This window comes from Flavobacterium koreense, from assembly GCF_054776075.1.
Genome location: NZ_BAAHCF010000011.1, coordinates 1 through 94,195, shown reverse-complemented (window position 1 = coordinate 94,195; position 94,195 = coordinate 1). Strand labels below are relative to the sequence as shown.

Here is a 94,195-nt window from a genome sequence, read left to right as displayed (position 1 = left end):
TTGCTGTCGCAAAACTTGGTGTCGCTGGACAAGAAATTGTACTTGGCGCTGGTAATGCTGCAATAACTGGAGCTGTTGTATCCGTTACATTGATAGTTTGTGATGCTGTTGATGCATTTCCACAAGCATCTGTTGCTGTCCAAGTTCTAGTTACTGAGTAACTTCCTGAACATTGTCCGTTTGTAGTAACATCATTGAATGTTAATGTGAATGTACTTCCACAAGCATCTGTAGCTGTTGCTGTCGCAAAACTTGGTGTCGCTGGACAAGAAATTGTACTTGGCGCTGGTAATGCTGCAATAACTGGAGCTGTTGTATCCGTTACATTGATAGTTTGTGATGCTGTTGATGTATTTCCACTTGTATCAGTAGCTGTCCATGTTCTAGTTACTGAATAACTTCCTGAACATGTTCCATTTGTAACAACATCAACAAAACTTAAAGTAGCAGAACCACAAGTGTCAGTTGCTGTTGCTGTTGCAAAACTTGGAGTTGCTGGACAAGAAATTGTACTTGGCGCTGGTAATGTTGCAATAACTGGTGCAGTTGTATCTGTTACATTAATTGTGATTGTCGCTGTATCACAATTAGACGCATTGGCATTTTCACAAATTCTATAAGTAAAAGTATAAGTACCTGCAGCAATACCGCTAGTAACTGTAACATTTCCTGAACTATCAAAAGATATATTAGGATTACTTCCTGTCAACAAAGTAAAAGTCACTAAGTTTAAAGGAACTGGAACATTATTTAATAAATCATTAGAAATTACATTTCCAATCAATCCAGTTGTTGTACAATTTATATTAGAATAATTATCATTTATTGCGTTAATAACTCCACATTTACTAATTGTAAATGGAAAGAAACAACCAGAGGTATTAGGTGGAACTGCATAATACGTAACAGTTGATCCAGATACTAATGGAAATGGATTACTTGCTGTATATTGAATTGCAGATTGCGTAACAGGATATTGATTATAAAATAATGATCCTATTGGAAAATTCGGTGCTATTTGAGAAACTGCAACTGTTGTACTTGAATTACAGAAATTGAAATTTCTAACTATTGGCGTATTCTGGCAGTTAGTATTTACGTAATTGGTAGCATTAATATCAACATTTAAAGGTTGACTTACTGGTTCGCCTAGACAACTTCCATTCTGAGAATAACCTTTAATAAATTGTTTATCGTTAAAACTAACACCTGTTATTCCACCTACACCTGAAGATGATCCGTTAACAGAAATTGGCGCTAAACAATTTGGATTACTTAAGATTGAACAATCAGTGGTTGCTCTTAATTTAAAAGATAAAGCTCCTAACAATGTATTTGGATCTGCAGGTAAAGGTAATGTACCGAAATCCCAAACAATAGAACCAGTAGCTCCTAAACTTGGATTAAATGTAATTGTGTTAGGAGTAGGTAATGGTGTAAAGAAAACACTTCCAACAGCACTTCCTGCAACATAACTTGCATTGAATGGTATTGGTATTACTAACTTATAATTATTGATTGGCTCTGTACCTAAATTTTTTATAGTTACATTAAAAGTCATCTCTTGTCCTGGCAAAACAGTGTATGGAGGTGATGTAACCGGAACATTGTTTATTGCGGTTGGAGATAAAATATTTTCAACATCAGGTATATAGGCATCTACCGACATTACAGCAGCAAAAATCACATAAGTATCTTGTGTTGTTCCATATCTAAATCTTGTGCTTGTTTGATTGTTAGTCATAACAGCATTACCAGCATTAGGAATATTAAAAACGCTAATATCTAATCCAGTATTATTTAGCAAATTTGGATTTCTTGTATTTCCACCAGTAGCAATTGACGAATTAAAAAAGTTATTTGTAGCATTTCCTGAGTGATTTAATGTAACCCAGTTAGTGTTTGTATGATTTCTTATTTGAAAATAATCTCCAGAAATACCTCTATCACCTTCACCAGCCATTAAACCTAATTTCATATTAACTGGTCCAGATTGAACTGTATTAAATCCTGAAACTGGAATTTCAAAATCAGCAGTAACACTTCCGGCAACATAGGCATGTCCATCAAAAATAGTAACGTCTCTATATTTCATTTTAGAGTTTTCATAAACTACTACCAAACTCCAACCTCCGTAAAAACCAGTTCCACCACCATTACCCTCAACTAAAGCGATATCGGCAGCAAAATAGTTTCCTAATCCATTATTTCTAACATAATCTGTTACCTCAGCATAAGCAGAATACATGTATCCATCAGATGTTGTTGGATAATAAATATCTGAAGCAGCTGCAGTAAACTGAGTATAAGTTGATGACTGAGGTCCTTTTAAGGAAATCACTCTTTTATTAAATGTTTTGGTAACATTATTTTTAGTAACCGTAAAAATATCATTACTAGGATTACTATTAGAAGATCTACCTGTCCAATATAATCCAGCATAAATAATTCTCGAACATGAAGGCAATGCTCCATTTTCAGTTGATAATGTTAAATTTGCTGAAGATGAATTGAATGTATTTGAATCTCCATCGACATCAACATAAACCATAGGATTATCATTGGTGCCATCATTACTATAACTTTGAAGCGTCAAGTTGGTATTTCCAACCATTGCAAAATCTCCTTTAATATTATAAACACTTCTTGAAGGAGAATACTGTGATGTTCTCTGTGTAAATGGCACTCTTAACTGTGCATTTGCTGAAAACACAACTCCAAATAAAAGTACTATTTGAAGAAAGTAAAAATAAATTTGCTTTTTTGTATTTTGGGTTGAGTATAAATTTTTCATAATAAGATATTTATTTTTTTTCAAAAAGTAACTTTAAGATATTTTTTCAACGCTGAAGAAAACAACGCATTTAGGATTACAATTCTTAATCAATCTTGTCAACTGAGAAGCCTCCATATCAAAATTTAATTTAATATGTATGTACTTTACATTTTTATAATTACAGATAGTTGTAAGATCAATTGGACCAGTAATTTCAGAAGCTCTTCCTATTTTAATAGTCACTAATTGAATATCGTTTGTTGGTAGATCAGGTCTATCGGCAATACTTAGCGATGTAAGATCTGTATACATACATACAGGTATTTGACCATAAGTTCTTACTTGGCCATTACTTAGATATAATGAAGAATTTGAATTATTCAATAAACCAAGTACATTGTTATACTCAGTTGAAGAGTATCTTGTACTTGAGTTTGACAAAGAATTCAAAAAAGCATCCTTAGTAATAATTTGAGCTCTTTGATTTGATGCTTGAGAAAATCCATTTGATAATGAAAACATCATCAAGATTAGTGCAAAAGCAATTTTGGTATTTCTCACAATACTTATTGATTGCAAAAAAGATGTTTCTGTTGGCTGAATTAAATCTTTGTTTCTCATAATATTATATTTTAAATATTTGTAATTAAAATATAGCATTACATAAATTCAAAACTTAATTTGAATACTTATGAGGTTAAGTTTATTTAATCTTAATTTTCGGGGCAAAAAAACCAAGATCTACTTATGTTATATTTTAAAAATTTTGTTTTTACTTTGTTATAAAATTAAATAAACATTATTAAAGAGTTCACTTTATTTAAGTCAAATTAATTCTACAACAAACTTAAATTATAACTTTTCAACAAAAAATTAAAAACGTTGAAAAGTGTTTAAAAATCGTTGTTTAGCATAAAACGCTTAACATTCGTTAATTTTTTCTTTAAAATATAACTCAATCAAAAACAACAAATCAGCAACTGATTGAAAAACACTAACTTATATTTAATCACTAAAAATCAACTTACAAAATTAGATTTAAGAATAAACAAATTCACATCGTTTAACGAAAACCTATTTTGAGTTTACAAACTTAGCTTCTAAGCATTTAAAATTTATACGTAGAAATACGTGTTTTTCGTTTTTAACATAAAGTGTAGCTCTACATTCTACAATTTCAAAAGTCAAATACTCTTTAACTTTGTATCTTTGCAAATAATTTTTATAAAATGAGAATAGATATTATCACTTTATTACCTGAATTACTTAGAAGTCCATTTGAAGCATCTATAATGAAGCGTGCTATTGATAAAGGATTAGTAGAAGTACATTTTCATAATTTGAGAGACTACACTACTAATAAACAGAAATCGGTTGATGATTATCCTTTTGGTGGTGGCGCAGGAATGGTGATGATGATTCAACCTATTGATGCTTGTATAACCCATTTGAAAAGTGAAAGGACTTATGATGAAATCATATATATGTCTCCTGATGGAGAGACTTTAAATCAAAAGTTGGCAAATACCGCATCGATGTATGAAAATATTATAATCTTATGTGGACATTACAAAGGAGTCGACCAACGAGTAAGAGACCATTTTATTACTAAAGAAATTTCTATTGGTGATTATGTATTAAGTGGTGGTGAGATTGGTGCAATAGTATTCTGTGATGCAATAATTCGTTTAATACCGGGAGTATTATCTGATGAAACTTCGGCACTGACAGATAGTTTTCAAGACGGACTTCTATCTGGACCTATATATACTAGACCTGCAGACTACAAAGGATGGAAAGTTCCTGAAGTTTTAACTAGTGGCCACTTCGCCAAAATTGACAAATGGAGAGAAGATATGGCATTTGAACATACTAAAAATAGACGACCAGATCTTTTAGAGGATTAATAATCATTTTCTATCTTAAAAATAATTCCGAAATTTTAATTCAAAATTCAAATTATTTATTACTTTTGCACCCACATTTGACCAACCTCTGGCGAAAACCGTGAATGTTGCTCAGATTTTAAACCATAATTAGCATTAAAAATGGCAAATTTAGTAGATTTCGTTAATAACGAATTATCAACAAAAAAAGATTTCCCTGCGTTTGGAGCTGGTGATACTATCACAGTTTACTACGAAATTAAAGAGGGTGAAAAAACAAGAACTCAGTTTTTTAAAGGAGTTGTTATTCAAAGAAAAGGAGCTGGTATCACTGAAACTTTTACAATCCGTAAAATGTCAGGTGCAGTTGGTGTAGAGCGTATCTTCCCAGTTAACATGCCTGCTTTGCAAAAAATTGAATTGAACCAAAGAGGTAAAGTTAGAAGAGCTCGTATCTACTACTTTAGAGAACTTACTGGTAAAAAAGCAAAAATCAAAGAAAGAAGAAGATAATTCTAAACTTTCAATCAATAAAAAAAGCTTCGATGATATCGAGGCTTTTTTTATGCAAAAAAAATAACTCTAAATTATCAAATTCATAATTTAAGTTCGTTAAAATATCAAATTCATAAATCAATCGATTTCGTAGCTCAACTATAATAAAATTAACTACTTATTCTTATATTTGTTACCGCGAATTTTTATAAAAACAAACAACAAAACATTATACATTATGGCAAAAATTAAAGTAGCCAATCCAGTAGTTGAATTGGATGGCGATGAAATGACACGAATTATTTGGAGTTTCATTAAAGAACAACTAATCCTTCCTTATCTTGATTTAGATATCAAATACTACGATTTAGGAATTGAAAGCAGAGAAGCAACGAAAGACCAAATCACAATTGACTCTGCAGAAGCAATTAAAAAATACAATGTTGGTATTAAATGTGCTACTATTACTCCAGATGAAGAGCGCGTAAAAGAATTCAACCTTTCTGAAATGTGGAAATCTCCAAACGGAACTATTAGAAATATCGTTGGTGGAACTGTTTTCCGTGAACCAATTATTATGAGTAATGTACCTAGATACGTTCAAGGTTGGACTAAACCAATTGTTATTGGTCGTCACGCTTTTGGAGATCAATACAAAGCAACTGATAAAGTTATTAAAGGAAAAGGAACTTTAACCATGTCTTTTACAAATGAAGCTGGTGAAACTACTGAGTGGAAAGTTTATGACTTTAAAGGTGATGGTGTAGCAATGTCTATGTATAATACTGATGAAAGTATTTACGGATTTGCACATTCATCTTTTCAAATGGCTTTGACTAAAAAATGGCCTTTATATCTTTCTACAAAAAATACAATTTTGAAAGCTTACGATGGAAGATTCAAAGATATTTTTGAAGAAGTGTATCAACAACATTACAAAGCTGATTTTGAAGCTAACGGAATGACCTACGAACACAGACTTATCGATGACATGGTTGCATCTGCAATGAAATGGAATGGTGGATTTGTTTGGGCTTGTAAAAACTATGACGGAGACGTTCAATCGGATACAGTTGCGCAAGGATTTGGTTCATTAGGATTAATGACTTCTGTATTAGTAACTCCAGATGGAAAAACAGTTGAAGCAGAAGCAGCACACGGAACAGTAACTCGTCACTATAGAGAGCATCAAAAAGGAAAAGCTACTTCAACAAACCCAATTGCATCTATCTTTGCTTGGACAAGAGGTTTAGAACACAGAGGTAAATTAGATCAAAATCAAGAATTAATAGATTTTTGCAACAAGCTTGAAGAAGTTTGTGTAGAAACTGTTGAAAGTGGTAAAATGACAAAAGATTTAGCAATGTTAGTAAAACCAGAGGGATTAACTTCAGCAGATTACTTAACTACAGAAAATTTCTTAGCAGCTATCAAAGAAAATTTAGATAAAAAATTAGCATAATTTTCTAAATTAGAAATAAAAAAGACGACCAATAGGTCGTCTTTTTTATTTATTCTCTTTCTCTTCTTCTAAACCTTTTTTCTTATATACTTTTATGGTTGCGCGATAACCTTCATTCAATCCCCAAAACTGTTCTGTTATCATTTTACCATTTCCATCAACAAATGAAAACTGTCCTGTATTTGGAAATGACAAACCTATATTGAGTGCTTCAATTTGAATTACATTTAAACCCTCTTTCAAAACATAATCATATCGTTGGTAACCAGAATCTAAGTCAACTACTTTAGTTACTATTTCACCATTTAACCAAATTCTAACTAAATCACCATCAATAGCACTATAATCTCTTGCAGATATCTTAATTTCGCTTGTATAAACTGTATATTCTCCCAAAAAAATATCGCTATTTAAAATTTCTCTTGAAATTCCTTCTTGAGCCATTTTAGCTTGTACTTTTTCAGTGTAAATTTCAGAAACACTTCTTACTTCATAGGTTTTTGGAGTTTCTACCTCACCTACTTTAGGTAATTTAGGTAAACTTCTCAATAATATGTCATCCTCCTTTTTAAAATATTGACTTTCAAATTTTATTTCTGGTGTAACTGTAGTTGGAGGAGTTTCTGGTAAAATAGCTTTCTTCTTTTTAGCTTTGTCTGGCATCGCACTAATATTTACCTTTCTTTTAGTTTGCTCAAATTGTGCATGAGAACTAAAAGAAAAACAAATTAAAAATAATACAAAAAAAACAATCCTTACCATATCTAATTAAAGTGTAAATATATTCAAAAAAGAAATACCCTTTTTTAATTATTAACCATACATTAACATTCGTTACGCAACAACAAGCCTAATAAATTATCAAATTTGCAAAACTAAATCAAAGACTATGCCTTTCAATAGATTATTGACAATATTTCTGTTTATTCTTACCTCAATGTCAAGTTTTTCGCAAGAAAAGTTTACCATCAGTGGTACCATTTCAGATAAAAAAAATAATGAAACTTTAATAGGTGTAAACGTTATTGTAAAAGGAACCAAATCATCTGCAATTACAAATGAATATGGCTTTTACTCACTTACACTTCCCAAAGGCGACTATGAAATAAGTATTAGTTATATCAGCTATGAAACTATCGACGAAAAAATTTCATTAAATCAAAACATCAAAAAAAATTACAGTTTAATTGAAAGTGGCGAATTGTTGCAAGAAGTTATTATTAAAGAAAAAGTTGGCACAAATACCAGAAAACCTGAAATGAGTGTCAATAAAATGTCTATTGCTACAATAAAACAGATGCCAGTTGTATTGGGAGAAGTTGATATTATTAAATCCATTTTATTTCTTCCAGGTGTAACAAATGCAGGAGAAGGACAATCGGGTTTCAATGTTAGAGGTGGCGGAGCTGACCAAAACTTAGTGCTTTTAGATGAAGCAACTATCTACAATTCTTCACACCTATTTGGTTTTTTCTCTGTTTTTAATCCAGATGCAATTAAAGATTTGAAATTATATAAAGGTGGAGTTCCTTCAAGATTTGGTGGAAGAGCATCCTCAGTATTAGATATTTATCAAAAAGACGGAAATAGTACTGGTTTTCATATGAATGGCGGTATTGGTTTAATATCGAGCAGATTACTAGCAGAAGGTCCAATTGTGAAAAATAAAGGTTCCTTTATTGTAGCAGGTCGTGGCTCTTATGCTCACTTATTTCTGAAACTATCTAACAATGAAAATTCAGCTTACTTTTATGATTTAAACACCAAATTGAATTATAAACTAAACAAAAACAACAACTTATACCTTTCTGGATATTTTGGTAGAGATGTTTTCTCATTAAATCAAAGCTTTACAAATACCTATGGTAATTCAACATTAAATCTACGTTGGAACCATTTATTTTCAGACCAATTATTTTCTAATTTGTCTTTGATTTATAGCGATTACTATTATGGACTTAACTTAGATTTTGTTGGTTTCAACTGGGATTCTGGTATAAAGAATTATAACATTAAATATGATTTTAAATATTATTTATCTGATAAAATTAAACTGAATTTTGGTGCCAATGGTATTTATTATGATTTCAACCCAGGAACCATTGAACCCTCTAGAAGTGATTCAGGAATTAACTTCCGCCAATTGGAAAAGAAATATGCTTTCGAACCAGCTTTTTATGCTGGAGCCGAGCAAAAACTAACAGACAATATCAATATTGAATACGGTTTAAGGTACAGTTTATTCTATCGTTTAGGAAATTCTACTCAGAATGTTTATGCCAATAACCAAGCAGTAACTTTTGATAATGATTTGAAAATCTATGAAAAAGCAACTCCAATTGGAACAGAATTTTATGGCAAAAACAAAGTTATTGCTGATTTCAATAATTTAGAACCTCGTTTTTCTGTTGCTTACGAGTTGGACGAAAACAAATCGGTTAAAGCTAGTTATAACCGAATGGTTCAATATTTACAATTAGTTACTAACACCGCTTCACCTACTCCATTGGATGTTTGGACACCAAGTGATAATTTCATAAAACCGCAAATAGCCGATCAAGTAGCTGTTGGATATTTTGCAAACTTTAAAGAAGATGCTTATTCTCTTGAAGTAGAAAGTTTTTTCAAAAAAGTAAAAAACAGAATGGATTACATTGATGGTGCCGATTTAATTGCAAATGAAGCCATCGAACAAGTCATCCTTAATGGTGAAATGCGTTCTTATGGTCTAGAAGTCATGTTCAAGAAAAATACTGGTAAATTCAACGGTTGGATTTCTTACACACTTTCACGTTCCGAACAAAGAACTCCCGGAAGAACTGCCAATGAAACTGGAATCAATAATGGAAATTGGTACCGTTCTGCTTACGATAAAACCCATAATTTAGCCATAACAAGCTCTTATAAATTAAATAAAAAATGGAATTTTGGAGCCAACTTTGTACTTCAAACTGGTCAACCTGTAACTTATCCTAACGGACAATATACTTATCAAGGAATTACTGTTCCTAGTTATGGTTTACGTAATGAAAACAATTTACCTTTATATCATCACTTAGATATTTCGGCAACATTAACTCCTAAAAGAAGTGACAATAAACGTTGGAAAGGCGAATGGGTTTTTAGCATTTATAATCTATATGCAAGAAAAAATGCTGCTTCAATAAGTTTTAGACAGAATCAAGATTCAGGACAAAATGAAGCCATAAAATTATCTATTTTCGGAATTGTTCCTGCAGTTTCTTACAACTTTAAATTCTAACAAAATGAAAAATATAATTTACATTTTAGCTCTACTATTTTTTGCAAGTTGCGAAGACAAAGTCGATATTGATTTAGATACTGCTAATCCTAAATTGGTTATTGATGCCAATATTTTATGGCAAAAAGGAACTATCGGAAACGACCAAAAAATAAAACTTACTCTTACAACAGATTATTATAGCAATACAATACCTGTTGTTTCTGGAGCAGTTGTTTTTGTTACAAATAGTTCTAACAATGTTTTCAATTTCTTAGAAATTCCAAATACTGGCGAGTATATTTGTTCAAATTTTGTTCCTGTTATTAATGAAAACTATACTTTAACCGTTCAATATTCAGGACAAACCTATACTTCAACCGAGAAGTTGTTAGCAACACCTACGATTGATAGCACACAACAAACTACAGTACAAGGTTTTGGAGGAGATGAAATTCAAGTAAAATTTTTCTATCAAGACAATGGTTTAGAAGATAATAACTATTTAATTGGAGTAAAAAACTCGGAAAAATTATTACCTGAATTTGGCGTTATCAAAGACGAATTTTTCCAAGGAAATCAAATGTTTGGGTTTTATACTGATAGTGATTTAAAATCTGGTGACGTTCTAAGTTTTAGCTTGAAAGGAATTTCAATTCGCTATTTCAACTACATGAACAAGTTATTAAACATTGCTGGAAGTGCTGGAGGAAGTCCATTTGCAACTCCACCAGCTACATTGAGAGGAAACATTATAAACCAAAACAACCAAGATAATTATCCATTGGGTTATTTTCATTTATCAGAAATTGATACTTTGAATTATACCGTTCAATAGAAAAGCTTATATTTGATTTTCAATAAAATCTAAAAATGTCATCACATCACATTGTTCGCGACGATCAAGAACCAGCACTAATCATTGCAAATGGAGCTTCGTGCAGTTTTGAGTTATTAGGACAATTGTTAGAATGGTCGCCAATAGTTGTAGTTTTAGACAACGCCATTGACAGAGTTTTACAATTAGACATTAAAATTGATGTGCTTTTAGGAGATTTTGACGATGACTTTAATCCAGAAATCTATAAAGAAAAACAGTTTCCACTTGAAATTGTTCACACACCAAATCAAGACAAAACCGACTTAGAAAAAGCGTTTGATTATTTAATTGAAAAAGGTCACAAAGCTGTCAACGTAGTTTGGGCAACCGGAAAACGTGCCGATCACACTATTACAAATATCACGAATATTGTTAGTTATAGAAAAAAATTAAAAATTGTAATTCTTGACGACCATTCTAAAGTGTTTTTATTACCTAATAAATTTGAAAAATGGTACACTAAAAATACGCCAATTTCTTTAATTCCAATTGGAAAAGTAAGCGGAATTACAACTCAAAATCTATTCTATCCTTTAAATAATGAAGAACTTACCATTGGATATCGAACAGGAAGCAGCAACCATGTAACCGAAGATGGAATTGTAAAAATCGAACATTCTGATGGCGATTTACTATTAATGGAATGTTTTGACTAAATCACTTGTTTTATGCATTCATTTTCATATATTTGATATAGAGAAATGACAAAATGAAGAACAAAACAATCCAAGAAAAAACTACATTACATCCAAGAAATCAACATAGATTTAGATACGATTTTGAAAAATTAATTTACAATTATCCCATTTTAAAAAATTATATTTTCGTCAATGAACACGATGTCGACCCGAGCAAAAGCGAACAGGCGAAGCAAACTATTGATTTTGCAAATCCTGAAGCGGTAAAAGCATTAAACAAAGCTATATTAATTTCAAATTACGGAATTGAATATTGGGAAATTCCTAAAAATTATTTGTGTCCGCCAATTCCCGGAAGAGCTGATTATATTCACTATTTAGCCGATTTATTAGCAGATTCTAATAACAAAATTATTCCCGAAGGTGAAAATGTAATTGGTCTTGATGTTGGCATTGGTGCAAACTGTATTTATCCAATAATAGGAAATCATGAGTACCAATGGAGTTTTGTTGGAACTGATATCGATGAAAACGCACTTCAAAATTGCAAAAAAATCATAGCAAAAAATCCACATTTGATTGAAGCAATAAGTCTTCAATTACAAGTGGAACCAAGATTTATTTTTAAAAATATTATCCTTCCTGAAGATAAATTTGCTTTTACAATTTGCAATCCGCCATTTCATGCCTCGCAAGACGAAGCAACTAAAGCTTCTTTGAGAAAAGTAAATAATTTAGAAGATACTAAATCTATTAAACCTGTTTTGAATTTTGGTGGTCAAAACGCCGAACTTTGGTGCACTGGAGGCGAAATTGGTTTCATCACTCAAATGATTTATGAAAGTGTAAAATATCCGTTGCAAGTATTTTGGTTTACTACTTTAGTTTCCAAAAAAGACAATTTAAAAAGCATATACAAAACACTGAATAAAGTTGGAGCAGTAGAAATTAAAACCATTGACATGGCTCAAGGACAAAAAATAAGTCGTTTTGTAGCGTGGACTTTCTTAAGCGAAAAACAACAGAAAGAGTGGAAGTTTTCTGCTGAATAACTATCAAACTTTGTAACTTTGCTCTTCTGAAATTTTGCCAAAATGAAATTCCAAGTAATCTCTTCTTACGAACCTACAGGCGATCAGCCACAAGCCATTGAAAAACTTTCAAATGGAATTCTCAATGGCGAAAAATACCAAACGCTACTAGGAGTTACAGGTTCCGGAAAGACATTTACTGTTGCCAATGTAATACAGAATGTGGAAAAACCTACATTGGTTTTGGCGCACAACAAAACATTAGCGGCGCAATTATATTCAGAATTTAAGCAATTTTTCCCAAATAACTCGGTGCAATACTTCGTTTCTTACTATGATTATTACCAGCCAGAAGCGTTTATTCCTGTAACAGGAACTTATATTGAAAAAGATTTATCTATCAATGAAGAACTAGAAAAACTTCGTTTAAGCACTACTTCTGCCCTACTTTCTGGTCGTCGCGATATTATTGTTATTTCTTCTGTTTCTTGCCTTTACGGAATTGGAAACCCGGTAGAATTTCAGAAAAATGTGGTTTCTGTTGAAAAAAATCAAGTTATTTCTCGAACCAAATTATTACATCGATTGGTTCAAAGTTTATATTCAAGAACCGAAGCCGAATTTACTCCTGGAAATTTCAGAATAAAAGGTGATACGGTTGAAATCTTTCCAAGTTATGGCGACGAACCTTTTAGAATTCACTTTTTTGGGGATGAAATTGAAGAAATTGAAGCTTTTGATGCCAGAAGTTCACAAGTTTTAGAAAAGTACGAAAAGCTAAATATTTATCCAGCCAATATGTTTGTTACTTCTCCTGATGTTTTACAAGCAGCTATTTGGGATATCCAACAAGATTTGGTAAAACAAGTCGATTATTTCAAAGAAATTGGCAAACATTTAGAAGCAAAACGATTGGAAGAACGCACCAATTTCGATTTAGAAATGATACGCGAATTGGGTTATTGCTCCGGAATTGAAAATTATTCTCGCTATTTAGACCGACGTTTGCCTGGAACACGACCATTCTGTTTGTTAGATTATTTTCCAGACGATTTCTTGATGGTTGTTGATGAAAGTCACGTAACGATTTCGCAAGTTCATGCCATGTATGGTGGAGATAGAAGTCGAAAAGAAAATTTGGTGGAATATGGTTTCCGTCTTCCTGCAGCTATGGACAATCGTCCGTTAAAGTTTGAGGAATTTGAATCCATGCAAAACCAAGTAATTTATGTTTCAGCAACGCCAGCTGATTATGAATTACAAAAATCGGAAGGAATTTATGTAGAACAAGTTATTCGTCCTACAGGTTTATTAGATCCAATTATTGAAGTGCGTCCGAGTTTGAATCAAATTGACGATTTAATTGAAGAAATTCAGCAACGTTGTGAAGTTGACGAACGTGTTTTGGTAACCACTTTAACCAAAAGAATGGCGGAAGAACTAACCAAATATTTAACGAAAGTTTCCATTCGTTGCCGTTACATCCATTCTGATGTTGATACTTTGGAACGTGTGGAAATCATGCAAGATTTACGCAAAGGTTTGTTTGATGTATTAATTGGAGTAAACTTACTTCGTGAAGGTTTGGATTTACCCGAAGTTTCTTTAGTTGCGATTTTAGATGCTGACAAAGAAGGATTTTTAAGAAGTCATCGTTCGCTAACACAAACCGTTGGACGTGCCGCTCGAAATGTAAATGGAAAAGCCATTATGTATGGCGATAAAATTACGGCTTCCATGCAAAAAACCATTGACGAAACGAACTACCGTCGTGAAAAACAAATGAATTATAATACCAAAAACGGCTTAGAACCAAAGGCGTTGAATAAAAGTTTGGGAAGTGCTTTAGCAGGAAATTCGGTTTCGACACAATACTACGAAAATCAAGTTTTAAAAGCTGCCGAACCTGAAAGTTTGTACTTATCAAAACCTGAAATTGAGAAGAAAATCCGTGAAGCTAAAAAAGCTATGGAAAAAGCAGCTAAAGATTTAGACTTTATGCAAGCTGCAAAGTTTCGTGATGAAATCAAGGCATTGCAGGAAAAATTATAAATTAAAATATGTTAAATCTGATGAGAATCGCTTTGGTATTATCTTAAGTATTTTATCTTCGTACATTATTTACATTACATAAAAATGAAAAAAATTAAAAGTTTACTTCTACTAGCTGTTATCTTTGTTATATCCGCTTGCTCTAAAGATGAGTTTGTAGATGAAGGTTACCTGAAAGTTGATTATAAAATTGATTTGGGTTTCTTTTCCGATTTAACCATAAATACAGATAATAATGCCTATGTATTATCAACAGTTGGTGGAACTCCTGAAATGAAATCGCTTATTAAAGTTAATCCCTCAGGTACTTCTACTGAATTGTATAAAAGGGATGCTGATTTTTTTTCCTGGCCGAAAATAGCGAATAATTCTGAAGGAAAAATATTTATGACAAACAGTGACTTACAAGGGAAAATTTATAATTTTTCTGATGATTTTCAACAATTAAGTTATCACACTATGCAAGGTGCGTCTCAATGGAATCTTAGAATGGATGGTTTTTGTAGTTTACCTGATGACACTTTCATTATTCTTGATAACAACTCTAAACTCATAAAAAGATATTATCCAAATCTTAACACTGAAACTGTTATTGCTGGTTCTGGAAGCCATCAGATTACCGATGGAACTGGTTTAAATTCAGGATTTTCATGGTTTAGTAAAGCAATATCTTTCAATAATTCTGTTTACATAATTGACGAAAATTATATTAGAAAAATTGATTGTTCTGTACCGAGTTATCCTGTCAGTTCACCATATATACTTTATTACAAAGATATACTTGACATAGCAGTAGATTCTAATCAAGATATTTATGCAATTGTTAATAAAGAAGGTATATATAAACTTTCAAATGGAACAATTACCTTATTTAAAAATGGTGTTGAAAATATCAGAACTTTGAATAACAACACTTTATCGGCAATTGATTGGACTAAATTTAATCGTATTTATATTAAAAATAATGATATGTATTTAGTAAGTGGCTATGGAACTTTAACTAAAATATCCAATTTCAAAAATAAATTATAAAAAAAACGCAACTTTTTAAGGTTGCGTTTTTCATTCTAATCAACAATTAATTAACCAATTTCAATCAAGCGTTTTGGTTTTGGAAGCGCTTCTTCTCTCTTAGGAAGTGCCACATGCAAAACACCATTTTCATAAGTAGCGTTGATGTTTTCTGTATTTACCGTTTCAGGTAAAGTGAAAGCTCTTCTGAAAGAAGAATAACTGAACTCTTTTCGAGTATATTTACCTTCAGTTTCTTCTTTTTCTGTTTTTTCTTCAGAAGAAATAGTTAGCACATTGTGATCAATTTCGATATTAAAATCTTCTTTTTTCTTTCCTGGAGCGGCTAATTCAATTCCAAAACTTGTATCGGTTTCTTTGATATTTACTGCAGGAACATTGGTATTAAAATTTTGAATGCCTCCTAACCAATCTGGTTTTAATAATTCATCGATAATTGATGGAAATGGTACAGTGTTTCTTTTAATTAAGTTCATAATTTTATATTTTTTAAATTAAACATTTATTAGTTACACTTTCCAAAAAACAAATTATATACCAACGTAAAAAATAAGTCAATTTGACTGATAATGAACACTTTAATATGAAATTATGGCATTTTAAGACAATTTTAACTGACGATTTTTCAGAGAAAAAACAGTAATTATTAACTATGCTACCATCACAAAACAGCAAATTCTAATAAATGATTAACCCAAGATAAAAACTTACTTTCCTTGTAAGATAAATTTTAGTTTTGTAGATTTGGGTAAAATACGCAATCGTGTGGCGCTAATCATACCTTATTTGGGTGTATTGCCGCTATAACGTAGCGTTTATATACTAGTTGTGTGCAATAGTACACGAAACGAGTAGAATTTAAGAATAAACTAACAAAATGAAAATAATAAAGTTAATAATAGTACTTCTATCTGTGAATTTTGCTTCGGGACAATACATTAAAGAAAATATTTCTAAAGTTTACTACTCCGAGTCTGATACAATCAAATACCGATACTCTAATTATCCAGATATATTTAAACTTGATTTAAGTAAAAATGACACAATAAGTCCTGGAACTAATACTTCTAAAGGAATAATAATGACAGCATTTATTGGGAAGGACACTCTTTCAATTAAAGGAGATAATTATCCATATGCACGAAAAAGTTACGTAACAATTAAAACACCAAAAAGAACAACTGTCGTTGCTTTTAGATTTAATGCTTCTTCATCAAATTTTTCACAAAAATATATAAATGAAAATCAAGGAAAAAATTCCTTTGAATTACCTGAAGTTTATGAACTTGCTAATATAATATGGGTATTATCTCCAAGCGGGAGAAAATCTACTAATCTACAAAAAGACACAAAATATTTTAAAGAAGTTCAAAAATTTTTCAAACCTTATTTAAACCATCCTATTTTCGAAAAATTAATTTTTGAAGAAGAAAATGATTATACTCAAAATTATTTTGAATTTAGAGAAAATAGTTTCATTTACGAATTCAGTGGAGACACAATCGTAAAAGGAAAAAATTATAATTATGTTTTTGGTGATGATTGGCAAGGGTTTTCCAATCTATTCACTGAATTACTACCATTGGTCCAAGATTTTTCAGATAAATCTAATTTCAGAACATTTTATAAAAAACATAAAAAATACTATGCAAATGATTTAAAAAGAGTATCAGAACTGTTACCTCTAAAAAATATGCAGAATTGGATTGAGAAGGAATTTCCAATTAAACATAATGCCTATAAAGTTATTTTTTCACCATTAATTGGTGGTTCACATAGTACACAAAAATATTTTGGTAAAGATAATAAAGACAATTCTTGGTTTAGTGAAAGTGTAATGTTTATTTGTGATGCAAATCGTTATGATTCAAATAAAAATCTAACCGAAACACAAAAAGAAGGATTATATTCAGGAATTGTATTTACTGAAATCGACCATAATTATGTAAATCCAATAAGTGATAAATATAAAAAAGAAATTGCTAATATTTTCAAATCAAAAATTTGGTCAGATGAAAAAAATGGCTTTTATAATAATCCACAATCCATTTTTAATGAATATATGACACATTCTGTTTTTTGTATTTGGGTAACAGAAAGTTATGATTATGAAACTTCTGATTATGTCATTAAAGAAAGAGTAAAAATGAATGCTGAAAAAAGAGGATTCATAAAGTTTAAAGAATTTAATAATGAAATGATTAAACTTAAAAAAGAAAATCCAAACAAAACTGTGGCAGAACTTTATCCTCAAATTATAGAATGGGCAAATCAACAAAATTAAAACTACTGCACACAACACAGGTTTTATGCTATTGCTGCGCTTGGGCTTTTTTAAAGGCTTGGTCTCTTATCTTTTTTCTTTTTTAAAACGTTTTTTCTTTCAAAGTTTTCGGTATATTTGCTTTGGTCTGTGACAAAAACAGCAACAGACATAAAGCCTGGGAACGTTGGAAGTAATTTTATAGCACCTCGAATAAAAAGAGAACTAAAATGAAAATTAACAATTTCAATTATATTATTTCATCAACAGATTTTGAAATTATTCATAGAGAAAAAAATTTACTTAAATGAAGAAATCATTCAATCTTCTGAACTTCTATTTGAAAACAATGGAATTAAAACACGAATAAAATTTGAACTTGCGAAAGGTAATCAAATCGATGAAAACGATTTTTTATATATACCTGAAACTAACTTTTTATTCTATAGAGGAAATATTGAATGGTGTGCTTTTGACTTAACAAATAAAATCATCGCACGAAACGAACACGCAACACAACTACCATATATCGAAAGACGTAATGATATTATACTAATATTTGACGACATGTATGCCGAATCTACGAATTTATATGGTGAACGAATTGATAATGTTCCTATCGATCCTCCAAGTGAAACTATAGAATATGAAGATAGAATTGAATTTGATAGTCCAATCTTTGGAAAAAAAACCTTGAAATTTTATAAATAAAACTACTGCCAATAGCGGTTTACACCAATTGCTGGGCTTGTGCTTGCTATTTTGTCTTCGTGTAGAATAATCTGGTGACTACTACTCTATCTTTCTAAGAAATTCAGTAGATTTGTTTTGGTCATTGATTGCAGCAGTAACTGATTTAAGCTGTATAAGTTAGCATCAACTTTAAGACCAACTCTAAAAAAACGAAAATGACAATTAACACCTTGAAAATAGTTTTACTGATTTTTGTATCAAGTAACATACTTTCTTGCAATGGACAGGTGAATTCTGAACAAAAACAGGCTGAAACGAAAATACTCGAAATCGGCAGGACGGTTTCAGAAATTGATAACCGAATTTGGAAAATCTTTCAAGACACAAAAGGAAATTACTGGTTTGGTAGTAATGGAAATGGCATTTACAAATTTGACCAAAAAATTTTAAAACAGTTCACGACAATAGACGGATTGGCACACAATCAAATTAGAGGAATACAAGAAGATAAAAGTGGGAATTTATATTTTGAAACATCTAATGGAATTAGTAAATATGATGGACAAAAATTTACAACTTTAAAAGCAATAAAATCTCCCAACAATAAATGGACATTAGAACCTAACGATATGTGGTTTGGATATGATGCAAACGACCTCTATCGCTTTGACGGCAAATTTCTTTATGAGTTAGAGTTACCAAGAAAAGACTTAAAAAAAGCCTTTGGAATAGAACCTGAAGGCGTTCCATTTGATGCTAGCAACAAAAGTACCTATGCCGTTTATGGAATCAATAAAGACAAAGAGGGTAATTTATGGATTGGAACAGTTAATGCAGGCGCTTATCGCTATGATGGCAAATCATTATTGTGGTTTGGTGAAAAGGAGCTTTCTACGCTTCCAGATGGACGCGTTCCTGGTGTTCGCTCAATGATTCAAGACAAAGATGGTTATTTTTGGTTAAGTAATTTTTATAGCAAATATAAGATTAACCCAGCCCTACCTAATGGATATGAAAAGATAAAAGCGGTTGATATACCCAAAGAGATTGCAAAAGACAAAATACTTTACTTCATGTCAGGAATAGCCGATGAAAATGGTGATTTATGGATGACCACTTATCGTGGCGGCGTGTGGAAATATGATGGAAAAACGCTCGCTAACTTTGAAATAAAAAAAGGTAAGGAAGATGTTTTGCTAATTTATATCTATCAAGACAATAACGGAACTATTTGGCTTGGAACTGACAACGACGGAGTTTACAAACAAAATGGAGAAAAGTTTGAAAAATTTGAAATAAATAAAAGCAGCCGCTAACCAAAATTTGCTCCTATTGCAGAGCTTACACTTGCTATTTAGTCATAGAGTAGAATAATCTAATGACTACAATTCTGTCTTTCTAAGAAAAGTTGTAGTTTTGTTTTGGTCTTCGCGTCTTCATAAAACAAATTTAGCTGTGTAATGTTTTAAAAACTTTTTCAAAAAAACCAAAACCAAACAAACCAATGAAAGGACTATTCTCGAAATTATTTAAAAAGTCAGAACCCATAGAACCACAGAAAAAAATAATTTTTAATGTTGACTCAAATCAAACGCCAGAAAAATTTCAACATTTTAAAGACGAGTTAATTAGCTTTCTAACAGACAATTTACTAAAACTTGATGCATTAGAAAATGAAATCTTTCAAAGACATGAAGTTTTGAAATCGCAAAGAAGTTCACCAAATCAGTCGCATCCAGATGAAGAATCTTTGTGGGACGACTATTTTGAACGTTGCAAAGCGATAATCAATCCAATAAGCGTTTCCAATTCTAACGAAATTTCAAGGTCTTTTGGTAATCCATCACAATATCACTATTTGTTACGTCCAAATACCAAAATGTTCTTTATAATGAAATCGGACAATCGTGCCGTTATAGAAACGCATTTTGAAGTTGGAGTGCAGAAAAAAGAGCAATTTGTTATCAAAAAAATTGATGAAATTTGGAAAATTGAATCCAAAAAATATAGTTTTCCCGATGAAACCACTTGGTATAAAGACGAACTATAATTCTAAAAGTGTTTTACATGAACGATGAGAAAATCCAAACGCTTCATCCAGAGCCAGGAAAAACCAACAAACGTATTTCTTTGGAAAAATATAATGTGATTAAGGAAACCATTTTGTCAATTTTAAAAGATTGTGAGCCAACTCATACCGAACTCATGGAACAATTGTACCAAAATGTAAAAGACACATTTGAAGGTGGCGTTCAATGGTATGGAGAAACCGTCAAACTTGATCTTGAAGCTCGAAAAATAATAGAACGAACTAAGAGTAAACCCGAAAAATACAAGTTAGTAACTACGAACCTATAAAAACCTTTTGCTGTTATTGATAGGTATGAACTTGCTATTTTGTTCTTCGTGGAAAATAATCTAGTGTCAACAACTATATCTTTCTAAGAAAAGTTATAGATTTGTTTTGGTCAGTGTTTACAACAGAACTGGTGCAAGCCGCTACACTTTGTATGCAATATAAGCGTAGGCGCAAAAATCAAACGAAATTTTAAGTGAAAATGAAAATAAATTTTGCAATATTTTTTCTACTCCTAAGTTTATCAAGTTTTTGTCAAAAATTTGAAAACTCTAAATCAAAAGAAGAATTGAGAAAAAAAATAACTGGTAACTGGATTATTAAAAATGACACGACAGATTATGTTTATCAATTTTATTTTGATGGAGAACTTGGAAGTTTATATAGATCAAATAAAGAGCAAGTCCTTTCTGGTAAATTACAAATAAATAGCTGTCCACCTGTTTTTAAAATAGTTAAAACTTTATTTGGTAATAAAATCAAATGGACAAGCTTAGGTGGAAGTTGGAAATCAAAAATTAAATATTTAGATAATGAAAAAATGATTTTGAAAACAAAAGGAATTTTAGTCGAATATCGTAAGTTTAAAAATTAAAATTGCATAAAACAGGCATTTGGCAAAATTGGGAATTTTGTAGTAAATTCAAGCCTAAATATCGCAAGAAATTTTATCTTTAACAGAAAATAATCGGTTCCGAAGTTCGCAAACTCGCTATTTTTGGGTACTTAATTCAACTGCTCTTGAAAAACTTCTAATAAATAATCTGGTGAAACCATTCGTGTTGGTGATTGTTCCATGGCTTTTAAAACGCGTTTCATTGCAAACGGATTTAATCCCATATTGATGCCAATTTCGTGTATTTTAATTTGCTCTCTTTCATGCAAAATGCCATCGCAATGCATCAAAAGTGCCAATCTATAAAACTGCTGAATGCGTTCAAACTCACTTTTAATGATTTCACTACGGTTTTCTTCATGAAAAAGTTGTTTCAACTCGTCTTTGTTTACGCCAAGTTCTATCGCAATTATTGAAAGAAACATGTATTCCCTTTCATGCAATTCGCCATCAACAATTGCAAATGCAATCATGTCTGCTAATAAACTTAATTTTTGTTCCTTAGTGTTCATCAAAATGATTATTTTTAGCTAAAATATAATTATTTGTTAAATTCTAAAAATTAATTCACTTGAAATTCATTTTAACCCTTTTATTTGGAATCCTATTTTGCAGCTCAAATGCGCAAGAAAGCAATGCTAGTAAGCAAGTTTCTACTTTTTCAATAGAAGCACCACAATTAAAAACAACTAAGAAAATTTGGGTGTATTTGCCAAAAGAGTACAGCACAAATCCAAAGAAAAAATATCCTGTTATCTACATGCACGATGGTCAAAACCTATTTGATGCCAAAACATCATACGTTGGTGAATGGAATGTTGATGAAACCTTAGACAGCATTTCGGCACAAGTAATCGTCATCGGTATCGAACATGGCAACGAAAAACGAATGGAAGAATTAACACCTTTCAAACACCAAAAGTATGGCGGAGGAAATGCTGATAATTATTTAGATTTTATTGTTCAAACATTAAAACCCTATGTTGACAAAACCTACAGAACCAAAACCAATGCCAACAATACAGCACTTTTCGGAAGTTCACTTGGTGGATTAGTATCGTTTTATGGCGCATTAAAATATCCTAAAATCTTTGGAAAAGTGGGTTGTTTCTCGCCTTCCTTTTGGTTCAACAGAAAAGAAATTTTCGAACTAATGGAGCAAACTAAAACATTCAAAACCAAAATCTATTTCCTATGTGGCGACAACGAAGGTGACGAAGATATGGTTCGCGATTTAAACAATATTGAAGTCCAAGTCAATACCAAACGTTGTGAATGTAAAATGCTAAACAAAAAAATTATTGTAAAAGACGGACAACACAACGAAAAATTATGGCGTGAAGGTTTCAAAAAGGCGTATCTTTGGCTGTTTTAAAGTTTATTTAAAATAAATTTGCAAACAATTTAAATTCTAATTTCAGCACAAAAGATGCTGAACTAAATTCAGCATAAAATGAACAACAACGATATTTTCAAAAAACTACGTGTAGCTTTAATGCTTCGTGACGACCAAATAGAAGAAATCTTAAAATTAGTAGATTTCAGAATGTCTAAAGGTGAAATTGGCAACTTTTTTAGAAGTGAAGACCATCCAAAATTTATGGAATGTGGCGATCAAGTATTGCGTAATTTCCTAAACGGATTGGTAATTCACTTACGTGGAACAAAAGAAAATCCTAAGAATCCTATGGATGTAATTGCAATTCACAAAAAAGAAGCGCAACCAAAAGAATATAAAAAACCAGAAGGAGCTGCTCCGAAAAAAGAGTTTAAGCCTGGTGATTTTAAGAAAAAACCAGCTTCAAAACCAAACTTTAAAGACAAAAAGCCTACTAAAAAAATCGAAATTGTAGAGAAAGTACAATACAAAAACGGTAAGAATAAAAAGGACTAAACAATGGATTTAGCTGTTCAAATAAAGCAACAATTTCCACATTTTAACGCTGAATTGATTTCAGAAATAGTTCAGCACGCTTTAGAAAAAGAAGTTCCAAAAGACACTGAATTACTTCGTGAAGGTCAGTTTATCAAGGTAATTCCGTTAGTTTTAAAAGGCGTTTTAAAGGTTTATACCAAACACGAAGACAAAGAACTGCTATTGTACTACATTCAACCGAATGAAAGTTGCATCATGTCGTTTTCAGCTGGAATCAACAACCAACCAAGTAAGATTTATGCTGTAACGGAAGAAGATTCGCACTTGCTTTTAATTCCGGCAGAAAAACTTAGCAAATGGACCAAACAATTTCCTGACTTCAATTCGCTTTTCTTTTTGCAATATAATTTGCGTTATTCCGATTTACTTGACACCATAAATTCCCTACTTTTTGAAAAACTCGACAAACGTGTTTTAGACTATTTAAAAGAAAAAGTTTTAGTCACGCAAAACAATCCTTTGAAAATTTCACACCGTCAAATTGCAAGCGAATTGGGCACTGCAAGAGAAGTAATCAGTAGAATTGTAAAGAAATTAGAACTCGAAGGAAAAGTAAAACAAAGTGCCACAACCATAGAAATTTTAGACTTGTGACTTAAGTCACTGCACAGGTGATTTAAGCGCATTAAATTTGCTTCATATTAATCTTTAAACTTTATTAATTATGAAAAAAAATATGGGTACAGCAGATAAAATAATCCGATTGATTGTTGCTGCAGTGTTAGCTTTCTTGTTCTACAACGGAACAATTACTGGAACTTTAGGAATCGTAGCTGTCGTTGCAGCAGCAGTTTTTGCTTTAACAAGTTTAGTAAGTTTCTGTCCGTTATATCCTTTATTAGGAATCAATACTTGTTCGGTAAAAAAATAATACTTGTTCTAAACTACAAAATATAAATCCTGTCTATTTTAGATGGGATTTTTTATTTAAATTAGCTTATTCAATTAATCAAAATGTCCTTAAAAATCAAACATACAGAAATTATACTTTATGTAAAAGACCAACAAAAAAGTACTGATTTTTATCAAACCGTTTTCAGAAAAAAACCTGATTTGAATGTACCAGGAATGACAGAATTTATATTAAATGATTTCTGCAAAATCGGATTAATGCCCAATGATGGAATTGCTAAAATTATTACTCCATCTTTACCTCATCCTAATTTAGGTAACGGAATTCCAAGATGTGAATTGTATTTTATTGTTGAAAATCTTCAAGAAGAATATCAAAATATTAAAAATTTAGATGCAAAAATAATTAGCAAAATTGAAGGTCAAAATTGGGGTGACACAGCTTTTTATTTTTCTGATTTAGATGGTCATGTGATTGCTTTTGCAGAGAAAACTAAATAAAAAAAATCCCGAGCATTACACTCGGGATTTTTTGTAACTAACCTAAACATAACTTATTATTATCTATTCAAAAACAATGTCGATGTAAGGAATTGCCCAATTTGTTTGAGTAATCGCGTTTTGATATAAAGACGAACCTGTGATTTTTAAACTTCCAAAAGTATATGGAAATGCCGACAATGGCGCTCCTGTGACTGTACAAACCATTCTTCCAACTGTATTTGAAATATCTGTACCCCAACTTGTTTGAATTCTTTTTACCATATAACTATTTCCAACAGTTAAAGGAATTGTTGATGAAAAAGATACATACGAAGTAGCCGTTGAAGAAAAAGTTGAAGATACTGAACCTTTTAAGATTGGAGTTGAAGTTGTAACATCCCACACTTCAATAACATAAGGTACTGCACTCAAAGCTGGTTGACTTTGATAACCAACACTACATATTGTTTTGGCAGTTGTAACTTCAAAAGTGTAAGAATGTATTTCACTATCGTAGTTAACTATATCATTATTTAAAGTTGTTGAAGCTACTGTTTGATTGTACAATTGTTTAAATTCTGTATTCGTGCTATCGCAAGTTGCAGTAACAATAGGATCATCATCTGAACCACAACTTATTAATAGAATACTAAATAGTATCCCTAAGAATTTTATATATTTTTTCATGATTTTGGTATTTAGTTGGTATTTAAAAAATAATTAATTGAAGTGTTTTTGCTTTACATTTTGACCCACCACAAGTTCCAATTACTTTTATTGTATAACTTCCAGGACCTGAAAATGCTGTAATAGGAATCAAATAACTTCCTATTGCACTTGTTCCAACAAGAGCTCCGTTTACTTTATATTTTATTGGAGTTGGGTCTATACATCCACTATAAGTAAGACAATTTATTGCTGAATTAAAATAAACTCCACCAGCTAATGTAACATTTGACATACTTATTGATATAGATGGTGTAGCTGGGACAAAACTTGAAGCAGTTCCTGTACCTGTGGGATCCCATAAAATACTTCCAGTAACAGTTGCATCACAACAATTATTGATAATTCTTGCATTGCTTGGTGTTGTTGGTTCTAATTCTTCTGGTGCATCTGCCAATCCATTCCAACCTTTTCTAATATCATCAGTATTTGCTTTAACAACGGAACCACTTCCACTTGAAGAAACCATTGCTGTGCATTGCATTGAATTATGTCCAGTTTGTAAGCAAGCGGCACATATATCTCTTGGATTTCTTTTCCTTAAACCAATCACCACACCAAAATTAAATCCCATAGCACTATAAGCCGTTGATTTTGTTTCGCCTTTCACCACTGTACCAGTTTGTAATTGTTGAATATTGTAATTACCGCTTTGTGGTGACGGATTTCCATTTGGAATTAATTTAGAAACAGTTGTTTCGATTTTTGGTCCCATGGTATAACTTGCATCAGCAAAAAGACCAAAACGATCGTTAAACATATAATGTAATCTTAGTTTTGGTGTTACTGCAAAACCACTTGTTTTGGTTTCTGGTAAAGTTGCCAAATTGAAATCATAACTTTGACCGTTGTATTGAGTGGTTTGCACTATGCTCATTTCTTTTTGAGTCATCGAAAAATATTCTCCTAAAATCATTGGCGAAACAATAAATTTTCCAAAGTAAAAATTAGCTTGTGGACCAACTCCCATTCTGAAACCAGGGTTTTTTGGATCACTGCCTCTATCAGAAACCATACTTGAAGTTTGTCCAGTTACAGCAAATGGATTTGGTGTTGTTCCAAAACCGCCGCTTCCACCAAAGTTGTAAGTTCCACCTACGTTTAAGCCAAAATTCATTTTATGTCCTTTTACGTGGTCTCTAGCTCCTCCACCATCCCAACCTTTTCTAATTAATGGAAAATAAAAATCGGCATTGATTGCTGTTGTATTGCTTAAAAAAGCTTTGTCTTTACCATCACTGCTTGGCATAGATGTTCCTCCGCCGAATACCACTATTGATCCTGGACGTCCAGACATAGTTACTTTTCCTCTATTTCTTCCTCTTGCATTTTCTTGTGCATTTCCATTTGTTAAACAGCAAATTGCAATAAAAGCTGATAAAATTGTTGTTTTTAGATTTTTCATTTTGTTTAAATTTTAATGTTGTTATTGTTATATCAATTGGGTTTTATATTTGTTACCCTTATTTTGAAATTATTTTTTAATAATTTTTTGAATTGAAGTTCCATTATCGGTTTTTACCTTTATCAAATACATACCTGAAGATAAATTTTCTGTATTTAAAGTAACTTCATTATTTTTTTGAGATAAGGATTGGATTGTTCTTCCGTTGGTATCTATAATTTCTGTTGAGAAAATAGTTGAAGGCGATTGAATATTTAGGCTATTTTGAGTTGGATTTGGAAAGGCTTTTATGTTTTCATACAAATCATAAAAATTAGTAGAAAGAAATGAACCTATAATTGGGTTAAAATTTGTCCAAACAGCCATTGCTTCATAAGCAGCCACAGAACCAGCGGGAACGTTTAGCGTACAAGAACTTTGGTTGACTCCCGCAAAAGGGGAACCAATTAAAAAAGGAGGTGAAGCATTTTCACAATTTACAGTTGTCAATCCTGAACAACCCGCAAAAGTTTGGTGATCAAGATAGGTAACTGAATTAGGAATTGTAACCGTTGTTAATCCTGTACAACCTGCAAAAGTAGAAGGACCAATGGCAGTAACCGAGTTAGGAATAATAACTGATGTTAATCCACTACAATACATAAAAGCATTAGACCCAATAGTAGTAACCGAATTAGGAATTATAAACGATGTTAATCCGCTACAACCATAAAAAGCAGAATCTCCAATATAAGTAACAGAATTAGGAATAGTAATCGATGTTAATCCTGTACAACTAGGAAAAGCATAATCACTAATTGAAGTAACGTCATAATTTTGAGAGGCATAAACCACTACAGCGGGTATAATGGCAACGCCAGAAAAACTGGTATTAGCACCAATCTTTACTTTAAAATTAGTAGGATCGGTAACAGTGTAATTTATACCCGCATAAGTAAAAGTTTGTCCGTAAATAATAGTTGTAATAAATAAAAACAATGATAAAAGTATTTTTGATTTCATAATTTTAGTTTTAAAGTTTATAATTGTATATCAATTGAGTTTTAAATTTGTTACCTCTATTTTGATAAAAGTTTTATAGAACAAATATTAACATTAGCTGAAAACAAAAAATCCCTTAATCAAGTGACAAGGGATTTTGAAGAACAATAGAGAAATGTTGATTTTTGATTTAAAAATCTATTGCTTTAGATTTTTGTAATAATAAGCAATAGCTTCGCCTAACGAAGATATATGTAGTTTTTCGTAAATACGTTTACCATGTGTGTTTACCGTTGCATAACTAACACCTAGTTTATCAGCAACCATTTTATAGGAAAGTCCTTCGGCTAAAAGAGCCAATACTTCGTTTTCTTTTGGTGATAATGGATTTTTAGTTTCGCAAGGTTTAAAATAATCCAAAACTTTTTGAGCAATTGCAGGATTCATAGCTGCTCCGCCTTGATTGACTTCTTCAATAGCTTGAAGAATTCGTTGTGGTTTATCGTTTTTAAGAATATAACCGCTAGCTCCATTTTTGATACAGGTGAAAATTTTATCACTATCATCAAAAGCAGTTTGCATCAATACTTTTACTTCTGGATGATGGGTTTTTATTTGGCGCAAGCCTTCTATTCCATCAACTTCGGGCATATTGATATCCATTAAAACAACATCTGGGTAAAAGTTTTCTATTTCAGATAGAACGTTTTTACAATTCATAGCTTCGCCAACGAACTTTAAGTCGTCGTTAAGCATTAATAAAGCCTTTAGACTGTCTCTTCGTTCGTTACTATCATCATATATAAAAATACGTATTGTCATAGCACAAATGTAGTAATCCTTTACAATGCAATTTGTACCTTAATTTAGGGACATGGAATTGTAACTAAAATTGTGGTTCCTTTATTTTCTATTGAAGAAATATCTAAATTTCCTTTCAATTCTTCAGCTCTTTTCTTCATATTCCCAATTCCATTGCCTTTGGTTTGAGTTGCATCAAATCCGATTCCGTCATCTATAATCTTAATAGTAATAGAGTTTTCAATCAAATCTATATGAACATTTAATTGAGTTGCTTTACTATATTTTGCCACATTATTGATGGCTTCCTTTACAATTAAAACAATGTTTTTTCGTGTGGTAATATCTGTAATTTTTTCATCTATTTTAGAGTCTATTTTTAAAGTGTAATTAATATTTGTTGCACCCAGAATATCATTAGCAAAATTTTTAATACGCGAACTCATAGACATAAATTGGTCTTTGTTTGGTTTCATACTCCAAATAATATCTCCAATTTTATCGGCTAAATTTTGAGATTGGTTTTCAATTTTTATCAATACTTTTTGGGCTTCTTTTGGATTCTTTTCCAACAATTGATTGGCAACCGCACTGTTTATTTGCAAACTACTTAGTGTTGCACCAATATCATCATGCAAATCGGCTGTAATTTTGCTTCGTTGCTGTTCTAAAGCTAACTGTTGTTGAAATTCTTGTTGTTGTTTGGCGAATTTTCTTTTGTTGTAAAACCAAAAAACAATTGCTGTTAAAAGAAATGCTATCAACGACCAAAACCATATTTCACTGTAGAATGGTGCCGAAATTGAAATCAACACTATTTTTTGAGACACTTCTTTATTCAAATATTTATCATAATAACCGAGCTCTAAAGTGTAATTGTTTGGTGCTAAATTACTAAAATTGATTGCTGTACCATTTGGTAAATGCTTCCATTTTGAATCAATTTCTTTAATTCTATATATTAGTTGTCGTGCATTAGCATTGGCTAAATCTTTTACAATGGCATGAATAGAAATGTTATTTTCCTTATAATTCAAATTGAGTTTTTGAATCAAATTGGCATTAGTAGTAGCATTATACTGATTGTTATTTACAAAAATTTCGTCAATATAAACTTCTGGTTTGTAATAAGAATAGGGTTGCAATGGTGGTTTGAAATAATTAAATCCAGAAACACCTCCAAAAAACAAAGTGCCATCGGTTGCTTTATAAAAAGCTCTGTTATTAAAATCCCAATCTTGAATTCCATCATTTTTATCATAATTGGTAACTTGAAAAGTAGTTGCATTAATGCTACTCAAACCTCGTTGATGGCTACAAAAAACATTTCCATCATCATCCAATAGCAAACCATAAATATACGTTCCAGCTAATCCGTTATTGGCATTAAATATCTTTTTTGTTTTTAAGTTTTTATCTAATAAATAAACACCTTGATTCGTTCCAACCCAATATTGATTTCTTTTTTTGTCTTTTTGAATATAAAAAGACTGAATATTAGGCAAAATATTTTTAACTACCTTAAAAGAATTGTTTGATTGAAGTTGGTACAAAATCATATCGCTATTAATATAACTTATGGCGACTTCTTTTTCATCTAAATAATTAATTTTAAACAGGTTAGTTTGATTAGCCGTTTGCATTTTTTCTAATGACTTTGTTTCCACATTAAGCCAATATAAACCTTTTGTAAAAGCACAAACTATTTTGCCATTATGAAGCACTTGCAAATCTTGAAATGAACCCTTTTCAAGATAACTCTTTTCAACTATAAGATTATCAATTTTCTTCAACTGATTTAAAAATGAAATCCTTAAAACAACTTCATTATTATTTTTGTCTTGAGAATATAACCAAACGCCTTTTCTGTTTAAATCGGTCGCACATCCGTAATTTATTGTTTCACTGTTAACCATCGAAAATGGAATGTCCGTCATTTTTTTAGTTAACATATTATATACTAAAAGTAAACTCCTGCCTTGAATAATATTTGGAATTACAATTTCGTTATCTGACAATTGCAGAAAACGAGTAACACCCGATAAATTAAAATAATTGAAAGATGTGCTTTCATCAGGAATTTTAGGTAATAATTTAGAATGAAAATCAAAAATCAATTGCCCTTTTCCATCATCACAAATCCACAATCTGTTACTTTTGTCAATACTATATCCAAAAGTTCGATTGTAATTATTTTTATCATTAACAGGAATCTTTTTTAGAACATTAGATTTATTGTCAAGAAAGAAAATATCAAAATTGGTTCTAAAAGCCAACAAATTACCTTTTGCAGAAAGTCCTAAAATTTGCCCAAAGTTTTTTCCTTGATTTATGATTTCCTTGATTTTATTATCCTCAATATTATATTCAAATAATCCATTGTCTGTTCCTATAAAAAAAGAATTTGTAATATTATCAAAGCTTGAAACAGTGAAATTTGCATTCCGAGTTGAAAAATAATCTTTTAAAGGAAAATAGCTTTTATTGGTTTTTATATCAAATTTCAAAATTTCGTTATTATTAATAATCCAAATTTTCCCATTTGAATCAAAAAAAGGATAATGATAATAAAAACAATTATTACTCATTTCATAGATATGAATTGACTTTAAAGGTTCTAATTGCAATTGAGTAACAAGTGTTGTTTTCTTAGTTTTAATATCATAAGTTGCCAGTTGGTATTGTTTGTTGAAACACCATATTTTCCCATCATGAAAACCAATTGGCATTGCAATATCATCTGTTGTGTTTTTAAATATTTTTTGTAACGAAAAACGGTCTTCTTTTCGGTGATATATATACAAACCGCGAACACTTCCAATATAAATATTTCCTTCTTTATCTTCAGTAAAACCATATCCTTGTTGAAGGTTACTACATTTATCAAAGTATTTATCAAGATTATAAACTTTTACGGTTTTACCATCAAATCTATTCAATGCGTCATTGCAAGTAAGCCACATGAATCCTTTGGAGTCTTCATATTTAAAATAATTTGACCCTTGTGAAAGTCCATCGTCAGGAGAAAGTTTTGAAATGGAATAATTATCAAAAAGAGTTTGCGCCTTAATTGAAAAACTAAAGCAAAAAAACAAAATAATATAAAGAAGTTCTTTTCTGATAACAATATAGTTTGAATGCTAATGTACTAATTATTATAACATAAAATTCAAAACAAAAAATCCCGAGCATTACACTCGGGATTTATTTTATTTATTTTTTCTAATTAAATTTTTATACAACATCTCAATCATAATAATGAACAGCCATACAAAAAACCAAATTATAATTAAAAAAACAATTCCTAAAAAACCATCTACATGTCGATGCTTGGTCGGCGTACAGTATTTATGCTCATCAAAGGTTAGAAAATACCATAATAAAATCGATGCAATTGGAAGTACCAATAACAAAACTCGCAACACAATTGATTTAAAATTTGCTCTCATAATAATTGGGTTCATCCCTTCAAATATAAAAAAATCCCGAGCGGCAACTCGGGATTTTTACTTCGTATATTGTACTTCGTATTTCTAACTTATGAAAGCGCTTTCTGAACTTGGTCAGCAGCTTCTTGAAATTGAACCGCAGATAAAATTGGCATTCCAGAATTATCGATTAATTCTTTAGCAATTTCAGCATTTGTTCCTTGCAATCTTACGATGATTGGCACTTTGATTGCGTCACCCATATTTTTGTAAGCATCAACAACTCCTTGAGCAACACGGTCGCAACGAACGATTCCTCCAAAAATGTTAATCAAAATTGCTTTTACGTTTGGATCTTTCAAGATAATTCTAAAAGCTAATTCCACACGTTTTGCATCAGCTGTTCCACCAACGTCTAGGAAGTTAGCTGGCTCAAAACCTGCATATTTAATCAAATCCATTGTTGCCATTGCTAATCCAGCACCATTTACCATACAACCTACAGTTCCGTCAAGGTCAACATAGTTCAATCCAGCTTCTTTAGCTTCAACTTCAATTGGATTTTCTTCTCTAACGTCACGCATTTCAGCATAAACTGGCTGACGGTATAAAGCGTTATCGTCAATATTTACTTTGGCATCAACTGCCATAATTTTATTATCAGATGTTTTTAAAACTGGGTTAATTTCAAACATAGATGAATCAGAACCAATGTATGCATTGTATAATGATTCAACAAATTTTGTCATTTCTTTAAAAGCATTTCCAGAAAGTCCTAAGTTAAAAGCAACTCTTCTAGCTTGAAAACCCTGTAAACCAACTTGAGGATCGATTTCTTCAGTAAAAATTAAATGTGGTGTATGTTCTGCCACTTCTTCGATATCCATTCCACCTTCAGTAGAATACATAATCATATTTCTTCCTGTAGCTCTATTCAATAAAATTGACATATAGAATTCAGAAGTTTCACTTTCACCAGGATAATATACATCTTCAGCAATTAAAACTTTGTGAACCGTTTTTCCTTCTGGTGGAGTTTGCGGAGTTATCAATTGCATTCCAATAATTTGCTCAGAAATTGTAGTTACTTGTTCTAAGTTTTTAGCCAACTTAACACCGCCACCTTTTCCTCTTCCACCTGCGTGAATTTGAGCTTTGATAACATACCATTGCGTACCTGTTTCAGTAGTCAATTGTTTTGCAGCAGCAACCGCTTCTACAGGATTATTAGCAACAATTCCACGTTGAACGCGTACACCGTATTTTGCTAGAATTTCTTTACCTTGATATTCGTGTATATTCATAAGTATTAGTTTGTCGTTTAAAAAGTTTCACAAAAGTAATTAAATAGAATGAAACCTAAAAGAAATGTATATCAATTTAGTAACTTTATTTTAGTTTTTATAGCTGTTGAGTTTTTGAAACCATACTGATATAAAAGATACCGCAATTATCATGGCTATATTGTTATGGTATTGAAAAAAAATCAATGCAAAAATTAGCAAATTCGTAGAAATGTTAACTCACTTTGTATTGCTTGTAGTATAACTTATCTTTGCCGACATAATATAACAACATTTATCATGCAACCAAAAGAGTTACTTACGCTTGCCGAAGAATTTGGCAGTCCGTTGTACGTTTATGACGCTACAACCATTGAGCATCAGTATAACCGTTTGACAGCTGCATTTTCTAAGGTGGAAAACCTTCGAATTAATTATGCGATGAAAGCTTTGTCGAACATTACGATTTTGAAGTTGCTGAAGAAGTGTGGCTCTGGTTTAGACACTGTTTCTTATCAAGAAGTACAACTTGGTTTACACGCTGGTTTCACTCCAGATAAAATTATTTTCACTCCAAACGGCGTTTCCTTTGAAGAAATTGAAGAAGTTGCCAAACTTGGTGTTCAAATCAATATTGATAATCTTTCAGTTCTAGAACATTTTGGAACCAAATATCCAAAAGTTCCGGTTTGCATTCGTATCAATCCACATGTTATGGCTGGTGGAAACGAGAATATTTCTGTTGGTCATATTGATAGTAAATTCGGAATTTCAATTTATCAAATTCCGCACGTTTTGCGCATCGTTGAAAATACCAAAATGCACATCAACGGAATTCACATGCACACCGGTTCTGATATTTTAGATATTGAAGTTTTTCTTTATGCTGCCGAAATTCTATTTGATGCTGCAAAACAATTCAAAGAATTAAATTTTCTTGACTTTGGTTCAGGTTTTAAAGTTCCTTACAAAAAAGATGATATCGAAACCAACATCGAAGAACTTGGAAAAAAATTAACAAAACGCTTTCTAGCTTTCGAAAAAGAATACGGAAGAACATTAACCTTAGCCTTCGAACCAGGAAAATTCCTTGTGAGTGAAGCTGGATTTTTCTTAGCCAAAGTGAATGTAGTAAAACAAACAACCTCAACAGTTTTCGCTGGAATTGATAGTGGCTTTAATCATTTAATTCGACCAATGTTTTATGGTTCGCAACACATGATTGAAAACATTTCTAACCCAAAAGGGAAAGAACGTTTTTACACGGTTGTAGGTTACATCTGCGAAACCGATACGTTTGCCAACAACAGAAGAATTGCCGAAATAAAAGAAGGCGATGTTTTATGTTTCAAAAATGCTGGTGCTTATTGCTTCTCAATGGCATCTAACTACAACTCGCGCTTTAAACCATCTGAAGTTTTATGGAAAGATGGGAAAGGTCATTTAATAAGTAAAAGAGAAACCTTTGAAGATTTGATTAAAAATCAAGTTATGGTTGAAGTGTAAAAGCCACGAATTACTCAAATTGTCACAAATTTTGTATATTGAAAATTCCACTAATATTTTTGGTGGAATTTTTATTTTAATGCAAAGGCCTTTTTTTAATCATTCCGCCTTTGGTATCTTTTATGGAATGTTGCACTACGAAGGCTTCTTCATCAATTTTATCAATTTCGAGTAATAATCTAGTTACTTCTAGACGAGTTACTACGCAAAAAAGGATTTTATTTTCATTAAAATTTACACCTGTTTTACCATAACCGCTTTCTGAATTGTAAACGGTTACTCCACGACCTAAATTATCGATTATGGCTTGCTTGACTTCGGTTGCGTTTCTTGAAACAATGGTTACTCCAATGTATTCTTCAATACCATTAATGATGAAATCTACTGTCTTGGATGCTGCAAAATAAGTCAACATCGAGTACATCGCAGTTTCGACACTAACTAATAATGCAGAAAAGGAAAACAAAATCACATTGAAAACCGAAATAAAATCACCAACAGACAAACTCGTTTTTTTACTTACATAGATTGCTAAAACTTCTGTTCCATCAATGACTGCGCCACCACGAATGGCGAAACCAATTCCGGCACCAAGGAAAAATCCACCAAAAACAGAAATTAATAACTTATCAGTTGTAATAGCTGGTAAAGTGATGAAATGTACCAAAAGCGATAAAGCTAAAATAGCTAAAGCGCTTTTAACAGCAAACTCCATTGATATTTGCTTAGCTCCAATAATGATGAAAGGTAAATTGATTAAAACAATCAAAAATGATAATTCAACACCAGTCATTATCTCTGTTAGAAGTGATAATCCCATGGCGCCACCATCTAAAAAGTCGTTTGGTAAAAGAAATTCTTTCAATCCAATGCTCGCCATAACAACGCCAATACATATCAAGATAAAATCTTTTATGTGACGCGTGTAAACTAATTGTGGAATTCTACCGCTTTTTCTAATTAAGGCATCAAATATCAATTTCATACTTTTTCATTTTAGCACAAGTTACTAAATTTTGAAACGAATGAAAAACGGAAAGCTTTAAATTAACAATTATTTTGTTTTCTTAGTAACAAAAACCTCTTCTAAAACTTCACATTCGGAGCCATTTGGAAAAGTAATTCCTAATTTTTGTGCTAAAGTCGGAGCGATTTGTGTGATGTATTTCTTTTCATGACTTTCACCTACTGGAATGTTCCATCCAAAAAACAATAATGGTGCGTGCGTATCATAGGCATAAGGCGTTCCGTGAGAAGTTCCTGTTGGACCATATTGAATGTATCCAGGTTTATCTAGTATCACTAAATTACCATCTTCTTTTGCATCATAGCCATTAGCAATCATATCTAAATAATAATCATTTCCGCAAGAATGTGTGATTTCCTCTTCATTATAAACTTTTTTAACTTGCTCTTGTGTCATTAAAAAATCTTTGAAAGATTGTTCCACTTTTGAATATTCAAGTCCTTTTTCTTTAATTTTTGTTTTGTTCAAATACAAATTAAAATTAGAATAATTAGTCACAAAATCTTCGTTATAAGTATCTGTAGAGAACTTTTTGATGGCTTTAGAAATTTCTTTGTATTCAATGTTTTTAACATTCAATTTGTTGTTTTTAAGAAAATTAGCGTTTTCAGCACAAGCATGATCTGCAGTTAAAAAAAGTAAATAATTTCCTTTACCAACATTTTTATCTAAATAAGCAAGCAAGTCAGCCATAGTTTGGTCTAATCGCAAATAAGTATCTTGTAATTCCATAGAACGTGGTCCAAGTACATGTCCAACATAATCTGTTGATGAAAAACTTATCGCAAGAAAATCTGTATTTTCATCTTTTCCAAGTTCTTCTTTTTCGATGGCTTTCATTGCGAAATCTGCCAAAAGATTATTTCCAAATGGTGTAACTCTTAAAACTCCAGCATCATTTTTCTCATACATTTTTTTTAAATCATATGGAAAAACTGGTTTGTCAACTCCATATAATTTTCCTTCGTATGGACTATCGTCTGCGTCACTTTCATTATATGTTGCAGCAGGTTTGTATAAATTCCAACCTTGATTAATGTAGTTTAAATAGTTCTTTTGATTATTGAATTCAGTTACCCAATCTGGTAATTTTTCTCCGTAAAAAGTACTTGAGATAAAAGCTCCTGTTTTACTATACCAAAAAGCCCAATTGGCAAAATGTCCTGCAGGTAAAATTGCGCCTCTATCTTTGATGCTCATACCAATAACTTTTCCTTTGAAGTTGGTTCCCATTCTAAGTTCATCAGTTATTGTAGTTGACAATAAGTTCTTTGGAGACATTTCACCTTCTGCTTTTGTTCCGTCACCTAAGGTTTGAACCGATTCGTCATCTGTACAATATCTTTCCTTACCAGTTGTTCTACTAAACCATTCATTTCCTACAATTCCGTGAACAGAAGGTGTTGTTCCTGTATAAACAGACGCATGACCCGGACCTGTGTAAGTTGGCATATAATTGAAATGTGCATTATGAAAAACATATCCTTTATTCATAATTCGTTTAAAACCATTTTCTGAAAAATCATTTTTAAAACGATATAAATATTCCATTCGCATTTGGTCTACAACAATACCAACTACAAGTTTAGGTCTTTGTTGGGCTTGCAAATTAGAAACTAGAATAAAAACAATAAGTAAAAGTAATTTTTTCATGGTATTAAATATTTGCACAAAAATAGGGATTTGAAAGGAAATAGACGTGAAGTAATTCTTAAGAATTCTGTAAAATAAAAAGAGATTCTAAATTAGAACCTCTCTTTTAAAATTAATATGTAGTAACTTCTTTTTTGGCTAATTCAAACTCAGTAATAATTTCTTTTATAATTTGATCTACTGGTTTTATATCGTGAATTAATCCAGCGATTTGACCTATTTCTAGTTCACCTTCAATCAAATCACCTTCGAACATTCCGCGTTTAGCTCTTCGTTTTCCTAAAAGCGTTTCCAAATCTTCTTTGGTTGGACATTTGGTGTACAATTCTTGCAAATCGTTATAAAACTTATTCTTAATTAAACGAACTGGAGCTAATTCTTTCAATGTTAATTGTGTTTCACCTTCACCAGTTTCGATAACTGTTTTCTTAAAATTATCGTGTGCTGAACTTTCTGTGGAAGCTACAAAACGACTTCCCATTTGAACACCATCAGCACCAAGAACCATTGCTGCTAACATTCCACGACCAGTTGCAATTCCACCAGCAGCAATTAGTGGAATAGAAATATTTTCTTTCACCATCGGAATTAAAGTTAACGTAGTTGTTTCTTCTCTTCCATTATGTCCGCCAGCTTCAAATCCTTCAGCAACTACTGCATCAACTCCTGCTTCTTGTGCTTTAAGAGCAAATTTTGAACTACTCACAACATGAACTACTGTAATTCCGTTGGCTTTTAAATGTGATGTCCAAGTTTTTGGGTTTCCTGCCGATGTAAAAACAATCTTTACTCCTTCTTCAATAATTATTTGGATTATTTCTTCAATATTTGGATACAACATCGGAACATTTACACCAAAAGGTTTGTCCGTTGCTTTTTTGCATTTTTGAATGTGTTCTCGCAAAACATCTGGATACATTGAACCTGCGCCAATTAATCCTAATCCGCCAGCATTACTTACAGCACTTGCTAATTTGTAACCAGAATTCCATATCATTCCACCTTGAATAATAGGATATTGTATATTGAAAAGTTGTGTTATTCTATTCATTGAATCGAAATTCAGAAATTAATTTTTGATAATTTTTCCTTGAAGTACTTTTTCTGAAGTTGAAATTGTAAAGTAATAAATTCCAGCATTTAGACTTTCAAGAGAAAGATTTTGGATTGGATTATCAATATTTTTTGACAAAACTAATTGTCCTAAATTATTGTAAAATCTGACTGAAGAACCAAGAACAACATCTGGCGAAACAAAAGTTACATTAGCATTTGTAGGATTTGGGAAAAATTGAAATTGCTCAATTTGATTTTCACCAACATTAAGCAAAGCGTTTTGCAAAGCCAATTGAAAATCTGGAATACCATATCCAAATTGTGTGGTAGGATTTGTAAATCTATCCGAAGATTGTTTAACAAAATCTACAACTTGTTGATTAGTAAGATTGGGAACGGCTTGCCAAAAACTAGCTATCATTCCTGCCATAACTGGACAAGAAAATGACGTACCACTTGACGTTACTATATCTCCATTTATATTAGAAAGGGTTGTTGCTTGACCTTTAGCCATAACATCGGGTTTTACTCTTCCATCAAATGAAGGTCCAATAGAGCTAAAAGTAGCATAATTTTCGTCAAATCTAACTGCTCCAACAGCAAGAACATTTGTAGCTTCAGCTGGAACTCCAATATGTGGATCTGCAGAGTTACCAGAATTGCCTGCACTAGCAACGACTACCATTCCTTTAGAAAAAGCAATATTAGCACCTTTAGAAGCAAAAGCAATATTTCCAGTCATTTGTGAGTAAGTATAACTATAATTTGGATTATCATAGCCAAAGTAACCTAATGAAGTAGAAATAATATCAGCTCCTAACCTATCGGCTTCTTCTGCTGCTTCCACCCAATAACTTTCTTCAACTGGATTTTCTTCAGAAACATCTTCTGTTACGAATAAATAATATTGAGCATCTGGAGCTGTTCCTACTAGTTGACCATCTGTAAATCCACCCATACATGAGAGCGTCATAGTTCCATGATTGTGTAAAGAATAAACATTAGTATTTTGACTAACATAATTATAACCGCCTAGGATTAAATTATTGTTGAATAATCTTTGAAAAGGTTGCGCCGTATTAACATTTAAAAAACCTGAATCAAGAACTGCAATTATTTTACCAGTTCCAGTATAATTTGCTTGATGCAACAAATGTCCGTTAAGCATTTCTATTTGATTGGCTGAATTTCCATAAGCAAAAGTTGTTTGAACATTCATTTGCTTATTGACAGGTTTGTTCTTTTTTGTGATTGGAGTTCTTGCGTTTAGAGAATTGTCTGCAAAAATTACTTGACTTACAAAAGGAAGACTTTCTAAAGCGTTAATATCAGTTTCTGTTCCTCTCACATGAACACAATTTAGCCATTTTGATTTGGCTTTTACCGTAATTCCTGTAGCTGCATCAACCTGATCTATGTAAGTTTGTGCAACTGGAACATCATTAACATTTAATGCTATTCCTTGAGCTGTTCTTCTATCTAAAGCTCTTTGGGTAAGCATCGTTAACGGATTATTCAAATAAGTTTGTGCATTGGGTTTATCACTAAAATACACCCATGCATCTTCTTGGGAAAAAGAGGCAAATGACACAAATAAAGCAATTAATAGTAGGATTTTCTTCATAGCTTTTATTTTTAGAAAGTACTAAATTACGAAATTACTCCCGAACCAACTAATTCATCTTCAATATTCCATGCAACAAATTGTCCTTCTGTTATTGCTGATTGTGGTTGGTCGAAGTAAACATAAAGTCCGCTTTCAAATTGATATAGTGTTGCTTGTTGCAATTCTTGTCTATAACGAATACGAGCCATTACTTGCATTGACTCACCATTTTTAAGTTTTAAATCTTCTCGTATCCAATGAATTTCAGAGGAATTTACTTTCAAAGCTTTCTTAAACAAACCAAGATGACTGTGTCCTTGTCCTGTGTAAATAGCATTTGATTTAACATCTGTAGCTATTATAAAAAGTGCTTCTTTTGTACCACCAACATTCAATCCTTTTCGTTGACCGATTGTAAAATAATGTGCGCCTTGATGTTTTCCAACAACTTTTCCGCTTTCCGAATTATATTTAATGGATGTTGATTCAAAAATTAGTTCTTCTTCTAATGAATTAAAAGTAGGTTTTGAAGTGTTATAAATTTCGCTATCTGCTGGAATTTCATAAATCAAACCTTCTTTTGGTTGCAATTGTTGTTGTAAAAATTCTGGTAAACGCACTTTTCCAATAAAACATAATCCTTGAGAATCTTTCTTTTCTGCAGTTACTAAATCCAATTGCAATGCTATTTCTCTAACTTGAGGCTTCGTTAATTCACCAATTGGAAATAAAGATTTAGCTAATTGTTCTTGTGATAATTGACAAAGAAAATAAGATTGGTCTTTGTTATCATCTTTACCTGAAAGTAATTGATAAACAGATTTACCATCGACTTCAATTTCTCCTTTTCTACAATAATGTCCTGTTGCCACAAAATCGGCACCAAGTGTTAGAGCAATTTTCATGAAAACATCAAATTTTATCTCACGATTACAAAGAACATCTGGATTTGGAGTTCGTCCATTTTCATATTCTTTGAACATGTAATCGACAATCTTTTCTTTGTATTGTTCGCTTAAATCTACTGTTTGAAATGGAATTCCGAGTTTTTCGGCAACTAAAAGTGCATCGTTACTATCTTCCAACCATGGACATTCATTAGATATCGTAACAGAATCATCGTGCCAATTTTTCATAAAAAGACCGATTACTTCGTAGCCTTGCTCCTTTAAAAGATAAGCAGCAACACTTGAATCTACACCACCAGAAAGTCCGACAACTACACGTTTCATTTAATTGATTTAATTTGAATGCAAATTTACATTAATAAAAATAAAAAAAGTATATGCTTTAATTGTTAAAACATATACTTTGGTAAATATTATTTATTGCTAAACTATCTATCTTCCTCTCGAGTCATTGGTTTTTTGACAAATTTTCTAACCTTCTGTTTGCTCATGTTTTCCTTTACTCTTTTTCCATTTTTGAAAAACTCCCAAATACCTTCTTTTTTTCCGTTTACAAAATTTCCTTTTGCCATTACAACATTATCAGAACTTCTAAAAACCGCAGGACCATCGAAATCGCCATTTTTATAGTTACTTTCTTCAATGATGATTCCTGTTTCTGTATATTTTTTGTAAGCTCCATTTTTAACACCAGCAGTATAATTGCATTCTTCAGCTATTTTACCACTAACATAAAACACTTTTCTCGAGCCATCTAACTTTCCGTTTTTGTAAAATTCTTGAGTCATAATTTGAGGCGAATCTTCATGATAGTATTTCCACTCGCCTTCGTATTTTTTATTTACTACTTTACCTTCACTGACTTTGTTTCCTTTTTGGTTGTAGAAAATAGTATAGCAAGAATTATCTTTTGCATTAAACTCTCTTGTAGCTATTACGGTTCCATCTTTTGTATCATCATAAAATTTGAAAACTCCAATTTCTTTTCCATGATTGAATGTTCCTTCATATCTGGGACGCTTAGATTCTTCGTAAATACCTTTCCATGTTCCATGCTTTTTACCTTTTTCATCTAACTTATTGATATCTTGAGCAAAAATTGAAACAGTAAAAAATAAAGCTAACAATATGTATTTCATATATTTTATTATTTATTGACTATATAACTAAATTATTATTGAATTATTATAGCAAATGTAATTCCAAAATAGCTTAGTGCAAAAATATTATTTGTAAATTAAATAATTTGTATACTTTTGTCATTGATTATTAGTCTATAAGAAAAACTACATTAAATAAAACTATGAAGCAACTACCAATCCTAAAAAGCACAATTTTAATTGTTCTCTTTTTATCCATTTCAACATTTTTTGTAAGCTGCAGTCAAGAAGATGACATTAATGCAAAAAAATTAAGTATTTCTGGTTTTGTTCAAGATCAGTCAAATTTAACTACACTAGGTGTAGCGTTAGAGAGAACTAATTTACTTGCAACACTAAATGGCGATACAAAATATACACTTTTTGCTCCGACCAATGATGCTTTTGATGCGTTTTTATTAGCCAATGGTTTTGCTAACATTAATGCTGTACCAACAACAACTTTAAGAGAAATACTTTTAAATCATGTTGTGACTCAAGTGAAAACCGCAAATGATTTACCTTATACTGGTTATTTAAAAACATTAGCCGTAGGAAATGTATCTGACAACAACTTAAGTTTATTTATAAATAAAACTAATGGTGTAGTTTTAAATGGTACTTCTGAAGTTACTGCAGCAAATAACAATGTAAGTAATGGAATTGTTCATGTTGTTGATGCCGTAATTGGATTACCAACAATAGTAACACATGTTACTGCTAATCCAAACTTCAATTCATTATCTAGTTTATTAACTACTACTGGTCAACCTGATTATATTACTACATTATCTGGTTCTGGAGCATTTACTTTATTTGCACCTTACAATACTGCTTTGACAGCTTTAAATAATGAATTACCTGGTGGAGTTGCTGCATTAACCTCAGCACAACTAACAAAAATTTTAAATTATCATGTTGTTAGCGGAAACTATTTAGCTTCTGACTTATCTGAAGGTCAAATCTTATCAACTTTGGAAACGCCACAATCAGTAAAAGTTTTATTGAGCACTGGTCCAAAATTAAAAGATGCTAATAATAGAAATTGCAGCATTATCATAACTGATATTCAATGTACTAATGGAGTAATACATGTATTAAGTCAAGCATTACGTCCAACTTTGTAATAGTAATTAACAATATTCTAAAGCTGTCAAATTTTTTGGCAGCTTTTTTTTTACTTCAATATAACTTGTATAAGAAAAATACTATAAATAAATCTATGATTTCATATGTTTTGTTTAATTTTTATTTAATTAAAATAAACAAATACTTCTAATATTTACTGATAAAAAGCACAACTAATTGATTTTAAGGGTTAAACAAAAAAGTTAAACCTATTAAAAATTTTAATTTTTTGTTTAATCATTTTGTTACTTAGCTAAACAAAATAACTTTAAATAAAAAATTATTATGAAAACAAACAAAACCAAATTAATCGCAATCTTTGCCTTTTTAGGGCTAATGTTAACTTCTTGTAGTGATGATGACAATCCACAACCAACAGTAGACAATACAATTACAGGTATTGCTTCAAAAGCAAGTGACTTAACATTATTAGTAAAAGCACTTAAAAAAGCAGATTTAGCTGCTACTTTACAAGGTGCTGGACAATTCACCGTTTTTGCCCCAACCGATCAAGCTTTTATTAATGCAGGTCTAACCGCAACTGTTATTGACAATTATCCTACAGCTGACATTCCAGCACTTAGACAAATTTTGTTAAACCATGTTGTTAATGGTGCGGTACAATCATCAGGATTAACTAACAACACTTACATCAAAACTCTCGCAGTTGGTTCAGCTTCTACAACTAATAAATTAAGTATGTATGTTAATACTACATCTGGTGTAAGATTGAATGGTATGTCATCAGTAATCACAACAACAGCTGGTTCAACGTTCAATATCATTGCAACAAATGGTGTAATTCACAAAGTTGATGCTGTTATCACTCTTCCAACTATTATTACACATGCAGCTGCAAATCCAGCATTTTCAACTCTGGTAACCGTTGTTACAAGTACAGCAACAAATGGAAATGGATTTGGAGATCAAACAGCAGTTGCTGCTGCTTTATCAAATACTACAACTAAAACCGTTTTTGCTCCAACAAATGCTGCCTTTACTGCAGCTACTACTGGTTCTGGATTTGCAGTAGGTGCAACTCCAGCACAAGTATCTAAAGTATTACAATATCATGTAACAACAGCTGGAAATGTATTAGCAGGTAGTCTAACTAATGGTCAAGTGGTTCCAACTATTACAAGTCCAGTTCAAAATCTTACTATTGATTTGACATCTGGTGCTAAAATTTCGGATACTACTCCAGTAAAAGCGAATATCATTGTAACGGATGTTCAATGCTCAAATGGTATAATACATGCAGTTGACAAAGTATTACAACCTACATTATAATTTATCCTATTTATAAAAACAAAAAAACCAATTAAAATTGAACATGCCTCAAAAAGTCAAACACTATTTGGGGCATTTTTTATGGAAAGAAAAGTTAAGTATGATAACTTTTAAAATTCTATTTAATAAAAATGAGTTTTCACAGTTTTCAACAATTAAAAAAAATCTAAATAAAGAGATATTCTAAGATCCTAATTCAATTGCTCTGTTGTTCGCTGCTTTAACGGCATGAATAATTGAATCTTCTACTAAATATTTTTGAAATAAATTCAGGGCTTGTTCTGTTGTACCACCTTTTGATGCGACTTTACTTATCCATTCTTCGTTGGATAACGAACTAGAATTTTGCAAATCAACTGAACCCATAAACGTCTGATTAACTAATAATTCAGCTTCAGATTGAGAAAAACCCAATTCATTTGCAGCTTTAATCATGGCATTCATAAAGTAAAAAACATATGCTGGACCACTTCCAGAGATTGCTGTCGCGGCATCAATTAGCATTTCGTTTTCTACATAAATAGATTTGCCAGTGGTATTTATAAGATTTTGGATAATAAATAGTTCCTTTCTATCCACAGTAGATGATGCTGTAAAAACAGTCATTCCCTTGCCTATTTGAGTAGGAATGTTGGGCATAGAACGAATAATTTTTTCACAACCTAATTTATTTTGAATTGAATTTAATGTAACTCCAGCCATTACAGAAAGTATCATTTGATTTTTATTCAAAAATGGTTTAATGCTGATTGCCAATTCATCAAAATCTTGAGGCTTGACTGCCAAAATTATAATATCAAATTGTTCAATTTTATTGGTGGAAACCGATTCAAAATTTTGGCTTGGAATTCCGTAAGTGTTTAAAAAAGTATTCTTACTACGAACCAAAACATGAATATCATTTGATTTTATAAACCTTGAACTTATAAAACTATTTGCATAGGTCTTGCCCATATTACCAAAACCCATTATAAGAACTTTCATAGTTGTAAATTTTATCGTGTCAAAAATTATTTATAGCTCTAAGTTATAAAAAACTCTAACTATTAAACTTAAAAAAAAACTGTTTCAAAAGTATTATCTTCGTGAAACAGTTTTTAAATAATTTAAAAATTATTTTTTATTTAATTTCTTTTGTTCTTCGGCTTGTTCCATCATTTCTCTCATCTTTCTTTGGAACTTACTTTCAGTTTTTGGTTTAGTTTTGTTCTCTTGAATCTTAGCATGAATTTTATCGCTATCGATAAAGTATTTCTTGATAACTAACATAATTCCGATAGTAATTAAGTTAGAAATAAAGTTATATAAACTCAATCCTGAACCATAGCTATTGAAGAAAATCAACATCATGATTGGTGAAAGATAAATCATTACTTTCATGATTTTACCCATGTCTGGCATTCCTTCTTGTTGTGGTTGCGCCATTGCTTGATCGCCTGAAGTCATTTTCATATAGAAGAAAATAGCTATTGCGGCCAAAATTGGAAACAAACTCACGTGATCTCCATATAATGGAATGTTGAATGGCAATTTGAAAATTTGGTCAAAAGATGATAAATCTTCAGCCCAAAGGAATCCTTTTTGTCTCAACTCAATTGCAGATGGGAAAAACTGGAATGAAGCATACATAAATGGCAACTGAATCAATGCTGGAATACAACCTGCCATTGGATTTACTCCGGCTTTGTTGTACAATTTCATTGTTTCTTGTTGTTTCTTCATAGGATCTTTTCCGAATTTCTCGTTAAGCTCAGTAATTTCAGGACGCAATACTTTCATCTTAGCTTGTGACAAAAACGACTTGAAAGTAATTGGCGACATTGCAATCTTGATAATGATTGTAAATACAATAATGGCAATTCCTAATCCCATGAATGAACTCAAGAATCCGAAAAGAGGAATGAAAATTAGTTTGTTTATCCAACCAAAAATTCCCCAACCAAGTGGAACAATGTCTTCAATATTTTTATCATATTTATTCAACAACTTATAATCCGTTGGACCATAATACCAATTCATTTTATAATCTAACTCACCATTTTTGAAAGCTAAAGGCAAAGTAGTTTTGAATTGTTTAGTAAATACTGTATCAATTTTAGCATCGTTAACTAAATTTGTTGAACTAACCTTTACATTAGCAATTGGTTCTTGAGATAGTAAAATAGAACTAAAAAAATGTTGCTTATATGCTATGAAAGTTGCTTTTTCTGCAATTTCATCTTCTTGTTTTCCACGTCCCAGATAATCCACTTTTTGATCATTTTCAAAATAGAGTTCGGTATATTGATTTTCGTAAGTAACACTTTTCTCATTACGATAGGTTTTCAAATCCCATTGTAAATCGGCCGCTTTTGAAGTATTTAAAACTTTACTTAATCCTTGAGAACGAACGTCAAAATCTAACATATAATCGTTAGCTTTCAACACATATTTATATTCTAAAAACTCGTTTGCACCTGATTTTAACTTCATAGAAAGGATTTGATCATTTCCGTTTTTAGTTAAAGTTGGTTCGAAGAATAAATCTTTAGTGTTTAAAACTCTATTGTCTTTGGTTTGAAGTTCAAGATTGAAATTAGCGTTATTATTTTTAATTAATTCAACTAATTGTCCTGAATTCTTTTCGAATTTCTTGTAGTTTTTTAGAACTGCTTCAGCGATATATCCACCTTTATTAGCGATTTTTAAAGTAACCAATTCGTTTTCAATAGTTGTGAAATTTTCTTTTGCTGATGGCAATGTTGCTGAATAAGCAAAACTTCCTAAAGCTCCACTAAGTTTTTGAAGTTTTACCGTATCGCTAACTGTAGTGTCTACAACCGTTTGTAAAACTTGTTTTGTAGCAACTTCCTTAGCTTTTTTGGCTTTATCAATTTTTTCTTGCTTGATTTTTTGGGCTTGTTCTTCTTGTGCAGTCTTTTGACCATTGTACATCATCCACATTATAATCCCGAAGATTAAGGCGAAACCAATAATCGAATTTTTGTCAAACTTCTTTTCTTCCATTACTCTTTATAATTTATACATCAGTCGCTTTTTTGACTGTTTTGTTTCCAATTTTCAAATTATTCTGAAAATTATTTTTTATTCTTTACCATTGCGGCCACAAAGCTAACAAAAATTGGCTGTGGATTGGCAACAGTACTTTTGTACTCTGGATGGTATTGCACACCGATGAAAAATGGATGATTTTTAATCTCTACAATTTCAACCAAACCTGTGTCTGGATTGATTCCGGAGCTTATTAAACCTGCATTTTCTAGTTCGGCTGCATACTTATTATTGTATTCATATCTATGACGATGACGTTCTGAAATTTGTGTTTTACCATAAATTTGATGTGCCAAAGTTCCTTCTTTCAAATCGCATTTCCATGAACCTAAACGCATTGTTCCACCTTTGTCGGTGATGGTTTTTTGTTCTTCCATCAAATCAATAACTGGATTGGTTGTATTAGGATTCATTTCTGTTGAATTGGCATCGGCTAATCCTAAAATAGTTCTAGCATATTCGATAACAGCCATTTGCATTCCTAAACAGATTCCGAAAAAAGGCAAATTATTTTCACGTGCGTAACGAACAGCTTCGATTTTACCTTCGATTCCTCTTTCGCCAAAACCTGGTGCCACTAAAATTCCGTCTATTCCTTTTAGTTTTTCAGCAATATTTTCCTTATCAATATATTCTGAATGTATGCTAATGATATTTACTTTAGTTTCATTAGACGCACCAGCGTGAATAAATGCTTCTAAAATTGATTTGTATGAATCTTGCAATTCTACATATTTTCCAATCAAACCAACATTAATTGTATGTTTTGGATTTTTTAATCGGTGTAAAAAAGTGTTCCAGTTTTCTAAATCTGGCGTATTTTTTTGAGGTAAATCTAATTTTTTTAGAGCTACAACATCTAAACCTTCTTCAAGCATCAATAAAGGCACTTCATATATTGTTGAAGCGTCGATGGATTGAATAACTGCTTCGCGTTTTACATTGCAAAACAAAGCTAATTTTTGACGAATTTCATCAGACAATTCGTGCTCGGTTCTACAAACTAATATATCTGCTTTGATACCGCTTTCCATCAATGTTTTTACTGAGTGCTGTGTTGGTTTGGTTTTCAATTCACCTGCTGCAGCCAAATATGGCACTAACGTTAAATGAATTACAATTCCGTTACTTTCACCCAATTCCCAAACCAATTGACGCACCGATTCGATGTAAGGAAGTGATTCAATATCACCAACTGTTCCACCAATTTCAGTTATTACAATATCAAAATCACCTGAATTGCCTAACAATTGCATGCGTTCTTTAATCTCATTTGTTATATGAGGAACAACTTGAACTGTTTTTCCTAAAAATTCACCACGACGTTCTTTTTCAATAACTGAAAGATAAACTCTTCCTGTAGTTACATTGTTTGCCTGTGATGTTGGAACGTTTAAAAATCTTTCGTAGTGACCTAAATCTAAATCAGTTTCGGCACCATCATCTGTAACATAACATTCGCCATGTTCATAAGGATTCATAGTTCCTGGATCGACATTTAGATAAGGATCGAATTTTTGAATGGTTGTTCGGTAACCTCGTGCTTGTAATAATTTTGCCAAAGATGCTGCGATAATTCCTTTACCCAAGGAAGAAGTCACACCGCCAGTAACAAAAATGTATTTCGTTTGATTCATTTTATTGTTTGTTGTAGTTGTGTTGTTGTAAAAAACGATGCAAAAATAAGAATTTAAAATGGATTATTAGACTTTTAGATTATTGGATTGTTAGAAAAAAATCCATAAATCTAGTAATCAAAAAATCTAACGATCTGTCTTCGGATATTGCTTTTTAATATTGCGAATTAGCTCTTCTAAACCGTTTAATTTGAGTTCATAAACGAGTTTGAGTTGTTCGCCAAGCTGTCCATTAGGAAGACGATTGTTATGAATCCAAACTAAATAATACTCTGGTAAGTCAATAAGATATTTGCCTTCGTATTTGCCGAATGGCATTTTGGTGTGAGCTAATTTGATTAGGGATTTTTGTTGGTCGTCCATTTATTTAGAAAATAGATTAAAGATAATAGAATATAGACTTTTTTAGAACATCTATATTCTATGTTCTATTTTCTTTATTCTAATATCACTTCCAATTAAAAACAATTTCTTTCTTAATATCTGGATGTAAACTATAAAAAACTGGGCAAGTCATTGCTGTTCTTTCTAGTATGGTTTTGGTTTTATCGTCGACAATAACATTCATATTAAAAGTAACATGAATTTCGGTGATTCTTCTTGGTTCGGTTCCCATGATTTTGGTTACTTCCGCTGTTGAATTTGAAAAATCTACTTCTAAATCGCGCGCTTTTATTCCCATAACGGTGAACATGCAACTAGCTAAACCATTGGCAACGGTGTCTGTTGGAGAAAATGCTTCTCCTTTTCCGTTGTTATCAATTGGTGCATCTGAAATAATCTCAGAACCTGATTGTAAATGAATGGAAGAAGTGCGTAAATCTCCTAAATAAGTTACTTTGGAAGTTGCCATTATTGAGCTTGTTTTATTGTTAAATCTTCGTCGTAGTAAAGAATGTAAATACCATTATTAGTGTAACCGCCTGAAATTTTCTTGGCGTAGTCAAACTTACTTTCCACTTGTTCTGTTGCATCATCATTGATAGATTCTTCAAAAGGTTTGTCTTGTGCTAATCGCAGCATTGTATCAAATGTTAAATCAAAACCTCGAACAGCGTACTGATTTGGAAGTATTTTATTTTTCTTTTTGAAAGCTCTCTCAAATTTTTGTGCTTCATCAGAATCGTTGTCTTTTGTTGCTGAAGGATAAGCCATTTTTAATTTTGTTAATCGAGATAAGGCTATTTCTTCAAAATCTAAAGTTTCGTTTGGTTCTAAAATTACCAATTGCACTTGATAGTCTTTCATAACACTCGACATTGCTGATGTTGTTGTAAAAATAGTTCCGGTTTTTTCGGAAGCCATTACAACATAATTTATTCTGTCTTTTACAAAATGTTTTTTAATACTATCGGCTACAAATCCACCTTTGTCAGAAAGACCAACTACTTTAACATCCTTTTGAAAATCTTGAATATATTCTTTTATTGAAGTTTTTTTAGGATCAATTACTGCGATTATATTTCCGTTTTTGGATTGCATGTAACTAAACATTGCACCTTTAACAGCATCAGCATGAGGCATCGATTGAAACAAATTCTTATATGATTTTCCTTCATCTCGTGACAATGGTGAAATTACTGGAATATTTTTGTTCTCTAGAGCATCTGCTACTTTTTCTACATTTACTTGATAGAACGGACCAATAACTGCATCTGTTGATGAAAAATCATTATTAGAAATAACCGAAAGAGCACTAGTTGAATTTTTGGTTTCTTGAGAATCGTATATTTTAATATTCAAATTCATTCCGAGAACTTTAGCGGAATCTATGGCCATTAAAGCTCCTGCATAAAAATCTAAAGTCATATTTAGAAATTTATCTTTCTTTAATCGTTCTGATATTGAAGTAACCGTATCGTTTTGAATCTTAGAAGCATTGAAAGGTAAAAACAAGACTAATTCTTTTCTTTTTTGGCTTGAAACAGATTTTGTCAAGTCTTTCAAACTGTTTTTAGTTTCTTTTGAAAATGAAAGTGTTGCTGGAACTTTAAGAATCATACCTTCTTTAACACCTTCTTTCAAACTTGGATTTAAACCAATTAATGAAGCTTCCGATAGACCTAAAAGTTTGGTTAAACTGTACATCGTTTCGCCTGATTTTACAGTATATTCTAAAGTATTTCCTTGATAAGCTACTGTTTTAGGTTTTACTACTTCAGTTGGAGCAACAGCTTTCTCACTGCTGTTTATTTTCAATTTAAAACCAACTGGAAGATTGTCTTTTATTTCTGGATTTTGCTTTTCTAGTTCTTCTACAGAAATTCCGTATTTTTTGGAAATACTGTATTTTGTATCACCTGCAACTACCTCATGAGTAGAGAGTATCTTAGTTCCCATTTGCACTTTTGGTGGCTCTTCATACTTCATTATTTTCAAAACTTGTCCAGGTTGCAATCCAGCAGTTTTCAAAAATGGGTTAGCTTCTTCTAAATCTGAAATTTCTACATTATTCTCTTTTGCAATACTATAAAGAGTTTCTTTCGATTTTACTGTGTATGTTTTTTCCTTAAATGGAACTTCATTTGAAGTTACTTTTTCAATACTTTTAGGAATAAGTAAAATAGCATCTGGTTGAATTCCGCTTTGCGAATCTGGATTTAACTTATAGATATCGTAAGGTGTCACTTTGTACTTTTGTGCAATTTGAGTAATCGTTTCTCCTTTAGCCACTTTGTGCTTAATATAATTCTGTCCGAAAACAGAAGTCGCAAACATCAATACTAAAATGTAAATACCTTTTTTAAACATATCTTTTTATTTATTTCAAATTCAGACTGAACAATGCCAACTGATTTATTCCCATTCAATAGTTGCTGGTGGTTTCGAGCTAATATCATATACAACTCTATTCACACCTTTCACTTTATTGATGATTTCGTTTGAGATTTTCATCAAAAACTCATATGGTAAATGTACCCAATCAGCTGTCATTCCGTCGGTAGATTCTACTGCTCGAAGTGCTACTACTTTTTCGTAAGTACGCTCATCGCCCATTACTCCTACACTATTTACTGGAAGCAAAATCGCTCCTGCTTGCCATACTTTATCGTACAATCCGTGTTCTTTTAATCCGTTAATAAACACAGCATCAACTTCTTGCAAGATACGTACTTTTTCTGGTGTAATATCACCTAATATTCTAATCGATAATCCCGGACCAGGAAATGGATGTCTTCCTAACAATTCAGGATCAATCCCTAAAGTTGCTCCAACTCTTCGCACTTCATCTTTAAATAACATTCGAAGTGGTTCCACAATTTTCAATTTCATAAAATCTGGCAAACCGCCAACATTGTGATGTGATTTAATAGTGGCACTTGGACCTTTTACCGAAACCGATTCGATTACATCGGGATAAATCGTTCCTTGTGCTAACCAAGTTACATCTTCAATTTTGTGAGCTTCATCATCAAAAACTTCTATAAAAGCATTTCCAATAATTTTACGTTTCGTTTCTGGATCATCAACTCCTGCCAAAGCCTCCAAAAAACGTGCCGAAGCATCAACGCCTTTCACATTTAAGCCCATATCTTTGTATTGGTGAAGTACGTTTTCGAATTCATTCTTACGTAACAAACCATTATTAACGAAGATACAGTATAGATTTTTACCAATAGCTTTGTTCAATAAAACTGCTGCTACAGTAGAATCTACGCCTCCTGAAAGTCCTAAAACTACTTTATCATTTCCTACTTTTTCTTGTAAGTCTCTAACGCAATCGTCAACAAAAGCATTTGGTGTAAAATTTTGAGGAACTTCTGCGATTTTTACTAAGAAATTCTCAAGCATTTGTTTTCCATCAGTTGAGTGATATACTTCTGGATGAAACTGAATGGCGTAAGTAGTTTCGCCTTCAATTTTGTAAGCCGCATTTTCTACGTCGTTGGTACTGGCTAGTTTGACACCGTTGGTTGGTAAGTGTTTAATGGTGTCACTATGGCTCATCCAAACTTGTGAATTGAGGTTTACATTTTCGAAGAAAACTTCATCTTCTTTAATGTATGATAAATTGGCTCTTCCGTATTCTCTGATATTGGAAGCAGCTACTTCTCCACCTGAAAAATGAGCTAAATATTGCGCACCATAACACACGGCAAGCAAAGGTAATTTACCTCTAATTTCGGACAAATCGATTTGCAAAGCATCTTCTGAGCGCACCGAGTAAGGGCTTCCACCAAGAATAACCGCTTTGTAAGACGATAAATCAGTTGGATAATGATTGTAAGGAAAAATTTCGCAGAATATATTTAATTCGCGAACGCGACGAGCAATAAGTTGTGTGTATTGCGAGCCGAAATCTAAAATAAGTACGTTGTGTTGCATGCGCAAAAGTACTATTTTTTAGTAGAAAATAAAAAGCGGTTTTGATAAAATAGTAGTTTTTATTTGGTAAATAAATTTCATTACTTTTGAAAACAATATAAAGACATAAACTATGAAATGGTATTTACACGCAATTAGAAATTACGCCAACTTTGAAGATCGTGCAAGTCGAACGGAATATTGGATGTTTGGCTTATTTAACTTGATGTTTGCTCTATTTTTCTTTTGCCTTGATTTATCCTTTGAAATCAATTTTGATGGCCATTTAATTGGACCTCTTTATATTCTTTATTTCCTTTTTAGCATCATTCCTTCACTTTCAATAGCCGTAAGACGATTACATGACGTTGGTAAAAGCGGTAGTTATTTATTTTTAGGATTAATTCCTTTAGCTGGACTATATCTTATCGCATTATATTGCACAAAAGGTGAAGACGAAGAAAATGATTATGGTGATAAACCTGTAAATTCTGATATTGATGAATTTATTCAAGATAGCAAAACTTCAACAACTATTCTTATATCCTATTTACTTTGGATATTTTTAAGTAAAATTATTTGGAGCATTATTGTAAGTTCATCAGAAAGGTTTTATGAAAATCCAATCTATAAATATTTTAATCTGTTCAGCACTATTTTATGGATATTTTTACCCATCTTTTTATCCCTATGCGTTAGAAACTACAAATGGAAAATCATACTTCTTGTAGGTTCTGCACTTTATATGATATACGGTTTCTATGAATTTGTAAAAGCTTTCGCTTCGACTTCAGGTAATTTTCAATTTTAATGCTTAAAACAATTCTTTATATTGCTATTGGAGGTGCTATAGGCAGTGTTTTACGCTACTTAACATCTGTTTTTGTCAATAAATATTGGGCAAATCATTTTCCGTTGGCAACATTTATTACTAATATTTTAGGTTGCTTTTTAATTGGATTATTGATTGGAATTTTAGAGAAAAACAATTTAGCAAATAGCAATTTAAAATGGTTTTTAATCACAGGATTCTGTGGAGGTTATACTACTTTTTCCACCTTTGGATTTGAAAATTATACTTTGTTTCAAAACAATAATTCCTTGTTAGCTTTTGGCTATATTGCTTTAAGTGTTTTGTTAGGAATATTTGCGGTTTGGTTAGGACTTTTTGTTTCTAAATAAAACTTTAAATTCTGTGTTAATCTGTATAGTGATTGTGTTAATTTTTAGTATTTTCGCAACCTATGAACGAAAAAGACATTTTAGCCATTCAACAATTATTGGCTTCTCCAAAGAAAATTGCAATTATTCCACACCGAAGTCCCGATGGTGATGCCATGGGTTCGACGCTTGGTTTGTATCATTTTTTATTAAAATTAAATCATCAACCTGTAGTAATCGCGCCGAATGAATTCCCTGAATTTCTAGCATGGTTACCTTCGTCTGAAACAGTTTTGGTTTATGAAAATGACAGAGTTAATTGCACTAAAATTCTTAACGAAGCCGAACTGGTTTTCACTTTAGACTTCAATGCTTTGCACAGAACTGGTGAAATGGAACAAGTTTTAAGCAAACTTTCTGCTCCAATGATAATGATTGATCATCATCAATTACCTGATTCGTATGCAACGTTCACTTATTCAGATACTTCATTTGGTTCGACTTGTGAAATGATTTACAATTTCATTGGATATTTGAATCAAAAAAACCTTATTGATAAAACTATTGCAACTTGTCTTTACACAGGAATTCTAACAGATTCTGGAGGTTTTAGATTTCCAAAAACAACAGGAACTACGCATAGAATTGTTGCTGAATTCATTGATTTAGGTGTTGAAAATACTGAAATTCCGAATTTACTTTTCGACAATAATTCTTATGATAGATTACAATTATTGGGAAGAGCTTTGCAGAATATGAAAGTACTTTTCGATAAGAAAACTTCTTATATTTCGTTATCGCAAAAGGAATTAGACGAATTTAAATACGTAAAAGGTGACACTGAAGGAATCGTTAACTATGGTTTGACTATAAAAGGTATCGTTTTTGCAGCCATTTTCATCGAACATAGAGACGAGAATATCATTAAAATTTCGTTTCGTTCGCAAGGCGATTTTGATGTAAACCAATTTGCGAGAGACCATTTTAGCGGTGGTGGACATATCAATGCTGCTGGAGGAAAATCGTATGATTCATTGGCCAATACTATAAAGAAATTTGAACAAATAATTTCTAAAATTGAACTATAAATTATGAGAAATATAAAATTTAGCGTTGTTTTTATCTTTGTTCTTTTAACCTTAATTGGTTGTAAAGAGCAACAAGCAAGAATGCCAATTTCAAGAAATTCTGGAGCTTTCATGAATGAATCTGTGGAGCGCAACAAAAAATTGATTAAAGGTGAAGAAAAGCAGATCGATTCTATCATCAAAAGCAATCCTCAAATTAAGTATTTGACTTCCCAAAAAGGATATTGGTACCATTATGATGTAAAAAATGACAGCGATACTTTGCGTCCTAAAAAAGGTGATGTTGCCTTTTTTGATTACGAAATCAAAGATATTGCTGGAAATGTTATTTATTCTCAACTTGAACTTAAACCACAAACTTATTTGGTTGACAAACAAAACATCATGTCTGGTTTACGCCATGGTATAAAACAAATGCGCAAAAAAGAAACGGTGACTTTTTTATTTCCTTCTCACCTAGCCTTTGGTTATCATGGTGACGACAGAAGAATTGGAACTAACGAACCATTAATTTGCACAGTAACTTTAAACGATTTTAAACCCGAAAACAAACAATAGATTAAACAGAAATGAAAAAGAGAATAATTTTACTATTAGCAGTTATTACAACGTTTTTTGTAGGATGTAAAGACGAACACACCAACTTAAAAGACGGATTATACGCAGAAATTGAAACCTCAAAAGGAACTATTTTAGTAGCATTGGAATATGAAAAAACACCTATTACAGTAGCAAATTTTGTGACTTTAGCAGAAGGAACCAATTCGTTTGTTTCAGAAAATTTGAAAGACAAACCATTATATGACAATTTGTTATTTCACAGAGTTATTTCTAAATGTAATGGTGATGCCGAAGACTTTATGATTCAAGGTGGTGATCCACTTGGGAATGGTTCTGGTGATTGTGGTTATAAATTTAAAGATGAAATTACCGATTTAAAATTCAATAAAGGTGGATTATTAGCAATGGCAAATTCTGGTCCTGCAACAAATAGTAGCCAATTTTTCATCACTATTAAAGAAACTCCTTGGCTGGATGGAAGACACACTATTTTTGGTCACGTTGTAGAAAACGGAATGGAAGTCGTGAATACTGTTGTTCAAAACGATGCTATAAATTCTGTAAAAATCATTCGTAAAGGAGAAGCTGCTAAAAAGTTTGATGCTGTAAAAGTATTCAGCGATTACTTTAAAGTAGAATCTGAAAAACAGAAAAAGCAAGCCGCTATTGATGCAGCTGCGCTAAAAAAATCCGTTACAGATAAAATTGCCTTTTTTGCAGAACAAAAAGCCGCTTCAACAAAATTACCTTCTGGTTTACAATATACTATATTAAAGAAAGGAACTGGTAAAAAACCGATAGCTGGCTCTCAAATATTTGTTAGTTATGCAGGATTTTTAGAGAATGGAACATTATTTGATACCAGCTCAGCAGAAATAGCAAATGCTTTTGGAAAGTTAGATCCGCAACGTGCTTCACAAAATGGTTATAGCCCATTGCCATTTCAATGTGGTTCTAAAGGTGCTGCTATTCCCGGATTTGAAGAAGGATTGTCTTTATTGAATATTGGAGATAAAGCCATTTTATTTATTCCTTCTAACATAGGTTATGGAGAAAATGGTGCTGGAGATGTAATTCCACCGAATGCAAATATTATTTTTGAAGTTGAAATATTAGAAAAACTATAATTAAAAAACCGATTAAAACTAGAACAATGAAAATGAAATTAAAAATCATGTTGTTATTCTTTTTAGGATTAACAATTTCGAATGCTCAAACTAAGAAGAAGAAAACGTCTAAAAAAGCTTTGACAGAAGCAGTTACAAAAGCAGCAAATCCTAATGATGGAATTTTTGCAGAGATTGAAACAACAAAAGGTAAAATCGTACTTCGATTAGAGTACAAAAAAACTCCGGTAACCGTTGCTAACTTTATTTCTTTGGCTGAAGGTACTAATCCAAAGGTTTCTGAAACTTACAAAGGAAAAAAATTCTATGATGGATTGAAATTCCACAGAGTAATTAAAGATTTCATGATACAAGGTGGTGATCCACTTGGAAATGGTACAGGTGGACCTGGATATGCTTTTAAAGATGAATTTACCGATTTAAAACATGACAAAGGCGGAATTCTTTCTATGGCTAATTCTGGACCAAAAACTAATGGTTCGCAATTCTTCATTACCCACAAAGAGACACCTCATTTAAATGGTGCTCACACGGTTTTCGGTTCTGTTGTAACTGGAATGGACGCTGTGAATGCTATTGAGCAAAACGATGTTATAACTAAAATGACTATCGTAAGAAAAGGTCAAGAAGCTTTAAAGTTCGATGCTCCTAAAGTATTTGAAGAATATTTTACTAATAAAGCTGCTGAAGAAGCTAAAGAAGCTGCAGAAAGAGCTGCTGCCAATGCTTTACTTTTAAAAGAATTTGACGAAAAAGGAAAAACTACAGCTAGCGGAATAAAATATATTGTTATTAAAGAAGGAACTGGTGCAAATCCAACGGCTACTAGTAATGTAAAAGTTCATTACACTGGAACTTTCCTTGACGGAAAAGTTTTTGACAGTAGCGTTCAAAGAGGTCAACCAATTGATTTTGGATTGAACCAAGTTATTCCTGGTTGGACAGAAGGTGTTCAATTGATGAAAGAAGGTGCTAAATACAAATTTTTTATTCCTTATAAATTAGCTTATGGAGAAAGAGGTGCTGGTGGTGTAATTCCTCCAAAAACCGATTTGATTTTTGAAGTAGAATTACTAAAAATCAATAACTAACAAAATACAAAAACCCTCATTTATTGAGGGTTTTTTATTGCTTTTACTTTTTAAACTTCCAATCAAACTCGTCGTTATCTTTTATAATGGCTCCTAATTCGATTCTTATAACTACATCAAATTCCGATTGTAATGTTAGCCAATTGCTTTCATTAAAATGATTTTCGGTTGAATCGAAATCTTCTTTCTCCCAAGATTTGAAAGGTAAATCGGCAATTAGACTTTTTACATTACATCCAATTACTTTTTTGTCTAACAAGGTTGCATTTTCATTGGAAGTGATGATATAACCCAAACGAAAATCTTCATCTTCATAGAACGTTAAGCGCAGTTTATGTTGGTTGTATAAAAAGATTATATTGCTGTCATCGTCTTCAAATTTCTTATCTGGAGCGCCATAAAGTGACGTTACATCTTGTTGCTTCATTCCGAAAAGCAAACTATCGATTCCGTTTTTTGGGTTTAATTTCATCTCATCTGTATTTAACCACAAAGGTCGCAAAGTTTTTTTAAGAAGTTAAAGAAGTTTTGGTATTTTTACGGAAGTTGTTGTGAGGGTTTCCACTTTTATAGCGACTATACATTAGTTAGCAGTAACTTTAGAAAAAATCGTGCTAAAATTCAACACGTAAATTTATGATGAAGAAAATATTTATTGTAATCATTTTATTGTTTGGTCTTTATCTTTTGACAAGTTACATTTTGTTAAATGGTAGAATAACTTATACAACTAGCTTTTGTTCACAAGATAAAATTGATTCTAAAAAAAGAGAACTATTTAAAAAAGATAATCTGAGAATTGAATATGATACTACAAACCTTGTACTGAAAAAAATAATAAACGAAAATGATATTTGGGTTGAAAAACAATATGACGTGAACTATTTTGGGTTTATATTTAATTACAAAGTTGAAGATAAAGATTATAGCAAATTAAGATTTGAATGTAAGAATTCACAGAGTTGGAAATGTGAAATGAAAGTCTGCGACGCAATAATTGATAATGATACAATTGAAAAATCAAGAGTTTTCCCAATTTCGCAAATGGGAATTAGAGTTGGTAAAACTGTAAAATATAATGTTTATGAATATAATTACGGTAAAACGATTCCAATTGGAAAATTATCAGTTAAAGTAGAATAAAAGCTACTGCTAACAGCAGTTACAAGAAATTGCTAGGCATGGGATTTATCAGAAATGGTAATTGTTGAATCAAAGTTTTGTCTATATTTGTAATTGACAGTGAATGAAGTACGCAACTTCTTGTAGCTGCGAAACGTTAGTGGTAATTTCAACAACACTCGAATACAACATGGGAATTATAATATTAGCTCTTATTTTAATAATTGTTCCAATATTCTATATATTAAATAATTCTAAACTTTCAACTACCAAAAAGGCATTAATCATAATAGCAATTGTATTGTTTTTGTTAGTTTGTATTTTATATATTTTTATCACTGGTTGGGAACGTGGTAGAAATCCAAAACAGCCAGAAAGTGAAAAAATTGAACAAAATAATAATAAATGAAAAAATACTTATTAAAATCTTTTTTTAGAATTAACAAATACAGCATTTTATTAACTTTCTCATTGACTTTTATAATTCATAATTTTATTATTGAACGTGGAGAAAGAATGAGAAATTGCTATATGCCATTTTTTACAGAAATACTACTTTCTGCACTTTCATTTTTAATATCATTGGCCTCTATAACTATATTTCTCAATCTTTTTAAAAGAATAATTCAGAATAACATATTAATTCTTTTATCTTTCATTTTACTGCCTCTTATAAATTCAATGATAATTATATTTTATTTATTTGATGATAATGATAGTTACCTTTTTCTATATATTTCAGCTCTTTTATTTCCTGTTTGGGCCTTGATAATTAGTGAGTATTTCAAATTTAGGAGAATTAATAATTAAAAAGAAACTGAAGAATTAAAAAAACTACCGCTAACATCTGTTTCAAGAAATGGAGATGCACGAGATTTATCAGAAATTGGAAAGGTTTTTAATTTAAAGTTTTATCTATATTTGTGAAGGCTTGGTATAAGCCTATCGAAACTTCTTGAAGCCAAGACACGTTGACCATCCATTTTGAAAAATAAACCTTATTAAGATGAATAAGATTATTATTATTGTATTTGTTATTCTATTTTATAGTTGTACCGAAAATCGAAAAGTAGAAATAAAGAATACTCAAAAAAATCAAAAAAAGGAAAAGAAGTTAATCTCAAATGTGATAGGAACTTGGATTTGCCATAATAATAAAGGTTTTAAAATATTAGAAATTGAAAGCAATTCGAATGTAAGTTATACGGAATTTGTGGACAGAAAAGCACTTATTGACTCTATTAAAAAAGAAAGGTATTGGCTGTACAATTCAAAAGCGAAATTAGACTTTGTGGATAGCACTAGAATTTCAATTTTAACAGATAAATATAGATTTGATTACAAAATAAATAAAGATACTTTAATTGAATTTGATAAAATGGGTAATCAAGACAAACTAATAAAAGTTAAATAAGAAAACTACTGATATCAGCGATTTTAAAAAATTAGGTGTTTTATTTGAAAGTACAAAAAAATGAAAAAAATTATCCCACTTTTGATTTTGCTTTTAGTTCTAAATTCTTATGGTCAAACAAATAAAGAAAATGAATTACTTGGCAGAAAAAATGCAGAAGAAGAATTAAAAATTACACTACGTAACAATAAAGAACATAATGTTGTTGACAATAAAAGCTTACTAATAAAAGATAGTTTAACTGCTATAAAAGTTGCTGAACCAATTTTATTCAGTATTTATGGAAAGGAGCAAATTGAAGAACAAAAACCCTATGAAATCTACTTAATAAATAACCATTGGATTATTTCAGGTGTTTTACCTGAGGATTTTGTTGGCGGAACTTTTTTAATCATAATTGACGGAAGAAATGGTAAAGTGATTAGAATAACTCACGGAAAATAAGAAAGCGCTTCTATGCTATGCAAAGATTTCTATTTTATAAATGCTTCGCAAATGTCTCCTGACTTTGCGTATTAATTTCCATTCTTACAAATAACTAATACTCAAACTTCCCAAACTCACTTTCGATAGTTAGTTTTTTAGTTTCGCTTGCTTCTACTCTGCCTACAATTTGGGCTTCCACACCAAAAGAGTTTGAAATAGCTATAATATCGTTGGCAATTTCTTGAGGAACATAAACTTCCATGCGGTGACCACAATTGAAGACTTGGTACATTTCCTTCCAATCGGTTTTAGATTGCTCTTGAATCAATTGAAACAAAGGTGGCACTGGAAATAAATTATCTTTTATAACATGAACGTTATCTACAAAATGAAGTACTTTAGTTTGTGCTCCACCTGAACAATGCACCATTCCGTGAATGTCACTTGAAGTATATTTATCTAAAATAGCTTTGATGATTGGTGCGTAAGTACGCGTTGGTGAAAGCACTAATTTTCCGGCATCAATTGGTGAATTTTCAACAGCATCGGTCAATTTTATATTACCAGAATAAACCAAATCTTTTGGAACAGAACTATCAAAACTCTCTGGAAATTTGTCTGCCAAATAGTTTGCAAAAACATCATGTCTTGCTGATGTTAATCCGTTGCTTCCCATTCCGCCATTGTAACTTTTTTCATAATTGGCTTGACCAAAACTTGCCATTCCTACAATTACATCGCCAGGTTTTATATTGACATTATCAATGACTTTGCTGCGTTTCATTCGAGCCGTAACTGTAGAATCAACGATTATTGTTCTTACCAAATCGCCAACATCAGCTGTTTCTCCACCAGTAGAATGAATGGTTACACCAAACGATTTTAACTCTTGAATCAATTCTTCGGTTCCGTTGATAATTGCCGAAATCACCTCAGCCGGAATCAAGTTTTTATTTCTTCCTATAGTTGATGAAAGCAAAATATTGTCGGTTGCTCCTACACAAAGTAAATCATCAATGTTCATGATTAAAGCATCTTGAGCAATGCCTTTCCAAACTGAAATATCGCCAGTTTCTTTCCAATACATATAAGCCAAAGACGATTTTGTTCCGGCACCATCGGCGTGCATTATCAAACAATAGTCGTCGTCGTTGGTTAAATAATCGGGAACAATTTTGCAGAATGCTTTTGGGAATAATCCTTTATCAATGTTTTTGATGGCATTGTGCACATCTTCTTTAGATGCAGAAACTCCGCGCATGGCGTAGCGTTGGCTATTATCAGAACTCATCTTTAGTGTGTTGCTTGAACTGATGTATATCAGTTTTTAGTTGTTGGGCAAAGATAATTCAAAGATTGTAGAAAGCCGATTTCGGAAGAGAATTTTTATATTTAATTTTCAACAATTAAAATTTCAACTCTACGATTTTCATCTTCTTCCAAAGCATTTTTCTCTGGAATTGGATGAATAGGTCTCGAAACACCATATCCTTTGAAAGTCATTCGTTTTCTATCAATTTTATTTCGAATCAAATAATTGTAAACCGCTTTAGCACGAGCCGAAGAAATTGGATCTTCTTGTGTCGCAGACTTACAACAAATATGTCCTTGAATTTCAATCACCAACTTAGGATTATCAACCATAATACAAAGCAATTCATATAAAACTGGTTCCGATTTTGGCACCACTTTAGCCGAATTATTATAGAAATAAATATTATCTAATTTAATTAAATCGCCTTTTTTGGCTGATTTTACTTTGTCTTTAAGAGGTTCTTTTGGAATTTCTGGCTTTTTATCTGCAACTATGATTTCCTTTTTTTCTTGAAAAATGATGGTAACCCTCCTATTCTCTCCTTGATTTTTTGATTGTACAAAATCTTCTCCAAAACCACGAATTTCAATATCTTTTTTAACTTCAATATCACTTTCTTTCAAAAAATTATAAACTTCATTTACTCTTTTTAAAGCCAGCGTATCATTGTAAGTATTCGTTCCTTTCCAATCGCAAAAACCGTAAAGTTTGGTCACTTGATAGTTTTTTCCTTCAGCAATCCAAGAATTGATTTTTCTCACAGCTTCGTCATTCAAATTGTATTTGTCAAAATCAAAATATACGTTGAGTTTCTCTTGTGCTTGCGCAAAAAAGGTGAAGAAAACAATAAGAAATAGATATTTTTTCATAAGTTTATTTGTCTAAAATCATTATCTCAACTCTTCTGTTTCGAGCAGCTTCAAATTCGCTTTTTTCAGGAATAGCAAACTTAGGTTTTGATACTCCAAATCCTTTTACTTTCACTCTTTTATCTTCAATTCCTTCAGACATTAAGATTCGTTTTACTTGTCTAGCTCTGTCTAGAGAAAGATTTCTAGCATCTTTATTTACACAACAAATATGTCCTTGGATTTCAATTTTTAGCTTTGGATATTTGTTCAATACATAAATCAATTCGTCAATAGCTCTTTTAGATGAAGGAATTATAGCAAATGTATTGACGTGAAAATTAATATCTTCCAAACGTATTAAGGTTCCTTTGGTAGAAAGTTCAATCTTGTCTTCTAAAGTCGCGCCTTCTGGAAAATTCATAGTTTCTTCCTCTATTGGAACTATTTCTTCTTCAACCACAATTTTGGGCTTAATTCCTAATATTTCATTTTCACGAGCTAAGTCTTTTTCGAGAATATAATGAATTATTGCTTTTCTATTTTCAGCTTTATTAGGAGAAGTAGCACCTTTTTCGCCAAGAGAAATACTTTTAAAATCTTCTCTTATTTTTATCTTCCCATTGACTTTAGAATAAATAGAGTTAACACGTTTTAATGAAAGCGTATCATTGAATCCGCTAGAACCAACTTCATCCGTAGAACCTGTAATTGATAAAATTTTAGATGTTTTATTTTCTAAAATCCATTTATCTAATTTTGCCTGTTCAGTTTTATTTAGTTCAAATTTGTTGTTGTCAAAATAAACTACAAACTGTTCTTGAGCATTGGCCAAAAATAAAACTCCAAAAAACAAAACTGTAAAAAATAATTTCTTCATATACATATAACGAATTTACGGAAAATTAATTGTAGAATGCAAAAGTTGTTCCACAAAAAAACCTGCTAATTTCATAGCAGGTTTTTATATATTCTATTCTGTAAAAGAACTATCTTGTAAACAACAATTCTCTGTATTTAGTCAACGTCCAAACTTCGTCATCAACTAAAAGTTCCAATTTATCGCAGTGTTCTCTGATAACTTCGAAATATGGTTTTACTTTATCACAATACATTTCGGCCATTTTTTGAGCATCGGTTAAAGCATTTGCTTTTTTACGAGCTTCTGTCATGGCTTCAACATTAGAGTTAATTCCTTCAATGTGTGAAGAAATTTCTTTAATCAAAGAGATTTGCTCTTTTGCGATTTTCTCAAAATCTTTTCCGAAGATTTCTTTCAATCCACGAACATTTTCAATCAACGTATTTTGGTAACGAATAGCTGTTGGAATCACATGATTTCTTGCGATATCACCTAAAACTCTTCCTTCAATTTGGATTTTTTTAGTGTATTCTTCCAATTCGATTTCGTAACGTGCTTCTACCTCAACGTGGTTCATTACGTTTAAGTCTTTGAATAAATCCAACGCTTTTTGAGATACTTTAGCTTTCAAAGCAGTTGGAGTTGTTTTATGATTACTCAAGCCACGTTTTTTAGCTTCTTTTTCCCAAGCATCACTATATCCATCTCCTTCAAAAAGGATGTTTTTAGTTTCTTTGATGTATTCTCTTAATACATTGAAAATTGCTTCGTCTTTCTTTAAATCTTTAGTTTCAATTAAAGCATCTACTTCTTTTTTAAATTCTTTCAATTGTTTTGCAACGATAGAATTTAAAGTTGTCATTGCGTTAGCACAGTTTGCAGAAGAACCAACGGCTCTAAATTCAAATTTATTTCCTGTGAAAGCGAATGGCGATGTTCTATTTCTATCAGTATTATCCAACATTACGTCTGGAATTTTACCTACAACGTTTAATTTTAAATCGGTTTTTTCTTCTGGAGATAATTTTCCTTTTGAAACACCTTCTAATTCAGCTAAAACTTTTGTCAATTGTTCTCCAATGAAAACAGAGATAATTGCTGGTGGCGCTTCATTTGCACCTAATCTATGGTCATTACTTGCAGTTGCAATAGCTGCACGAAGTAATTCTTCATATTCATTTACCGCTTTAATTGTATTGATAAAAAACGACAAGAATTGCAAATTGCTCATTGGAGTTTTACTTGGAGAAAGTAAATTCACTCCAGTATCTGTAGCCAACGACCAGTTATTATGTTTTCCAGAACCATTTACACCTTTGAAAGGTTTTTCGTGGAAAAGAACCATAAAGTCATGACGCTCACCTACTTTTGACATTACATCCATTAATAAAGAGTTGTGATCAACCGCTAAATTAGTTTCTTCAAAAATTGGAGCCAACTCAAATTGATTTGGAGCTACTTCATTGTGACGTGTTTTAACTGGAATTCCCAATAACATACATTCTTCTTCCAATTCTCTCATATAATTTAAAGCACGAGATGGAATTGAACCAAAATAATGGTCGTCTAATTGTTGTCCTTTTGCAGAAGTGTGTCCAAGTAACGTTCTTCCTGTCATTACTAAATCAGGACGAGAATTTGCCAAAGAAGCATCTACCAAGAAATATTCTTGCTCCCAACCTAAAGTTGCTGTTACTTTTTTAACGTTTTTATCAAAATATTTACAAACCTCAGTTGCTGCTTCATCAACAGCGTTTAATGCGCGTAAAAGTGGTGTTTTATAATCTAAAGCTTCACCTGTATAAGAAATGAAAACCGTTGGAATACATAAAGTAGTTCCAAAAATAAATGCTGGAGAAGTTGGATCCCATGCAGTATATCCACGAGCTTCGAAAGTATTTCTAATTCCACCATTTGGGAAAGAAGAAGCATCTGGCTCTTGTTGTACTAATTGACCTCCACCAAATTTTTCAACTGGATCGGAACCATCGTAAGAAGTTTCGAAGAAAGCATCATGTTTTTCAGCAGTTGTTCCAGTTAATGGTTGAAACCAGTGTGTATAATGAGTTACGCCTTTTGACAAAGCCCATTCTTTCATGCCCATTGCAATATAATCGGCTAATTTTCTGTCAATTTTAGTTCCATGTTGGACAGCATCTTTTACACCTTTATAAGCATCTGAAGTCAAAAATTGCTTCATTGCTTTGTCATTAAAAACATTTGAACCAAAAAGAGCTGATTTTCTTCCAGCTTCTTCAAATTTTACTGGCTTTCTAGCCGATGCATCTTTTAATGCTTGAAAACGTAAAGTTGACATAAAATTAATTTTTAAAAGTTATACCCTTATATTTTGATGCAAATATAATAATATTTTCATTCAAAAATAATTATACCCTATTTTTTTAGGGGTAAAATTAATAAATTATAATTTTTTAAATTCCAAATTCCAATTTTATTATATTTTATTATGGAATTTAGAATTTGGATTTATGATTAAATAAAAAACCGATAAATAATTAAATTTATCGGTTCTTATATCATTTTATTTAGTTTACTCTTTTATAAACTTACTAAAAAACGTGTCTTTTCCTGAAATTACCTCAACAATATAGATTCCTTTTGAAAGACTTTCTACATTTATTTCATTTGTACCTTGAGTTTGCACTAAAATAACTTTACCTAAGAAATCTGAAATTATTACTTTGTCTATAAATGAATCGCTATTTAATTTAAGAATTTTATTAGTTGGATTTGGAAACAATGTGAGTTTGTTAGTATCATTATTTTCAAAACTATCATTAGATAAAGTAGCAATATAATCAAAAATAGTTGCCGAGCAACCCGAAGTAGCAGCAATCGCAAATGTACTTGCATTTGCAAGAGAACAACGAGATCTAACAAAAAACACATTACATCCTGGAGGTAAACCATTTATTACAAACGGATTAGTTGGCGCTGCTATCCAAGCTGCTGGCGAAGGTTGTGAACCAATACTATAATTTGGGTCAAATGTTACTTCCCAACTAGTAGCCGTACCGTTTTCTGTCCAACTTAAAACTGCTTCAAAAGGATTGAAATTAGTAACAATAAAATTAGATGGTGCAGGACATTGAGCGCTAGATATAAAACCAGAAAAAAACGCAACTAAAATAAAATATATTTTTCTCATTGAAGATATAAATTGATTTTCAAATATATAGCTTTTATTTACATGAACAAAATCGCAAACTTTATGAAAAACCAATTTTAAATTACTTACAAAATGATATCTTTGCAACAAATAAAACAATTATGATAGTTTGGATTATATTTATAGCTTCAATTTTATTTTTCTTAGCATTAGATTTAGGTGTTTTCAATAAAACGCCTCATATCATATCTTCAAAAGAAGCCGGAAAATGGACTGGTATTTTTGTTACTATCTCTTTTCTTTTTTCAGGAGTGGTTTATTGGATTTACCAAAATGGTTATATTGATAATCCGACAAAACTTACACCCAATTTAGCTGTAATGAAGTACATTACAGGTTATTTAATTGAGCTTTCTTTAAGTGTTGATAATATATTTGTAATTGCAGTAATCTTTGCATCGTTTAAAATTCCACAAAAATATCAGCATCGCGTTTTGTTTTGGGGAATTCTTGGCGCCATCATTTTTAGAGGTTTGATGATTTATTTTGGTGTTTTACTTATCAATAAATTCAGTTGGATGACTTATGTTTTTGGCGCTTTTTTAATATTTACAGCAGCCAAAATGTTATTCAAAGGTGAGGATGACGAATTCAATCCGAAGAAATCATTTATTTTTAGGAATATGCGAAAAATAATTCCGGTGACAATGCACATAGAAGGACAGAAATTCTTCATCAAGAAAAGAAACATCACTTTTGCAACACCATTATTTGTAGCTCTTATCGTAATTGAATTAATGGATGTATTATTTGCCATGGATAGCGTACCTGCTATTTTAGCCATTACTTCCGATCCGTTTTTAGTATTTAGTTCTAATATTTTTGCCATTCTTGGATTGCGTTCAATGTATTTTTTCCTAGCCAATATGTTAGAAAAATTCAGCTACTTAGAATACAGTTTGATTGCCATTTTGACTTTTGTCGGAATTAAAATGTTAATCATTCACCATTACAAATTTCCAGAATGGGTTTCTTTAGGATTCATAGCTCTTGCATTATTAGGAGGAATTTTGGTTTCTTTATCAAAAGCTAAGGACGAAGAAAAAGAAGCATAAAAAAAGAGGCTGTAATTGCTCACAACCTCTATCCAAACAAACAAACTATAGACTAACCAAATCTATTTTATTTTAATACTTTAACTTTAGAGTCATCGATATTATATGCTTTTATAACTGCATTGTAATCGTTTAAGTCAACTGTATTAGAAGCGCTTTTTCCAAAAAATCCAGGAACAATTACTATTCTAAATACTTGATTTATTCTGAAGTTATTTGAAACTGTTCCTAAATCATTTCCATGCATGAACAATTCAATATCATTTTGCGTGAAATTAAAATCGTAACCAAAATCTAATGTTCCGTCATTAAAGAAATAGGTTTCTGGTTGCATTTTCCAAACATCAGGTCCAGATGTACTTGTCAATCTATACATTAAAATCATATCAGAACTGTAAGTAGTGTGTGGCAAAACAATGAAATTGTAAAAATTATTTGAAGGCGTAAAAGAACGTGTAACTTCAAAAACTTCACTGATAGTATCATTATCAACCGGCGTATCTCTTACCTCGTTAACGGTACAACTGTTTAGACTTATCATCCCGATAAATGCTAATAATAAAGTAATTTTTCTCATGATTTCTATTTTTTATGATTAATGATATTTAACCTTATTCAATTGTTGTGCCAAAAATTCTTTTTATAAAAAATTGTACCTTTGGAGCATGAAAAACGAATATAAATTATACATGATAATGTTAGGTTGCCGCCCAGAAGGACGCTACACTGAACAACATGATATTTTTTTTGGAATTGGAACATCATTGAAAGAATTAATTCCAAATATGAAGGCTTTTTGGCCAGAAGCAAAAGGTAGAATTCACATTGATGCTTGGAGAGAAGTTACAAATGTGGATAATTTTCAAATTGAAATTCTTCCAAAAGGAAAAGCAATCGCTTCTTCTGATAATTTATTTTTTATCAATCTTGGTGGTTATAAAGAAAATGAATTTGAAGAATATCATTATAAAGTTCTTGCAGTAGGTGAAACATTAGCAGAAGCTTCCAAAAAAGCTAAAGCAACAACTTTTTACAAACATTGCACTTTTAAAGGAGCAACATCACACATTGATGATAAATTCGGAATTGATGTAGATGATGCCTTTAATGTAAAAGAAATATTAGCACCAATTTTTAAAGATAATTTTGATATTTCTATCTCTAAAAAAGATGAAGGTTCATCAGAAGATGTTTTGCATATTGGCTATTTAAAAATTGATAAAATTGTTTAATTATGAGCAGAAATACAGATAAAAACATTAAAGCGCATAACGACAAACTCCATAAGGCGCAAGACAAAGCCAAAGCAAAAAAGGCAGCACGTGAAGAAAAACTAAAAGCAATGGTGCGAAAATTTAACGAGCAAAAAGAGTAGTTTTCTATGACGAATTGTTATTGTGGAAGTTCAAAAACTTTTGAAAATTGTTGTAAAATATACATCAAAGGAATTCAAAAACCTGCAACTGCTGAAGCATTAATGCGTTCAAGATATTCTGCATTTGCAACTGGTGAAGCCGATTATTTAGTTGCAACAACTCATTCAAGTACAAGAAAATTTCATAAAAAATCTGATATTTTAGCTTGGAGCAAAAGCAACCAATGGATAAAATTAGAAGTTTTAGCTTCCACCGAAACCACAGTTACTTTTAAAGCATATTATCTAGACTACGAATTGAAAGCTCAAATTCATCACGAACACTCAACATTTACTTTTGAAAATGGAAATTGGTTTTATGTTGATGGAACCTATCAATAAAAAAACCGAAGACAAAAGCTTCGGTTTAGTATTTATTCCTCTGTTGGTTCTTTTGGACTACCTTCTTCTGGAGCATCCTCTTCGTCTTTTGGTCCAAATAAATACATCGCACCTCCAATTACAACTAAGCCAATTTTAATTGCCCAAGCCACATTATCACCCCAATTATATATCCACATTAACAATCTTGGCACTCTGTCCAAATAATTCATAACTATTGCTGCAATACCAAGCAATGCCAGAAAACCTCCGAAATTTTTCATTGATTATAGTTTTTTTTGGTTAATAGGCACACAATATATTAATTTTTATAATTATTTACCACTTTTTTTCTAATTAAACAATGATTTTGGTTTCTAATCAATCATTATTTGAGTTATAACTTTGTATATATAAAAATATAAAAGAGATTACTATGAACAAAAATGAAATTATTAAAAGCATCATCAACGAGCAAAACGTTGTTATAAGTACTATAGAGAATTCTGTTTCAAGATATAAAAACGCTTCCGATATTGATGAAAATGATAGTATCGATCCTGAAGATTTTTCTCATCAAGATGAAGCTAAAGAAATGCAATTACGCTATGAGCAAATTCTAGTTCAAGCCAAAAACAATTTAGACTTTTTAGAAACTTATAAAAATAAAGAAACAACTAAAATTGAATTGGGAAGCTTGGTAGAAACTGAAGATTTGTATATTTTTATTGGAATCTCACTTCAACAATTTATGCTAAATGGCAAAAATGTAATTGCGATTTCAGAAGAAGCACCTATTTATAACTCAATTAAAGAAAAAACAATTGGAGAAAAAATAACAATTGGAACAATTGAAAATACCATTATATCAATTTCTTAATTTAACTGGAATCCAAATTTCTTCTTCAGAATCCGAATCGTTATTTTTATAATTTTCACCTAAAATCTCAAATTGTGGATGATTGCCTAATTCATAATCAGAACTAGGCAACCATTCTGTATAAATTGAGTTGAAAAATGCAGCAACATTGCTTTGATCACCTATATAATTAAAAACAGCATACAAACCTTCTTGAATTTCCAAGGATTCCATTCCATCAGGAATATTTTCAAATGATGAAACAGCTACTGTTGTCCATTTTGTAAAAGAAGTATTGGGTTGAAAATCGAAATTTTCAGGATTGATTTGAATATTATATAATTCTGAACCGATTGTATTTTGAATTTCTTTTCGCCGAGGCATAAAACTGCTCCATAATTCAAAAACACGATAATCGGCGTAGGTAAACGAAAGGTTTTTACCTATGAATTTTGTGGTTGGGAAGGTTTTTATGGTAGGAGTCATTACTCAGTAAATTTTTTAATTCTCCAATTTATTGGATTTTAAAAGATGATATTTCGGATAAAAAGGTTTATTCTTTAATTATTTTTCTAATAGTCGTTCCTTGAGATGTTTTTATCTTTAGGAAATATAACCCACTTGAAAAACCAGACAAATCGGCTTTATTATTAATTAATTCACCTAAAACATTATAAATTTCAACAGATTGAACATCAACTTGACCATTTATAACAATTTGACCATTGGTTGGATTAGGGTAAACTTTAATTTCATTCTCCCAATTAAAATATGAAGTCATTAATGTTGAAAACGGATAACAATCAGAAACATTTATACAACCATTGGTAGTTAATTGTACTGCATAATTCCCATCTTGAGTTGGCGTAAATACTTGACTTGTAGCGCCATTTATTGGAGCATTATTATTGTCACAATCTAACCATTGATAGGTTGTTCCTGCAAGAGTTCTATCGGCCGTTAATGTTGAAGTAGTTACAGTAACATTAGTTGTAAATGCATTTTGGCTATCGGTAATTACAACTGGAATTGTAAATGTATCTACTTGATCAGGATTGCAAAATAAATTAGTAACAGTTAATGTTACTTGATTAGTACCAGGACAAGAAAAATTATGAACAGGATTTTCTTGTGAACTTGTAGGTGAACCATCACCAAAATTCCAACTTAAAGTATCATAATTAATACTAGCATTAAAAAAAGATATAGTAGCATTATTGGTTGTTGGATTAAAATCGGCTGTTATTGGTGCAGGAACAAAAAGTGCAGTAGGCTGTAAACAACGTTGGATATCAAAATAAGTAACTGAATTTGGAACCCATTGATTTGCTACTATTGTTCCTGTTGCTTGAAGAACAGCTATTTTATAAGCTGGATCAAACCATTCGTAGGAAACAGTAGTTTGATCTACAACTTGCGGACCAGCTTGAGTTGTAATTGTAATTTGTTGAACTAAAGTAGATTTTATTTTTAACACATTATTATAGGTTCCAAAAGGCGTTGTTAATGTACCCCAACCTTCAACTACATTTGAACGAGTACCATTAATTCCTAATTGAATTGGAATTCCAAAACTATTTAAATTAACATTCAATGCAATTGGGTTGCTATAGGAATCGTTATAATTCATAGGAAATTGATATAAAATATCAGGACTTTGATAAGATGCAACAAATGGAATTGTAGTTCCATTTAATGTAATTTGAGCTCCAATCATTTTATTAGCTAACTGACTAGTTGTTTTATTCAAATGATCAATCACATTTGTAAAACCTAAACCTTGAAATTGTAATCCATTAGTAAGTTTAGTAGCTAAATTAAAATTATTATTAAATTGAGAATTACAATTAAAAATAAATCCATTTAATAAACACCATATATTTTTATATCCAGCAGTATTTGGATTTTGCCAAATAAGCGGTTCTTGACTAACAGGAATTAATGCTGAATAATCCCAATTAATATTTGTACCTGTTTGAACATAATCTAAGGTTAATCCTGCTGGAGTAGATGTACTGACCATTAATTGATCACCGGCATTAGCAAAATTTGTAGATGTGTAGGTAGTTTGACTAAATCCTATTTGATTAAAAATAAAAATAAATAAAATAAAAGTACTTTTTTTCATGTTGTTTGTTTTGCTCAAAATTAATTTATTATCTAGTTTTTAACAAATTATATGAAAAAAAATATTTACACCTATTTTTAAAAAACAAATTAAACAAAATATCATAAAAAAAATGGCTACTAAATTCAATTACGAATTAATAGCCATTACATTATTTTAATTTTATTACGATTTGTATAAATCGCTTACATATTCCTTCTATACTGCCCACCAACTTCAAACAACGCACTTGTTATTTGTCCTAATGAACAAACTTTTGTGGCATCCATTAATTTTTCAAAAATGTTTTGATTATTGATGGCTGCATCTTGAATGATATTGATTTGTACTGCAACTTTTTCACCACTTGTTTTATGAAGATTGTTCAACATATCGATTTGATATTGTTTTTCTTCTTCAGTAGCACGAATTACTTCTGCCGGAATTACTGTTGGAGAACCTTTAGAACTCAAGAAGGTATTTACTCCGATAATTGGGAATTCACCAGTGTGTTTTAAAGTTTCGTAATACAAACTTTCTTCTTGAATTTTAGAACGTTGGTACATAGTTTCCATTGCACCCAAAACACCTCCACGTTCTGTGATTCGGTCAAATTCTTGTAAAACGGCATCTTCCACTAAATCGGTTAACTCTTCAATGATGAACGAACCTTGAATTGGGTTTTCGTTTTTCGCTAAACCTAATTCTTTATTAATAATCAACTGAATAGCCATTGCTCTACGAACTGATTCTTCGGTTGGAGTCGTGATAGCTTCATCATATGCATTGGTATGTAATGAATTACAGTTATCATAAATCGCATACAATGCTTGTAACGTTGTACGAATATCATTAAAATCAATTTCTTGTGCGTGTAAAGAACGTCCAGAAGTTTGAATATGGTATTTCAACATTTGTGCTCTTTCGTTAGCACCATATTTATTTTTCATGGCTTTCGCCCAAATTTTACGAGCAACTCGACCGATTACAGCATATTCAGGATCAATTCCGTTTGAGAAGAAGAATGATAAGTTTGGTCCGAAATCGTTGATGTTCATTCCACGACTTAAATAATATTCCACGTAAGTGAAACCATTTGCTAATGTAAATGCTAATTGTGAAATCGGATTCGCACCAGCTTCTGCAATATGATAACCTGAAATAGAAACCGAATAGAAATTACGAACATTTTGCTTGATGAAATATTCTTGAACGTCACCCATCAATCGTAACGCAAATTCTGTAGAGAAAATACAAGTGTTTTGTGCTTGGTCTTCTTTCAAAATATCGGCTTGAACTGTTCCACGAACTTGAGCTAAAGTTTTAATTTTGATATCATTATAAACATCCAAAGGCAAAACTTGGTCACCAGTTACACCTAAAAGCATTAAACCTAAACCATTATTTCCTTCTGGTAAAGCACCTTGGTATTTTGGTCTTGCTGTTCCTTTTTTCTTGTAAATTTCATTGATTCGTTCTTCAACTTCTGTTTGAAGATTGTTTTCAATGATGTATTTCTCACAGTTTTGGTCAATGGCAGCATTCATAAAAAACCCTAACAACATTGGTGCTGGACCATTGATTGTCATCGAAACCGAAGTTAACGGATGACTTAAATCGAAACCAGAATATAATTTTTTAGCATCATCCAAACAACAAATAGAAACTCCGGCATTTCCGATTTTTCCATAAATATCTGGACGAACGTGTGGGTCATTTCCGTATAAAGTTACCGAATCGAAAGCTGTTGAAAGACGTTTTGCAGGCAATCCAGCAGAAACATAATGGAAACGTTTGTTGGTTCTTTCTGGTCCACCTTCACCGGCAAACATTCTACTTGGATCTTCACCTTCACGTTTGAAAGGATATAATCCAGACGCGAATGGAAATTCACCAGGAACATTTTCTTGTAAATTCCATTTAAGAATATCACCCCAAGCTTGGTATTTTGGCAACGAAATTTTTGGAATTTGAGAATGCGATAAACTTTCGCTATGTGTTTTGATTTCAATGACTTTGTCACGAACTTTAAAACTATAAATTGGATTTTTGTATTTGTTTACTTTTTCATCCCAAGTCAAAATGATTTCCCAATTGTATGGATCAAGATTCATTTTTACTCGGTCGAATTCTTTTACTAAAAGATTTAAAAACTCATTTCTACTTTCATCTTTTGAATGCAAAATAGTTTCTTCGATTCCAGCTTTTGTCAACGATGGTTTGCTTCCAAAAACGGTTTCAATGGTTTTATAAATTCCATATAATTTTTGAGCTACTTCAACTTGAGTTAAAGCAGTTTCATCGTATTTTCTATTATTTTCAGCAATCTCCGATAAATATCTAGTTCTATGTGGAGGAATTACGAAAATTTTCTCGCTCATTTCACGAGTAATTTGGAACGTAGATTTTAAATCAGCTCCTGTTTTTTCTACAATTTTATCCATGATAGATTTGTAGAGTGTATTCATTCCTGGATCGTTGAATTGTGAAGCAATTGTTCCGAAAATTGGCATCGTTTCTACATCAGCATCCCATAAATTATGATTGCGTTGGTATTGCTTTTTTACATCACGAATCGCATCTAAAGCTCCACGTTTGTCAAATTTATTCAACGCTACTAAATCAGCAAAATCTAACATATCGATTTTTTCCAATTGGGTTGCTGCTCCAAATTCTGGCGTCATTACGTAAAGTGAAACATCGGAATGATCCATAATTTCAGTATCCGATTGTCCAATTCCAGAAGTTTCAAGAATAATGATATCGTATTTAGCTGCTTTTAATACTTCGATTGCCTCGTTCACATATTTAGACAAAGCCAAATTCGATTGACGAGTTGCCAACGAACGCATGTAAACTCTAGAATTATTGATGGCGTTCATACGAATTCTATCACCTAAAAGCGCACCGCCAGTTTTACGTTTTGAAGGATCAACCGAAATTAATCCGATAGTTTTTGTTGGAAAATCAATTAAAAATCTTCTAACTAATTCATCAACCAATGATGATTTTCCAGCTCCACCAGTTCCTGTAATTCCTAATACTGGAATTTTATTCGTTTCGTTTTTCTTATGAATTTCATCAAAAGCTGCTTTTGCAATTTCTGGGAAATTTTCAGCTGCCGAAATTAATCTTGCAATTGCCGTTGGATTTTTATCCTCAATATGAGCTAATTCACCATTTAATTTATCCCCAATTGGATAATCAGAACGTTGAACTAAATCGTTAATCATTCCTTGTAAACCCATGGCACGACCGTCATCTGGAGAATAAATTCTTTCAATTCCATATTCGTGCAATTCAGAAATTTCAGAAGGAAGAATTACACCACCACCACCACCAAAAATCTTGATGTGTCCTGCTCCTTTTTCTTTAAGCAAATCGAACATGTATTTAAAATATTCATTGTGACCACCTTGATAAGAAGTCATTGCAATGGCATTAGCATCTTCTTGAATAGCTGTATTTACAACTTCTTCAACGCTTCTGTCATGACCAAGATGGATTACCTCTACACCAGTAGCTTGGATAATTCTTCTCATGATATTAATTGCTGCATCGTGACCATCAAAAAGTGATGCTGCAGTTACAATTCTTACTTTATTTTTAGGAATATAAGGAGTTTGTGGTTCCATTTGTAATTTTTATTCAAATTTAGGAGTGCAATTTACGAATTTAATAATTTTAATACGATTTTATTACAGAGAAAAAAAGCAACAGATTTTTGTATCATTTTGACTACACATTTTTAAGCAATTACCTGATTTACAAACTAAAAAAATATTTTAAAAATAGGATTAACCTAATTTTAAAATAAATAAACATTTGAGGCACTATATTTGTAAACCTATATGAGAAAATAAAACACCATGAGAAAAACAATTTTACTTTTATTAGCTGGATTAACCTTATCTAGTTGTGCGGAAATGCAACAAATAGCCAATCAATTACCTGGCGTCTTAGAACAAGGAAATGTAGATATTGCAGGCGGATTGAAAGAAGCGTTAAACAATGGAATCAATAAACAAGTAACTAAACTTACTGCTGTAGATGGATTCTATAAAAACGAAATGGTCAAAATTTTGTTACCAGAAGAATTACAAAAAGTAGATGCTGGATTAAGAAAAATTGGTTTAGGAAAATTGGCCGATGATGGTTTGAAAGCGATAAATAGAACTGCTGAAGATGCTGTAAAACAAGCCACTCCAATATTTGTTGATGCCATAAAAGGAATGACTTTTACAGATGCTAAAAACATTTTGATGGGAAATGAAAGTGCAGCCACAACCTACTTACAAAGTTCAACTTCAACAGCTTTGTATGCTAAATTTAATCCTGTGATTAAAAATTCATTTGCAAAAGTTGGAGCTGACAAAGTTTGGGCAAACATCATTACAAAATACAATTCAATTCCATTAGTTAAAAAAGTAAATCCTGATTTAACTGACTATACAACTAACAAAGCTATGGAAGGTGTTTTCAAAATGATTTCAGTGGAAGAAAAGAATATTAGAACAGATTTAAACTCTAGAACCTCTGATTTATTGAAAAAAGTTTTTGCTTTGCAGGATAATAAATAATAATTGCTATTATTTTAATAATCAATAACATAAGTATAACATTATCTTAACATACTCATTAAGAATTAAGTAAGATATTTGCAAAGTAATAAATGAGGATTTATTATTTTGTTTGGTTTAGGTTAGTTAAAAAGATTGCCAGTGTTTGTGAAATCATTGGCATTTTTTTTGTCCTAAAGTCGCAAAGTTAGTTTTAGTTCTTTTGAATAAATGCGATAACTTGATTATTGAAGATAGTTGATTGCTCGACATTTACAACGTGCCCACATTTTTCAATTACAAATAACTTAGAAGATTTATAATGCTTTTCGACTACTTTTCTTACTGATGGTAAAAACATATAATCTTCTTCACCCATAACATAAAAAGTTGGAATATTGAGCTCTTGCTGGCGAAACCATTTCAAAACTGGATTTATTTCAGCAGTGAGTTTGAACCATCTTATGAATTCTTTTTGGTATAACTTTTTGGCCTCGTTTATGAATAGTAATCGAGATTGTTTGTGGTTTTTATTAGGCATAATGACAAACGCAAAAAACTTATATAGAACCAAATAAGGCAAGACATATTTAAAGATGTTTCCTAATCGCATTAATATTTGAGAACGGAAATTCATTTTTAAGATTGCTCCTCCCATGATCATGCTTTTCACTCTATTGGGATGCATTTCTGCGAGTTGTCGAATTACAATTGTTCCCAATGAAATACCGACAAAATGGGATGCTTTAATTTGTAAATGATCTAATACTTCTAAAACATCGTTAGCAATTGACTTGAAAGTATATTTTTGTTTAAATGCTTTTTTAATTTGTGAATTAGAATCGCCATGACCTCTTAAATCTAACAATAATACATTAAAATGCTTTTGAAATTCTCTAATTTGTTTAAACCAAATAGAAGAGCTTCCTCCTGCGCCGTGCACAAAAGTTACCCATTGGTTAGAATTTTCGTTTTTATATATTGTGTAGGAAATCAAAAGCTGTTTTTTAAAATCTCTTCCATTTCATTTTTTACTTTTATAGCTTCCTCTCTTGCTTTTTGTGCAAAATCGTGACCGTTGGATGCGTAAATTATGGCTCTTGAAGAATTGATTAATAATCCAACATTTTCACTCATTCCGTATTTGCAGACATCTTGTAAATTTCCACCTTGAGCACCAACTCCAGGAACTAAAAGAAAACTAGTTGGAATTATTTTCCTAATTTCTGTAAAATATTCGGCTTTTGTTGCTCCTACTACATACATTAGATTTTCAGAGTTTTTCCATCCTTTAGAAGTTTCTAAAACTTGCTTATACAATTCTTTTCCATTGGTTTCTAATGTCTGAAAATCAAAAGCTCCTTCATTTGATGTTAAAGCCAACATTATAGTATGTTTGTTTTCAAAAGCTAGAAATGGTTCTACAGAATCTTTTCCCATATAAGGTGCAACCGTAACCGAATCGAAATTTAAATCCTCGAAAAAAGCTTTGGCATACATTGATGAAGTATTTCCTATATCACCACGTTTTGCATCTGCAATTGTGAAAATTTCAGGATGGTTTTCGTTGATATAATCGATAGTTTTTTGCAATGACTGCCAACCTTTTATTCCATATGCTTCATAAAAAGCTGTATTTGGTTTATACGAAACACATAAATCGTGAGTAGCATCGATTATGGCTTTGTTGAATTCAAAAATTGGATCTTCGAGTTCAAGTAAATGTTGTGGAATTTTGGTTAAATCAACATCTAAACCAATACATAGAAAGGATTTTTTTAGTTGAATTTGTTCGATTAGTTGTTGTGTTGTCATTGTAGTTGTTTGATTGCAAAGTTACAAAGTTTTTTTTACCACTAAGACACAAAGAAGGCACGAAGTTCACAAATCCCTTCAAATATTTATGAAGACATCATTTTATAAAAAAGATGCCAAACTTAATTCTAGCTTGGCATCTTTATTCTTTATTCTATCTTCTATTTTCTTTAATTAAAAAACCTCAGATTCTTTCAGTTTTTCCATGTTGTTAACCAATTGCAATTCGTCAACAAATTTTTGAATTTTACCATTCATCACGCCATCCATATCAAAAACGTCTAATCCAATTCTATGGTCAGTTACACGACCTTGAGAGTAGTTATAAGTTCTAATTTTTGCCGAACGGTCACCAGAACTAACTTGCGAAGTACGTTTTACAGCATCTTCAGCTTGTTTTTTGGCTAATTCTTGTTCGTATAAACGTGAACGTAAAACCTCTAAAGCTTTATCTTTATTTTTATGTTGGGATTTTTGATCTTGACATTGTGCTACTAATCCAGTTGGAATGTGTGTTAAACGAACCGCAGATTTGGTAGTATTTACCGATTGCCCACCTGGTCCAGAAGAACAGAAAAAGTCAACACGAACTTCATTCATATCAATTTGAACGTCAAATTCTTCAGCTTCAGGTAAAACCATTACTGTTGCAGCTGATGTATGCACACGACCTTGAGTTTCTGTTTGAGGAACACGTTGCACACGATGAACACCAGCTTCAAACTTTAAAGTTCCGTAAACATCTTCACCTGTAACTTCAAAGATAATCTCTTTAAAACCACCTGAAGTTCCTTCATTCATATCAACCACAGACGTTCTCCAACCGCGTGTCTCACAATATTTAGTGTACATTCTAAATAAATCTCCTGCAAAAATAGAAGCCTCATCACCACCTGTTCCAGCACGAATCTCAACCATTACATTTTTGGCATCTTCAGCATCTTTAGGAATCAACATGAACTTGATTTCTTCTTCTAGTTGAGGAAGACGTTCTTTTGCTTCGTCCAACTGCATTTTGGCCATTTCAACCATTTCTGCATCTGAACCATCAGCAAGAATTTCGTTGGCTTCTTCTATATTTCCAGTAATATTTATCAATTCTTCGCGCTTTTCCATCAAATCTTTAAGTCCTTTATACTCTTGATTTAATTGCACATAACGTTTTTGATCCGAAATAACATCAGGTTGAATAATCAAATCTGAAATTTCATCGAAACGCTGTTTTACATATTGAAGTCTTTCTAACATTGTAATCTGTATTTTGGAGTGCAAAAGTAGTAAAAAAAGTGTTCAGTTGGCAGTGTTCAGTTGGCAGTTTTTTCATAATATTGTATAAATTATTATTTTAAATGAAAAAAACACTTCTAATCACGCTACTTTCAATTATCTTGATGACATCTTGTAAAAAAGAATCTCAAATTGAAGTTTTTGGAATTAAAACAAAAAAAGAATTCAATCAACTTAAAAAAGCCAATTGGTTTATTGGTAGTTGGGAAAACATTTCAAAAGAAGCAACTTTTAAGGAAATTTGGAAAACGGAAAATGATAGCTCATTTGTTGGAGAAAGTTTTGTGATTGTAGAAAAAGACACTGTTTTCTATGAAAAAATAGATTTATTTGAATCAAACGATTCTTTGTTTTACAAAGTTTCTGTTAAAGATCAAAATAAGGAAAAGCCAGTTTCATTTTATTTGACAAAATCTGATGATAAAGAGTTAACTTTCGAAAATCCAAAACATGATTTTCCTACCAAAATTGTTTATACAAAAATTTCAAATGACAGTTTAGTTGCTGTTATTTATGGTAAAAAAGATGGCAAGGAAATGAGTGAAACCTTTCCAATGAAAAAAACTAAATAAAAGAACATGAATAAATTATCTATATCAATACTTACAATTCTATTACTATCTATTGTTTCATGTAAAAAATATGACGCTAATGGAAATATTATAAAAGACTATGAAGAGCTTGAAAAAGCCAACTGGATATTGGGAGAATGGGAAAAAACAGATAGTCTAGGAACACTAAGAGAAATTTGGGAACGATTAGACGATAGCACATTTATTGGTTTATCCTATTACATTCAGAACAAAAAAGACACGCTTCACAATGAACAAGTGGAATTGATGCAAAATGGCGATCATTTAATTTACAGCGCAACAATTAAGGGAGAAAATAATGACTCACCTATCCCATTTCAAATGACTAAAGATGAAGATAGCTTATTGGTTTTTGAAAATCCGAAGCATGAATATCCTCAAAAAATTCAGTATAAACTTATGAAAAATGGAAGTTTAATAGCAACCATATCCGGAAAACAAAACGGAAAAAATAGTGCTGAAAATTATTCTATGAATAAGATAAAATAGTTAATTACCTATTTCAAATATTTTAAAACTTGCTTAACGGCAAGTTTTTTTTATCTCTATTTTTAAGTAAATCAGCATCTTAAATTTGAACAAATGTTAATTATTTATATTTAATCTAAATAAACTTTGCAGATTGATTTTACGTATTTATATTTGCACTGTTAAAACAATATTATTTTTAATTATTCTAAATAAATGTACAAATATAAATTATTTCCAATCCTATCACTTTTGATTTGCACCCTTGGTTCCTCACAAGAAGCCCAAACTTTTGATGATTTTTATGCTGAAAATGATACCATCAAAAAGAAAAAAGGCGAAATTCTTAAAGAAGTTATTATCTCCAACAAACAACAAAAAACACCATCTGTTGTTCGCTCTAACATCAAACCTTTAGATTTACCTCAAAGCTTTCAGGTAATTGGTAGCACTATAATTGAACAACAACAATCCATAAGATTAAGTGATGTAATAAAGAATGCTAACGGTGTTTATGTTGGTTCGGCTCGTGGTGGTGCTCAGGAATCATTTTTCTCTAGAGGATATGATATGTCTGCCAATAATATTTTTAAAAATGGTTTCCGATTAAATAGTGGTTCAATGCCTGAAGTTTCTTCTCTTGAAAAAGTTGAAATTTTGAAAGGAAGCGCTGCCTTGTTATTTGGAAATGTTGCTCCTGGTGGCATCTTAAATATGGTAACAAAGGCACCTTCTTTTACCAAAGGTGGAGAAATAGCCATGCAAGCAGGAAGCTATAATTTTTACAAACCTTCTTTAGATTTTTATGGTCCTTTAAATAAAAGTATAGCTTATCGTTTTAATGGTTCTTACGAAAATTCAGAAAGTTTTAGAGATATTGTTAAGAAAGAACGTTTCTATATTAATCCTTCTTTGTTGTTTGCCATAAATAAAAAAACAGAAATTCTTCTTCAAGGCGATTACCTTCATGATGATTGGACTCCAGATTTTGGGACTGTAATTATTGGTAAAAAAATAATTGATTTGCCTCGAGATTTATACTTGGGAGCAACTTGGTCAACTGGGCAGACGAAACAAACTACAGTTTCTGCATTAGTTAAACATGAATTTAATTCTAATTGGAAACTAAATTTCAATAGTTCATTTCAAGATTATACAAGAACTTTTAAAGGAACTGAGCGTATTCAACCAGCTGCAAATGGTGATTGGAATCGACCTTTGGGACAAAATAGAAACGAAGAAGCCATTGCCTCAGAACAATTGAGTTTACAGGGAAATTTCTCAACTGGAAAAATTAAACATCAATTACTTACTGGTGTAGATTATGAAAACTCATTTGCACAAGCCTACACATATGTTTTTAATCCAACTACGTATGGAAGTGGAAACATTTACGACTTTGAAAATTTCAATCAAGGTACAGGAATTCCAGAAAGCACTAACACACGAATTGTAAAAACAACCACAAATAGATTTGGAGTTTATATACAAGATTTAATTTCAATTACAGAAAAATTTAAAGTTTTAGCTGGATTACGTTGGTCTTGGCAAGAATCGCAACCTGTAACACATAATTTAGCTGTAAATCCGAATGTAACTACAAATGGTGTAAAACAAAAAGACGTAGCTTTTTCTCCAAAAATTGGTTTGGTATTCCAACCGACAAAGAATACTTCATTATTTGCTAGTTACTCCGATTCATTTACTCCAAATACCGGAACAACAGTTTCAGGTGATGTTTTAGATCCGTCAATCATTGCTCAATATGAAGTAGGAGTTAAAAATGATTTTTGGAAAGGATTACTGAGTTTGAATGTAACTTTGTATCAAATAACAAACGACAATTTAGCTCAAACAGCAGAAATCAAAGCCGATGGTTCAACTAATACTGACACAACAGTAAAAGTTTTAAGTGGTGAAACCAAGAGTAAAGGAATTGAAGTTGACATTACAGCAAGACCAATTGAAGGTTTAAATATCAACGCTGGTTACAGTTACAATGATATGCGATATACCAAAACATCTGGAACAAATGGAAGTTTTATTGTTGGCGATAGATTAGTAAGAACTCCAGCAAACACAGCTAATTTAAGTTTTTTCTATACCTTACCAAACGGAAAACTAAAAGGATTGTCTTTTGGAGCCATTGGAAATTACATTGGAAAACGTGTTGGAGGTTGGAACAATCAAGTAGTTGTAAACCCAACAACATTTGCAACTAGTATTAATGACAGAGAAATTACGCTTAATGATTATACAACAATTGATTTTTCTATTGGTTATGATTGGAAAAAGTTCTCATTATTGTGCAAATTATCAAATATTACCAACGAATTGAATTACACGGTTCACGAAAATTATAGCGTTAATCCTATTGCGCCAAGACAAGTACTAACATCATTACGATACAAATTTTAAAATCATGATTTCACCTTTAAAAGCTAGAAACTTACACCGCGATTTGGGATATTTTTATATTGGATTAATTATTTCCTTTGCCTTTTCAGGAATATTGATGAACCACAGAGAACATTGGCATCCTGAAAAATATACAGTTCAAACAAAAACTATTTCTGTAAACATTCCAAAAGATACGGAAATCACAGAAAAGTATGCCGAAGAACTTGGTAAACAACTTGGCATCGATGATAAAATTAGACGTCACAAAGTGAAAGAGGACGAATTGAAAATATCCTTCGAGAAAAATGATGTAGAAATTGATTTAAAAACTGGCAAAGGTGAAATTGTAACATTTATAAAAACGCCCATCATTAGCCAAACCATGAAATTACATAAAAACACTTCTAATTGGTGGATTTATTACAGTGATATTTTTGGATTATCATTAATAACTATTGCGCTAACTGGTGCCATCATTATTCCTGCAGGAAAATTTACGTTTAAAAAACGTGGCTGGAAATTAGCACTAGCCGGATTAATAGTTCCGTTACTAATATTGATTTTTGTTTAAGGTTGAAAAGCTCCAATTTAGATTGGAGCTTTTTTTTAGTATATTTGTGTAAATTTATTAAGCCTTTATACTAGTATAAAATAGTAAAATCATAGCAGTTATGAAAAAGCTGATTATTTTCTTTTCCCTCATATTTCTTTTTTCATGCAACAGAAGAAATGAAAATAAACATCTCTATTTTCAATTAGAAATCTATGAAAAAAATTTAGAGGAAGTTATTAAAGCTATTGATGCAGGTGCATCTTTTCGCTCAGCTGATGTAGAATATTTAAAAAAAAATTATGACACTATGAGTAAAATAGCCTTTGAAATAAAAAACTCACCAAAAACTATTGGTGATGAAAACAGAGTTAAGGTTATTAAATCGCGAGATTCCATTAATACTAAATTTAAACTATATCTCAAATTTATGCCCTCAAATACTTATGAAAATGTTGAGGATAGTATTTTTAAAAAAACAATAAATATAGATTTTTTAAGACTAACAGAGGCATTTCAATTAAGATATGTACTTCCAAAAAGTGGATGTAAATAACAACGATATTTAATAAAACTATAAGTTTTTAATGTATCGAAAAAAAATTAATTACGAATCGTTAATATTCTAAAAATGCTGCCAAAACCAAAAACCATACTAATCCTACTTTCAATAGTAACTCTACTATTACTAATTCCATTGATTGCGATGCAATTCAATAATGAAGTCAATTGGTCGGTTATGGACTTTGTTATGGCTGGAATTTTACTTTTTGGTACGAGTTTGGTAATTGAATTTGTTCTACGAAAAGTAAAAAGCACCAAACATCGAATACTTCTTTCCGGAATTATTTTACTTTTATTATTCTTGCTTTGGGCAGAACTTGCTGTAGGCATTTTTGGTAGTCCAATTGCTGGTACTTAAAAAAATAAACACAAAAGTCACAAAAGTTTTTGATCTTCTTTTGTGACTTTTGTGTTAAAAAAATTCTCTTGATATTGATATTAAAAACCTCGTCTATTTCTAAACGAGGTTTCTATCTTCTTTTTTCTTTTCTCTATTTTCTTTCAGGAATATTCGCTAAAATCTCCAACAAGAATTTCCAAAACTTTTGTGAAGACGAAATACTGGCTCTTTCATCTGGAGAATGCGCACCGTGAATTGTTGGTCCGAAAGAAATCATGTCCATTCCAGGATAATTCGTTCCTAAAATTCCACATTCTAAACCTGCGTGACAAGCTACAACTTTTGGTTTATCGCCGTTTTGTTTTTCATAAATAGAAGTCAAAACATCTAATATTTCCGATTTGGGATTTGGTGTCCAACCTGGATAGCTTCCGCCAAATTCAACTTCGCAACCAAACAATTCGTAAGCTGAACGCAATGCATTTGCTAAATCAAATTTAGAACTTTCAACTGATGAACGTGTTAAATTTTGAATCGAAATTTCGCTATCTTTTACGATAACTCTCGCAATATTATTAGAAGTTTCTACCAAATCTTCCATATCTGGACTCATTCGGTAAACGCCATTGTGAGCAGCATAAATTGAGCGAAGTAAACCTTCTTGAACGCCTAAATCCATTACTTTTGCAGGCAAATCTGACTTTACAATTTCGATAGTCAAATTTGGTTCCATTACTTTAAATTCGGCTTTAATGTCACTAATCACTTCTTGCATATCAAACACAAAAGCTTCGTCATACATAGCCGCAACAATTACCTTAGCAACACTTTCTCTAGGAATAGCATTACGCAAACTTCCTCCAGAAATTTCAGCAATTTGAAGTCCGAAATTCTCAAAACCGTCAAATAAAAGTCGGTTCATGATTTTGTTAGCATTACCCAAACCTTTATGAATATCCATTCCAGAATGTCCGCCATTTAACCCTTTAACAGTAATGGTGTAACCTACAGAACCTTCTGGAGTTTCTTCTTCGTTATAACTTCTTGTAGCCGTAACATCAACGCCACCAGCACAACCAATGTCAATTTCGTCGTCTTCTTCTGTATCAAGATTTAAAAGAATTTCTCCTTTTAAAACACCTCCTTTTAGGTTTAAAGCACCGGTCATTCCGGTTTCTTCATCAATGGTAAAAAGAGCGTCAATAGCAGGATGCGGAATGTCTTTACTTTCCAAAATTGCCATAATTGCGGCAACTCCAAGTCCGTTATCGGCACCAAGTGTTGTTCCTTTTGCTTTTACCCAATCACCATCAACGAACATATCAATTCCTTGTGTTAAGAAATCGAAATTGGTATCGTTATTTTTTTGATGTACCATATCCAAATGTCCTTGTAGAACAATGGTTTTGCGGTTTTCCATTCCTGGAGTCGCTGGTTTACGGATGATTACATTTCGGATTTCATCTTCAAAAGTTTCTAATCCTAAAGTGGTTCCGAAGTTTTTCATAAACTCAATTACACGTTCTTCTTTTTTAGATGGACGTGGTACTGCGTTTAGGTCGGCAAACTTGTTCCAAAGTGCTTTTGGTTCAAGGTTTCTAATTTCTTGGCTCATTATATTTTAGTTTGTTAGACACGAATTGCACGAATTTTCACGAATTAATTTAATGCGGAAATTTCACGAAATTACAGATTGCATTATTTAATATTAAAACACAAAGTTACAAAGTTTAATTTCTTTGCGAATTGATTTGTGATTATATTTACATTTCTAATTTTACTAATGAAAAGAAAATTTATTCTACCAATATTTTTACTATTTCAGATACTATTTCTGAAAGTGATTGCTTTTTTTCCTGAAACGGTTGAACGTATTTATAGCAATGGTTTGTACGTTTATATTTCTAGATTTTCAAGAACACTTTTGGGCAAAATTCCTTTTTCTGTTGGAGATGTAATATATGGACTATTGATTATTTATTTACTGATTCAACTTTGGAAAACGAGAAAATCGTGGCGATTACAATGGAAAAATAATCTATTGAAAATTATTAATGTTTTGTCAATGGTTTATTTTTTGTTTCATTTTTTATGGGCTTTTAATTATTACCGAGTTCCGTTATTTGAAAAAATGAGTATTCAACGCGAATATTCTGATGATGATTTGTATCGTTTTACTGCAAAATTAATTTCTAAAACCAATGAAATCCATTTTAAAATTACGAATGATAAAAACCTGAAAGTTAGCGTTCCGTATTCGCAAGATTCTATTTTCAAAATGACACAAAATGGATATGCTAATTTGGGAAATCAATATGCTTTTTTCAAATATGAAATTCCTAGTAGAAAAAAATCGTTGTTTAGTTTGCCGTTGACATATATGGGATTTGGAGGTTATTTGAATCCGTTTACGAATGAAGCTCAAGTGAATGATAAAATTCCGATGGTTGGTTTTCCGATGACAATTAATCACGAAATGGCGCATCAAATGGGTTTTGCAAGTGAAAGCGAATGCAATTTTATTGGATTTTTAGCAAGTGTAAAAAACGACGATTTGTATTTTCAATATTCTGCTTATCAATATGCGTTACGTTATTGCTTGAACAGTATTGGTATGAAAAGCGAATCAAAATTTGAGTATTACAAAAACAAAATCAATCCTGGAATTATTGAAAACTATAAAGAAAGTGAAGCTTTTTGGAAAAGTTATGATACAATAATCGACAAAGGATTTCACGCTTTTTATGATCAATTTTTAAAAATGAATCAGCAAAAAGATGGCTTGGAAAGTTATAGTAAATATGTGGATTTGTTGATTAATTATTATAAAACTGAAACTCTTTAATTATTTTGCCACAGATTTAACGGATTTTAAAGATTTACACTGATTCTAAAAATGCTAGTGAAAAACAAATACCTACAAGGTTTTGGAAACCTTGCAGGAATATAATTTAAACTTCATCACTTGTGAAAGTCACAAAACTTCTCTTTTTAAAAGGTCTGACGATTAATCTTCCTTCACGGTCAAAACGAACATAGTTGTAAACCCAATTTAGGAAAACTACGGCTTTATTTTTGAATCCGATTAGTGAAAATAAATGTACAAACATCCAAACAAACCAAGCGAAAACTCCGTTGAAATGGTATTTTGGTAAATCTACAACGGCAAGATTTCTTCCAATGGTTGCCATGGAACCTTTATCGTTGTATTCGAAGGGTTTCATAGGTTTGTTGGCTAGTAATTTTACTAAATTTTCTCCCAATAAAGCACCTTGTTGTAATGCTGGTTGCGCCATCATAGGATGACCTTGCGGATATTTTTCGCTTTCCATTGAGGCAATATCACCAATGGCAAAAATATTATCATAACCAACTACTTGATTGTATTGGTTTACTCGAATGCGTTCTACACGTTCTACAAGAGATTTTGAATCCAATCCGTGAATGGCAGCACCTTGAACACCTGCTGTCCAAATAACGGTTGCGGTTTCAAATGTCAAATCAGAGTTGGTTGTGATGGTTCTTCCGTCGTAATTGGTTACTCGAACGTTTTTGTGGACAATTACACCTAAATCAACCAAGAATTTTTCGGCTGCTTCAGAAGATTTTTCAGACATCGTGTTTAAAACTCGGTCGCCACTTTGAATAAGATTGATTTCCATTTTAGAAATATCTAAATCGGGATAATCTTTTTGGAGAATGGCTCTTTTCATTTCGGCAAGTGCGCCTGCAAGCTCTACTCCTGTAGGTCCTGCGCCTACTAGAACAAAGTTTATTAGAGCATTTTTATCGGCTTCATTTGTTGTTAAAACGGCTTGTTCAAAATTTTCAAGAATTAAACTACGGATGTTCAATGATTGTGGAATGGTTTTCATTGACATGGAATTGCGTTCGATCTCTTTGTTGCCAAAATAATTGGTTTTGGAACCAGTAGCAATTACTAAATAATCGTAATTTAAATCACCAATTTCTGAAATTACTTTTTGATTTTGCGTATCAATTTCTTTTACAGAAGTTAGTCGAAAATAGAAATCTTTGTATTCTTGAATTACTTTTCGAATTGGATAAGCTATAGAACCTGCTTCTAATCCGCCGGTTGCTACTTGATATAGAAGTGGTTGGAATGTATGGTAATTATGTTTGTCGAGTAAAACAACTTGTAGGTTTTTGTTTCTTAGTTTTTTAGCTATTGATAGACCTGCAAATCCGCCACCGATGATGACTACTCGTTTTTTATCTGAATGTGGAATGTTCATTGTAAAATGCAATTTTTCTTGAATACAAAGTTAGTTGTTTTTTGATTGTAAAAGTTGCTTAAAAGTTTACAAGTTTTAGTGGTTTGAAAATCTGATTTTGTGTAAGACGATTACTCATTAGCCCTGATTGCAATGGAAAGCTTTTTCTTTTGTTGCCTGAGGTCACTCGAAGGCAACAAAAGAAAAACTTGGAATGGAAAGCAGGAAAAAGGTTTGTAGAAATGCGCAAGTAATTCGCTCCTGCAAAAATCAATTGGCATTAAAATTTGACTTTTGAAATTGAAATTGATTTACGTATCTTGTAACAAAATCTAGTAAAGGTTTACTAACGTATATATGAGCGAGAATTTGGAACAAACGTTTGTGCAGCAATTGCGTGAAAATCAGAATATAATCCACAAGATTTGTAGGTTATATACTTCTGATGGTGATGCACATAAGGATTTGTTTCAGGAGATTACGATTCAATTATGGAAGGCTTTTCCGAAGTTTCGTGGTGATGCCAAATTTTCTACATGGGCTTATCGAGTTGCTTTAAATACTGCCATTACTTTGTACCGAAAAAGTACACGAAGTGTTTCTACAGTGGAATATGAAAAGCATAGTTTTTTCATTAGTCAAGACGAATATAATAGCGAAGAAGAAGAACAAATAAAGTTGATGTATCAAGCGGTGCATCAATTGAATGATATTGAAAAGGCATTGGTTTTTATGTATCTAGAAGATAAAGATTACACGGAAATTGCCGAAACATTAGGTATTAGTGAAGTTAATGCAAGAGTTAAAATGAATAGAATTAAAGGAAAATTGAAAAAAATATTAAATCCGTAAGGTTATGATGGAAGAGTTGGATTTATTAAAAAAAGACTGGAAAAAGAACGAAAATTCTTTTGAACAAGTATCGGAAGTGGATATTTATAAAATGTTACATAAGAAGTCGTCTTCTATTGTGAAGTGGATATTGATTATTAGTATTTTAGAGGTATTACTTTGGACTGGAATTAGCTTGGTTTACAATTCAGATGAATATTTTATTAGAACACATAGTGAATATTTAATTGAGTATTTTAAATACTTAACAATTTTTAATTATGCTGTTGTAGCGGTATTTATCTATATGTTTTACAAAAATTATAGAGCTATATCTACCATAACATCAACAAAGCAATTGATGAAAGATATTTTAAAAACAAGAAAAACGGTAAAATATTACGTTTGGTACAACCTAGGCATGATGGTAGTAAGCATGATTATTGGTTTTGCACTTGTTTTTACTGTAGATCCAAAATTGCATGAATTGACTTCAAAAGGCAATGCCATGATTTTTATGATTGCATTTTGTACCGTTTGTATTTTAGTCTTCGTTGGTTTATTCTGGCTATTCTACCGATTGATTTATGGAATTTTACTTCGTAAGTTATTTAGAAATTATAACGAATTGAAAAAAATTGATTTATAAAAGAAAAGTCTCGTTAATAGCGAGACTTTTTTATTAATATTCCCACTGACGTAGGCGATTTAGTTTTTCTTGTTCTTCAATTTCTTCAGCAGGAATAACCTTTAAGAAAGAGGCATGTTGCTCGATAGCATATTCTACTTTTTCAACAATTTGCTCGATAGTTTCATTTTCATAATCTATTTCTAGTGGTTCTTTTATGGTAAATGATTGAAGGATATTTTTCTTTTTAAGTCGTAACCCTTTTTTATCAAAAGAACGGCGAAACCCGTCTATAACTATTGGAACAACAATTGGTTTGTGTTGTTTAATGATGTGAGCAGTACCTTTTCGCACAGGTTTAAAAGACTTTGTAGTTCCTTGTGGAAAAGTAATAACCCAACCATCGGCAAGAGCTATTTTGATATTTTCGGTGTCATTCGGATTTACTTCTCTTTTTTCAGCAACATCTTTTCCTCCAGCCCTCCATGTTCTTTCGACTGTAATTGCTCCAACATAAGCTAAAATTCTAGGAAGCAATCCAGCTTTCATAGTTTCGCTCGCTGCAACGTAATACACATTCATTTTTGGTTGCCACAAATAACCTACATTTTTGATTGAATCTTCTCTTCCCGAGAGACTCGCATTAAAAACATGAAACATGGCTACAACATCAGCAAAATAGGTTTGATGATTGGAAATAAACAGTACATTTTTATCAGGTAAGCTTCTAATAATTTCAGAACCTTCTATTTGTAATTCATTAAATCCACGATAACGTCTATGAGTTATCACGCCAAAAATTCGGATAAGCCATTTTTTGATAAAAAGTATATGTCCAAAAGGATTTCGTTTAAATAATCCCATAATATTCATTAGAAAATTGAACGACAAACATACAAAAATTAAAATTTATAGAACCATTTTCAATACATCTTTTAACTCACTTAGCATCATTGCAGTTGCTCCCCAAACGGTATGCTCCTCAATTTGAAAAACTGGAACTTCAATCAATTTAGAGTAGGAAGTTTCTAAATTTTTAATACTCATAATTGTATCATCTAAAAGTGCAGATAAAGGTAATTCGATAATTCCTGCAACTTCCTCTTCTTGAAGAGTAAACGTTAATTCAACTTGAGATATTCCTAAAAAAGGATACACCAAAAAATTACTTGGCGGAATATAAATAGATGAAAAATCTCTAATAACATCAATATCATTTGGATGAATACCTATTTCCTCATAAGTTTCTCGCAAAGCAGTTTGTTTTAAGTCAAAATCAATCTCTTCAACCTTACCACCCGGAAAAGCAATCTGCGAAGAATGAACTCCTGGATATGAATTTCTTACAATTAATACTAAATGCGTAACTTCATTTTTAGGATAAAACAACATCATTACAGCAGCTTTTCTTACCGAACTAAGATTATAACTATTTTCCTCCATCATTTTAACTCTTTCCAAAGGCGCCATTTTAACATGTGAAGAAGTTGAAGGTAAATCTACATTCAAAACATTTGGAATAGCCTTAAAAAACAAATCAAAATTCATAGTTAATAGTTCTAATTATTTATAAATTTACCAAAAAAACAACAACAAACCCAAAAAATAAATTCTACATGTACAGTAAAGAAGAAAGTTTAAAGATTAAAAAAGAATTTTGGGTACAATTTGCAGAAGCATATCCAAGAAAATGGCTTTTATATGATACTAAGATAAAAGATGTTACTTTTAAATTCTATGTAGACAACAAAAAAGCTCAAGTCTTATTAGATATAGAGCCAAAAGAAGAAGAAAAAAGAAAAATATATTTTGAAAAAATAGAATCACTTAAAAACATACTACTAGAAGAATATTTACCGGATGCAATTTTAGAAAGAAATCATTATTTAGAAAATGGCAAAATAATAAGTAGAATATGGGTTGAAAAACTTAATGTCAGTTTAAACAATAAAAATACTTGGAACGAAATATTCGATTTTTTTAGTGAAACTATGTCACAATTTGAAACCTTCTTTTTCGAATACGAAGAGTACATCAAAGACTTAGAAACCAATACTTAGTATAATTTTTATGGCGTGCCCCAAGGGTCGTGCTATCCGCTATATCTTTTCTTTTTTAAGAAAAAAAGAAAAGGATGCCGCTTCTATCACTCACGCGATTTAGCGTTATCCAAAATATGTGATTCCATAACAACTATGTAACTTTCCTAAAACTTTTTATAAAACAAAAAACCTCTATCAAATAAATGATAGAGGTTTTCAAAAAGAAGGCGGCGACATACTCTCCCACAGTTATGCAGTACCATCTGCGCAATCGGGCTTAACTTCTCTGTTCGGAATGGG

Annotated in this window: 91 protein-coding genes and 1 rRNA gene; 49 read left to right on the top strand and 43 right to left on the bottom strand. The window is 31.5% G+C overall.

From position 1 onward, the window contains the following. Together ACYU7A_RS06220 and ACYU7A_RS06215 are read right to left on the bottom strand one after the other, a co-directional pair. A partial coding sequence (locus tag ACYU7A_RS06220; protein ID WP_460575038.1) for an HYR-like domain-containing protein occupies positions 1–2,794 on the bottom strand: 2,794 nt, incomplete at its 3' end. 33 nt (positions 2,795–2,827) lie between these two features. After that, positions 2,828–3,397: a hypothetical protein gene (locus ACYU7A_RS06215; RefSeq protein ID WP_460575036.1), complete on the bottom strand. Its 570-nt coding sequence runs from the start codon at positions 3,395–3,397 to the stop codon at positions 2,828–2,830. Between the two features lie 608 nt (positions 3,398–4,005). Here ACYU7A_RS06215 and trmD point away from each other — a divergent pair. The 3 genes from trmD (at position 4,006) to ACYU7A_RS06200 (ending at position 6,619) form a co-directional block, all read left to right on the top strand. Then, entirely contained in the window at positions 4,006–4,683 is a 678-nt protein-coding gene (gene trmD / locus ACYU7A_RS06210; RefSeq protein WP_460575034.1) for a tRNA (guanosine(37)-N1)-methyltransferase TrmD, read from the top strand. Positions 4,684–4,824: 141 nt separating this feature from the next. Then, positions 4,825–5,175 carry a 50S ribosomal protein L19 gene (gene rplS / locus ACYU7A_RS06205; RefSeq protein ID WP_298307332.1) on the top strand — a complete coding sequence of 117 codons (351 nt, stop codon included), beginning with the start codon at positions 4,825–4,827 and terminating at the stop codon, positions 5,173–5,175. 220 nt (positions 5,176–5,395) lie between these two features. Then, positions 5,396–6,619 carry an NADP-dependent isocitrate dehydrogenase gene (locus ACYU7A_RS06200; RefSeq protein ID WP_460575032.1) on the top strand — a complete coding sequence of 408 codons (1,224 nt, stop codon included), beginning with the start codon at positions 5,396–5,398 and terminating at the stop codon, positions 6,617–6,619. Between the two features lie 45 nt (positions 6,620–6,664). On the opposite strand, the gene ACYU7A_RS06195 is transcribed toward ACYU7A_RS06200, so the two are convergent. Next, positions 6,665–7,282 carry a hypothetical protein gene (locus ACYU7A_RS06195; protein WP_460575030.1) on the bottom strand — a complete coding sequence of 206 codons (618 nt, stop codon included), beginning with the start codon at positions 7,280–7,282 and terminating at the stop codon, positions 6,665–6,667. Positions 7,283–7,508: 226 nt separating this feature from the next. Here ACYU7A_RS06195 and ACYU7A_RS06190 point away from each other — a divergent pair, with 226 nt between their 5' ends. The 6 genes from ACYU7A_RS06190 (at position 7,509) to ACYU7A_RS06165 (ending at position 15,493) form a co-directional block, all read left to right on the top strand. Continuing rightward, the gene (locus ACYU7A_RS06190; RefSeq protein WP_460575028.1) at positions 7,509–9,881 is read left to right on the top strand and encodes a TonB-dependent receptor; all 2,373 of its coding nucleotides are present in this window, start codon (positions 7,509–7,511) and stop codon (positions 9,879–9,881) included. Between the two features lie 4 nt (positions 9,882–9,885). Then, positions 9,886–10,698, top strand: a complete 813-nt coding sequence (locus ACYU7A_RS06185) for a DUF4249 family protein (RefSeq protein WP_460575026.1) — start codon at positions 9,886–9,888, stop codon at positions 10,696–10,698. 35 nt (positions 10,699–10,733) lie between these two features. Further along, positions 10,734–11,396: a thiamine diphosphokinase gene (locus ACYU7A_RS06180; RefSeq protein WP_460575024.1), complete on the top strand. Its 663-nt coding sequence runs from the start codon at positions 10,734–10,736 to the stop codon at positions 11,394–11,396. A gap of 53 nt (positions 11,397–11,449) precedes the next feature. Beyond that, positions 11,450–12,430 (top strand): 23S rRNA (adenine(1618)-N(6))-methyltransferase RlmF, encoded by a 981-nt coding sequence (gene rlmF / locus ACYU7A_RS06175; protein WP_460575022.1) that lies wholly within the window; start codon positions 11,450–11,452, stop codon positions 12,428–12,430. Between the two features lie 42 nt (positions 12,431–12,472). Then, positions 12,473–14,461 carry an excinuclease ABC subunit UvrB gene (gene uvrB, locus ACYU7A_RS06170; RefSeq protein WP_460575020.1) on the top strand — a complete coding sequence of 663 codons (1,989 nt, stop codon included), beginning with the start codon at positions 12,473–12,475 and terminating at the stop codon, positions 14,459–14,461. Between the two features lie 84 nt (positions 14,462–14,545). Continuing rightward, positions 14,546–15,493 (top strand): hypothetical protein, encoded by a 948-nt coding sequence (locus ACYU7A_RS06165; RefSeq protein ID WP_460575018.1) that lies wholly within the window; start codon positions 14,546–14,548, stop codon positions 15,491–15,493. A gap of 50 nt (positions 15,494–15,543) precedes the next feature. Here the strand turns inward: ACYU7A_RS06165 and ACYU7A_RS06160 are convergent, their stop codons facing one another. Continuing rightward, complete coding sequence (locus ACYU7A_RS06160; protein ID WP_298307303.1) at positions 15,544–15,969, bottom strand: Hsp20/alpha crystallin family protein; 426 nt, start codon at positions 15,967–15,969, stop codon at positions 15,544–15,546. Positions 15,970–16,370: 401 nt separating this feature from the next. Between ACYU7A_RS06160 and ACYU7A_RS06155 the strand changes: the two genes are divergently transcribed. The 6 genes from ACYU7A_RS06155 (at position 16,371) to ACYU7A_RS06130 (ending at position 21,400) form a co-directional block, all read left to right on the top strand. Next, entirely contained in the window at positions 16,371–17,777 is a 1,407-nt protein-coding gene (locus ACYU7A_RS06155) for a DUF4932 domain-containing protein (RefSeq protein WP_460575016.1), read from the top strand. A 252-nt stretch (positions 17,778–18,029) separates the two neighbouring features. Then, the gene (locus tag ACYU7A_RS06150) at positions 18,030–18,467 is read left to right on the top strand and encodes a hypothetical protein (RefSeq protein WP_460575014.1); all 438 of its coding nucleotides are present in this window, start codon (positions 18,030–18,032) and stop codon (positions 18,465–18,467) included. Positions 18,468–18,664: 197 nt separating this feature from the next. After that, positions 18,665–19,765 (top strand): ligand-binding sensor domain-containing protein, encoded by a 1,101-nt coding sequence (locus tag ACYU7A_RS06145; protein ID WP_460575012.1) that lies wholly within the window; start codon positions 18,665–18,667, stop codon positions 19,763–19,765. A gap of 188 nt (positions 19,766–19,953) precedes the next feature. After that, the gene (locus tag ACYU7A_RS06140; RefSeq protein WP_460575010.1) at positions 19,954–20,499 is read left to right on the top strand and encodes a hypothetical protein; all 546 of its coding nucleotides are present in this window, start codon (positions 19,954–19,956) and stop codon (positions 20,497–20,499) included. A gap of 17 nt (positions 20,500–20,516) precedes the next feature. Continuing rightward, on the top strand, positions 20,517–20,807 hold the full coding sequence (locus ACYU7A_RS06135) for a DUF6958 family protein (RefSeq protein WP_460575008.1): 291 nt from the start codon (positions 20,517–20,519) through the stop codon (positions 20,805–20,807). A gap of 200 nt (positions 20,808–21,007) precedes the next feature. Continuing rightward, positions 21,008–21,400: a hypothetical protein gene (locus ACYU7A_RS06130; RefSeq protein ID WP_460575006.1), complete on the top strand. Its 393-nt coding sequence runs from the start codon at positions 21,008–21,010 to the stop codon at positions 21,398–21,400. A 131-nt stretch (positions 21,401–21,531) separates the two neighbouring features. Here ACYU7A_RS06130 and ACYU7A_RS06125 read toward each other — a convergent pair whose 3' ends face one another. Then, complete coding sequence (locus tag ACYU7A_RS06125; RefSeq protein WP_460575004.1) at positions 21,532–21,933, bottom strand: tellurite resistance TerB family protein; 402 nt, start codon at positions 21,931–21,933, stop codon at positions 21,532–21,534. 59 nt (positions 21,934–21,992) lie between these two features. Here ACYU7A_RS06125 and ACYU7A_RS06120 point away from each other — a divergent pair, with 59 nt between their 5' ends. From ACYU7A_RS06120 to ACYU7A_RS06100, 5 genes are all read left to right on the top strand, one after another. Further along, the gene (locus ACYU7A_RS06120) at positions 21,993–22,796 is read left to right on the top strand and encodes an alpha/beta hydrolase (protein WP_460575002.1); all 804 of its coding nucleotides are present in this window, start codon (positions 21,993–21,995) and stop codon (positions 22,794–22,796) included. 78 nt (positions 22,797–22,874) lie between these two features. Further along, the gene (locus ACYU7A_RS06115) at positions 22,875–23,315 is read left to right on the top strand and encodes a DUF1456 family protein (protein ID WP_460575000.1); all 441 of its coding nucleotides are present in this window, start codon (positions 22,875–22,877) and stop codon (positions 23,313–23,315) included. Between the two features lie 3 nt (positions 23,316–23,318). After that, on the top strand, positions 23,319–23,951 hold the full coding sequence (locus ACYU7A_RS06110) for a Crp/Fnr family transcriptional regulator (RefSeq protein WP_460574998.1): 633 nt from the start codon (positions 23,319–23,321) through the stop codon (positions 23,949–23,951). 70 nt (positions 23,952–24,021) lie between these two features. Then, on the top strand, positions 24,022–24,228 hold the full coding sequence (locus ACYU7A_RS06105; protein WP_460574996.1) for a YgaP family membrane protein: 207 nt from the start codon (positions 24,022–24,024) through the stop codon (positions 24,226–24,228). Positions 24,229–24,311: 83 nt separating this feature from the next. After that, positions 24,312–24,710: a VOC family protein gene (locus ACYU7A_RS06100; protein ID WP_460574994.1), complete on the top strand. Its 399-nt coding sequence runs from the start codon at positions 24,312–24,314 to the stop codon at positions 24,708–24,710. A gap of 63 nt (positions 24,711–24,773) precedes the next feature. Here the strand turns inward: ACYU7A_RS06100 and ACYU7A_RS06095 are convergent, their stop codons facing one another. From ACYU7A_RS06095 to sucC, 6 genes are all read right to left on the bottom strand, one after another. Continuing rightward, positions 24,774–25,379, bottom strand: a complete 606-nt coding sequence (locus tag ACYU7A_RS06095) for a hypothetical protein (protein ID WP_460574992.1) — start codon at positions 25,377–25,379, stop codon at positions 24,774–24,776. A 22-nt stretch (positions 25,380–25,401) separates the two neighbouring features. Continuing rightward, on the bottom strand, positions 25,402–26,823 hold the full coding sequence (locus ACYU7A_RS06090; RefSeq protein WP_460574990.1) for a hypothetical protein: 1,422 nt from the start codon (positions 26,821–26,823) through the stop codon (positions 25,402–25,404). Positions 26,824–26,892: 69 nt separating this feature from the next. Further along, entirely contained in the window at positions 26,893–27,825 is a 933-nt protein-coding gene (locus tag ACYU7A_RS06085; protein ID WP_460574988.1) for a leucine-rich repeat domain-containing protein, read from the bottom strand. 177 nt (positions 27,826–28,002) lie between these two features. Then, positions 28,003–28,626, bottom strand: a complete 624-nt coding sequence (locus tag ACYU7A_RS06080; protein WP_460574986.1) for a response regulator — start codon at positions 28,624–28,626, stop codon at positions 28,003–28,005. A 44-nt stretch (positions 28,627–28,670) separates the two neighbouring features. After that, complete coding sequence (locus ACYU7A_RS06075; protein WP_460574984.1) at positions 28,671–31,700, bottom strand: sensor histidine kinase; 3,030 nt, start codon at positions 31,698–31,700, stop codon at positions 28,671–28,673. A gap of 443 nt (positions 31,701–32,143) precedes the next feature. Next, entirely contained in the window at positions 32,144–33,337 is a 1,194-nt protein-coding gene (gene sucC, locus ACYU7A_RS06070; protein ID WP_396145993.1) for an ADP-forming succinate--CoA ligase subunit beta, read from the bottom strand. Between the two features lie 279 nt (positions 33,338–33,616). Between sucC and lysA the strand changes: the two genes are divergently transcribed. Further along, positions 33,617–34,822: a diaminopimelate decarboxylase gene (gene lysA / locus ACYU7A_RS06065; protein WP_460574982.1), complete on the top strand. Its 1,206-nt coding sequence runs from the start codon at positions 33,617–33,619 to the stop codon at positions 34,820–34,822. Positions 34,823–34,898: 76 nt separating this feature from the next. Here the strand turns inward: lysA and ACYU7A_RS06060 are convergent, their stop codons facing one another. The 6 genes from ACYU7A_RS06060 to ACYU7A_RS06035 form a co-directional block, all read right to left on the bottom strand. After that, complete coding sequence (locus tag ACYU7A_RS06060; protein ID WP_460574980.1) at positions 34,899–35,807, bottom strand: YitT family protein; 909 nt, start codon at positions 35,805–35,807, stop codon at positions 34,899–34,901. A 69-nt stretch (positions 35,808–35,876) separates the two neighbouring features. Further along, the gene (gene pafA, locus ACYU7A_RS06055) at positions 35,877–37,502 is read right to left on the bottom strand and encodes an alkaline phosphatase PafA (RefSeq protein ID WP_460574978.1); all 1,626 of its coding nucleotides are present in this window, start codon (positions 37,500–37,502) and stop codon (positions 35,877–35,879) included. Positions 37,503–37,614: 112 nt separating this feature from the next. Continuing rightward, positions 37,615–38,553, bottom strand: coding sequence for an NAD(P)H-dependent flavin oxidoreductase (locus ACYU7A_RS06050; RefSeq protein WP_460574976.1), 939 nt, complete (start codon positions 38,551–38,553; stop codon positions 37,615–37,617). Between the two features lie 18 nt (positions 38,554–38,571). Beyond that, entirely contained in the window at positions 38,572–40,182 is a 1,611-nt protein-coding gene (locus ACYU7A_RS06045) for a S8 family serine peptidase (protein ID WP_460574974.1), read from the bottom strand. Between the two features lie 26 nt (positions 40,183–40,208). Then, positions 40,209–41,396 (bottom strand): tRNA 2-thiouridine(34) synthase MnmA, encoded by a 1,188-nt coding sequence (mnmA, locus tag ACYU7A_RS06040; RefSeq protein ID WP_460574972.1) that lies wholly within the window; start codon positions 41,394–41,396, stop codon positions 40,209–40,211. A 104-nt stretch (positions 41,397–41,500) separates the two neighbouring features. After that, the gene (locus ACYU7A_RS06035) at positions 41,501–42,211 is read right to left on the bottom strand and encodes a toxin-antitoxin system YwqK family antitoxin (protein ID WP_460574970.1); all 711 of its coding nucleotides are present in this window, start codon (positions 42,209–42,211) and stop codon (positions 41,501–41,503) included. A gap of 164 nt (positions 42,212–42,375) precedes the next feature. Here ACYU7A_RS06035 and ACYU7A_RS06030 point away from each other — a divergent pair, with 164 nt between their 5' ends. Further along, entirely contained in the window at positions 42,376–43,338 is a 963-nt protein-coding gene (locus tag ACYU7A_RS06030) for a fasciclin domain-containing protein (protein ID WP_460574968.1), read from the top strand. Between the two features lie 286 nt (positions 43,339–43,624). After that, a complete protein-coding gene (locus tag ACYU7A_RS06025; RefSeq protein WP_460574966.1) occupies positions 43,625–44,629 on the top strand; it encodes a fasciclin domain-containing protein in 1,005 nt (334 codons plus the stop codon). A gap of 183 nt (positions 44,630–44,812) precedes the next feature. Here the strand turns inward: ACYU7A_RS06025 and proC are convergent, their stop codons facing one another. From proC to guaA, 7 genes are all read right to left on the bottom strand, one after another. Continuing rightward, entirely contained in the window at positions 44,813–45,613 is an 801-nt protein-coding gene (gene proC, locus ACYU7A_RS06020; RefSeq protein WP_460574964.1) for a pyrroline-5-carboxylate reductase, read from the bottom strand. A 129-nt stretch (positions 45,614–45,742) separates the two neighbouring features. Then, positions 45,743–47,635 carry a membrane protein insertase YidC gene (gene yidC / locus ACYU7A_RS06015; RefSeq protein ID WP_460574962.1) on the bottom strand — a complete coding sequence of 631 codons (1,893 nt, stop codon included), beginning with the start codon at positions 47,633–47,635 and terminating at the stop codon, positions 45,743–45,745. Between the two features lie 71 nt (positions 47,636–47,706). Then, positions 47,707–49,317 (bottom strand): CTP synthase, encoded by a 1,611-nt coding sequence (locus tag ACYU7A_RS06010; RefSeq protein ID WP_460574960.1) that lies wholly within the window; start codon positions 49,315–49,317, stop codon positions 47,707–47,709. 126 nt (positions 49,318–49,443) lie between these two features. Continuing rightward, positions 49,444–49,680, bottom strand: coding sequence for a DUF3820 family protein (locus ACYU7A_RS06005; protein WP_344817248.1), 237 nt, complete (start codon positions 49,678–49,680; stop codon positions 49,444–49,446). Positions 49,681–49,765: 85 nt separating this feature from the next. Then, positions 49,766–50,170: an OsmC family protein gene (locus tag ACYU7A_RS06000; RefSeq protein ID WP_460574958.1), complete on the bottom strand. Its 405-nt coding sequence runs from the start codon at positions 50,168–50,170 to the stop codon at positions 49,766–49,768. After that, positions 50,170–52,068, bottom strand: a complete 1,899-nt coding sequence (locus tag ACYU7A_RS05995; RefSeq protein WP_460574956.1) for an amino acid ABC transporter substrate-binding protein — start codon at positions 52,066–52,068, stop codon at positions 50,170–50,172. Before ACYU7A_RS05995 ends, ACYU7A_RS06000 begins: the two co-directional genes overlap by 1 nt. A 45-nt stretch (positions 52,069–52,113) precedes the next feature. Next, positions 52,114–53,643 carry a glutamine-hydrolyzing GMP synthase gene (gene guaA, locus ACYU7A_RS05990; RefSeq protein WP_460574954.1) on the bottom strand — a complete coding sequence of 510 codons (1,530 nt, stop codon included), beginning with the start codon at positions 53,641–53,643 and terminating at the stop codon, positions 52,114–52,116. Positions 53,644–53,755: 112 nt separating this feature from the next. On the opposite strand from guaA, the gene ACYU7A_RS05985 reads away from it, so the two are divergent. The 6 genes from ACYU7A_RS05985 (at position 53,756) to ACYU7A_RS05960 (ending at position 58,650) form a co-directional block, all read left to right on the top strand. Then, entirely contained in the window at positions 53,756–54,433 is a 678-nt protein-coding gene (locus ACYU7A_RS05985; RefSeq protein WP_460574952.1) for a DUF805 domain-containing protein, read from the top strand. Further along, positions 54,433–54,804 carry a fluoride efflux transporter CrcB gene (gene crcB, locus ACYU7A_RS05980; RefSeq protein WP_460574950.1) on the top strand — a complete coding sequence of 124 codons (372 nt, stop codon included), beginning with the start codon at positions 54,433–54,435 and terminating at the stop codon, positions 54,802–54,804. The genes ACYU7A_RS05985 and crcB overlap by 1 nt, the downstream gene beginning before the upstream one ends. Before the next feature lie 62 nt (positions 54,805–54,866). Continuing rightward, entirely contained in the window at positions 54,867–55,871 is a 1,005-nt protein-coding gene (locus ACYU7A_RS05975; protein ID WP_460574948.1) for a DHH family phosphoesterase, read from the top strand. 3 nt (positions 55,872–55,874) lie between these two features. Continuing rightward, the gene (gene gldI / locus ACYU7A_RS05970; protein WP_460574946.1) at positions 55,875–56,429 is read left to right on the top strand and encodes a gliding motility-associated peptidyl-prolyl isomerase GldI; all 555 of its coding nucleotides are present in this window, start codon (positions 55,875–55,877) and stop codon (positions 56,427–56,429) included. 11 nt (positions 56,430–56,440) lie between these two features. Continuing rightward, positions 56,441–57,559, top strand: coding sequence for a peptidylprolyl isomerase (locus ACYU7A_RS05965; protein WP_460574944.1), 1,119 nt, complete (start codon positions 56,441–56,443; stop codon positions 57,557–57,559). A gap of 32 nt (positions 57,560–57,591) precedes the next feature. After that, entirely contained in the window at positions 57,592–58,650 is a 1,059-nt protein-coding gene (locus ACYU7A_RS05960) for a peptidylprolyl isomerase (RefSeq protein ID WP_460574942.1), read from the top strand. A gap of 43 nt (positions 58,651–58,693) precedes the next feature. Here ACYU7A_RS05960 and ACYU7A_RS05955 read toward each other — a convergent pair whose 3' ends face one another. Beyond that, positions 58,694–59,122, bottom strand: coding sequence for a hypothetical protein (locus ACYU7A_RS05955; protein ID WP_460574940.1), 429 nt, complete (start codon positions 59,120–59,122; stop codon positions 58,694–58,696). Positions 59,123–59,286: 164 nt separating this feature from the next. Here ACYU7A_RS05955 and ACYU7A_RS05950 point away from each other — a divergent pair, with 164 nt between their 5' ends. The 4 genes from ACYU7A_RS05950 (at position 59,287) to ACYU7A_RS05935 (ending at position 61,630) form a co-directional block, all read left to right on the top strand. Continuing rightward, a complete protein-coding gene (locus tag ACYU7A_RS05950; protein WP_460574938.1) occupies positions 59,287–59,793 on the top strand; it encodes a hypothetical protein in 507 nt (168 codons plus the stop codon). 103 nt (positions 59,794–59,896) lie between these two features. Further along, positions 59,897–60,181 carry a hypothetical protein gene (locus ACYU7A_RS05945; protein ID WP_460574936.1) on the top strand — a complete coding sequence of 95 codons (285 nt, stop codon included), beginning with the start codon at positions 59,897–59,899 and terminating at the stop codon, positions 60,179–60,181. A 597-nt stretch (positions 60,182–60,778) separates the two neighbouring features. Then, positions 60,779–61,186, top strand: coding sequence for a hypothetical protein (locus ACYU7A_RS05940; RefSeq protein WP_460574935.1), 408 nt, complete (start codon positions 60,779–60,781; stop codon positions 61,184–61,186). Between the two features lie 60 nt (positions 61,187–61,246). Continuing rightward, complete coding sequence (locus tag ACYU7A_RS05935) at positions 61,247–61,630, top strand: YbbC/YhhH family protein (RefSeq protein WP_460574933.1); 384 nt, start codon at positions 61,247–61,249, stop codon at positions 61,628–61,630. A 94-nt stretch (positions 61,631–61,724) separates the two neighbouring features. Here ACYU7A_RS05935 and ACYU7A_RS05930 read toward each other — a convergent pair whose 3' ends face one another. From ACYU7A_RS05930 to ACYU7A_RS05910, 5 genes are all read right to left on the bottom strand, one after another. Continuing rightward, positions 61,725–62,903: an AIR synthase related protein gene (locus tag ACYU7A_RS05930; protein ID WP_460574931.1), complete on the bottom strand. Its 1,179-nt coding sequence runs from the start codon at positions 62,901–62,903 to the stop codon at positions 61,725–61,727. Between the two features lie 101 nt (positions 62,904–63,004). Next, positions 63,005–63,796 (bottom strand): OmpA family protein, encoded by a 792-nt coding sequence (locus ACYU7A_RS05925; RefSeq protein ID WP_460574929.1) that lies wholly within the window; start codon positions 63,794–63,796, stop codon positions 63,005–63,007. Positions 63,797–63,800: 4 nt separating this feature from the next. Then, complete coding sequence (locus ACYU7A_RS05920) at positions 63,801–64,655, bottom strand: OmpA family protein (protein ID WP_460574927.1); 855 nt, start codon at positions 64,653–64,655, stop codon at positions 63,801–63,803. A 109-nt stretch (positions 64,656–64,764) separates the two neighbouring features. Beyond that, positions 64,765–66,954 (bottom strand): glutamine synthetase III family protein, encoded by a 2,190-nt coding sequence (locus ACYU7A_RS05915; protein WP_460574925.1) that lies wholly within the window; start codon positions 66,952–66,954, stop codon positions 64,765–64,767. Between the two features lie 234 nt (positions 66,955–67,188). Further along, on the bottom strand, positions 67,189–67,806 hold the full coding sequence (locus ACYU7A_RS05910; protein ID WP_460574923.1) for a T9SS type A sorting domain-containing protein: 618 nt from the start codon (positions 67,804–67,806) through the stop codon (positions 67,189–67,191). A gap of 122 nt (positions 67,807–67,928) precedes the next feature. Between ACYU7A_RS05910 and ACYU7A_RS05905 the strand changes: the two genes are divergently transcribed. Continuing rightward, entirely contained in the window at positions 67,929–68,882 is a 954-nt protein-coding gene (locus ACYU7A_RS05905; RefSeq protein ID WP_460574921.1) for a TerC family protein, read from the top strand. Positions 68,883–68,949: 67 nt separating this feature from the next. On the opposite strand, the gene ACYU7A_RS05900 is transcribed toward ACYU7A_RS05905, so the two are convergent. Continuing rightward, entirely contained in the window at positions 68,950–69,459 is a 510-nt protein-coding gene (locus tag ACYU7A_RS05900) for a hypothetical protein (RefSeq protein WP_460574919.1), read from the bottom strand. Between the two features lie 88 nt (positions 69,460–69,547). Between ACYU7A_RS05900 and ACYU7A_RS05895 the strand changes: the two genes are divergently transcribed. From ACYU7A_RS05895 to ACYU7A_RS05885, 3 genes are read left to right on the top strand one after another with little or no spacing between them, the layout of a single operon-like run. After that, on the top strand, positions 69,548–70,114 hold the full coding sequence (locus ACYU7A_RS05895) for a DUF1543 domain-containing protein (RefSeq protein ID WP_460574917.1): 567 nt from the start codon (positions 69,548–69,550) through the stop codon (positions 70,112–70,114). Positions 70,115–70,116: 2 nt separating this feature from the next. After that, the gene (locus ACYU7A_RS05890) at positions 70,117–70,257 is read left to right on the top strand and encodes a hypothetical protein (protein WP_298307608.1); all 141 of its coding nucleotides are present in this window, start codon (positions 70,117–70,119) and stop codon (positions 70,255–70,257) included. A gap of 6 nt (positions 70,258–70,263) precedes the next feature. Continuing rightward, positions 70,264–70,638 (top strand): YchJ family protein, encoded by a 375-nt coding sequence (locus ACYU7A_RS05885; protein ID WP_460574915.1) that lies wholly within the window; start codon positions 70,264–70,266, stop codon positions 70,636–70,638. A gap of 32 nt (positions 70,639–70,670) precedes the next feature. Here the strand turns inward: ACYU7A_RS05885 and ACYU7A_RS05880 are convergent, their stop codons facing one another. Next, positions 70,671–70,901 carry a hypothetical protein gene (locus ACYU7A_RS05880; RefSeq protein WP_460574913.1) on the bottom strand — a complete coding sequence of 77 codons (231 nt, stop codon included), beginning with the start codon at positions 70,899–70,901 and terminating at the stop codon, positions 70,671–70,673. 152 nt (positions 70,902–71,053) lie between these two features. Here ACYU7A_RS05880 and ACYU7A_RS05875 point away from each other — a divergent pair, with 152 nt between their 5' ends. Further along, positions 71,054–71,497: a hypothetical protein gene (locus ACYU7A_RS05875; protein ID WP_460574910.1), complete on the top strand. Its 444-nt coding sequence runs from the start codon at positions 71,054–71,056 to the stop codon at positions 71,495–71,497. On the opposite strand, the gene ACYU7A_RS05870 is transcribed toward ACYU7A_RS05875, so the two are convergent. The 3 genes from ACYU7A_RS05870 to ACYU7A_RS05860 all read right to left on the bottom strand — a co-directional run bounded on the left by ACYU7A_RS05870 (position 71,486) and on the right by ACYU7A_RS05860 (position 77,218). Beyond that, a complete protein-coding gene (locus tag ACYU7A_RS05870; RefSeq protein ID WP_460574908.1) occupies positions 71,486–71,962 on the bottom strand; it encodes a GyrI-like domain-containing protein in 477 nt (158 codons plus the stop codon). The two genes, ACYU7A_RS05875 and ACYU7A_RS05870, sit on opposite strands and share 12 nt — an antisense overlap. Before the next feature lie 67 nt (positions 71,963–72,029). After that, entirely contained in the window at positions 72,030–73,604 is a 1,575-nt protein-coding gene (locus ACYU7A_RS05865) for a T9SS type A sorting domain-containing protein (RefSeq protein ID WP_460574906.1), read from the bottom strand. Positions 73,605–73,789: 185 nt separating this feature from the next. Further along, positions 73,790–77,218, bottom strand: coding sequence for a methylmalonyl-CoA mutase family protein (locus tag ACYU7A_RS05860; RefSeq protein WP_460574904.1), 3,429 nt, complete (start codon positions 77,216–77,218; stop codon positions 73,790–73,792). Positions 77,219–77,452: 234 nt separating this feature from the next. Here ACYU7A_RS05860 and ACYU7A_RS05855 point away from each other — a divergent pair, with 234 nt between their 5' ends. Further along, complete coding sequence (locus ACYU7A_RS05855; RefSeq protein ID WP_460574902.1) at positions 77,453–78,163, top strand: DUF4197 domain-containing protein; 711 nt, start codon at positions 77,453–77,455, stop codon at positions 78,161–78,163. Positions 78,164–78,356: 193 nt separating this feature from the next. Here the strand turns inward: ACYU7A_RS05855 and ACYU7A_RS05850 are convergent, their stop codons facing one another. The 3 genes from ACYU7A_RS05850 to prfA all read right to left on the bottom strand — a co-directional run bounded on the left by ACYU7A_RS05850 (position 78,357) and on the right by prfA (position 81,205). Beyond that, the gene (locus ACYU7A_RS05850) at positions 78,357–79,139 is read right to left on the bottom strand and encodes an alpha/beta fold hydrolase (protein WP_460574900.1); all 783 of its coding nucleotides are present in this window, start codon (positions 79,137–79,139) and stop codon (positions 78,357–78,359) included. After that, positions 79,136–79,957 (bottom strand): orotidine-5'-phosphate decarboxylase, encoded by an 822-nt coding sequence (pyrF, locus tag ACYU7A_RS05845; RefSeq protein ID WP_460574898.1) that lies wholly within the window; start codon positions 79,955–79,957, stop codon positions 79,136–79,138. The genes ACYU7A_RS05850 and pyrF overlap by 4 nt, the downstream gene beginning before the upstream one ends. 174 nt (positions 79,958–80,131) lie before the next feature. Beyond that, positions 80,132–81,205, bottom strand: coding sequence for a peptide chain release factor 1 (prfA, locus tag ACYU7A_RS05840; protein WP_460574896.1), 1,074 nt, complete (start codon positions 81,203–81,205; stop codon positions 80,132–80,134). A 101-nt stretch (positions 81,206–81,306) separates the two neighbouring features. Here prfA and ACYU7A_RS05835 point away from each other — a divergent pair, with 101 nt between their 5' ends. The 6 genes from ACYU7A_RS05835 to ACYU7A_RS05810 all read left to right on the top strand — a co-directional run bounded on the left by ACYU7A_RS05835 (position 81,307) and on the right by ACYU7A_RS05810 (position 86,177). After that, positions 81,307–81,816 carry a DUF6265 family protein gene (locus ACYU7A_RS05835; protein WP_460574894.1) on the top strand — a complete coding sequence of 170 codons (510 nt, stop codon included), beginning with the start codon at positions 81,307–81,309 and terminating at the stop codon, positions 81,814–81,816. Between the two features lie 6 nt (positions 81,817–81,822). Next, on the top strand, positions 81,823–82,326 hold the full coding sequence (locus ACYU7A_RS05830) for a DUF6265 family protein (protein ID WP_460574892.1): 504 nt from the start codon (positions 81,823–81,825) through the stop codon (positions 82,324–82,326). Positions 82,327–82,521: 195 nt separating this feature from the next. Beyond that, positions 82,522–84,723, top strand: a complete 2,202-nt coding sequence (locus ACYU7A_RS05825; protein ID WP_460574890.1) for a TonB-dependent siderophore receptor — start codon at positions 82,522–82,524, stop codon at positions 84,721–84,723. A 4-nt stretch (positions 84,724–84,727) separates the two neighbouring features. Then, positions 84,728–85,276 (top strand): PepSY-associated TM helix domain-containing protein, encoded by a 549-nt coding sequence (locus ACYU7A_RS05820; RefSeq protein ID WP_460574888.1) that lies wholly within the window; start codon positions 84,728–84,730, stop codon positions 85,274–85,276. A gap of 100 nt (positions 85,277–85,376) precedes the next feature. Continuing rightward, entirely contained in the window at positions 85,377–85,811 is a 435-nt protein-coding gene (locus tag ACYU7A_RS05815) for a hypothetical protein (RefSeq protein ID WP_460574886.1), read from the top strand. Positions 85,812–85,886: 75 nt separating this feature from the next. Then, the gene (locus ACYU7A_RS05810) at positions 85,887–86,177 is read left to right on the top strand and encodes a hypothetical protein (RefSeq protein WP_460574884.1); all 291 of its coding nucleotides are present in this window, start codon (positions 85,887–85,889) and stop codon (positions 86,175–86,177) included. 133 nt (positions 86,178–86,310) lie between these two features. Here the strand turns inward: ACYU7A_RS05810 and ACYU7A_RS05805 are convergent, their stop codons facing one another. Continuing rightward, positions 86,311–87,774, bottom strand: a complete 1,464-nt coding sequence (locus ACYU7A_RS05805; protein ID WP_460574882.1) for an aminoacyl-histidine dipeptidase — start codon at positions 87,772–87,774, stop codon at positions 86,311–86,313. A 168-nt stretch (positions 87,775–87,942) separates the two neighbouring features. Here ACYU7A_RS05805 and ACYU7A_RS05800 point away from each other — a divergent pair, with 168 nt between their 5' ends. Beyond that, a complete protein-coding gene (locus ACYU7A_RS05800; RefSeq protein WP_460574880.1) occupies positions 87,943–89,004 on the top strand; it encodes a DUF3810 domain-containing protein in 1,062 nt (353 codons plus the stop codon). 106 nt (positions 89,005–89,110) lie between these two features. On the opposite strand, the gene ACYU7A_RS05795 is transcribed toward ACYU7A_RS05800, so the two are convergent. Next, positions 89,111–90,415: an NAD(P)/FAD-dependent oxidoreductase gene (locus ACYU7A_RS05795; RefSeq protein ID WP_460574878.1), complete on the bottom strand. Its 1,305-nt coding sequence runs from the start codon at positions 90,413–90,415 to the stop codon at positions 89,111–89,113. A 336-nt stretch (positions 90,416–90,751) separates the two neighbouring features. On the opposite strand from ACYU7A_RS05795, the gene ACYU7A_RS05790 reads away from it, so the two are divergent. Beyond that, positions 90,752–91,246, top strand: a complete 495-nt coding sequence (locus tag ACYU7A_RS05790) for an RNA polymerase sigma factor (protein ID WP_344817378.1) — start codon at positions 90,752–90,754, stop codon at positions 91,244–91,246. Between the two features lie 4 nt (positions 91,247–91,250). Then, positions 91,251–91,874: a hypothetical protein gene (locus ACYU7A_RS05785; protein WP_460574874.1), complete on the top strand. Its 624-nt coding sequence runs from the start codon at positions 91,251–91,253 to the stop codon at positions 91,872–91,874. Positions 91,875–91,907: 33 nt separating this feature from the next. On the opposite strand, the gene ACYU7A_RS05780 is transcribed toward ACYU7A_RS05785, so the two are convergent. Both ACYU7A_RS05780 and ACYU7A_RS05775 read right to left on the bottom strand, forming a co-directional pair. Then, entirely contained in the window at positions 91,908–92,717 is an 810-nt protein-coding gene (locus tag ACYU7A_RS05780) for a lysophospholipid acyltransferase family protein (protein ID WP_460574872.1), read from the bottom strand. A 45-nt stretch (positions 92,718–92,762) separates the two neighbouring features. Beyond that, entirely contained in the window at positions 92,763–93,401 is a 639-nt protein-coding gene (locus ACYU7A_RS05775; RefSeq protein ID WP_460574870.1) for an NUDIX hydrolase, read from the bottom strand. A 68-nt stretch (positions 93,402–93,469) separates the two neighbouring features. Here ACYU7A_RS05775 and ACYU7A_RS05770 point away from each other — a divergent pair, with 68 nt between their 5' ends. Further along, positions 93,470–93,913, top strand: coding sequence for a DUF4268 domain-containing protein (locus ACYU7A_RS05770; RefSeq protein ID WP_460574868.1), 444 nt, complete (start codon positions 93,470–93,472; stop codon positions 93,911–93,913). A gap of 204 nt (positions 93,914–94,117) precedes the next feature. Here the strand turns inward: ACYU7A_RS05770 and rrf are convergent. Further along, positions 94,118–94,195: ribosomal RNA gene (rrf, locus tag ACYU7A_RS05765) — 5S ribosomal RNA — on the bottom strand; the annotation flags it as partial.

What these genes read in the sequence shown, in the direction of transcription:
- ACYU7A_RS05965 (WP_460574944.1), top strand. Translation starts at nt 56,441, where the DNA reads ATGAAAAAGAGAATAATTTTACTATTAGCAGTTATTACAACGTTTTTT.
- ACYU7A_RS05855 (WP_460574902.1), top strand. Translation starts at nt 77,453, where the DNA reads ATGAGAAAAACAATTTTACTTTTATTAGCTGGATTAACCTTATCTAGT.
- ACYU7A_RS05815 (WP_460574886.1), top strand. Translation starts at nt 85,377, where the DNA reads ATGAAAAAGCTGATTATTTTCTTTTCCCTCATATTTCTTTTTTCATGC.
- mnmA (WP_460574972.1), bottom strand. Translation starts at nt 41,396, where the DNA reads ATGAAACGTGTAGTTGTCGGACTTTCTGGTGGTGTAGATTCAAGTGTT.
- ACYU7A_RS05795 (WP_460574878.1), bottom strand. Translation starts at nt 90,415, where the DNA reads ATGAACATTCCACATTCAGATAAAAAACGAGTAGTCATCATCGGTGGC.
- ACYU7A_RS05945 (WP_460574936.1), top strand. Translation starts at nt 59,897, where the DNA reads ATGAAGTACGCAACTTCTTGTAGCTGCGAAACGTTAGTGGTAATTTCA.
- ACYU7A_RS06090 (WP_460574990.1), bottom strand. Translation starts at nt 26,823, where the DNA reads ATGAAAAATCTAAAAACAACAATTTTATCAGCTTTTATTGCAATTTGC.
- ACYU7A_RS06060 (WP_460574980.1), bottom strand. Translation starts at nt 35,807, where the DNA reads ATGAAATTGATATTTGATGCCTTAATTAGAAAAAGCGGTAGAATTCCA.
- ACYU7A_RS05805 (WP_460574882.1), bottom strand. Translation starts at nt 87,774, where the DNA reads ATGAGCCAAGAAATTAGAAACCTTGAACCAAAAGCACTTTGGAACAAG.
- ACYU7A_RS06135 (WP_460575008.1), top strand. Translation starts at nt 20,517, where the DNA reads ATGAACGATGAGAAAATCCAAACGCTTCATCCAGAGCCAGGAAAAACC.
- ACYU7A_RS06115 (WP_460575000.1), top strand. Translation starts at nt 22,875, where the DNA reads ATGAACAACAACGATATTTTCAAAAAACTACGTGTAGCTTTAATGCTT.
- ACYU7A_RS06035 (WP_460574970.1), bottom strand. Translation starts at nt 42,211, where the DNA reads ATGAAATACATATTGTTAGCTTTATTTTTTACTGTTTCAATTTTTGCT.
- ACYU7A_RS06165 (WP_460575018.1), top strand. Translation starts at nt 14,546, where the DNA reads ATGAAAAAAATTAAAAGTTTACTTCTACTAGCTGTTATCTTTGTTATA.
- ACYU7A_RS06030 (WP_460574968.1), top strand. Translation starts at nt 42,376, where the DNA reads ATGAAGCAACTACCAATCCTAAAAAGCACAATTTTAATTGTTCTCTTT.
- ACYU7A_RS05800 (WP_460574880.1), top strand. Translation starts at nt 87,943, where the DNA reads ATGAAAAGAAAATTTATTCTACCAATATTTTTACTATTTCAGATACTA.
- trmD (WP_460575034.1), top strand. Translation starts at nt 4,006, where the DNA reads ATGAGAATAGATATTATCACTTTATTACCTGAATTACTTAGAAGTCCA.
- ACYU7A_RS06080 (WP_460574986.1), bottom strand. Translation starts at nt 28,626, where the DNA reads ATGACAATACGTATTTTTATATATGATGATAGTAACGAACGAAGAGAC.
- ACYU7A_RS05900 (WP_460574919.1), bottom strand. Translation starts at nt 69,459, where the DNA reads ATGAGAAAAATTACTTTATTATTAGCATTTATCGGGATGATAAGTCTA.
- prfA (WP_460574896.1), bottom strand. Translation starts at nt 81,205, where the DNA reads ATGTTAGAAAGACTTCAATATGTAAAACAGCGTTTCGATGAAATTTCA.
- ACYU7A_RS06130 (WP_460575006.1), top strand. Translation starts at nt 21,008, where the DNA reads ATGAAAATAAATTTTGCAATATTTTTTCTACTCCTAAGTTTATCAAGT.
- ACYU7A_RS05930 (WP_460574931.1), bottom strand. Translation starts at nt 62,903, where the DNA reads ATGAGTTCTGATAATAGCCAACGCTACGCCATGCGCGGAGTTTCTGCA.
- ACYU7A_RS05985 (WP_460574952.1), top strand. Translation starts at nt 53,756, where the DNA reads ATGAAATGGTATTTACACGCAATTAGAAATTACGCCAACTTTGAAGAT.
- yidC (WP_460574962.1), bottom strand. Translation starts at nt 47,635, where the DNA reads ATGGAAGAAAAGAAGTTTGACAAAAATTCGATTATTGGTTTCGCCTTA.
- ACYU7A_RS05960 (WP_460574942.1), top strand. Translation starts at nt 57,592, where the DNA reads ATGAAATTAAAAATCATGTTGTTATTCTTTTTAGGATTAACAATTTCG.
- ACYU7A_RS05975 (WP_460574948.1), top strand. Translation starts at nt 54,867, where the DNA reads ATGAACGAAAAAGACATTTTAGCCATTCAACAATTATTGGCTTCTCCA.
- ACYU7A_RS06105 (WP_460574996.1), top strand. Translation starts at nt 24,022, where the DNA reads ATGAAAAAAAATATGGGTACAGCAGATAAAATAATCCGATTGATTGTT.
- ACYU7A_RS06045 (WP_460574974.1), bottom strand. Translation starts at nt 40,182, where the DNA reads ATGAAGAAAATCCTACTATTAATTGCTTTATTTGTGTCATTTGCCTCT.
- ACYU7A_RS06145 (WP_460575012.1), top strand. Translation starts at nt 18,665, where the DNA reads ATGACAATTAACACCTTGAAAATAGTTTTACTGATTTTTGTATCAAGT.
- ACYU7A_RS05895 (WP_460574917.1), top strand. Translation starts at nt 69,548, where the DNA reads ATGAAAAACGAATATAAATTATACATGATAATGTTAGGTTGCCGCCCA.
- ACYU7A_RS05995 (WP_460574956.1), bottom strand. Translation starts at nt 52,068, where the DNA reads ATGTTTAAAAAAGGTATTTACATTTTAGTATTGATGTTTGCGACTTCT.
- ACYU7A_RS06000 (WP_460574958.1), bottom strand. Translation starts at nt 50,170, where the DNA reads ATGGCAACTTCCAAAGTAACTTATTTAGGAGATTTACGCACTTCTTCC.
- ACYU7A_RS06050 (WP_460574976.1), bottom strand. Translation starts at nt 38,553, where the DNA reads ATGAATAGAATAACACAACTTTTCAATATACAATATCCTATTATTCAA.
- rlmF (WP_460575022.1), top strand. Translation starts at nt 11,450, where the DNA reads ATGAAGAACAAAACAATCCAAGAAAAAACTACATTACATCCAAGAAAT.
- ACYU7A_RS05860 (WP_460574904.1), bottom strand. Translation starts at nt 77,218, where the DNA reads ATGGAACCACAAACTCCTTATATTCCTAAAAATAAAGTAAGAATTGTA.
- ACYU7A_RS06005 (WP_344817248.1), bottom strand. Translation starts at nt 49,680, where the DNA reads ATGGACGACCAACAAAAATCCCTAATCAAATTAGCTCACACCAAAATG.
- ACYU7A_RS05885 (WP_460574915.1), top strand. Translation starts at nt 70,264, where the DNA reads ATGACGAATTGTTATTGTGGAAGTTCAAAAACTTTTGAAAATTGTTGT.
- ACYU7A_RS05950 (WP_460574938.1), top strand. Translation starts at nt 59,287, where the DNA reads ATGATGAAGAAAATATTTATTGTAATCATTTTATTGTTTGGTCTTTAT.
- ACYU7A_RS05835 (WP_460574894.1), top strand. Translation starts at nt 81,307, where the DNA reads ATGAAAAAAACACTTCTAATCACGCTACTTTCAATTATCTTGATGACA.
- ACYU7A_RS06160 (WP_298307303.1), bottom strand. Translation starts at nt 15,969, where the DNA reads ATGAACTTAATTAAAAGAAACACTGTACCATTTCCATCAATTATCGAT.
- ACYU7A_RS05775 (WP_460574870.1), bottom strand. Translation starts at nt 93,401, where the DNA reads ATGAATTTTGATTTGTTTTTTAAGGCTATTCCAAATGTTTTGAATGTA.
- ACYU7A_RS05865 (WP_460574906.1), bottom strand. Translation starts at nt 73,604, where the DNA reads ATGAAAAAAAGTACTTTTATTTTATTTATTTTTATTTTTAATCAAATA.
- ACYU7A_RS05870 (WP_460574908.1), bottom strand. Translation starts at nt 71,962, where the DNA reads ATGACTCCTACCATAAAAACCTTCCCAACCACAAAATTCATAGGTAAA.
- ACYU7A_RS05785 (WP_460574874.1), top strand. Translation starts at nt 91,251, where the DNA reads ATGATGGAAGAGTTGGATTTATTAAAAAAAGACTGGAAAAAGAACGAA.
- ACYU7A_RS06195 (WP_460575030.1), bottom strand. Translation starts at nt 7,282, where the DNA reads ATGCCAGACAAAGCTAAAAAGAAGAAAGCTATTTTACCAGAAACTCCT.
- pafA (WP_460574978.1), bottom strand. Translation starts at nt 37,502, where the DNA reads ATGAAAAAATTACTTTTACTTATTGTTTTTATTCTAGTTTCTAATTTG.
- ACYU7A_RS06190 (WP_460575028.1), top strand. Translation starts at nt 7,509, where the DNA reads ATGCCTTTCAATAGATTATTGACAATATTTCTGTTTATTCTTACCTCA.
- ACYU7A_RS06200 (WP_460575032.1), top strand. Translation starts at nt 5,396, where the DNA reads ATGGCAAAAATTAAAGTAGCCAATCCAGTAGTTGAATTGGATGGCGAT.
- ACYU7A_RS05875 (WP_460574910.1), top strand. Translation starts at nt 71,054, where the DNA reads ATGAACAAAAATGAAATTATTAAAAGCATCATCAACGAGCAAAACGTT.
- sucC (WP_396145993.1), bottom strand. Translation starts at nt 33,337, where the DNA reads ATGAATATACACGAATATCAAGGTAAAGAAATTCTAGCAAAATACGGT.
- ACYU7A_RS05790 (WP_344817378.1), top strand. Translation starts at nt 90,752, where the DNA reads ATGAGCGAGAATTTGGAACAAACGTTTGTGCAGCAATTGCGTGAAAAT.
- ACYU7A_RS05830 (WP_460574892.1), top strand. Translation starts at nt 81,823, where the DNA reads ATGAATAAATTATCTATATCAATACTTACAATTCTATTACTATCTATT.
- ACYU7A_RS06110 (WP_460574998.1), top strand. Translation starts at nt 23,319, where the DNA reads ATGGATTTAGCTGTTCAAATAAAGCAACAATTTCCACATTTTAACGCT.
- ACYU7A_RS05810 (WP_460574884.1), top strand. Translation starts at nt 85,887, where the DNA reads ATGCTGCCAAAACCAAAAACCATACTAATCCTACTTTCAATAGTAACT.
- crcB (WP_460574950.1), top strand. Translation starts at nt 54,433, where the DNA reads ATGCTTAAAACAATTCTTTATATTGCTATTGGAGGTGCTATAGGCAGT.
- ACYU7A_RS05820 (WP_460574888.1), top strand. Translation starts at nt 84,728, where the DNA reads ATGATTTCACCTTTAAAAGCTAGAAACTTACACCGCGATTTGGGATAT.
- ACYU7A_RS05770 (WP_460574868.1), top strand. Translation starts at nt 93,470, where the DNA reads ATGTACAGTAAAGAAGAAAGTTTAAAGATTAAAAAAGAATTTTGGGTA.
- gldI (WP_460574946.1), top strand. Translation starts at nt 55,875, where the DNA reads ATGAGAAATATAAAATTTAGCGTTGTTTTTATCTTTGTTCTTTTAACC.
- ACYU7A_RS05935 (WP_460574933.1), top strand. Translation starts at nt 61,247, where the DNA reads ATGAAAAAAATTATCCCACTTTTGATTTTGCTTTTAGTTCTAAATTCT.
- ACYU7A_RS05925 (WP_460574929.1), bottom strand. Translation starts at nt 63,796, where the DNA reads ATGAAAAAATATCTATTTCTTATTGTTTTCTTCACCTTTTTTGCGCAA.
- guaA (WP_460574954.1), bottom strand. Translation starts at nt 53,643, where the DNA reads ATGCAACACAACGTACTTATTTTAGATTTCGGCTCGCAATACACACAA.
- uvrB (WP_460575020.1), top strand. Translation starts at nt 12,473, where the DNA reads ATGAAATTCCAAGTAATCTCTTCTTACGAACCTACAGGCGATCAGCCA.
- ACYU7A_RS06185 (WP_460575026.1), top strand. Translation starts at nt 9,886, where the DNA reads ATGAAAAATATAATTTACATTTTAGCTCTACTATTTTTTGCAAGTTGC.
- ACYU7A_RS06140 (WP_460575010.1), top strand. Translation starts at nt 19,954, where the DNA reads ATGAAAGGACTATTCTCGAAATTATTTAAAAAGTCAGAACCCATAGAA.
- proC (WP_460574964.1), bottom strand. Translation starts at nt 45,613, where the DNA reads ATGAAAGTTCTTATAATGGGTTTTGGTAATATGGGCAAGACCTATGCA.
- pyrF (WP_460574898.1), bottom strand. Translation starts at nt 79,957, where the DNA reads ATGACAACACAACAACTAATCGAACAAATTCAACTAAAAAAATCCTTT.
- ACYU7A_RS05905 (WP_460574921.1), top strand. Translation starts at nt 67,929, where the DNA reads ATGATAGTTTGGATTATATTTATAGCTTCAATTTTATTTTTCTTAGCA.
- ACYU7A_RS05920 (WP_460574927.1), bottom strand. Translation starts at nt 64,655, where the DNA reads ATGAAGAAATTATTTTTTACAGTTTTGTTTTTTGGAGTTTTATTTTTG.
- ACYU7A_RS05780 (WP_460574872.1), bottom strand. Translation starts at nt 92,717, where the DNA reads ATGGGATTATTTAAACGAAATCCTTTTGGACATATACTTTTTATCAAA.
- ACYU7A_RS06025 (WP_460574966.1), top strand. Translation starts at nt 43,625, where the DNA reads ATGAAAACAAACAAAACCAAATTAATCGCAATCTTTGCCTTTTTAGGG.
- ACYU7A_RS05915 (WP_460574925.1), bottom strand. Translation starts at nt 66,954, where the DNA reads ATGTCAACTTTACGTTTTCAAGCATTAAAAGATGCATCGGCTAGAAAG.
- ACYU7A_RS06155 (WP_460575016.1), top strand. Translation starts at nt 16,371, where the DNA reads ATGAAAATAATAAAGTTAATAATAGTACTTCTATCTGTGAATTTTGCT.
- ACYU7A_RS06180 (WP_460575024.1), top strand. Translation starts at nt 10,734, where the DNA reads ATGTCATCACATCACATTGTTCGCGACGATCAAGAACCAGCACTAATC.
- ACYU7A_RS05940 (WP_460574935.1), top strand. Translation starts at nt 60,779, where the DNA reads ATGAATAAGATTATTATTATTGTATTTGTTATTCTATTTTATAGTTGT.
- ACYU7A_RS05910 (WP_460574923.1), bottom strand. Translation starts at nt 67,806, where the DNA reads ATGAGAAAAATATATTTTATTTTAGTTGCGTTTTTTTCTGGTTTTATA.
- ACYU7A_RS06010 (WP_460574960.1), bottom strand. Translation starts at nt 49,317, where the DNA reads ATGAATCAAACGAAATACATTTTTGTTACTGGCGGTGTGACTTCTTCC.
- rplS (WP_298307332.1), top strand. Translation starts at nt 4,825, where the DNA reads ATGGCAAATTTAGTAGATTTCGTTAATAACGAATTATCAACAAAAAAA.
- ACYU7A_RS05890 (WP_298307608.1), top strand. Translation starts at nt 70,117, where the DNA reads ATGAGCAGAAATACAGATAAAAACATTAAAGCGCATAACGACAAACTC.
- ACYU7A_RS05880 (WP_460574913.1), bottom strand. Translation starts at nt 70,901, where the DNA reads ATGAAAAATTTCGGAGGTTTTCTGGCATTGCTTGGTATTGCAGCAATA.
- ACYU7A_RS06095 (WP_460574992.1), bottom strand. Translation starts at nt 25,379, where the DNA reads ATGAAAAAATATATAAAATTCTTAGGGATACTATTTAGTATTCTATTA.
- ACYU7A_RS06085 (WP_460574988.1), bottom strand. Translation starts at nt 27,825, where the DNA reads ATGAAATCAAAAATACTTTTATCATTGTTTTTATTTATTACAACTATT.
- lysA (WP_460574982.1), top strand. Translation starts at nt 33,617, where the DNA reads ATGCAACCAAAAGAGTTACTTACGCTTGCCGAAGAATTTGGCAGTCCG.
- ACYU7A_RS05825 (WP_460574890.1), top strand. Translation starts at nt 82,522, where the DNA reads ATGTACAAATATAAATTATTTCCAATCCTATCACTTTTGATTTGCACC.
- ACYU7A_RS06100 (WP_460574994.1), top strand. Translation starts at nt 24,312, where the DNA reads ATGTCCTTAAAAATCAAACATACAGAAATTATACTTTATGTAAAAGAC.
- ACYU7A_RS06125 (WP_460575004.1), bottom strand. Translation starts at nt 21,933, where the DNA reads ATGAACACTAAGGAACAAAAATTAAGTTTATTAGCAGACATGATTGCA.
- ACYU7A_RS06215 (WP_460575036.1), bottom strand. Translation starts at nt 3,397, where the DNA reads ATGAGAAACAAAGATTTAATTCAGCCAACAGAAACATCTTTTTTGCAA.
- ACYU7A_RS05955 (WP_460574940.1), bottom strand. Translation starts at nt 59,122, where the DNA reads ATGAAATTAAACCCAAAAAACGGAATCGATAGTTTGCTTTTCGGAATG.